At 37.7% G+C, this 115,343-nt stretch carries 85 protein-coding genes and 1 riboswitch; of the genes, 35 read left to right on the top strand and 50 right to left on the bottom strand.

All coding sequences use genetic code 11. From position 1 onward, the window contains the following. Window positions 1-119: 119 nt before the first annotated feature. Entirely contained in the window at window positions 120-1,331 is a 1,212-nt protein-coding gene (locus QM481_RS21275) for a peroxiredoxin family protein (RefSeq protein ID WP_283383233.1), read from the bottom strand. 538 nt (window positions 1,332-1,869) lie between these two features. On the opposite strand from QM481_RS21275, the gene QM481_RS21270 reads away from it, so the two are divergent. Next, complete coding sequence (locus QM481_RS21270) at window positions 1,870-4,281, top strand: TonB-dependent receptor (protein ID WP_283383232.1); 2,412 nt, start codon at window positions 1,870-1,872, stop codon at window positions 4,279-4,281. Between the two features lie 211 nt (window positions 4,282-4,492). Here QM481_RS21270 and QM481_RS21265 read toward each other — a convergent pair whose 3' ends face one another. Continuing rightward, a complete protein-coding gene (locus QM481_RS21265) occupies window positions 4,493-5,410 on the bottom strand; it encodes a hydroxypyruvate isomerase family protein (RefSeq protein ID WP_283371747.1) in 918 nt (305 codons plus the stop codon). Window positions 5,411-5,638: 228 nt separating this feature from the next. Here QM481_RS21265 and QM481_RS21260 point away from each other — a divergent pair, with 228 nt between their 5' ends. The 4 genes from QM481_RS21260 to QM481_RS21245 all read left to right on the top strand — a co-directional run bounded on the left by QM481_RS21260 (window position 5,639) and on the right by QM481_RS21245 (window position 8,822). Beyond that, the gene (locus QM481_RS21260) at window positions 5,639-6,205 is read left to right on the top strand and encodes a hypothetical protein (protein WP_283383231.1); all 567 of its coding nucleotides are present in this window, start codon (window positions 5,639-5,641) and stop codon (window positions 6,203-6,205) included. A gap of 84 nt (window positions 6,206-6,289) precedes the next feature. Then, window positions 6,290-7,252 (top strand): alpha/beta hydrolase, encoded by a 963-nt coding sequence (locus QM481_RS21255; protein ID WP_283383230.1) that lies wholly within the window; start codon window positions 6,290-6,292, stop codon window positions 7,250-7,252. A 10-nt stretch (window positions 7,253-7,262) separates the two neighbouring features. After that, on the top strand, window positions 7,263-7,559 hold the full coding sequence (locus QM481_RS21250) for an autorepressor SdpR family transcription factor (protein WP_166550391.1): 297 nt from the start codon (window positions 7,263-7,265) through the stop codon (window positions 7,557-7,559). A 153-nt stretch (window positions 7,560-7,712) separates the two neighbouring features. Continuing rightward, a complete protein-coding gene (locus QM481_RS21245) occupies window positions 7,713-8,822 on the top strand; it encodes an acyltransferase family protein (protein ID WP_283383229.1) in 1,110 nt (369 codons plus the stop codon). 101 nt (window positions 8,823-8,923) lie between these two features. Here the strand turns inward: QM481_RS21245 and QM481_RS21240 are convergent, their stop codons facing one another. From QM481_RS21240 to QM481_RS21210, 7 genes are all read right to left on the bottom strand, one after another. Continuing rightward, on the bottom strand, window positions 8,924-9,232 hold the full coding sequence (locus tag QM481_RS21240) for an isoamylase early set domain-containing protein (protein ID WP_166550393.1): 309 nt from the start codon (window positions 9,230-9,232) through the stop codon (window positions 8,924-8,926). Between the two features lie 276 nt (window positions 9,233-9,508). Continuing rightward, window positions 9,509-10,345 carry an energy transducer TonB gene (locus tag QM481_RS21235; protein ID WP_283383228.1) on the bottom strand — a complete coding sequence of 279 codons (837 nt, stop codon included), beginning with the start codon at window positions 10,343-10,345 and terminating at the stop codon, window positions 9,509-9,511. A 648-nt stretch (window positions 10,346-10,993) separates the two neighbouring features. Beyond that, window positions 10,994-12,325 carry a M56 family metallopeptidase gene (locus QM481_RS21230; protein ID WP_283383227.1) on the bottom strand — a complete coding sequence of 444 codons (1,332 nt, stop codon included), beginning with the start codon at window positions 12,323-12,325 and terminating at the stop codon, window positions 10,994-10,996. Window positions 12,326-12,337: 12 nt separating this feature from the next. Further along, the gene (locus tag QM481_RS21225) at window positions 12,338-12,853 is read right to left on the bottom strand and encodes an ExbD/TolR family protein (RefSeq protein ID WP_283383226.1); all 516 of its coding nucleotides are present in this window, start codon (window positions 12,851-12,853) and stop codon (window positions 12,338-12,340) included. Between the two features lie 82 nt (window positions 12,854-12,935). Continuing rightward, window positions 12,936-13,310, bottom strand: a complete 375-nt coding sequence (locus tag QM481_RS21220; protein WP_095161546.1) for a BlaI/MecI/CopY family transcriptional regulator — start codon at window positions 13,308-13,310, stop codon at window positions 12,936-12,938. Window positions 13,311-13,824: 514 nt separating this feature from the next. Beyond that, window positions 13,825-15,600 (bottom strand): DNA polymerase III subunit gamma/tau, encoded by a 1,776-nt coding sequence (locus QM481_RS21215; protein WP_283383225.1) that lies wholly within the window; start codon window positions 15,598-15,600, stop codon window positions 13,825-13,827. Between the two features lie 358 nt (window positions 15,601-15,958). Next, window positions 15,959-17,230 carry a glutamate-5-semialdehyde dehydrogenase gene (locus QM481_RS21210; RefSeq protein WP_283383224.1) on the bottom strand — a complete coding sequence of 424 codons (1,272 nt, stop codon included), beginning with the start codon at window positions 17,228-17,230 and terminating at the stop codon, window positions 15,959-15,961. A gap of 283 nt (window positions 17,231-17,513) precedes the next feature. Between QM481_RS21210 and QM481_RS21205 the strand changes: the two genes are divergently transcribed. Then, window positions 17,514-19,142: an ArnT family glycosyltransferase gene (locus tag QM481_RS21205; protein ID WP_283383223.1), complete on the top strand. Its 1,629-nt coding sequence runs from the start codon at window positions 17,514-17,516 to the stop codon at window positions 19,140-19,142. Window positions 19,143-19,207: 65 nt separating this feature from the next. Here the strand turns inward: QM481_RS21205 and QM481_RS21200 are convergent, their stop codons facing one another. The 3 genes from QM481_RS21200 to cmk form a co-directional block, all read right to left on the bottom strand. Further along, a complete protein-coding gene (locus QM481_RS21200; protein WP_166550401.1) occupies window positions 19,208-22,465 on the bottom strand; it encodes a hypothetical protein in 3,258 nt (1,085 codons plus the stop codon). A gap of 129 nt (window positions 22,466-22,594) precedes the next feature. Then, complete coding sequence (locus QM481_RS21195) at window positions 22,595-23,689, bottom strand: NAD(P)/FAD-dependent oxidoreductase (protein WP_283383222.1); 1,095 nt, start codon at window positions 23,687-23,689, stop codon at window positions 22,595-22,597. Window positions 23,690-23,868: 179 nt separating this feature from the next. Further along, entirely contained in the window at window positions 23,869-24,555 is a 687-nt protein-coding gene (cmk, locus tag QM481_RS21190; RefSeq protein ID WP_166550403.1) for a (d)CMP kinase, read from the bottom strand. A 112-nt stretch (window positions 24,556-24,667) separates the two neighbouring features. On the opposite strand from cmk, the gene ade reads away from it, so the two are divergent. The 3 genes from ade to QM481_RS21175 all read left to right on the top strand — a co-directional run bounded on the left by ade (window position 24,668) and on the right by QM481_RS21175 (window position 31,548). Then, window positions 24,668-26,314 carry an adenine deaminase gene (gene ade, locus QM481_RS21185; RefSeq protein ID WP_283383221.1) on the top strand — a complete coding sequence of 549 codons (1,647 nt, stop codon included), beginning with the start codon at window positions 24,668-24,670 and terminating at the stop codon, window positions 26,312-26,314. A gap of 487 nt (window positions 26,315-26,801) precedes the next feature. Continuing rightward, a complete protein-coding gene (locus QM481_RS21180; RefSeq protein ID WP_283383220.1) occupies window positions 26,802-30,047 on the top strand; it encodes a SusC/RagA family TonB-linked outer membrane protein in 3,246 nt (1,081 codons plus the stop codon). 61 nt (window positions 30,048-30,108) lie between these two features. Next, window positions 30,109-31,548, top strand: coding sequence for a SusD/RagB family nutrient-binding outer membrane lipoprotein (locus QM481_RS21175; protein ID WP_283383219.1), 1,440 nt, complete (start codon window positions 30,109-30,111; stop codon window positions 31,546-31,548). Window positions 31,549-31,845: 297 nt separating this feature from the next. Here QM481_RS21175 and QM481_RS21170 read toward each other — a convergent pair whose 3' ends face one another. The 3 genes from QM481_RS21170 to QM481_RS21160 form a co-directional block, all read right to left on the bottom strand. Then, on the bottom strand, window positions 31,846-32,571 hold the full coding sequence (locus QM481_RS21170; protein WP_166550407.1) for an alpha/beta fold hydrolase: 726 nt from the start codon (window positions 32,569-32,571) through the stop codon (window positions 31,846-31,848). A gap of 235 nt (window positions 32,572-32,806) precedes the next feature. Continuing rightward, the gene (gene clpX, locus QM481_RS21165; protein ID WP_166550408.1) at window positions 32,807-34,066 is read right to left on the bottom strand and encodes an ATP-dependent Clp protease ATP-binding subunit ClpX; all 1,260 of its coding nucleotides are present in this window, start codon (window positions 34,064-34,066) and stop codon (window positions 32,807-32,809) included. 251 nt (window positions 34,067-34,317) lie between these two features. Continuing rightward, a complete protein-coding gene (locus tag QM481_RS21160) occupies window positions 34,318-35,025 on the bottom strand; it encodes an ATP-dependent Clp protease proteolytic subunit (RefSeq protein ID WP_166550409.1) in 708 nt (235 codons plus the stop codon). Window positions 35,026-35,401: 376 nt separating this feature from the next. Here QM481_RS21160 and QM481_RS21155 point away from each other — a divergent pair, with 376 nt between their 5' ends. Continuing rightward, window positions 35,402-35,779 carry a helix-turn-helix transcriptional regulator gene (locus tag QM481_RS21155; protein ID WP_166550410.1) on the top strand — a complete coding sequence of 126 codons (378 nt, stop codon included), beginning with the start codon at window positions 35,402-35,404 and terminating at the stop codon, window positions 35,777-35,779. Between the two features lie 393 nt (window positions 35,780-36,172). Here the strand turns inward: QM481_RS21155 and QM481_RS21150 are convergent, their stop codons facing one another. Next, entirely contained in the window at window positions 36,173-36,772 is a 600-nt protein-coding gene (locus QM481_RS21150) for a peptidylprolyl isomerase (protein WP_283383218.1), read from the bottom strand. Between the two features lie 403 nt (window positions 36,773-37,175). Here QM481_RS21150 and QM481_RS21145 point away from each other — a divergent pair, with 403 nt between their 5' ends. The 4 genes from QM481_RS21145 (at window position 37,176) to nhaA (ending at window position 42,482) form a co-directional block, all read left to right on the top strand. Further along, window positions 37,176-38,393, top strand: coding sequence for a cation:proton antiporter domain-containing protein (locus QM481_RS21145; protein WP_283383217.1), 1,218 nt, complete (start codon window positions 37,176-37,178; stop codon window positions 38,391-38,393). 236 nt (window positions 38,394-38,629) lie between these two features. Then, on the top strand, window positions 38,630-39,307 hold the full coding sequence (locus QM481_RS21140; RefSeq protein ID WP_283345937.1) for a response regulator: 678 nt from the start codon (window positions 38,630-38,632) through the stop codon (window positions 39,305-39,307). Window position 39,308: 1 nt separating this feature from the next. After that, window positions 39,309-40,685 carry a sensor histidine kinase gene (locus tag QM481_RS21135; RefSeq protein WP_283383216.1) on the top strand — a complete coding sequence of 459 codons (1,377 nt, stop codon included), beginning with the start codon at window positions 39,309-39,311 and terminating at the stop codon, window positions 40,683-40,685. A gap of 573 nt (window positions 40,686-41,258) precedes the next feature. Continuing rightward, a complete protein-coding gene (gene nhaA, locus QM481_RS21130) occupies window positions 41,259-42,482 on the top strand; it encodes a Na+/H+ antiporter NhaA (RefSeq protein WP_283383215.1) in 1,224 nt (407 codons plus the stop codon). A 290-nt stretch (window positions 42,483-42,772) separates the two neighbouring features. On the opposite strand, the gene QM481_RS21125 is transcribed toward nhaA, so the two are convergent. The 7 genes from QM481_RS21125 to nadC all read right to left on the bottom strand — a co-directional run bounded on the left by QM481_RS21125 (window position 42,773) and on the right by nadC (window position 54,031). Then, window positions 42,773-43,819 carry a phytase gene (locus QM481_RS21125; RefSeq protein WP_166553899.1) on the bottom strand — a complete coding sequence of 349 codons (1,047 nt, stop codon included), beginning with the start codon at window positions 43,817-43,819 and terminating at the stop codon, window positions 42,773-42,775. A gap of 138 nt (window positions 43,820-43,957) precedes the next feature. After that, a complete protein-coding gene (locus tag QM481_RS21120) occupies window positions 43,958-45,205 on the bottom strand; it encodes a right-handed parallel beta-helix repeat-containing protein (RefSeq protein ID WP_283383214.1) in 1,248 nt (415 codons plus the stop codon). Window positions 45,206-45,226: 21 nt separating this feature from the next. Beyond that, window positions 45,227-47,971, bottom strand: a complete 2,745-nt coding sequence (locus QM481_RS21115; RefSeq protein WP_283383213.1) for a TonB-dependent receptor — start codon at window positions 47,969-47,971, stop codon at window positions 45,227-45,229. 247 nt (window positions 47,972-48,218) lie between these two features. Further along, window positions 48,219-49,847 carry a tetratricopeptide repeat protein gene (locus tag QM481_RS21110; protein ID WP_283383212.1) on the bottom strand — a complete coding sequence of 543 codons (1,629 nt, stop codon included), beginning with the start codon at window positions 49,845-49,847 and terminating at the stop codon, window positions 48,219-48,221. 137 nt (window positions 49,848-49,984) lie between these two features. Further along, window positions 49,985-51,730, bottom strand: a complete 1,746-nt coding sequence (locus QM481_RS21105; protein WP_283383211.1) for a right-handed parallel beta-helix repeat-containing protein — start codon at window positions 51,728-51,730, stop codon at window positions 49,985-49,987. 245 nt (window positions 51,731-51,975) lie between these two features. Next, window positions 51,976-52,965, bottom strand: a complete 990-nt coding sequence (nadA, locus tag QM481_RS21100) for a quinolinate synthase NadA (RefSeq protein ID WP_283371786.1) — start codon at window positions 52,963-52,965, stop codon at window positions 51,976-51,978. 211 nt (window positions 52,966-53,176) lie between these two features. Next, entirely contained in the window at window positions 53,177-54,031 is an 855-nt protein-coding gene (nadC, locus tag QM481_RS21095) for a carboxylating nicotinate-nucleotide diphosphorylase (protein WP_283383210.1), read from the bottom strand. 194 nt (window positions 54,032-54,225) lie between these two features. On the opposite strand from nadC, the gene QM481_RS21090 reads away from it, so the two are divergent. From QM481_RS21090 to QM481_RS21070, 5 genes are all read left to right on the top strand, one after another. After that, window positions 54,226-54,591, top strand: coding sequence for a hypothetical protein (locus tag QM481_RS21090; protein ID WP_166552893.1), 366 nt, complete (start codon window positions 54,226-54,228; stop codon window positions 54,589-54,591). A 197-nt stretch (window positions 54,592-54,788) separates the two neighbouring features. Beyond that, window positions 54,789-57,749, top strand: coding sequence for a protein translocase subunit SecDF (gene secDF / locus QM481_RS21085; protein WP_283383209.1), 2,961 nt, complete (start codon window positions 54,789-54,791; stop codon window positions 57,747-57,749). 147 nt (window positions 57,750-57,896) lie between these two features. Next, complete coding sequence (locus tag QM481_RS21080) at window positions 57,897-59,375, top strand: APC family permease (protein ID WP_166552891.1); 1,479 nt, start codon at window positions 57,897-57,899, stop codon at window positions 59,373-59,375. A gap of 191 nt (window positions 59,376-59,566) precedes the next feature. Continuing rightward, on the top strand, window positions 59,567-61,168 hold the full coding sequence (locus tag QM481_RS21075) for a peptide chain release factor 3 (RefSeq protein WP_283383208.1): 1,602 nt from the start codon (window positions 59,567-59,569) through the stop codon (window positions 61,166-61,168). 296 nt (window positions 61,169-61,464) lie between these two features. Continuing rightward, complete coding sequence (locus tag QM481_RS21070; RefSeq protein WP_283383206.1) at window positions 61,465-61,923, top strand: TM2 domain-containing protein; 459 nt, start codon at window positions 61,465-61,467, stop codon at window positions 61,921-61,923. 62 nt (window positions 61,924-61,985) lie between these two features. Here QM481_RS21070 and QM481_RS21065 read toward each other — a convergent pair whose 3' ends face one another. From QM481_RS21065 to QM481_RS21035, 7 genes are all read right to left on the bottom strand, one after another. Next, window positions 61,986-62,771, bottom strand: coding sequence for a hypothetical protein (locus tag QM481_RS21065; protein ID WP_283383205.1), 786 nt, complete (start codon window positions 62,769-62,771; stop codon window positions 61,986-61,988). A 40-nt stretch (window positions 62,772-62,811) separates the two neighbouring features. Then, window positions 62,812-63,693 (bottom strand): tetratricopeptide repeat protein, encoded by an 882-nt coding sequence (locus tag QM481_RS21060; protein ID WP_283383204.1) that lies wholly within the window; start codon window positions 63,691-63,693, stop codon window positions 62,812-62,814. Between the two features lie 24 nt (window positions 63,694-63,717). Next, entirely contained in the window at window positions 63,718-64,137 is a 420-nt protein-coding gene (gene yidD / locus QM481_RS21055) for a membrane protein insertion efficiency factor YidD (protein ID WP_283383203.1), read from the bottom strand. Further along, window positions 64,118-64,837, bottom strand: coding sequence for a LolA family protein (locus tag QM481_RS21050; protein ID WP_283383202.1), 720 nt, complete (start codon window positions 64,835-64,837; stop codon window positions 64,118-64,120). The genes yidD and QM481_RS21050 overlap by 20 nt, the downstream gene beginning before the upstream one ends. Before the next feature lie 90 nt (window positions 64,838-64,927). Beyond that, on the bottom strand, window positions 64,928-65,458 hold the full coding sequence (locus QM481_RS21045) for a hypothetical protein (RefSeq protein WP_283383201.1): 531 nt from the start codon (window positions 65,456-65,458) through the stop codon (window positions 64,928-64,930). Between the two features lie 278 nt (window positions 65,459-65,736). Beyond that, window positions 65,737-67,491 carry a phospho-sugar mutase gene (locus QM481_RS21040; RefSeq protein ID WP_166552884.1) on the bottom strand — a complete coding sequence of 585 codons (1,755 nt, stop codon included), beginning with the start codon at window positions 67,489-67,491 and terminating at the stop codon, window positions 65,737-65,739. Between the two features lie 264 nt (window positions 67,492-67,755). After that, window positions 67,756-68,700, bottom strand: a complete 945-nt coding sequence (locus tag QM481_RS21035) for a 3-oxoacyl-ACP synthase III family protein (protein WP_283383200.1) — start codon at window positions 68,698-68,700, stop codon at window positions 67,756-67,758. A gap of 687 nt (window positions 68,701-69,387) precedes the next feature. Here QM481_RS21035 and QM481_RS21030 point away from each other — a divergent pair. Continuing rightward, window positions 69,388-70,650: a glycosyltransferase family 4 protein gene (locus QM481_RS21030; protein WP_283383199.1), complete on the top strand. Its 1,263-nt coding sequence runs from the start codon at window positions 69,388-69,390 to the stop codon at window positions 70,648-70,650. 15 nt (window positions 70,651-70,665) lie between these two features. Continuing rightward, window positions 70,666-71,424, top strand: coding sequence for a glycosyltransferase family 2 protein (locus QM481_RS21025; RefSeq protein ID WP_283383198.1), 759 nt, complete (start codon window positions 70,666-70,668; stop codon window positions 71,422-71,424). Here QM481_RS21025 and QM481_RS21020 read toward each other — a convergent pair. Beyond that, window positions 71,399-71,833, bottom strand: a complete 435-nt coding sequence (locus tag QM481_RS21020; protein ID WP_283383197.1) for a hypothetical protein — start codon at window positions 71,831-71,833, stop codon at window positions 71,399-71,401. The genes QM481_RS21025 and QM481_RS21020 overlap by 26 nt on opposite strands. A gap of 217 nt (window positions 71,834-72,050) precedes the next feature. On the opposite strand from QM481_RS21020, the gene QM481_RS21015 reads away from it, so the two are divergent. Continuing rightward, window positions 72,051-73,340, top strand: coding sequence for an AAA family ATPase (locus QM481_RS21015; RefSeq protein WP_166552879.1), 1,290 nt, complete (start codon window positions 72,051-72,053; stop codon window positions 73,338-73,340). Beyond that, the gene (locus QM481_RS21010; protein ID WP_283383196.1) at window positions 73,327-74,034 is read left to right on the top strand and encodes an HNH endonuclease; all 708 of its coding nucleotides are present in this window, start codon (window positions 73,327-73,329) and stop codon (window positions 74,032-74,034) included. Before QM481_RS21015 ends, QM481_RS21010 begins: the two co-directional genes overlap by 14 nt. Before the next feature lie 56 nt (window positions 74,035-74,090). Here the strand turns inward: QM481_RS21010 and QM481_RS21005 are convergent, their stop codons facing one another. The 5 genes from QM481_RS21005 to QM481_RS20985 form a co-directional block, all read right to left on the bottom strand. Continuing rightward, a complete protein-coding gene (locus QM481_RS21005; RefSeq protein WP_166552877.1) occupies window positions 74,091-75,143 on the bottom strand; it encodes a sugar phosphate isomerase/epimerase family protein in 1,053 nt (350 codons plus the stop codon). Window positions 75,144-75,147: 4 nt separating this feature from the next. Next, window positions 75,148-76,791 carry an AAA family ATPase gene (locus QM481_RS21000; RefSeq protein WP_283383195.1) on the bottom strand — a complete coding sequence of 548 codons (1,644 nt, stop codon included), beginning with the start codon at window positions 76,789-76,791 and terminating at the stop codon, window positions 75,148-75,150. Between the two features lie 93 nt (window positions 76,792-76,884). Further along, window positions 76,885-78,030 (bottom strand): Gfo/Idh/MocA family protein, encoded by a 1,146-nt coding sequence (locus tag QM481_RS20995; RefSeq protein WP_283327148.1) that lies wholly within the window; start codon window positions 78,028-78,030, stop codon window positions 76,885-76,887. Between the two features lie 54 nt (window positions 78,031-78,084). Continuing rightward, the gene (locus tag QM481_RS20990; protein WP_283383194.1) at window positions 78,085-79,020 is read right to left on the bottom strand and encodes a polysaccharide deacetylase family protein; all 936 of its coding nucleotides are present in this window, start codon (window positions 79,018-79,020) and stop codon (window positions 78,085-78,087) included. Between the two features lie 161 nt (window positions 79,021-79,181). Further along, a complete protein-coding gene (locus QM481_RS20985; RefSeq protein WP_166552896.1) occupies window positions 79,182-80,369 on the bottom strand; it encodes a Gfo/Idh/MocA family protein in 1,188 nt (395 codons plus the stop codon). A gap of 750 nt (window positions 80,370-81,119) precedes the next feature. Between QM481_RS20985 and QM481_RS20980 the strand changes: the two genes are divergently transcribed. Further along, complete coding sequence (locus tag QM481_RS20980; protein WP_283383193.1) at window positions 81,120-82,346, top strand: MFS transporter; 1,227 nt, start codon at window positions 81,120-81,122, stop codon at window positions 82,344-82,346. A 284-nt stretch (window positions 82,347-82,630) separates the two neighbouring features. Here the strand turns inward: QM481_RS20980 and QM481_RS20975 are convergent, their stop codons facing one another. Then, window positions 82,631-85,303: an MGH1-like glycoside hydrolase domain-containing protein gene (locus QM481_RS20975; protein WP_166552872.1), complete on the bottom strand. Its 2,673-nt coding sequence runs from the start codon at window positions 85,301-85,303 to the stop codon at window positions 82,631-82,633. A 224-nt stretch (window positions 85,304-85,527) separates the two neighbouring features. Then, window positions 85,528-85,899, bottom strand: a complete 372-nt coding sequence (locus QM481_RS20970) for a hypothetical protein (protein ID WP_283383192.1) — start codon at window positions 85,897-85,899, stop codon at window positions 85,528-85,530. A gap of 482 nt (window positions 85,900-86,381) precedes the next feature. Here QM481_RS20970 and QM481_RS20965 point away from each other — a divergent pair, with 482 nt between their 5' ends. Then, window positions 86,382-86,777 carry a hypothetical protein gene (locus QM481_RS20965; RefSeq protein ID WP_283383191.1) on the top strand — a complete coding sequence of 132 codons (396 nt, stop codon included), beginning with the start codon at window positions 86,382-86,384 and terminating at the stop codon, window positions 86,775-86,777. A 47-nt stretch (window positions 86,778-86,824) separates the two neighbouring features. Here the strand turns inward: QM481_RS20965 and QM481_RS20960 are convergent, their stop codons facing one another. The 4 genes from QM481_RS20960 to QM481_RS20950 form a co-directional block, all read right to left on the bottom strand. After that, entirely contained in the window at window positions 86,825-87,343 is a 519-nt protein-coding gene (locus tag QM481_RS20960) for a PAS domain-containing protein (protein ID WP_283383190.1), read from the bottom strand. Then, window positions 87,324-87,548 carry a cysteine-rich CWC family protein gene (locus QM481_RS24940; protein ID WP_166552868.1) on the bottom strand — a complete coding sequence of 75 codons (225 nt, stop codon included), beginning with the start codon at window positions 87,546-87,548 and terminating at the stop codon, window positions 87,324-87,326. Before QM481_RS24940 ends, QM481_RS20960 begins: the two co-directional genes overlap by 20 nt. Beyond that, the gene (locus QM481_RS20955) at window positions 87,542-88,186 is read right to left on the bottom strand and encodes a Dph6-related ATP pyrophosphatase (RefSeq protein ID WP_283383189.1); all 645 of its coding nucleotides are present in this window, start codon (window positions 88,184-88,186) and stop codon (window positions 87,542-87,544) included. The genes QM481_RS24940 and QM481_RS20955 overlap by 7 nt, the downstream gene beginning before the upstream one ends. Before the next feature lie 614 nt (window positions 88,187-88,800). Continuing rightward, window positions 88,801-90,762 (bottom strand): TonB-dependent receptor plug domain-containing protein, encoded by a 1,962-nt coding sequence (locus QM481_RS20950; protein ID WP_283383188.1) that lies wholly within the window; start codon window positions 90,760-90,762, stop codon window positions 88,801-88,803. A 133-nt stretch (window positions 90,763-90,895) separates the two neighbouring features. Then, a riboswitch (cobalamin riboswitch) is annotated at window positions 90,896-91,102 on the bottom strand. A 159-nt stretch (window positions 91,103-91,261) separates the two neighbouring features. Between QM481_RS20950 and QM481_RS20945 the strand changes: the two genes are divergently transcribed. Continuing rightward, window positions 91,262-92,239, top strand: a complete 978-nt coding sequence (locus tag QM481_RS20945) for a GSCFA domain-containing protein (protein WP_283383187.1) — start codon at window positions 91,262-91,264, stop codon at window positions 92,237-92,239. A 697-nt stretch (window positions 92,240-92,936) separates the two neighbouring features. Here the strand turns inward: QM481_RS20945 and QM481_RS20940 are convergent. The 3 genes from QM481_RS20940 to QM481_RS20930 form a co-directional block, all read right to left on the bottom strand. Beyond that, window positions 92,937-93,893, bottom strand: a complete 957-nt coding sequence (locus QM481_RS20940) for a Hint domain-containing protein (protein ID WP_166552864.1) — start codon at window positions 93,891-93,893, stop codon at window positions 92,937-92,939. 241 nt (window positions 93,894-94,134) lie between these two features. Then, a complete protein-coding gene (locus QM481_RS20935) occupies window positions 94,135-95,682 on the bottom strand; it encodes a flavin monoamine oxidase family protein (RefSeq protein WP_283383186.1) in 1,548 nt (515 codons plus the stop codon). 140 nt (window positions 95,683-95,822) lie between these two features. Continuing rightward, window positions 95,823-96,995 (bottom strand): pyridoxal phosphate-dependent aminotransferase, encoded by a 1,173-nt coding sequence (locus tag QM481_RS20930; protein ID WP_283383185.1) that lies wholly within the window; start codon window positions 96,993-96,995, stop codon window positions 95,823-95,825. Window positions 96,996-98,782: 1,787 nt separating this feature from the next. Between QM481_RS20930 and QM481_RS20925 the strand changes: the two genes are divergently transcribed. Together QM481_RS20925 and QM481_RS20920 are read left to right on the top strand one after the other, a co-directional pair. After that, window positions 98,783-99,325 carry a YfiT family bacillithiol transferase gene (locus QM481_RS20925; RefSeq protein WP_283383184.1) on the top strand — a complete coding sequence of 181 codons (543 nt, stop codon included), beginning with the start codon at window positions 98,783-98,785 and terminating at the stop codon, window positions 99,323-99,325. Window positions 99,326-99,504: 179 nt separating this feature from the next. Further along, the gene (locus QM481_RS20920) at window positions 99,505-100,743 is read left to right on the top strand and encodes a NupC/NupG family nucleoside CNT transporter (protein ID WP_095161466.1); all 1,239 of its coding nucleotides are present in this window, start codon (window positions 99,505-99,507) and stop codon (window positions 100,741-100,743) included. Window positions 100,744-100,951: 208 nt separating this feature from the next. On the opposite strand, the gene QM481_RS20915 is transcribed toward QM481_RS20920, so the two are convergent. Beyond that, a complete protein-coding gene (locus QM481_RS20915; RefSeq protein WP_166552861.1) occupies window positions 100,952-101,449 on the bottom strand; it encodes a gamma carbonic anhydrase family protein in 498 nt (165 codons plus the stop codon). 231 nt (window positions 101,450-101,680) lie between these two features. On the opposite strand from QM481_RS20915, the gene QM481_RS20910 reads away from it, so the two are divergent. Then, window positions 101,681-103,477: a 3-keto-disaccharide hydrolase gene (locus QM481_RS20910; RefSeq protein ID WP_166552860.1), complete on the top strand. Its 1,797-nt coding sequence runs from the start codon at window positions 101,681-101,683 to the stop codon at window positions 103,475-103,477. 117 nt (window positions 103,478-103,594) lie between these two features. Then, a complete protein-coding gene (locus QM481_RS20905) occupies window positions 103,595-105,592 on the top strand; it encodes a c-type cytochrome (protein ID WP_166552859.1) in 1,998 nt (665 codons plus the stop codon). 109 nt (window positions 105,593-105,701) lie between these two features. On the opposite strand, the gene QM481_RS20900 is transcribed toward QM481_RS20905, so the two are convergent. Further along, complete coding sequence (locus QM481_RS20900) at window positions 105,702-106,040, bottom strand: hypothetical protein (protein WP_283383183.1); 339 nt, start codon at window positions 106,038-106,040, stop codon at window positions 105,702-105,704. Between the two features lie 465 nt (window positions 106,041-106,505). Between QM481_RS20900 and QM481_RS20895 the strand changes: the two genes are divergently transcribed. After that, window positions 106,506-107,342 carry a glycoside hydrolase family 16 protein gene (locus tag QM481_RS20895; RefSeq protein ID WP_166552857.1) on the top strand — a complete coding sequence of 279 codons (837 nt, stop codon included), beginning with the start codon at window positions 106,506-106,508 and terminating at the stop codon, window positions 107,340-107,342. Between the two features lie 282 nt (window positions 107,343-107,624). On the opposite strand, the gene QM481_RS20890 is transcribed toward QM481_RS20895, so the two are convergent. Then, the gene (locus QM481_RS20890) at window positions 107,625-108,185 is read right to left on the bottom strand and encodes a DUF6580 family putative transport protein (protein ID WP_283383182.1); all 561 of its coding nucleotides are present in this window, start codon (window positions 108,183-108,185) and stop codon (window positions 107,625-107,627) included. 103 nt (window positions 108,186-108,288) lie between these two features. Here QM481_RS20890 and QM481_RS20885 point away from each other — a divergent pair, with 103 nt between their 5' ends. From QM481_RS20885 to QM481_RS20870, 4 genes are all read left to right on the top strand, one after another. Continuing rightward, window positions 108,289-109,428 (top strand): 5-(carboxyamino)imidazole ribonucleotide synthase, encoded by a 1,140-nt coding sequence (locus tag QM481_RS20885; RefSeq protein WP_283383181.1) that lies wholly within the window; start codon window positions 108,289-108,291, stop codon window positions 109,426-109,428. 42 nt (window positions 109,429-109,470) lie between these two features. Then, complete coding sequence (gene purE, locus QM481_RS20880) at window positions 109,471-109,959, top strand: 5-(carboxyamino)imidazole ribonucleotide mutase (protein ID WP_166552854.1); 489 nt, start codon at window positions 109,471-109,473, stop codon at window positions 109,957-109,959. Between the two features lie 106 nt (window positions 109,960-110,065). Next, window positions 110,066-110,770: a LysM peptidoglycan-binding domain-containing protein gene (locus QM481_RS20875; RefSeq protein WP_283383180.1), complete on the top strand. Its 705-nt coding sequence runs from the start codon at window positions 110,066-110,068 to the stop codon at window positions 110,768-110,770. Between the two features lie 399 nt (window positions 110,771-111,169). After that, window positions 111,170-111,883: a LytR/AlgR family response regulator transcription factor gene (locus QM481_RS20870; protein WP_283383179.1), complete on the top strand. Its 714-nt coding sequence runs from the start codon at window positions 111,170-111,172 to the stop codon at window positions 111,881-111,883. Window positions 111,884-112,053: 170 nt separating this feature from the next. Here QM481_RS20870 and QM481_RS20865 read toward each other — a convergent pair whose 3' ends face one another. Together QM481_RS20865 and QM481_RS20860 are read right to left on the bottom strand one after the other, a co-directional pair. Next, on the bottom strand, window positions 112,054-112,728 hold the full coding sequence (locus QM481_RS20865; protein ID WP_283383178.1) for a hypothetical protein: 675 nt from the start codon (window positions 112,726-112,728) through the stop codon (window positions 112,054-112,056). Between the two features lie 56 nt (window positions 112,729-112,784). Then, the coding region (locus tag QM481_RS20860; RefSeq protein WP_374760922.1) for a beta strand repeat-containing protein at window positions 112,785-115,343 on the bottom strand (2,559 nt) is incomplete at its 5' end.

The following is a 115,343-nucleotide window of genomic DNA, read 5'->3' as shown; positions in this document are numbered from 1 at the left end:
TCTGCCACTAGCTGAATACAAATTTTAGAACAATCACTCATGCACAACTCACCCAATACAAAATGACCAATGTTGGCATACTGGTGAAGTTAAAAAAACGCTGCCATCCTAACTCCTCACTATTTTCCTGTCGACAAATCTTGCTTCAATAATTCATCAATTTCATGATTAAATTCTTTGACAAAATCATCATAATATTTTCCTGTTGCTGGACCCGAATATCCTGTATGAATTTTAGCGACTTTCCCAGATTTATCTACAATAATCGTAGTTGGAAAAGAAATAATTTCAGACAAAGCAGGTAATACCGACGAAGCGTATTGAGTGTCTGCCAAACCTGCAAACAAGATATCATATTGGATGTCAAAACGTTTTTTCAAAGCTTCCAAACGAGTTTTGGCAAAAGCTGGATCGTTTTTACGCTCAAAAGACAAACCTATAATTTCTACACCACGATTTTTGTTGGCTTTGTACCATGGCGCCATATATGAAGCTTCATCGATACAGTTTGGACACCAACTACCCAAAATGGTTACAATCACCACTTTTCCTTTGTATTTGGCATCACTCAATGAGGTATTTTGCCCTGTAAAAGCATCTGGAAAAGTAAAATCAAATTGTTTACCATCCTTTACTTTCGTCAATGAATACGCATCTGGTAATTCTATTTGGTCATTCTTTGTCCCTTTCAATGGTCGTGCACTTGTAGCTCCAATGCTTTGACCAGTAATGGTATTTCCTTCGATTTTACCAATAATCAACGCTGGACTTGAGCCACTGAAGGCCGAAAGATAAAACTCATCACCTTTGATATCGCCTTCATAATAGCGATAATCTCCTGTTTTTGACAGGAACGTTCCTGTAATTTTTTGACCTTTTTGTTCAAATACGCCAATTACTGGCGTTGTAGCAGTGCCCATATACACTTCCCATTTACCCGCCAAACTTGCTTTTGAAGGTGCTACTTTTTCGAAGAAACGGTAGCGACTACCTTGCGATGCTTTGAATGCAATACGAGTAGTACCTTTTTTGAATACCCCCGACAAAGTAGTTGGACTTTCGATTTTGGCCGCTAATACAGCATCAAAAACCTCTACTGGAATAAATAATGAATCTCCTTTTTGTGTAACGCCTTTTAGTTCAAATCGCTCGGAAGCATTCAATAAATAAGCATCTTTGCCTTTTAACTCAAAATTGAATGGAGATTCTTTTCCTTCAAACAAACTAAAAGTACCTCTCCAAACACCTTGCTTAGGAGCTACCTGTGCTTTTGTAACGCCAAAGCTTGCTATTGCTAAAGCCGCTGAGGCTACGATTTTATACAATTTCATATTTTTAGAATTTTGTTGTCGTGTAATTTTTATTGCCTTAAATAATAGACCCAAAACTGGTATTTCTTTTTAATCTATTATCTGAAATGTATTTCTTGCTAAAATTAAACATTTAATCTATAAGTTCTATAGAATAAACAATTATTCAAGAATTGAGTTCATAAATTGAGTAGAAACTGCTATTTCTATGAAACCTCAACAGTGGCTAGCAATTTAGGATTGGGAATTTCTGATTTCGGTAGTATGGGTAAATACCTTTATTTTGTAGGTTATTCTTCCGAAATCCCACATCCGAAATAGTTTATTTCAGCAATCAAGCCTACGCCACTAAAATAAGTCTAGCGTTCTAATTTGCCCCCTATCCATTTATCGCTCCATTCTTCACGAAGCAAGTTTTTTATTGCTGTATGCAACCTTACTTTGTATTGTCGCATCTAGGGAGTATTAAACTTCTCTATCAATTCAATCTGATTCCAAGTATAAACTTCTTTAAACCTACAAGTGGGCTTGGCTAAGTGCTTTTAACAAATTTAAACCAATGAAATTATTACAAACACTACTACTATCTATCTTTTGTGGATTTGGAGCTTTGGCTCAACAAAAAATTTCAGGTAAAGTCTTTGACGAAAAAAATCAAGCTGCCGAATTTGCTACCGTCGCGTTACTTTCAGCCAAAGATTCGAGTATGGTAAAAGCCAATTTGACTGACGCTTCTGGAGTCTATCATTTCGAATCAGTTAATAAAGGTCGCTATCTTATTAGTATTTCGATGATGGGTTATCAAAAAGCCTTCAGTGCTGTTTTCTCGGTCGACCAATCACCTGTTACAATCGAAACGATTACGTTAAAAACGAGTTCAAAGACCTTAGATGAGGTAACAGTAACCGCACAAAAGCCTTTTTTAGAACAAAGAGCAGACAAACTAGTCGTAAATGTGGCTAATAGTCCTGCCTCTGTGGGAAGCACTGCTATCGAGGTTTTACAAAAAGTACCTGGACTAATTATTGCTCAAGACCGTATCACGATTGCGGGTAAAGCTTCGGTATCTATTATGATTGATGGAAAACCGTCGCAGTACACCGATATGAATCAGGTATTGAAAGACTTGCCAAGTAATAGCATCGAAAAAATAGAAGTAATCAAAAATCCTTCTGCCAAATATGATGCCGCAGGTGGTGCTGTGATTAATATTATTATGAAACGCAATGCTAATCTTGGCACAAACGGCTCGGTTGCCCTCAACTTTAGAGGTGCAATGGTTGATAATACGGTCGTAAATCGTAGTAAAAATGACTTTTTTGGCGGATATTCTCCCAACTTTTCGCTCAATCACCGCAAAGGCAAGTGGAACGTATTTGGAAGCTATACGTATTCTGACAGAACGTTTTTTCAACTCACCCAAATTGACCGTGTAATTGGTAAAGATGAGTTCTCGAATATCATGATGAATCCTGGTGATGCCAAAGTTCATAATGCACGTCTAGGTGCTGATTATTATTTAGATAAGAAAAACACCATAGGGATATTGCTCACAGGTTTTGACCGTTCGGGTAGCAACAACAGTACAGCTATTACAAAAGTATTTTCGACAGAAACTAAACAACAGACTAGTCAGTTCGAAACCCTTAACGACCAACCTACGACTCGTAATAATATTGGTTATAACCTCAACTGGAAACATACTTTTGATAGTACAGGTCGTGAACTCAACGTGGATTTGGATTATGTGCAATACAAACTCAAAAATCAGAACTTGATTACGATTTTGGATAACGGTCTACGTCGTAATAACTCACAGAGTGTGGATAATCCTGTTCAATTTATGACAGCGAAATTGGACTATACACATCCTATTTCGAAGGATAGCAAGTTGGAAGCTGGTGGTAAAATGAGTTTTGCGACGATTGACAACGATTTGCGTTTTTATCGTGAACAGGTGTTGGATACCAAACGAAGCAATGTTTTTAACTATAAAGAAAACATCAATGCGCTTTATGTCAATTACAATACCAGTTTTGGTAAAAAATGGGAGCTTCAAACAGGTTTGCGTACAGAACAAACCGTTGCAACAGGTTTTAGTCAGGTCGAAAACAAAAATGTGTTAGAACGTAACTATTGGCAGTTTTTCCCAAGTATTTTCTTGACGCATAAACTAAACAAAAGCTTGGCCGTTACGACCTCATTTACCCGTCGTATCGACCGCCCGAGTTATCAACAACAAAACCCATTTGAATTCCAGATTGACTCTTTGACTTTTACAAGAGGAAATCCATTGTTGAAGCCACAATTGACCAACGAAATCAAATTGCAGTTGACATTTGATGGACAGCCATTCTTTGCGCTTGGCTACAACAACACCAACGATGTCATAGTGGATAATGCGCCTAAGCAAGACCCTGCGACAAAGCGTACTTATACCACTGCCGAAAACTTAGCGACTTACAAAAACTACTTTATAGAACTAAACTTCCCTATCAAAATTGGAAAGAAAATTTCGGGATACGGTGGAAATCAATTGATATACAACGCCTATAATGCCAATTATTTAGGAGGTACTTTTGATCAGTCTCGCGTAAACTGGTTGGCGTACTTTAACATTAACGCCAAATTTACCAACAAACTAAGCATGGAAATGGGCGGTTGGTATATGACTCGTTCGCAACAAGAGTTCTTGACGTTAAACCCATTAGGAGCATTAACGATTGGTTTACAGTACAAGGTATTGGAAGGAAAAGGCAAGATTTCATTGGCTATGAACGACGTATTTTATACTGAAAAAACAAGAGGACTTATTGAATACCAAGACATTAACCTCAAATATTTCAGCCGTGAAGCATCGCAAAACCTTCGATTAGGGTTTAGCTATAGCTTTGGTAATCAGAAATTAAAAGCAAGCCGTTCACGCCAAACAGGCTCCGAATCGGAATCTAACCGTGTGAAAGCAAACTAAATAGGAGTGTTTGGAGTGCGGAGTTTTGAAAAGTGTATGAGTGATTATGTCACAATTTGTATTCTAGACGTAGAGACGCAATGATTGCGTCTAAAGCCGAATAAAATCTAGCATAGTAGTATCAAAAAGGCGTTCGAAAAACTAATTTCGAACGCCTTTTTAAGATAATCACTCATTCGCTAAACCACTAAATCACTCAATTTAGATCACCTTATAAATCAGAAGCACGATAAGCCTCAATCAATTTGATTTCACCTTCTTTGCCTTTTACTGAATTGCCGTGTTCCATCCCAAAAACAAAGTCTCGTCCTGAAGCTTGTGACTTTGCATTAATATGTTTGAAGATATTCTTGTAATTCATCTCGCCTGTGGTTGGTTCCTTACGCCCAGGCTCGTCGCCAATTTGGAAATAACCGATTTCATCCCACGTTTGGTCAATGTTATAAATAATATGTCCTTCGTTGCGTTGCATGTGCCACATATCAAACAAAAACTTACACGATGGGCTATTGACAGCCTTACAAATCATATAAGTTTGATCTGAATTTCTTAAAAACAAATCTGGGGTATCACTCAATGCCTCCAATACCATAACCAAGCCATGTGGTTCGAATATGGCGCTTGCCATACGCAATGACTCAATTACATGTCCAGTCTGGATTCCGATGGGGATACTACGGTCGTAATTCCCTGGCACCACGGTCATCCATTTGGCATTTACACGTTTGGCAACTTCTACAGCTTCTTTACATCTTTGCAAAAACTTATCACGCCATTCTTTTTTACCCGAAGCCAAAGAGGTTTGTAGAGGCCAGTTATCAAAGTTTACCACAAAAACTCCCATGGTCATTCCTAGCTTTGCCATGGTCTCTCCCACTTTTGTTTGTACCTCTATGGGTCTGTCCATCATACCATTATCCTCAAGCGCACGAAAACCCATTTCATGCATAAATTTAAGTTGATCGATAGGATCCTTGCCTGCGGAATTTTCGAACATTCCAAAATGAGGTGCATATTTGAGTTTGAAAGCAGGTTGAGCCGAAGTATTTTTTGCTTCCAAAACACCGCTCGAAAGAGTACTTACGGCAGAAGCTGCTAATAGATTTTTGGTAAAATCACGTCTTTGCATGGTAAAAGGGCGTTAAATAGTTGAGGGTTCTAATATACAGAAAAACTTATTGTATTCTGACGGGGCTTTGGGGGGATTCTTACAATTTGAAGATTTGATAATTTGAAAATGTAAGTGTGATGATTATAATCACAGAACACTCCTTATTCATAAATTTTCCTTCTATTCTTTTTGGATATTCAAAACAATATTTAGATATTTATCTAAATATTTAAACAAGTAAATTCTATGCAAAAATCTCACTTATTTGAGGGATTATTAATTGGAATACACCTCATTCCGTTCGGCATTGATTATGACTCTTCTCTCACAAAAACCTATGATTGGTATCTGTACATTCCTTTTGTTATTGTGGGAATTCTGAATTACACCCTTAATTTTCGAAAATATTCTATTGAAGAAGTCCCAGAAAGAAACTTCCAAATCATTCGATTTATTCGAAGCATCAATTTTTTGATAGTCATGTCAGCATGGATTTATATGTTGAAAAAAGATATTGACCAACTTCAAATTGTGGGATTAATAGCCTGTACAAATTTGATTTTATATGGCAACTTCAAATCTCTATACCATTTCGATACTACTAGTTTTGACTTTTGGATGCAACCTTATGGAGATGAGAAACTCCAAAAGTCTCACCGTTTAGAAGGTAAAATGCGAGTAGGCTTAGGTTTCTGGGGACTCATTCTGTTTATTTTTTTAACGCCTCTTCCAGCGTTGATTATCTTCGGTATAACGTATTATATCTCTGCGTTTGTCTTACTTTATGCCTTTACTCAGTTGATGGATGAGTAGTATATCAAAATATGATGATATTGCATTTCTATTAATAACACTTTATCAAAAGCTAAAGCCCGAATGCTCAAGCTTTTTCCTATCATGACAAAAAAACTTATCTATCTATGGCTGACGGCTGCATTTACTCAGTTCAACCTTTTTGCTCAAAATCAAGAACAAATCGTGGTTTTGCCACAAACCAAAGGTAATCTTGAAGGTACTCTGTTGATTCCTCAAGCCACCAAACCAATGCCAGTTGTATTAATTATTGCAGGTTCTGGCCCCACAGACCGTGACGGCAATAATCCTTTGGGCGTAAAGGCTCAATCTTATAAATTATTGGCAGAAGGCTTGGCAAAAAATCAAATAGCAAGCTTGAGATATGACAAGCGAGGAATTGGACAAAGTAGTAATACGGCTGTCAAAGAAATAGATATGCGTTTTGAAACAGGTGCCGACGATGCAGCTCAATTTTTGGACACACTTCGCAAAGATCCTCGATTTAGTAAAGTGCTTATTCTTGGACATTCGGAAGGTTCACTATTAGGAATGCTTTTGGCACAAAAAAGAAAGGTAGATGGCTATATTTCGGTATCTGGTATTGCCCAAGGCATAGATGAGGTAATCAACGAGCAACTTCGTCCACAAGCCATTCCTGATTCGGTAAAGGATACTGTCAAAAACTATTTGGCAACACTCAAACAAGGTAAAACGATTCCCAAACTCATGCAAAACATGGTGATTTTTAGCTTGTTTCGCACAAGTATCCAGCCGTATATGATTTCGTGGCTGCGTTATAATCCTAGTCAGGAAATCACTAAAATCACAACGCCTATTTTGATTGTTCAAGGCAGTGCCGATATTCAAGTTGGCGAAAAAGAAGGACAAGCTTTGCATAAAGCTGCTCCAAAGTCTACTTATTTGATGATTCCACAAATGAACCATGTACTAAAACTAGGTACACTAGACCCTCAGGAATCACAACGAAATTATCAAAATCCAGATTTACCTTTAGCACCTCAATTGGTAGAAGGTATAGTAGAGTGGATTAAAAAACGTCGTTAATTATCCTTTTATGAATACATTATTCAAAGCTCTCAACGACCCCACACGTCGCGAAATTTTGGAGCTCCTCAAAGACAAAGACCTCAATGCTGGTGAAATCGCCGAGCAATTTAATATGTCGAAACCCAGTATTTCGCATCATCTCGACCTGCTCAAACAGGCCGAATTGGTCGTTGCTATCAAAAAAGGGCAATTTATCGAATACTCGCTCAATATGACCGTGATGGACGAAGTGCTCGCATGGATATTGCAGTTTAAGCCAGAGGTACAGATTTCGAAGGTTGAAATTTCTCCTAACAAATTGTGAATGAGTGCTAAGTGGGTTGTGGTTAAGTGATTTTCTTCTCAATTAATGTCTTATTTATAATGGGATATTAGTTTTTTTCAAAAATCACTAAATCACCATTCGCTAAATCACTCAATAACAACTATCTTAGAATTGCACTTCTAACAACATTTTATGAAACAACGATTACTTTCGCTCGATACCTTTCGAGGGCTCACGGTAGCCATGATGATTTTGGTCAACAACCCAGGCGATTGGGGACATATTTATTGGCCTCTCGAACACGCCTCTTGGGATGGCTGTACCCCTACCGATTTGGTATTTCCTTTCTTCCTTTTTATCGTGGGGGTTTCTATTTCTTATGCATTTAAAGATAAACAACCCGACTCGAAGACCCTTCTGAAGATATTGGAGCGTAGTTTAAAGCTCTTTGGTTTAGGGCTTTTTCTATCTCTTTTTCCCAAATTTGATATATCAGTAGTGCGTATCATGGGCGTTTTGCAACGCATAAGTCTTGTGTTTTTCTTTTGCTCTATCCTCTTTCTTTATACCAAGCCTCGTACTCAAATAGGAGTATTGGCAGGTATTTTGATTTTGTATTATATTCTTATGACAATGGTGCCTGTGCCAGGCATTGGCGCTGCCAATTTGTATGCTGAAACTAACCTTGGAGCTTACTTTGACCGAATGATCTTGGGTATTCCACATCTTTATAAAGCAGTTAAAGTTTGGGATCCAGAAGGACTTTTGAGTAGTTTACCAGCCGTTGGCAATGGTATTGCAGGAATGTTGGCAGGGTATTATATGCAAAACAGAGATCAAGAAGTTAGTAAAAAACTTCTCAATCTCTGTCTAATAGGATGCATGGGCATGCTAGTCGGATGGGCTTGGGATAGTGCGGGATTTCCCATCAATAAGTCCTTATGGACAAGCTCATACGTGTGTTGGACTGCTGGTATGGCAACTTGCTTTTGGGTGGGATTGTACTGGCTTATTGATGTCAAAGGCTACCAACGATGGACCAAGCCATTCGTGGTATACGGTGTCAACGCTATCACAGTATTCTTCTTATCGGGTCTGATTCCGCGTATTTTACGAATGATAAAACTACAGAATGCCGAAGGCGAAGAAGTCAATCTTCAAGTCTGGTTATACAAATCATGGATTACACCATGGTTTGATAGCCCTTATAATGCTTCCCTTGCAGGAGCAATTATCCTCGTAAGCTTATGGTGTGGCATACTTTGGATCATGCACAATAAAAAAATCTTTGTCAAAGTATAGTAAATAAGTCAACACAGTTTGACTGCAAACTACTTTACTTACTATGTATATTCCTGTAAACAACTCGAGCAGTAAGAGGCGCCTTCTTACTGCTCGAATGATTACAATACTACTACCGAATTCTCGTCAGAAGTGATACCGTTTGGAACAAACTTATCAGCTTCTGTTTCGTTTGCCCAAATAGCGCTATCAAATAAATAACGGAATTGAAATTCTTTTCCAGCTTCTAATTCAAGCGTACCTTTGAAAGTACCATCTTTTTGTTTTTTCAAGGCTGTAGCCGAGGCATCCCAATTATTGAACTCTCCTACCACGTTCACTGCTTTTGCACCGTTTACTGCGTCGGCAGGAACTGCAAATGTTACTTTACATACTGGTTTTGATTTCAAATACTGTTTTGTAATTGCCATAATGATAATAAGTTTTTAGGAGTTATTGCTAGATTTCTTTTTTCTATTGCGAATGAGTGAAATAGTCTTTACCAAACACTCAAATTGTACTTTATCTATTTAACTAAGATAAAAATTTATCGCAAATATTCAAAAAATATTTTCATAAAAACCTAACAACCAGATAATTAATTAATAATTATATTAAAATAATTATAATTTAACTAACCTATCTACTAAAAACAGTATAGAACTGACATTTTATAGGTGTAAAACCTATACGTTTTCAAATTAGAACTATTCCTCCATAATCTGAAAAGTAATCGGTAAAGTAAAGCGAACCGAGACAGGTCTTCCCGACTGTTTTCCTGGAATCCAGTTAGGCATTTTCGACACCACTCTTAGTGCTTCTTCGTCACATCCAAACCCAATTCCTTTTGATACAGACAATTGTGAAATACTTCCATCTCCCATTACGACAAATGATACAAATACTTTTCCTCCTACACCTGCTCGTTGCGCCTGTGACGGAAACTTCAAATTTTTATTGAGATACTCCCCTAAAGCTCGAATCCCGCCTTTGTATTCTGGCATTTTTTCAACTGTCGTAAAAATCGATTCCTCCGTTTTTTCGACGTGCACAGGCGCTTCTATCACAGGCTTAGTATTGGCAAGGTCAGGGTCGACTGGAGGCATTTCGATTTCGGCACCGTCCACATTTTCAGGACCAATCGCAGCCTTACTTTCGGCTAGCTCCTCTTGTGTTGGAGGCAATTCGATTTCTCTCTCATCGGTGACAATTTCTGGTGCCAGATACTTGATTTGTTTGACAGGTTCAACAGGTGTTTCAGGTTTGGGTGGCTCTGGCAACTCTATTTTCTTTTCCTCCGCAGGTGGTAGTTTTACATCCTGTAAGGTGATTTCTACCTCACGTTTATCCCGTGAGTTCTGTGATGCCCAAATAAAAGGAGTCGATAATGCCAATCCAAATGCCCCTACTCCAATCAAAGTGGCTCTTTTAACAATCTGTTTGTACTCTTGTCTTAGAAAATAAGCGCCATATAGCTTATTACGACCTTCGAAGATAATATCATCTAAGGTCTCGTGTGGTTGATTTGATGAGTTACTGTTCATGATATTGAGAAGTTTAAAAGAATTTAAAACTAAATTTTTAGTTATTATATTGAAAAAAATTACCTCATGAGAGGTTGGGGTAATGGCGAATTATGAATGATTGAATTGTGAATGTAGAATTAGGGTTGTATGAAGGATTTTCTTTCGTTCAAAAGAATTCTTATCATTAGCATTTTTTGATGTAGTGGCAACTCTTGCAATTGCCGTATTCAAAATGGCAACTGCAAGAGTTGCCACTACATCAATTTTATCTTAAAGACAATGCTAAACCTTCGTCCAGTACTAATGTAGAATTAGTACTTTCCCAACTATTACAGATTTCTGATTTTAAGAATATGAAAATGCCTTTATTCGAAATGCCTAGTTCAAGACTTTATACTGGACTCATTTTCTTAACAGTTTGAAAACTGAAGCAATAGCTAGTCCGAGATAAAGTCTCGAACTAGTTATTGACAGCTTATACACTTTCCCAATAGTAGAACTAATTTTTTAGTTATAATTTAGTAAAAAAATACCTCAAAAGAGGTAAAGTTGTACTCAGGTTGCATTAGGCAATAAGCTGTAAGCTAAGTTCATCGTATAATTGATTGCTTAATGCATACAGCCTATGACCTAAAGCTTATATTGGTGTAAAACAACTTACTATGTTTATGCTTTTTTGAATGAAATAGGTACGACGAAAGTGCATCTTACTAATTTGCCCTGATGCGTACCTGGAATCCATTTTGGAACAGACTTCAATACTCTTAAAGCTTCATTATCAAGTGGTTCTCCAGCAGACTTTAGCACTTTAAAATCTTCAGCAGAGCCGTCTTTATTTACCACAAATTGTATAAATGTTTTTCCTTCCATATTTGCCTTTTGAGCTTCTTCTGGATATTTCAAATTGGCTCGCAAGTAGTCCACAAAAGCAGGCATACCGCCATTAAACTCTGGCTGATGGTCAACGCCATTCATAATAGAATCGGCTTCCATTTGTAGTTCTTCAGCCAAAGCTGGACTGATAATCGTCGCACTCGAAATACTGATTCCTGACTCGGCCAATACTTGTCTACCAGATTTACTTGGTACAACAGCCTGCCCTCCTTTTTCTACAATAGCTCTCCATTTTACATTGAGACGTTGTTCCATTTCTGAACCTCTCAAATTAGATGATGCCAAAATCAGCATAGCTCCCAACAAAGGTAATACCAACAGATATTTCCACTGAACATCATTTTCAGAACGATCTTTCATCAACATTTGGATGCGTTGCTTGAGCATAGAATCATTAAAAAAGTTGTTGGTTAAAGGGACAGTCTGTACGCCAAATTGCTCGTGAAATAACAACATCGCATATTCCTCCTTAGATTCCTCCCATTGACTTGTGATTTCATCAGCAATAAACTCGTGGATGTAGCGAACTGCTTTTTTGTATAAATAAATAACGGGGTTGAACCAATTAAATATCGCTAACAGCTCAAACAACATAATATCTGCCGAATGCAATTGACGAATATGAACCTGCTCGTGTCGCATAATCACATCTCGCATGGGCATATCCTTGCTTACAAATAAGAAGTTGAAAAAGGAAAATGCACTTTTATTAACGTTCTTCTTTTGAGATTTTCCACGAAGTAAATTTCCCAAATAAGCCATTTGAAGTCCCATTCGACCAATACCAATAAGAACGCCTGTTATATATACGACGGCAATCATATCGCCCCAAGCCCAGCCTTGTTGCACAAAAGTCTCGGTTGGAGTATAATACATTTGTGGATCGTAGATATACTTCATGGTATGATATACACTATCACTCACCAATTGCTCACGTACCCAAGTAAACTGTAACATCGGGATAAAAAACGCCAAAGCAGAGGTTGCCAACAAATACGCTCTGTTGAGATCAAAGAAAGTCTCTTTACGCAAGACAATATGATAAAATCCATAAAATAGAATCAGATACAGATTCACTTGGAGTAAATAGTGCAGCCAGTTCATACGCAGTTAATGTTAAATTGAGGGTCGAGATTGAAGCGATAATAAATTCTGTTCGTTGGTTGTCAATGTATTAACGATGGCATACTGTTTATTATTGGTAATAGCCAGTTCGTCTAACAAATCTACCATGTTTCGGTAATGAGCTTGGTCGGTTGCCTTAATCACCACCGTGAAGTTTCTTCCAATTTTAGTTTTGTAATTAAATAATACTTGACGGATTCCTTTGTCTGAAAAATTAGTTGTTTTAAGGATTACATTAGGATCTGTTGGGATACCCTGATAATAATACACCTTATTTTCTTTGTCTAATATCACCGTTAACGTTTCGCTTTCCCGAATATCAGAAGCATTATCTGTGGTTTTATCAGGCATACTCAACTGCATTGTAACGGGTTTTAATAAGGTAGTAGTCAACATAAAAAAGGTAATCAACAAAAAACCTAGGTCAACCATCGGTGTCATATCGACACGGGTAGATTGTCGGGAGCGACGCGAGCCCCCTTTGTCGGATGTAGAAATTTCGGCCATAGCTAGTGTTTGGTTATCAGGTTTCGACTATTATGCTTGTGGCCTAAGTGTCGAAACCTTTGTGTTGTGATAATCTCAACTTCTATTTTTTCATGCTATTGATCAAATTCAAAATCTCGTCGGCTTCTTTTACGTCTATTTTTCCTTTTTTAGAGAAGAAAGAAAACAAACTTGAAAAGGAGTTTTCGAAATAGCCTTCAACCAATTTTTCGGTTGCAAAAGTGCTATATTGCTCTTTGCTCACGACAGGAAAATACTCATGTGATTTGCCATAGGCCTTATGGCTCACAAAGCCTTTTTCCTGAAGAATTCTAACAATCGTTGAAACGGTGTTGTAAGCAGGCTTGGGCTCTGGCAGATAGTCTAGAATATCTTTCACAAAGCCTTTTTCGATTTGCCAAAGCACCTGCATAATCTGCTCTTCGGCTCGAGTTAACTCTTTGTCTATTTCTTGCATAATTGTAGTGTATAAGTTGGCATGCAAAATTCAAAATAACATTTTGGAATTAAGGAAATCGAAACTAATCAATTTATCCTTAGCTAAAACCACCAAAGGCTCATCGCTAATACCCGAAAGCCAAAAGATATTTTCTTCTGCTTTATTACTTATATTAGATACCTGTTGTTTGAGTACTCTTGATTTAATGACTTGAAGTTAAAACTAAAATTTTAGTTAAACAACTATTTGATTAGTTTTTTTTTCAAAAAAGAAGAAAGAATAGGAAATTAGTGATGAGATGGTTGTTGTTTGCAGGTAATTCTTAGAACGACTCAGATAGAAATAAAAGGAAGTTATTAGTTAACAGTATATCAATTATTAGAATAGACTTATCATCAGAAGGATATAATCAATTTGTACTGTAGCTCTATTATTAATTTATTATTTCCTGTTACTTATCCTTCAAAAAATTGTATAGCCCGATACTTAGTATCGGACTATAGTTTGTTTCAGTTTTTTATTACATTAGTCCTTAATAATCATAATCCAAACCTAAGGTATTTCGCAAATCGTTGAGTGCAGGGTTTTTATTAGCTAGAAACTTAAACTTCTCGGCTTGAGTATAAATCATTGGTTTCTCTTCTTCTTTCAAAATCGATACCTCAATGTGAATCGTACTATTTTGCATAGCTTTACGCAAGTGCGTAAGCACTTCTGTACGTAATGCCGTGGTCAATAGTTCTACCTGAATTTCATTATCAACAGCCAAATGAATCGTAGTTCCTTCTAGCGTAAAATCACGATTGAGGATTACAAACTCACTAAAACGCTCACGAGATTCGAGCCATTTCACAAACGAATCCCATTGTACTTTAAGTTGCTCTTTGGTAAAAGCCTTATTTTGGACTACTTGTGTCTCTTCCAATACTGGCATTGGCGCCGAAGGTGCCTTGGCTGTTGATACAGCCGATTTTCCCAGATTAGCGGTACTTTTCAGTCCTCCAAGATTGACCTTAGGAATACTTCCTACTGGTGCAGTGTTGGTTGGAACAGATTCAGCTGGGGTATTACTTGATTGAGCAGGAACAGCGTTTGTACCCTGAGACGTAGATACAGGCGAACTGATAGGCTGCTGCGTTACAGCAGGACTATCGGCACTAGGCTTTCCCGCAGCCCCACCCTCCACAGCAGGGAGTGCACTCAAATTGAGCACATGAGGAATATGCGCCAATTTAAGTAAAGTGATTTCTACGTGTAATTTTTGATTTTTGGCTGATTTATAATTCAAATCACATTGAGAACCAATACTCAATCCTGATGCCAAAAACGAAAAATTAGCTTTAGCCGACTGCTCTAAATATTTTTGTTGAACACTCTCTGACACCTGTAATAATTTTACTGTTACGGGGTCTTTACAAACTAAGAGATTTCGGAAATGTTCTAATAGTCCTACGACAAACTGATGCCCATCAAATCCTTTCTTTAAGATTTCGTCAAAAAGTAGATACGCCTCAGCTACCTTCGACTCCATGAGAGCGTCGGTCATTTTGAAATAATAGTCATAATCCAAAATGTGTAAGTTTTCTAATACTTCATTATAGTGTAAAGTATTGTCTTTAGAAAACGTCACATTGAGGTCAAACATCGAAAGAGCATCACGCAAACCACCATCGGCTTTTTGCGAAATCAATTCGAGGGCGCTCCACTCAGCAATGATTCCTTCTTTAGCAGCAATATTGGCCAGATGTTGCGTCATATCTCCGATTTGAATACGATTGAAGTCAAAAATTTGACATCTCGACAAAATCGTAGGGAGAATTTTATGCTTTTCGGTAGTTGCTAATATAAAAATGGCATACGCAGGAGGCTCTTCCAGCGTCTTCAAGAAAGCATTAAAAGCACTTGTTGAGAGCATGTGAACCTCATCGATAATATAAATTTTATATCGTCCAGACTGAGGTGGATAGCGTACTTGGTCGATTAGATTACGAATATCGTCGACGGAGTTATTTGAAGCCGCATCTAGCTCGTGAATATTGAAAGATGCGTTATTTTGAAAGCTTTTACACGATTCGCACTCGCCACAAGCCTCCGCATCATGCGTAAGGTTTTGACAGTTAATGGTTTTTGCAAGAATCCTCGCACAGGTAGTTTTACCAACACCACGAGGGCCACAAAACAAAAAAGCCTGAGCCAAGTGATTGGTTCGGATAGCATTTTTGAGAGTAGTTGTAATATGAGATTGACCCACTACGGAATCAAACAAAGCAGGGCGATATTTCCGAGCCGAGACTACGAAGTTTTCCATAGATGCAAGTTAGGAATTGTAAGACGATTTGACAAACGAGGGAATTAAAATCATGAGTCATCTTTAATTGAGTGAATTGAGATTGAGTGAATGAGTGATTATTTTTATTTCACTTGTAGAGACGTAATACTTTACGTCTGGAGCCAAGTCATATTTTATATTGTAGTACCAAAAACGGCGTTCGAAATGAGTTTTTCGAACGCCGTTTTTGAAATTTAGAGAATCATCCTAATGTTAAGATTCGAGATAATCAATGGTTGATACTATATGGCAAAATGATATACCTTTAGACGTAAAGTATTACGTCTCTACGAATAAAAATAATCACTCATTCACTCAATTTCAATTCACTCATTGTTTACCATCTCACCTGACCATCCCCTTCTACAATCCATTTCTCGGTAACGAGCTTTTCGAGTGCAAATGGGCCTCTGGCGTGAAGTTTCTGAGTCGAAATGCCTATTTCGGCACCTAGTCCAAACTGTCCTCCATCGGTAAAACGTGTAGAGGCGTTAGTATAGACTGCAGCCGCATCGACTTCTTGCACAAAACGCTGACAGAGTTCTGTATTTTGCGAAAGAATTGCTTCTGAGTGACGAGAAGAATGTTTGCTAATATGATTTAAAGCCTCTTCTAAGCCTGAAACGACTTTAATTGAACATTTATAATCTAAAAATTCACGACCAAAATCTGCCTCTGTTGCTTCTTGTAAAGATTTGAAACCTGCTTCAGCTAAGATTTTATAAGCTATGCTATCAGCAAAAACTTCTACATTCCATTTATTAAAACCTTCTATTAGGCTTGGCAAAAATGTTTCAGCCACCACTTCATCGACCAAAACTGTATCCAAAGAGTTACATACCGAAGGACGAGAAACTTTGGCATTAACCACAATTTCGGTTGCTTTAGCTAAATCAGCTGTTTTTTCCACATAAGTATGACATACCCCTGCACCTGTTTCGATAGTTGGTACCAAAGAATTTTGACGCACAAACTGAATCAACGATTCAGAGCCACGTGGAATGATTAAATCTACAAATCGAGTAGCCGTTAGCAATTCTTTGACAAATGCGCGGTCGGTTGGCAATAGCGTAATCGCATCTGTGTTGACACCAAACTCACGTAAAACTTCATGAATAAGACTTATCAAATACGTATTGGTATCGAAAGCATCCGAACCTCCACGCAACACTACGGCGTTACCCGAGCGAATACAAAGTGCAGTTACATCAACGGTTACGTTCGGGCGAGATTCAAAAATTACCCCAACAACGCCCATTGGAACTGCTATTTTTTTGATTTTTAAGCCATTTTGTAATTCTTTAGACAAAAGTAATTCGCCTGTAGGGTCGTTTAGATTAGCGACATCCTTCATACTTTTGGCCAAATCAGCAATACGTTTTTCGGTAAGCATCAAACGATCGTACTTGGGGTCTGCGGGGTCCATGCGGAACAAATCTTTGGCATTTTCTGTAATAATTTGTTGAGTATTGGCAATCAATACCTCTGCCAAACGATAGAGAATATCCTTTTTTTGTTGATCGCTAAGTCTTCGAATTTCTGCCGAAGCCGCATGTGTCTTGGCCAAAATTGGCACAATAGACGTTAGTTCGATTGTTTCAAGTTGCATAAGTTGGTTAACATTAATTTTAAATCAAATTTCGGAAAGATTTTCTAAAACTCCTCTTAAAATCGAGAAATAAGCGAGTACAACCTTCGTTCGACTAGTTTAGGACGCATTAGTAATCACCTTTATTTTAAAGTGTTTTGTACACTTCATTGTAGTAATAGTCTCAACGTATAATATCTTTGTAATTAGTAAGTCTTTGTAACAATACGATACCTTTTGGAGCAAGAGTCTTTCACTTTAGAACCAAGTGATTCGTAGTATCAGTCTATATACATACACTTTTATGCTAAAAAATCATACGACACTAACTAAGTCTATTATCACTTTATCAAGTCTTATTTTTATCATTTTAGGACTCTATAAGTTGCAGTATTTCGGACTAGAATACGATGAAACACTATTCATTAACGCTGCGCTTGGCGACCTTGATGGAGAGACCTTTGTGATCTATAAGATTAAAGATTGGGTGGTACTTTGTTACCTATATATTGGTGCTTTGAAAGCATGGATTTATATGCCAATATTTAAGATTTTTGGTGTCAATGTACTCAGTGTTAGACTTCCAATGCTTTTATTAGCCTGTATCAATTTATGGCTTAGTTATAAAATTACGGCAAAGTATTTCAATAAAAGTATCGCTCTTGCCACGTTATTGGTTTTGTCACTTGATTTAACTTTTCTTTCGTTACAAAGATTTGACAAAGGTCCTTCTTGTATCGAGATGTTTATCAAGTTATTCATCTTACTTTGGCTAACATATCCTAACAGCCAATGGTTTCGTTATGGTCTCACGGTATTTTTCTTGATGTTTGTTGGGGTATATAATAAGTTTAATTTTATCTGGTTTACCAACGCCGTGTTTGGTGTATATGCACTCCAGCAAGTTCCAAGTATTTTACCTATCCTAAAAAAACTAGATTTAAAAAGCCTATTTCAATCTAATTTTTTCCGTTATAGTGCTGGTTATATGGTGTTTGTTTTTCTTTTTTTACTTACCCTAAAAACACTCCATATCGACGGTCAAGGAGGAGGCTTAACACTCAGTTTTTTAAAAGAGCGCTTAGTATTTTGTTTTAAAGAAACTAAGTATTTGCTTTTACAAAATAGTATTTTCAAAGTTTTTGGCTGGAGTATCGCAGGAGTTCTTTCTTCTACAATAATGAACATTGTTATTCTAAGCTGTGTGCTGATTAATGTTTGGTTGTATTTGAAAGGGCGTATTTTGTTTTATTCGTCACATACACAGGCACTTTTGTTGATATTATTGATTTTTCTACAATATATCATAACCTCTGCTGCCACTCACGTTTGGCATAGTTTTGTGATGTACCCTATGCTTCCTATCGTCATACTTAGTAGCTTTTATGAATTGGGAAAATACATAGGAAGTATCGTTCCTTTTATTGGAATAACAACGATTGCGGTGGGTTGGAATCTTTTTACCAATGTTTTGTTTTTTCAAAACATCAACAATCAAAGCTGTATCACTGAAATTTTTATTCCTGAAATCAATCAAGTAATTGAATATGTTGCTCAAGACGAGCATCGCTTGGTTATCTCTACAGACTGGGGGACCCATACTCAGCTCTTAGGAGTAGATAACAAAAGAAATACGTTTTCAGAGCCTTATCGACTGTTTCCATATCCTTCTGAGCTATCGAAATGGTGGGTCAAAAATCAAAAGTTCTTCAATGACACCAAACCTGTGATTATTGTACAACCCATAGCAACAGACATTGCTAAAAAAACACGATATGACTACAATGTGACTATGGAAGAGAAAAAAACAGAAGATTTTCTACATTACCTAGAGCAAAAGGGAGTCAAAGTATGGCCTACAAAGCTTATCAAAAACTCATGTGGAGATAGATTATTTCAAATTTATGAAGCGAGAGTTACTAAGGAACTTTAACACATAAAGAGCATAAAAAAGGGACTTCAATCAGCTTGAAGTCCCTTTTTTATGCTCTTTATTTACTAGAAATCATATCCTAAAGTCAGATACGAAATTGGTGCTTTTACCTCTTTATTTTCTACGCCCCAGCCAATATCAAACTTCACAAAGTACCCCAAAATCGTAGTTCGCGCTCCGATACCATAGCCTACGAGGAACGGACTACGGAAATCGGTAATAGTTGCTCTAAATGGAATATTTTCACCATTGGCGATTTGGGCAGGCGTAAGATTAGGTAATACATAAGTATTGAAAGCATTTCTACGAGAAAAAGGACCAACTCCTGTCCATGCTGTACCGACATCGGTAAAACCTGTTAGCTGTAAGTTTTTAAAGAAATTAGAATAGATTGGTCCCGAGTACAAGTACTTCGCAATTGGGAAACGAACTTCAGCATTTAAGGCCATAAAGCTATTGCCCGAAATTTTGTTCATATTAAACCCTCTCAATGGCGTTGCATAATCAAGAAAGAACAAATCTTTTTCGATCGTACTTGACGTAAATGGATTGTTTTTATTGTTGGTAGCCTCATAAGTACGACCAATCCAGTTATCAGCACCACCCATGACTGTTGCCTTTGGTGCATTTCCAAAAGAATGCCCTCCAGCACCACGAAATGCCAAAATTGTTCCTTTGCCAAGTCGGATATAATGACGAATATCTACATTGATTTTTTCAAATCCATCTGATGCCGACGTTACACCAGAGTAATGGTCATAACGAACTTTGAATCGTGTTCCTTCTAATTGATTTAGCCCATGACTAATCGTGTTATCATACACATACTCAGCTCTTGCGCCTACATAATCAGCATTGATGGTTGGCAAATATGGCGCAATTACACTTGTATTTAAATCAAACTCATAATAGCGAGTCGTAATAAAATTAGTCGAAACCGAGATTCTTGAGTTGGTATTGATAGGATATGCGGCACTAAAAGTAACTTTGTTTAGGCGATATTTGGTATCCTGAACTTCGCCATCGTCGCTGGTAGTTCTTCTATCAAATCTTACCGAGTAATCTATCTTCTGTGCTAAATAGGAATATTCAGCCCACAAATCTGAGTTTTTGAGGTTTGGAGTTAAGAACAATCCTGTTTTCAATAAATGATTTTCTAACAAATCATTCATCTTTAGATTGGCATTCAATCCAAATCCTCTTTGTGGTAGTGGATCTACCACAAAATCTGTTTCGGTGCCATTTACCACAAATGCATTATTGTAGTCAGTAGGTCCTTTGATTTTGATATTATCTTTTCTGGCTTGTTTCGATGATAAAATTCGTTCTGTACGCGTTTTTCTATCATTCTTCTTATCTGCCGCGTTAGAGGCAGGCGATTTAACAGTTGCATTATCATCAAACTGATAATTGTCCGTATCTATTTCGCCAGGTAATAACTTAATACTTGGTTGGGTTGTGGTCTCTTTGTTTGCCTCTACAGGCTTTGTATTAGCGCTAGTTGGCTTGGTTGTATGTACAATTGGCGCACCAAACAACCTCACATTACGATTGGTAAATGGAATATTGGATTTAATACCCAAATCCGCATTTTTCTGATAAGCAATAATATCTTGGTTGTTATCAATAAAACGATATACCAAGCTATTACTCGATAAGGAATAGTCAAAATCTACAATATCGGTACGGAAAGTACTTACTAGATTAGGAGAATTTTCTCCTGCAATTAGTTTATAAATATTGCGAATCCCTTTTTCATCGCTCAAAAAATAAACCGTATTACCATCTGCAACTACAGGGTGAGAGATATTGCCTAGTGAATCAACTAAGACTTTTACGGTCTCAACCTTTGGTTTTCCTTCATGTAGAAATAATTTGAAAGGATTTGTTACAGACTTATGTGTGCCTTTGTCTACTTCCAAAGAATCTTTCAGACGATTAGATACAAAAATGAATTTTCCTGCATTTCCAACAAATTGTGGATTCAAGTCGTCATACAGGTCATTGGTCAGTTGGCTTACTGAAGAACGAGCAATATCCATCAAAAACAAATCATTTTGTCCCTTGCTTTCGGCACTAAATACGATTTGAGTTCCAGCGTCCGAAATATCAAAATCACTGATTTGAGTAAAGTTCTTGAAGACTCTCTTGGTCTGTAATTTACCTGATAAGTCTTTTTCAGTAATATCCGAAAACAGATACAAAATCATATCTCCACGGTCTTCAAAAATAACCGCCAACGAACCGCCTTTTGTCCAAGACACTAATGGTAAAGTATGGTCAATCGATTGATTGAGTGTTTTGAAACCACTTGACAAGATGGTTTCGGTACGCTTTGTCTTAAGGTTAATTACCTCTACACTCGAACGTCCCAAATCATTACGGGTCAAGGCTAAAAAGTTGCCATCTGGGCTGATTTTAAACTGATTAAGTCTATTAGGAGCATTCAGTGCTTGTTGTCCTATCTTGAAGTCATACTGTGGAAGCGTATAATTGGCGATTGTAGCTTCGGCGTTACTAGTGTAAAACTCTCTCCATTCTTTAAGAAATCTAGAAAAAGGCATTCCTAGTGTACTCGAAATAGAGGTTTGTTCATTACGAATAATACGAGTGAGGTTGAGAATATTAGAAATATTTTCACGACCATAGCGCTCTGCAATGTAGTTCCAAACTGATTGTCCAATCAGACCAGCTTCACGCCCAGCAGTTTGGTTGGGACGCTTGATAAACTTATTGATAATGGCGTCGCTCATATACGAGTCCAACTCGGTACTCCAACCCTCTGCAATGTATTGTGAAATACCTGAAATAAACCATTCTGGCACGCTCAATAACAAGGAGTTTTGTAGGGATTCTTTGATACTTCCACCATACAACATATCATGGATGAATACCCTAGAAATCTCACGAGTTAGTTCTTTACGAAACGTAGCGGCACTTCCTGAATACGCTATTTCGATACGAGATTTAGCCAAGTTTTCTTCACGAATTTCTTTTTCGCTCGACAAACTCAATCCAACATTGCTTTGATTAAGATCAGAAGTGGCGTTATACACAAAAATTTTTGTGCGGTTGAAAGGAGAATACCCCAGAACGTCGGTAATACGATCGAATTCTGATTCGGCCATTTGAATCGCTAATGTTGCAGTCTGCTGACCACCTTCATAATAATACACCTCAAAGTTTTGTGTACTTAAAACTTTCCAGTGAAATGGGCGGTATTGAATTCTATTTTTCCCAAACTGCTCCTGTGTAGGAAAAGTAGTTTGGGCATCAGCATAAAACGAGGCTAGCAGAGATAGTACTAGTATAGTTTTTTTCATTGTTGATTCAGCTTGGGTATTGTTGCTACGAAAAGCTTAGATTTATGTGGTATCAGAGAACCATACTACTTGGATTGTCCTTCACGAATCCAAGCCTAGCGCTTATTGCTTATCGCCTAGAGCAACTTCTTAAGATTGCTTTTGGCCTAAATATAACGAACCAAAACGATTTATATTGACTTCGGGGTCAAGTTCTTTTTTATTGACCAAAAAGTCAACAAATTGTTCGGCAAAATACGGTGCCAACGAAACACCTTTTGACCCAAGTCCGTTAAACACCCCCAAATTATGATATAATGGATGCAACCCAACGATAGGACGGCGGTCTTTGGTAGCAGGACGTACCCCTGCGAGTTGTTCTTCTACTTCAATATCTGCCAACATGAGCTTATTGTATTTTTCTAACAGGTCAGCTCTTCCTTTTTCGGTTGGTATCCAATCCAAGTCGTGCCAACTGTAGGTAGCTCCTACTCTAGCTCGTCCGTTGGGAAGTGGTATTACAAATACGCCTTGGTTAACCATTTCTTTCAACGAAATATCTTCTTTAAATTTTACTCGAAGCACTTCTCCTTTTACGGGGTTGAACGGCAACCACGAAAAATAAGGATTGTTCCGTCCATAAAAACCTTCACAAAAAATCAACTTGTTGTAGGTCAGCGTCAATTCGTTATTTACTTGGTAAGTATTGTTTTCAAGATGAAGACCCTGATAATCGAATAAGTGTTGCAACAAACATTGCTTTTTTTCAAAATATTCTCTAAAAGCGTCCAACATCAGAGGTAAATCTACCCAACCCGAATGATCTGTCATTACTCCTCCGAGTTCGCTTTTTACAACACTTTTGAGAGATTCGTCGGGTGTATGATATTTTCCAAAATCGCCATAATTGGCAACAGCTGTTTCTTGCAAAAGAAAATCCTTTACTTCTTGATTAGGAAACGGACGAAACATCTGCATCGGATGAAAGAAGTTTTTTCCTAATTCTTTTTCCAGTTCGGTATAATATGTTTTGAGAAAAGGAAAAATCGCATCCGCCAACCATGTTTTTACGAGTTTACGTCCAGTAACAGGGTTGTAAATGCCAGCGGCAACTCGCGAAGATGATGGTTGTTCGTAATTGTCCAATACCATGATTGAATACCCACGCTTTGCCAAGCTATACCCTAATAAAGACCCCGCAAGTCCTTGTCCTACCAATAAATAATCGTAATGTTTTGTTGTCATTTCTAAAGTATTTGACCTAGAAAAAGTTTTTTACAATATAGATAGTCGCCTTCTCTCAAAAACTAAAAACCATTGATGCTGATAACTTCTTAATTATTCAGCATCAATGGTTTTATTATTTAAAATACTAACTATCAATCGTTTGGTTTTAGAAGATTACATTGTTCAATATTTTACTATTAATCTAACAATGCCACTTTTGCATCGTGCAACTGAATCACAAAATCAACCTGTTCTTCTAAAGTCATAAAAGAAGTATCCATCAAGGTAGCATCCTCCGCTTGGACTAAAGGACCTTCTTCACGAGTAGAATCGATAATATCTCTTTTCTTGAGGTTCTCCAAAATTTCTTCGAGGTCAATCATCTCTCCTTTTTGTAGAAGTTCTAATTGACGTCTTTCGGCACGAATCACAGGGTCGGCAGTCATAAATACTTTTACTTCGGCATCAGGAAATACTTTTGTCCCAATATCACGACCGTCCATTACTACGCCACGGCTTTTACCCATTTTTTGTTGTTGGGCTACCATCGCTTTTCGCACTATGGTAATAGCACTTACTTCACTTACCATTTGCGAAATATACATTTTACGAATTTCATCCTCTACATTCAATCCATTAAGGTACACATCGCTTGCGCCACGGTGCTCGTTGAACTGAAATGAAATATGAATCTCGCTCAGTGCCTTCTCTATCTCCTTGGGGTTTGTAAGGCTAATATGATGCTCATGAAAATACAAACTAACAGCACGATACATCGCACCAGTGTCAATAAAAGCGTATCCTAATTGTGCTGCCACACGCTTTGCGGTGGTACTTTTTCCACAACTTGAATAGCCGTCGAGAGCAATAATGATTTTCTTCATTGAATAGATATTTTGTACAAAGATAAGTAACTTGAACCAGAGTTGAGAGAATCTCAAAAGTTGATTAAACTCATTTACTCTATAAACATCTGAATATCAAAACCATACTCTTATGCAGATTCAAGCAAACCTCATCAACATACTTGATAAAAATATTTCATACTGTCAAATTACGATTGAAGGCGGTTATATCAAAGAAATCATTGAATTAGCTTCGACTCCCCAACCAAATACGCCTTATATCCTCCCTGGTTTTGTGGATGCACACGTGCATATCGAAAGCTCAATGCTAACACCTGTACAATTTGCCAGACTTGCTGTGGTACACGGTACGGTTTCGACCATTTCGGACCCACACGAAATCGGCAATGTCTTAGGAGTAAAAGGCGTGGAGTACATGATTGAAAATGCCCGTCAGGTTCCTTTTAAGTTTTGTTTTGGGGCACCTTCATGCGTACCAGCTACCACTTTTGAAACTGCGGGAGCCACTATTACGCCCGAAGATATTGCTTATTTGTTTGATAATTACCCCGAAGTCGGCTATTTAGCTGAAGTCATGAATTTCCCTGGGGTATTAAACGGCGACCCTGATATGTTGTCTAAGATTAGCTTGGCACAACAATACAAAAAACCTGTGGATGGGCACGCGCCTGGGTTGAGAGGCGAAGCAGCCAAGCGCTACATTGAAGCTGGTTGTCAAACAGACCATGAATGTTTTACAGCCGAAGAAGCGCTCGACAAGCTCAAATACGGTATGAAAATCCTGATTCGTGAAGGTTCTGCTGCCAAAAACTTTGATGCCTTAATTGGACTATTGCCCGAACACTACAACAATATGATGTTTTGTTCTGATGATAAACATCCTGACAATTTAGTGGAAGGACATATCAACGAGCTAGTAAAGCGAGCATTGGCATTGTATCCAGATTTGTTGTTTGAGATTTTGCAAGTAGCTTGTGTCAATCCTGTATTGCATTATCAATTACCAGTAGGTTTGTTACGAGCAAACGACCCAGCCGATTTTGTGTTGATAGACAACCCTATTGCTTTTAACATTTTGGCAACCTATTTGAATGGTGAAAAAATTGCAGAGAATGGAACGTCTTTTATTTCAAATCTTAGTAGTGAAATACAAAACCAATTTAGTTGTTCGTTAAAGACTTCTGAAGATTTTGTAGTAAATGCGCAAAATCCTGATAATGCTATGATTAAAGTCATAGAAGTATTGGACGGACAGCTCATAACTTTGAAATCAGAACACCAAGCGAAGGTCGTAAATGGTGCGCTTGTTTCGGATGTTGAGCGTGATATTTTGAAAATTGCAGTAGTAAATCGCTATAAAGATGCCTCTCCAGCCATTGGTTTTATAAAAAATTTCGGATTAAAATCAGGTGCAATTGCCTCGTCTGTAGCCCACGATTCGCATAATATTGTGGTCGTTGGCGTCGACGAACAAGCCATATCTGATGCCGTAAACCTAATTATTGAGGTACAAGGTGGGGTATCGGCAGTATCGGGCAATGGACAGAATAAAATACTTCCATTACCGATTGCCGGACTTATGTCAGGAGAAAATGGCTATGATATAGCAAATAATTATTCGGAAATTGATAAATTTGCAAAACAATTAGGAACCAACCTGAAATCACCCTTCATGAGTCTTTCATTTATGGCACTCCTAGTTATTCCAAATTTGAAGCTTTCAGACCTTGGCCTTTTTGATGGCGAACGCTTTGAGTTGACATCTTTGGAAGTATAACTTCATCGAAACAAAACTAAAAGAAACTATAGCATTTTCGGATAACCTACATTATTTGAAAATGCTAGATTAACTAAATAGTCTATTATTTTGAAAAATTTTACACTAGAATCAATCAAACTAAAAGTGGACAAAACGTCTTCTTTTGCTGAAAAATCTCATAAAATAGGGTTTGACTTCAACCCTAATGCAATTTCGTATAGCAAATTTCCTAACGCTTTTCAGGATTTATCGCATCACTAGCGTACAGCATTGTATCTAGTCGATATTTTATCGCTAAAGTTTTACCAATTATTTTCCTCTTATCTGCAAGTTGAGCCTAGGCTCAAGCTTTACCGCTCTTATATAAATTATTAATAAAACGAATAATCTTCGCCATGTACGGTTTGTACAATGGGGATAATTATATGCTTGAACCACTATTCACGCCTTTTCAAAAAAGCGTGTATATGAAAAGTTTTTACCAACAATTTAACCAATAATCATTATGAGAAAACTCTTACTGCTAACCGCTTTGCTATTGTTGGCTCAGTTAGGTAGCACATTTGCTCAAGACAGGCAAATTACAGGGAAGGTAACCTCATCCGAAGACGGTTCTCCTATCCCAGGCGTAAGTATTTCAGTGAAGGGTACTTCAAAAGGTACTACTTCAACTACAGATGGTACTTATCGTATCGCTGTGGGTAATGGCACAACCCTAATTTTCTCTTCAGTGGGATTCAACGCACAAACTGTGGCTGTTGGTTCTCAATCTGTAATCGACGTAAAGTTAGTTCCAAGTACTTCTACCCTCTCAGAGGTTGTAGTAACTGCCCTTGGTGTATCTCGTGACAAAAAATCTTTGGGTTATGCAACTCAAGAGGTTAAGGGAGACCAAGTAAGTACTGCTAAAGAAAGTAACTTCATCAACTCTTTGTCGGGTAAAGTATCAGGGGTTGAAATCAAACGTAACAACAACATGGGTGCTTCTACCAACATCGTTGTTCGTGGTTTCAAATCATTGACTGGTAACAACCAAGCATTATTCGTAGTGGATGGTGTACCTATCGATAACTCAAACACTACTAGCTCTTCGACAGCTCAAGGTGGTGGTGGTTATGACTACGGTAACGCTGCTTCGGATATTAACCCAGACGACATCGAGTCAATCAACGTATTGAAAGGTGCTGCAGCAACTGCGCTTTATGGTTCAAGAGCTGCCAATGGTGTTGTAATGGTTACGACTAAAAAAGGTAAGAAAAACCAAGGTTTAGGTGTTAATGTAAGTATGGGATACACTGTAGGTTCTATCGACAAATCTACCTTCCCTAAATACCAATCTAGCTATGGTGGTGGTTATGGTAACTACTATGAAGACCCTTCTCACAAGTTTTTGTACAGAGATATCAATGGTGATGGAGTAGACGACCTTGTTGTTCCAATGTCAGAAGATGCTTCTTGGGGTGCTAAATTTGACCCTAACAAACAAGTGTATGACTGGCGTTCATTTGACCCATCTTCACCACAGTATGGTAAAACTAGCGCATGGCAAGCAGCAGCAAACTCTCCTGCTAAATTCTTCAACGACGCAAAAACATTCAACGGAACTATCTCTTTGGATGGTGGTAGCGAAAACGGTTCTTACCGTGTATCATATACTCGTTTTGACCAAACTGGTATTCTTCCAAACTCTAGCATCCAGAAAAACAATTTCTCATTTGCTGGTAGCCATGATTTCAGCAAAAAGTTCACTGTTACAACCAACATCAACTTTGCTCGTCAAGATGCAAAAGGTCGTTATAGCAACGGTTACTCAGACAACATCATGTCAAGCTTCCGTCAGTGGTATCAAACAAACGTTGATATCTTAGATTTGAAATCAGCATTTGAAAGAACTGGACAAAACATTACTTGGAACTGGACTGACCCAAGTGAAATCAAGCCTATTTTCTGGGATAACCCTTACTGGCAACGTGCTAACAACTACGAAACTGACTGGAGAAACCGTGTTTTTGGTAATGTGACTGCTACTTACAAAATCACAAATGATTTTGATGTATTGGGTCGTATCTCAATGGATACTTACACTGAACAACAAGAGGAACGTATCGCTGTTGGTTCTATCAACAACAATGGTACTGCTAAATACTCTCGTTATGATCGTACTTTCAGAGAAATGAACTATGACTTCTTTGCAAACTATCACAAAGATTTGTCTGAGAATTTCAACTTGAAAGGTATGGTTGGTGGAAACATCCGTAAAACAGAAGTTAGCACAATGTATGCTACTACAGTAGGTGGCTTGGTTGTACCAGGTATCTACTCTTTGGCTAACTCTGCTTCTGCGGCTAGTGCTCCTACAGAAAACGTAAGTGCTATCTACCAAGAAGGTATTTTTGCTAATGCATCTTTGGGTTATAACAACGAATTGTTCTTAGACCTTACTGCTCGTCGTGATGTTTCTTCTTCTTTACCAGTATCAAACAACACTTATTTCTATCCATCTGCTTCTTTGAGCTATATTTTCTCTAACAAATTAGGAGAAAGCTGGCCTGCATTGAGCTTTGGTAAAGTTCGTGTAAACTATGCTGAAGTAGGTAACACTGCTCCTGCGTTGAGTTTGTTGAATACGTATGTAAAACCAACTAACTTGAACGGTGATACTAGAGATGCATTTGGTGGACAAACATTATTTGCGACTGGCTCGATCTTGAACAACCCGAACTTGAAACCAGAACGTACAAAAAGTTCTGAGATTGGTTTAGAAATGAAGTTCTTGAAAAACAGAGTAGGATTTGACATTACAGCTTACCGTACTTTGTCTATCGACCAAATCATGCCTGTGTCTATCTCGAAAGCTACTGGTTATGACAAAAAATATGTAAATGCTGGTACAATCGAAAACAAAGGTATTGAATTGTCTGCATTTGCTATCCCTGTTCAAACTGGTGACTTCTCATGGAAATTGAACGCTAACTTTACGATGAACCGCAACAAAGTGGTTGAATTGTATGATGGCGTAAACAACTTGCCATTGGGTTCATTCCAAGGTGGTGTTACATTGAACGCATCTATTGGTGAACCTTACGGTGTATTGAAAGGTACTAACTTCGTTTATTTAAACGGACAAAAAGTTGTTAATGCAAATGGTTACTATGCACAAACGGATGCAACTAGCGTAATCGGTAACATTACTCCTAATTGGAAAATGGGTATTACTAACTCATTCAATTACAAAGCCCTTTCATTTAGCTTCTTGATTGACATCCAAAAAGGTGGTAGCGTATTCTCTCTTGACCAATACTACGGTAGAGCTACAGGTTTATATGCTGAAACTGTATTCTTAAACGACAACGGTGTTTCTATCCGTGAATCAATTGCAAATGGCGGTGGTTACATCGTACCAGGTGTATTAGCTGATGGAACTGCCAACACTAAACGTGTAAGTGCTGAAAACTACGGATTATTAGGATATGTAAGAAACCCTGCTGCTGCTTTCGTTTATGATGCTAGCTACGTTAAATTGAGAGAGGTAACTGTTTCTTATAAATTACCTGCAAATCTATTCGGCGGAAGCAACTTCATCAAAGGTGCTACATTGTCTGCAGTAGGTCGTAACCTTTGGATTATCCACAAAAACTTACCTTATGCTGACCCAGAAGATGGTTTGACATCAGGTAACCTTTCAGGTTTCCAATCAGGTGTTTATCCTTCAGTTAGAGAAATCGGAGCAAGCCTTAAATTCTCGTTCTAATCGAAACCTTTATTACAAACTAATTGAAGGTTTTTGTCAAACGAAAAAAGATATTATTCCAATGAAAAAAATTGTAACATTCCTATCTATAGCACTGTTGTCGATGTCTTGCGAGAGTAATCTTGAAGATTTGAATACCGACAAAAAACACCCTAGCTCGGGTTCTGTGCCATCTTCTACTGTGTTTGCAGCAGCAGAAACAAACCTTATTGACCAAATGGTAAACACAAACGTAAACCGTAATGTGTTCCGTTTGCTTGCTCAACAATGGACTCAAACTACTTATACTGACGAAAGTAACTACGATATTACCACTCGTAAAGTTGCTGATGCTGTATGGTTGCGTTTCTATTTCAATATCTTGAACAACTTGAAAGATGCTAAAGCTTTAGTTAATGCTGAAAAACCTATCGGTACTCAGCAAGCTATTGAAAAAACAAACAAGTTGGCGCTTATCGAGTTATTGAATATCTATGCTTACCAAAAATTGGTAGATACCTTCGGTAACATCCCTTACACGGAGTCATTAGACCCACAAAATGTAAACCCTAAATATGACGACGCCAAAACAATCTACGCTGACTTAGCGAAGCGTTTGGATGCTGTTATTGCTGGTGTTAATACTTCGGCTGGTTCTTTTGGTTCGGCTGACTTGGTATATGGTGGAGACATGGCAAAATGGTTGAAGTTTGCTAATGGCTTGAAATTGAAAATGGGTTTGATGTTAGCTGACGTTGATGCTGCTACCTCAAAAACAATGGTTGAAGCTGCTGCGAAAGGAGTATTCTCTTCAAACAGTGACAACACTGCCTTAACTTACTACAGCAATGTACCAAATACAAACCCTATCTGGGTTGACTTGATTCAAAGTGGTCGTAAAGATTATGTTCCTGCCAACACAGTGGTTGACTTGATGAATAACCTATCTGACCCACGTCGTTCGGTTTTCTTTGGTCAATTGAATGGTAAATATGTAGGTGGTCCTTATGCTGCTGGTGGTAACTATACTAACTTCTCGGCAATTGGTGATGTATTCCAAAAACCAGACCTAGAAGGTTTGATTATGGATTATGCTGAAATTTCTTTCGACCTTGCTGAAGCGGCTGCTCGTGGATACAATGTTGGTGGTACTGCTGAACAATTCTACAACCAAGGTATCAAAGCTTCGATGAGCTATTGGGGTGTGAGCGATGCAGATATTACAGCATACCTTGGCAAAAGTTCGGTAGCCTACGCTACTGCAACTGGTAACTACAAGCAAAAAATTGCTACTCAAAAGTATATCGCATTGTACAACCGTGGTTTTGAATCTTGGACAGAATGGAGACGTTTGGATTACCCAATCTTCAATGTTCCTGCTAACAAAACTTATGCTGATATTCCAACTCGTTTTACTTACCCTGTAGGTGAACAAACTCTTAATGAGTCGAACTGGAAAGCTGCTTCAACAGCAATCGGTGCGGATAAAGTAAATACAAAACTTTTCTGGGATAAATTCTAATCTCTTATAAAAGTGTAGTAACAAAAAAGCTGGCTCGCAAGAGTCAGCTTTTTTTGTTTGGCTATTGGCTTTTAGTAAAATGTATTCTTGAAGTATTTTATGTTTGTTGAAATTGCAAACCTCAAAGAATCTAAGTAGGAAAACGTTATTAGTTAATAGTATATTGGTTATTTGAAGATATTCATAATCAAAAGGTTATAATCAAATTTTACCTCAGATATACTATTAATTTAATCTTTCCTACTAATTAGCAACATTAACCTTTACCTAATAACAGTTATACTAGTAACCTATAACTTACCTCAATAAGAACTTCTTGATAAACCTTACACATTCCTCTGGCTCCTCATACATACCCATGTGTCCAACAGTATCAAGTACCAATGAGCTAGTATTACCCGCCAAAGCTAATTGTTCAAGCGCATCTGCCACAGGAATACTTTTATCTTTTTTACCAATAATCATCATCACAGGATATTTAGCATTGGCTAATACTTCTCTGCGATCTGGACGAATACGCATTGCATCCATAGCCACCATTAAGGCATCTACTGGTAACTGAGACGAATAGTCGATATGCTTTTGTACCACCTCTGGATTTTGAGCATTAAACTCTTCGCTATAAAGATTTGGTGTAAAGTTTTTGATAAAAACCTCCGTACCATGTGTTCTCAAGAAATCAACATTTTTCAAACGTAAAGCTTTTCGTTCTTCCGAGTCACCATAAGCTGTCGAGTGAAATAAGCCCAATCCAGTAATCATGTCAGGATACTTCTCGGCAAACGCCAAAGCAATATACCCTCCCATCGAGTGCCCAATCACAGTACATTGACTCACACCAGCTTTTTGTAAGTGTTGGGCTACAAAATCGGCATAATCATCCATGGTTTTCAAGGTAGTTTCCTTGGCATAATCAGGTGTAAATACCAGTAAGCTCTTTTGTAAGTAAGGGACTATTCCCAACCATACAGTCGAGTCTTCACCAAACCCATGTAATAATACTACTACTTTTTTCTGTATCATGTCCGTAATGTTTTGAGAATAATTGAATGACTATTGGCTATTGTGGATTGTTTTTTTTGATTTCTGAAATATGTAAAAATATCTTTATTCCTTATAAAATAGTATCCGAAATCGAAAAAGAGATTATGAATTAAAGAATGCTTAAGTTCAATTCTCCATGCCGAAAGCCCAAAGCCAATATTACTATATAACAAAAAATCCCCAAACAATGTGTTCGGGGATTCGCAAATTATTTTTATGCAACTTTCTTCATTCTATGCAAAGCCGTTTTTTCAAACTTCGAGCGAGCATATTCTAGCGTTACATTAAATTCCTTGATTTCATCTTGTGAAGGCAGCTCAAACATCGCATCAGTAATAATTGCTTCACAAATTGAGCGTAAACCACGAGCCCCTAATTTGAACTCCATCGCTTGTTCGACAATATATAATAAAGCGTCATCATCAAAATGAATATCGATATCCTCCATTTTGAAAAGCTTTTCATATTGCTTCGTAATCGCATTTTTGGGCTCTTTCAAAATCGAAAGTAGTGTTTCTGCATCCAATGGATTCAATGAAGTAAGCACTGGCAAACGTCCCAACAATTCAGGAATCAAGCCAAATGATTTTAAGTCTTGCGAAGAAACGTAACGTAACAAATTTTGCTCGTCAAATTCATCTGCAAAACTTGCACCTTTCTTGAAGCCTACTGGCTGAGTGTTCAGACGATTAGCAATATGACGTTGAATACCATCAAAAGCACCACCACAGATAAATAAGATATTTTCAGTATTTACTGCAATCATTTTTTGCTCAGGGTGCTTACGACCTCCTTGTGGCGGGCAGTTTACAACAGCCCCTTCCAACAGTTTCAATAGCGCTTGTTGTACACCTTCACCCGATACATCACGTGTAATTGACGGGTTGTCAGACTTACGTGCAATTTTATCTATTTCATCTATAAAGACAATACCCATTTCGGCTTTGGCAACGTCATAGTCTGCTGCTTGCAACAAACGAGTCAAGATGCTTTCTACGTCTTCACCCACATAACCTGCCTCAGTAATCACCGTAGCATCGGCAATACAGAATGGAACTTGAAGCATTTTGGCAATCGTACGAGCCAAATAAGTCTTACCTGTTCCTGTTTCGCCCACCATAATGATATTCGATTTTTCAATCTGTACATCATCATCAGTTTTAGGCTGCATCAATCTTTTGTAGTGGTTATAAACAGCTACACAAAGGTGTTTTTTTGCTTCATCTTGTCCTATTACATATTGGTCAAGATACTTTTTCATCTCTATTGGCTTTACCAATTCGAAGCGAGCGCCACCTTTCTTTTTGTCACCCTTAAAGCTACGTGACGAAGGACTTGCTTCTTGTTGCACTACCTGATAAGCCTGAGTGACACATTCACTACATACATGACCCTCCATACCTTGTAATAGCAATGGCACATCTTTTTGGCCACGACCACATAGCGTACAATGAGGCTGTTGTTGTTGTTTCATTCTATGTAAAAAATAAGAGAGTTGTGTGTTTGTTACTATGTCTCAACTCTTGTAAAATACAATTTGAAAAAGAAGGGTTCCCACAATGGCAGCTGTTTCAACGTACTACAGGCAACTGTTTGGTACAACCATTCACAAAAGTACTGAATTTATACTAAAAATGCTTACCCCTAAAACAAAGGAGTAAGCATTTCTATGGTGATTTACGTCAAAAGCAAAATTTTCGTAAATCAACAAATATGTCCAATCAACTACGGTTCGCGAGTAAGAATCTCATCGATTAAGCCATATTCTTTAGCTTCTTCAGCACGCATCCAGTAGTCACGATCAGAGTCACGTTCGATTTCTTCAAACGATTTTCCTGAGTGCTGAGCCAAAATATCATACAATTCTTTACGAATTTTTACGATTTCGCGAGCTGTAATTTCAATATCACGAGACTGACCTTGCGCTCCACCTGATGGTTGGTGAATCATAATACGTGCATGAGGAAGAGCCGAACGCTTACCAGCTGCACCACCAGCCAATAATACAGCACCCATCGACGCCGCTAAAGATGTACAAATCGTAGCTACATCAGGGCGGATATACTGCATAGTATCATAAATACCTAAACCTGCATATACCGAACCACCTGGGCTGTTGATATACATCATAATGTCTTTACGAGAGTCTGTCGACTCCATAAACAACATTTGAGCAACAATGATATTTGCCATATAATCATCTACAGGTACGCCCATAAAAATGATACGGTCCATAATCAAACGTGAGAATACGTCGATTTGAGCAAAACGCATTGGGCGCTCTTCAATGATATATTGAGTCATGTCTTCAATAAATGGACGGCTCTGCCCACCTATCTGATTCATGTACTGATCTACTGCTAAGCCATTCAAACCTCTGTGATGAACAGCATATTTTCTGAATTCTTCTGAACTTAAATCTTTGTGAAACATAATTTTATAACCGTTATTTTAAACTGTAAACTTCAAAATCTGTAAAATGGTTCGAGGCAAATAGTCGTTGAACTTTCAAGTCATCTTACAGTGTTTTGCAACTAAGAGGTAGTTCTTTTAAACAAAGATGCAAAATCTATGAAAAAATCCTAATCAGATTTTCAGATAAATTCTCGGAAAATACGATTTTTTACTATGATTTTTATTACCCTCTAAAAAGTATTTAAAATACCTTCTTGTAAATCAAAGGATTATATAAATTGAGGTATTAGATTAATATGTCGAAAGTAAAGTGGATATTTTTTCATAAAATTTGACAAGACTAACCAACTTTTATGTCTTAGTCCATCATAACCAACTCAACCTAATAAGGTATATGAAACAACAAGATTCTATTCCTGATAAAATCCGAAAAGCTCGTGTACTCAAAGGGCTTTCTCAAGAAAACGTAGCCGATATGTTGGGAATTTCGACCACAGCGTATGGCGATATTGAGCGTGGCAAAACCGAACTCAGTATCAAACGTGCACAAGATTTATCCAAAGTATTGGACATTCCTGTACTTTGGGGAGAAAAAGAATTGGCTGTATCGCCACAAATAGATACTTTATTGGAAGAAAACAAACATCTAAAATCCGAAAACCTCCGCTTGGAAATAGAACTCAAATTTTGGAAAGAAAAATTTGAGCAACAACTGTATTTAGAAGCTTATCGTATTCTTCAGCAAAAACAACGAGAACCCATTGGCTTTTAAAAGCTGAGAAAATGGCCATTTGTCCAGTAAGTACCAACCCAGAATTACTGCTTATTGGGCAATTGGACTTCATCACTGAATTTTATAAAAACAGTTTTAAGCTGTTAAAAAAATAAGTCCAAGACTAAGTCTTGAACGTGGAATTTCCATTTTGTTCAGTAATCAGACTATACTATGAATAGAAAGTATTGATAATTAAACTTTACATCCATAACTCACAACTCATTATGATACTTATTTAGTAGTGTACGAAAGATTTTCAACTATTTCAGATTTGGGATTTTTGATTGCTGAAATAAAGAAAAATACCTTTATTTTTTACAAAATATAGAAGCTTACACTTTCGATATCCGAAATAGATAGTTTTTACAATCCTTCGTACAGTACTAATACTTAATCAAGAATACGAATAGAAAATTTTATAGGATCCACAGGTTTTTCGTTGAAAGCTCTTGCTTCCTTGATTTTATCGACCACTTCCATTCCTTCTGTTACTTCTCCTACTACGGTATAAATGCCATCAAATTTGCGAGCCTCCTCCGCATTAGTAATAATAAAAAACTCACTCGCAGAAGTATTGCCCTCGGGGTTCATGCTAGGGTCGTATTGTGCCATGGCTACTGCTCCACGTTTGTGTCTAAACTTGGAGGTATCTACTTCGGTAGGCAAATCATAGTCGAGACGATACATCCATTCGGCACCTCCTTGAATAGCTGTTGCATAGACAATTCGATAAAAGAATAAATCGGTATAATAACCACCTTTTACCAGACGAACAAAGTTGGCTCGGTGTAACGGCGTGCCTTCGTATAGCTGTATCGTAAAGTTTCCTAAACGTGTAGTTACTTGTAGCTTTGTTTCAGGATTTTGTTTACCATACTCTTCTAAGGTTGGACGAACTTCTTTATCAAATAAACGCATATCTTTTCGGCATGCACTTACACTCATAAGAAGCCCTAACAAAATCCCGTATTGATATAGTTTTCTTTTCATTCTATTGCTATTTAACAAGGCTTAGTAATGCCACAAGAGTCGATATTTTCATTTTCAAGATACCAAATTTACCAATCTTTATGTATGTCTTTCACAAAGATTTAATAAATTTATAGTAACCCTTTTACCTAAGCCTCTCTAAGTAATTTCTAATTTTTTCTTAACGATTTTTAAAACAAATATGGACTTCTTGCATGCTATGAAGCATTTAGGTATTCTTAAACCAAAACTTAAGGAAGTATTTGCTTGTTTTTACACAATGGATTCTAAGTAACAGGAAAGGTCAAATTAATCATATATCTGTGGGTATTCCTATGATTATAAGTACCTGCCAATAACGGATATACGATTGACGACTAACGTCTAATTGCCACTTCACTTCACCATTAACCATTTTGCATTTATGAATACGTATGAAATTGTTTTATTGCTTTCGAGCGGTGTAATTATATCGTATATTTTTAATCTTATAGCCAAAAAATTTGCGATTCCCTCAGTGCTATTACTTCTAGGAACGGGGATTCTGGTTGGGCAAGTTTTTGGACAAAACTTACTGCCAGCTACATTTGTCAACAAAACGGTTGAGATTTTGGGAGTAGTGGGATTGATTATGATTATTTTGGAGGCAAGTCTTGACTTGGAACTGAGCCGCGATAAATCCAAAATGATTGCACAGGCTTTTTTTGCTGCCTTACTCATCTTACTGGCATCTTCTTTTTCTATTGCATTGATTATACAGCAAGCCACTGGCGAAACATTTCGTAACTGTCTGGTATATGCCACTCCCATGTCGATTATCAGTAGTGCAATTGTGATTCCGAGTGTTGAAAACTTACTGCCACACAAAAGAGAATTCATCATTTATGAGGCCTCTTTTTCTGATATTTTCGGGATTTTATTTTTCAATTATCTCATTGCTGACGAAGGTATTTCTATAGAATCTGGTATTCTTTATAGTTTCAATATTGTTTGGTCCTTACTATTGTCGGTAGTAGTCGCGCTAGGTTTGATTTATCTTTTATCAAGAATCACCTTGCATTTGAAGTATTTCCTCTTGTTTGCGGTATTGTTAGTACTATATGCGGCGGGTAAATTATTACACTTACCTTCTTTATTAATTATCTTATTTTTTGGACTATTCATTAATAATAGAAAAATCATTCGTCCCAAAATAATTGTAGAAGGTGTGCCTCAACACATGTTTGATGAGGTAGAAAACAATCTTAAATCAATTACTGCGGAAACAGCTTTTTTGATTAGAACCTTCTTTTTTATACTCTTTGGGTACTCGATGAACGTTGGAATTTTTAGTCAAGAAGAAGTTTGGATGACAGGGTCAATGGTGGTATTGGCTTTACTGGTCATTCGATTTATTTTTCTTCGATTTATCCAGTCTCAAAAAAATACTATGCCAGAGTTGTTACTGATGCCAAGAGGTTTGATTACCATATTATTGTTTTATGGGATTCCTCAACAATTCAAGCTCAATACATTTAATAATGGTATTTTGTTTTTTGTCATTCTGATTACCAGCGTATTGATGATGTTGGGTATTATAACGGCTGAGAAAAAGGGAAGTTCGAATAGCCTCAATGATGAAGCCATCGGTGAAATTGTATAATTTTGCCTGCATTAGGCATTATGCTTTATGCCATAGGCTAAAAGTTTAAAAGTATTTCTTATGAAGTGATGAGTACATTTTGGGCAATGGTTACTAGTCTAAAGCGTACTAATACAGACTTAGATTCCACTTGTTTTGAATACAAAATATTGGTAATTAAAAACTTACATTCAAAACTCATAATTAAGCTCTAATTCTTTACTTCTTTTACTTAATGTCAATCAAATTTTAAAACTATGAGAATCTTAGTAGTTGAAGACGAACCAAAAACCTTACACGCTATCCAGCAGGGTCTTGAAGAAAACCTATATGAGGTAGATATTGCTTATGATGGGCTCATTGCTAGACAATTGGCTATGCGTAATAATTATTCATTGATTATCACCGACATTATCATGCCAGGGCTAAATGGCTTTGTGCTATCTCGTGAACTTCGTGAGTCGGGTATTCAAACGCCTATTTTGATGTTGACCGCTTTGGGCGAAACGGAAGATAAAGTCAATGGGTTCGACTCTGGGGCAGACCAATACTTAGTAAAACCTTTTCAGTTTGTAGAGTTACTGGCACGTGTCCGCTCACTCACAAAACGAGGTTCAAGTACCCTAATGACTCATCAAACCCTTAAATTTGAGGGATTAGAAATGAACCTTGATACCAAAGTGGTGACTCGTGACGAGCAAGTAATTGAACTTACTGCAAGAGAATTCACTTTATTGGAATATATGATGCGCAATCAAGGCAGAGTATTGTCAAAAGTACAATTGGCCGAAAATGTTTGGGACATTGGTTTTGATACAGGCACTAATTTTGTGGAAGTTTATATTAATTATTTACGTAAAAAAATCGATAAAAACTTTGATACAAAGCTTATTCACACCGTATTTGGAATGGGCTATGTTTTGAAAAAGGAATAATATGCAAATAAGGGTTAGTCTTACCATAAGATTTATTTTTATCGTTTCAACAATACTCCTCGCAGTGTTGTTGTCGATATACCTTTATACGCAATATTATCTGAGCGAAAGCTTTTATCGCCGACTTTCAAACCGCACCGAAACTACGGCCGAACTCTACTTTGTGGTAGATGACGTTGACTCTACCCTTTTGAGAACCATTACAGACCGTAACAAAAACGTTCTTCACAGCGAAAACATCACGATTTATAACCAAAACAAAAAAAAGGTCTTTACCACCAACGATCGCAAAGGGCTACCTCTTACAGAAGATTTAATGACGAAGATTCAGTTGGAGAAAAAGTATCGTTTTAAAGATGGTAAATATCATGGAGTAGGTTTATACTATGCTCAAACGCCTGAACCTTATTTTATTGTAGCAAGTGCTGTTGACGATTATGGGAGGGCATTTTTGGCACAAATGAGACTTATCATGGTCTTATTATTTTTGATTGTGATTCTTTGGGTTTCGGCAGCAGGCTGGTATTATGCAGGCAAAGCTATTGCTCCAATTGATGATATGGGACAAAAACTCAATAGTATTGTGCCCAAAAATATGCACCTACGGCTTACCCAGCAAGATAACCAAGATGAAATTGACACCCTAACACATACTATCAATCAACTGCTTGACCGTGTTGAGGATACTTTTAAGCTACAAAGGATGTTTGTGTCGAATGTATCGCATGAGCTTCGGAACCCTCTGACCAAAATGTCTTCACAATTGGAGGTTAGTCTTATCAAAACACGTACGCCTCAAGAATACCAAAAAACGATGTATTCGGTTTTGGATGATATTCAAGAACTGATTGCTCTTACCCAAAATTTATTGAAACTTACCAAAGTCGATGGCGTTAAGCAAGATTTGTTGGTTGACAAAGTTCGAGTAGATGAACTTCTGTGGGAAGTTCGTGGACTTTTGACCAAAAGCAATGCTCTGTATCAAATCGAACTCCTCTTTGATGAGCTTCCCGAAGACCCAGACGGACTTTGTATGTTGGGTAATTCGGCATTATTAAAAACAGCCATTGTCAATTTGGCGGAAAATGCTTGTAAATTCTCATTTGACAAAAAAGCTATTATTCGTTTACGTTGCCTTCCTGACGAAATTCAGATAGCGATTGAAGACAAAGGCATTGGCATTCAAGAATCTGACTTATCTTATATCTTCCAACCATTTTATCGAAGCAGCCAAACTGCCGACATCAAAGGCTATGGCATTGGACTTTCACTAGTCGAACGTATCGCTCGTATGCACGGAGGTACCGTTGATGTCAAGTCATCCCCTAATATTGGCACCACATTTACACTCGTTTTACCAAGCAACATCACATTCTAAGCATTTTCTAATATCTGTCTAAGAAAGTTTTAACTTTATAGTCACAACTTTGTAGCGGAAAGAGAAATATATGTTGAAGTTTAACGAAGTTGTGGGGCAGGCAGATATGAGGCATTAGCTTACTGACTGGCTCTCGTCTGATATCTCAGTTGCCCCCTTACTTCTTTGTTAAGCTTTTTTATGGTCTTCCCTCAACAAACGTGCTATTGATTCTGTGTCGCCTATGCAATGACTCTACCTATTTGTCTTACTAGGAAATTCTCCTAAAATCAATTTACTTAATTTATTGACTTATGGAAGTAACTGTAAAGAGAACGAAAATTTCTCGCTTAAACTATATTAAGTTAATTCTAAAAAAGGTAAGTTTTTCGCCTCTATTATTTAAAAAAGAATTACAGAAAGGTTTACAAGAATGTACAACCGAACAATTAGTGATTTTGAAGAGATGGTGTTTAAAACACTTTGCATCACTCTATTCTCATATAATTTTACAGGTATTCAGGTCGGTCGAGACACGATTACTTCCAAGCTAGTCATCTTTAAAGGCATGTTTTAGTTGCTTGCTAAATGTAAATGAAAAAGCGTATCCACAAAGTTTTAGTTGAGCCTATCAAGGATGTGTCAAGCCCAATCGTTGAGATTGAGCAGACAGGTCAACTAAGTGGATTTTTGCTACTCAACGCTTTATTTTTAACCCTTTTACTTGCGAATATTCCTCTTAGTGGAACAGCCTATATTCAATTCTGGTCGTCGCCATTAATGCCAGAATTAGGACATATTACTGCGCTAGATATTATCAATAAAGGATTAATGACGTTGTTTATGTTGGAGATTGGTCTTGATTTGAAGAAAGAGTTTGTTTATGGTGAACTGCAAACTTATAAACGAGCCAATTTGCCATTAATAGCAGCTATTGGAGGGCTAGTAATTCCAATTTTCGTTTTTTGTTTTTTTAACCAGAAGCAAAGTAATTATGCTGGTTGGATTATTCCTACGACTACAGATATTGCATTTTCGTTAGGTATATTAAAGTTATTGGGAAATAAAGTACCCAATTTTATTAAAGTTTTTTTTGTTGCTCTTGTTATTATAGATGATTTACTAGCCATTTCATTATTAGTGGCTTTTTATTTACCAACCGTTGCAAGCCTAAAAATCGTTCTTATCCTACTAAGTGTTCTAGCTTTACTTGGATTAAAATATTTCAAAACCACCCATATTATTCCATACTTTTTGGTAGGAGCTTTTATTTGGTGGAATATGGTACAAGCAGGATTACCTCCCGCTTTATCAGGAATCTTTACAGCCCTTTCTATCCCTATTAATCGAATAGAAGAGCTAAAAAGATGGCTTTACATGCCAGTAAACTATCTGATAGTTCCGCTATTTGTATTTGCCAATGTAGCAGTTACTATCAACGTAGAAAGCTTAGAATTCCTACAGGAATCTCATGTAACAGGTGTTTTGATTGGGCTGCTACTAGGTAAACCACTGGGGATTTTGATGGCTACATGGCTTGCTGTCAGATTGAATATTGCCCAACTTCCGGCTCACATTAATTGGGTACATATTTTAGGAATGGGGATTTTGGCCGGTACTGGCGTAACTATGGCGATTTTTGTTACAGAGCATTCATACCTTCGTACAGAGGTAAAAGATTTTATCAAAATTGGGGTCATTATAGCATCGCTTGCCTCAGGAATTTTGAGCACTTTGATTTTTATTAAAACCAGCAGTATTGCGAACTTATTTCATTGGTCTATACCAAGACTTTTTGCTAGAAATGTAAGAAGTTAAAAGGTTTTTCTTGAAAATAGTGATTATTATTTTCAGACTTTATTTGATTATTTAATACCGTTTCGAGTTTGTCTTACTTCTAAACTAGGCATAAAACAAACTACTCTTAAATATTGCGATTGTTAGCACAGATAACCCCACCGATACGATATTGGTGGGGTTTCTTTTTTTTATCTCGGATTTCGGATGTTGGATTGCGGAAGTGTAATCAATTATTTTTCACAAAAAATAAAGGTATTTGACCTTATTTCCAAAATCCGCAATCCCAAATCCGCAATTGTTTTAAGCTTTTATTTCAAATCCTTTCCAGCAATATCTTCCCAACGATAAAAATGAAACGTTTTGTCATCGCTCATGACTACAAATAATCCTTTTTTGAAGGTTTTATTCAAAGGAATAGCTGTAATGTCTGAACCATCACTTTGTTTGGCTTCGACTTTTACTACCTTGAGCTCTGGATGCTCGTGAGGATTTTGTGCAGAACCTTCTCTTGGGAAAATATGGAATTGATTGGCTCCTTGGTCAGAAACAAGAATATAGCCTTTACGAGCTGAGGTCTGATAAATCGAAATTCCTTCGTGATCTTCTGAGAAACCTTTGGTGGCAAAAAGCGCTAACTCTTGGTCGCCTTTTGAAGGCTCGGCATAGTATTTTCGCACACCAATACCTTCGTCCGAATAATAGACATAGCCTAGCGCATCGTCTACAGCTATGGATTCTATTTCCTTTTTGCCACTATAAGTACCAAATTTTCGAATAAAAGTAGCTTTTACTTGTCCTTTACCATTATCCGATAATTCATATTGCCAGATATATCCGCCCGTTGTAGGACCGTTCTTACGACCTACCATAGCATAAATTTTCCCTTTAGGATTTTTGTACAAAGCTATCCCCATCAAATCACGGAATTCTGTTCCTGTTTCACCTTCAAACATCGGAATACCGCCATTGTCAATAGGTTTCATGTCGGGCAATGAATAAATACGCAACTGATGGTTCATGCGCTCGGTGGTAACGGCTATATCGACTTTTTTACCTCCAAGGTTTAAGCCATACTCGATATCTACATTGTTGGGACGTTTGAGTCCTCGTACTACCTTTTCTGACTGGATTTTACCTTGTAAATCAAAAACAAATAGCGCTCCATCTTGATTTTTATCGGTACCAATAATTAGGCTTTTGCTAGGGTTTTTAGGGTTTATCCAAATAGCAGGATCGTCGGTATCGTGTTTAACTGAATCAGTAATAACAACGGGTTTGATAATCGTTTGAGCACAAGCATTTTCAACAGTCGAAACAATCAAGCTCAAGGATAATAATTTAAAGAGAAGTTTCATGAAATAAGTTGGTTTTGTTCAGAGTGAACAGGTGCAAAGGCACAAAGTGACAAAGTATTTTTAAATTAATGAAGCTTCTATAAAACTTCACTCCCTTTGTGCCTTTGTACCTTTGTGCCTGTTCACTTCATTATTAATCTACTTCCCTCCAAAAGCACCAATGTAATTAGCTGGTTCTGGGGAAGTGTATGTTTTGCCGTTGGCAGTAATACCTGTTTTGAAATTACGAGTAAATGTGGTAATACCCTTGTTAAGAGCTGCCGAGCTAGATAGTAACGAGAAATCCCATGAGCTATTGTAGTCTGCGTTCATGACATCTGTTGATAATGGGTAGTTCGCAAACTTTGGATCGTTATCGCCCGCTTTTGTACCACGGATTTCGTTTGTACCTGAAGCAATCTCAGCTGTCGGCTGGAACTGGTCTACGGTAGTTTGATTATAGCCATAGTACAGGTTGTTTTGAATAACCGAACGAGTATCTTCAGGCTTTTTCACATCACGTTTGATACCGAAGCGGCAGTTAGCCAAAAGGTTGTTGTACAAATCAGCACGCACACTAGCTTCTATCCAAATAGAACCACCTTTGATGGTTGGGCGTCTCCAGCCTGTATTCATCAAGGTATTGTTGTATGCTACCACATAAGCTTGCGGTGTACGGTCACCTGCGTTTGATAGCTTAAGTGCGTTGGTATTAGTGCTATAAACCAAATTATACGCTACATCAGCAATACAGCCCGATTTGATGTTGATGGCTTCGCCTCCTGTTACCCCTGTTGTGTAAAATTTATTATTTGAGAAAATAATATTACCACCTTCTAAATAAGTACAATCTTCGTTGAAATGGCGGAAAATACTATTAACTACCACCAATTTACCAGATACATTCGAGTACCAAAGCGCTGGCACATTTTCGCCACTTAATGCCTTATAAAGACCTAATTTCACAGACGTGGAAGCTTCTGTTGTAGTCGAGCCACCATATTCCAAAATCACATTGTCCAATACTAATTCAGCACAAGTTTTGCTAGCCAAGATACCACCCCAAAGCTTACCATAGTTGTATTTAGAAGTACGAGCCGTTTCAGGAACGGTAAATTTAATAGGATTACTAGCACTTCCAGAAGCGTATAAATTACCATTAACGATAATTTCTGGTTTTGCCGTTGTGTCCATTACTACGGTTACGCCTTCTTCAATACTCAAGGTTTTTCCCGCAGGAACAATGATATCCCCAGTTACTTGAACGATGCTTCCTTTTTTCCAAGTACCAGATACTTCACCAGCTACTGATTGTTCTTCTGGCTTGGGGTCTGAGTTGTCTTTTGTACAGCTTGTGCATAGCGATGTCAGCAACAAGACACTTGCTAAAATGCTTGATGTTTTCATGATGTTTTGTAAAAATGAGTGTTAAAGTTTGAAGCGTAGACCAATCAAATAGCTACGTTGATAATAGTCTTGACGAATTAAAGTTTTGTTATTAAGAGCTGATTGTTCAGGAATTGAAGAATTTACAGGGTTGCTATTTTTGATAAAAACGCGCATAGGCGTGTTCAAAAGGTTATTAGCTTTGGCAAAAATCGTCCAATGCTTCCCTATATTCTTTTCGATGGACGCATCCATTTGTATAAATGCTTCTTGCCAAAGGTCATTGTTCAAAAATTGAGATACAGTATTGATACGTTCGCCAGTATACGAGGCTGCCAATTGTGCATCAATGCCTTTTTTCCCATCTTTATAAAAAACAGATAGATTTCCTACGTGTGCAGATTGCCCGTACATCGGACGAGTTTGGTCAACGCTACGAGGCTCTAAATTTCCTTGCGCATTACGAATACGAATCATTTTTTTGGTCGTAATACTAGAATTGGTATAGGTGTAGTTGGCTTTGAAACCAAAGTTTTGGAAGTTTTTAATCATATCTAATTCCAAACCATAGTTTTGTGCTGTTCCAAAATTGTCTGGCGTATAAAACACATCTTGTCCACGAGTTTCGTCCACTTGCAAAGTATATTCAATTGGATTCTGAATATTCTTATAAAAAACACCAGCCATTAATTGGTCTGAGGCATTAGGGAAATATTCATAACGGAAATCAATGTTGTCGGCAACAGCACGTTTTAGGTCAGGGTTCCCACGTTCTTGGTATTCTTCGTTGACAATTTTCCCTGGCACAATTTCAAAAAAACCAGGACGATTGATAGAGCGGAAATAAGAGAAACGAAGGTTTTGATTACTTTCCAAGGCATATTTTGTATGAATGCTTGGCAAAATATCCCAATAATCTTGTGTACCCGATGGACGAAGTTCACCCAAAGGATATAGCATATCATATCCCTGCGAAGTATGCTCAGCACGTACACCCGAGATAATTTGCCACTCTTTTGAGGTCCATTTCCCCATAACATACGCTGCTCCTATTTGCTCGGAAGCTTTGTAGTTGAGTGCGGAAGCTACTGTACCACGAGGGTTTTCTAACGACCAAGATAAATCGCTATATTGCTTATAATCTGTTTGATAAAGGGCAAAAGGATTAATAGGTTTAAAGATATAGTTGTTATAAAAATTATCTCGTTGCTTGGTTCTAAACAAACCACCAGCACTCCAATCAATGCCTTTGAAAAGGTAATTTACATTGGTATAAAGCGCTATATCTTGGTCGTTATTATGCTCCCAACGACGAGCACTTTCAGTTGGATAGGTAAGTGTTTCAACAAATTTTTCTCTTTTTCCTAAAAAATTCACACTAGTATTTTCTGGTACAGCATTGGTTGCCAAGGAATACACAGCCGACCAGTTCACTGAAAGGTTTGGCGCTAACTGGTGTTTGGCTTGTAGAGTAGAGTTAAAAATACTCTGGCGAGTATATCTCAAACGAGTCGAATATCCCAAACCTGCATTTCCAGCCACAGGGTCATATCCTCCCGACGAAAAATCCGTAGTTTTTGTTTGACGAACTTGCCAGTTTTGCAAATTCATAAACGCATTGTACCACTGCAACTTAGTACGTGAATTGAGAGCGAAATCTAGTTTGGCATGTAAGCCCAAACGTTGTTGTTGCTCCGAATAATTACGTTGCGCCAAACTGGTAATACGAGACGTCGTTTCTGTATCGTAGACTGTCGAGTTGTAGAAATCGCTATTGCTACCACGGAAAGTATTTTGGAAACTTCCTGCCAAAATCACTCCCAAACGATTATGCATATAACGGTTACCTACCGACAAACCAGCAATGACATTCGGCATAGGCGAAGCAGACTTCGTATCTAAAAATCCTTTCGCAAAATCCTGTATCGTAGCCGAATACGTTTTTCCATAAGCCTCATAAGGTGACTGGGTATGAATCAAGCTTTTGTTCATCGAATCAAATGAGCGATTCATAAACAACTCGCTATATCCTGTGGCTAAATTAGCTTTTAGTTCTAGTTGCGTTGGAGCTTCTTTCATCACCATATTGATTACACCTCCAACAGCATCGCCTTCTTTGTCGGGCGTAAGTGATTTGCTTACTTCTAAGCGACCTAACAGTTCGGAAGGGAATATATCTAAAGGCACATAACGATATTTATTGTCTGGACTTGGGATTTTGATACCATTGACCAAAGTATAATTATAGCGTTTGTCCATACCACGCATAATAGCATATTGTCCATCGCCATTGCTATTGCGTTCTATCGAAATCCCCGAAACACGTTGTACTAAATTTGCCACGGTTAAATCAGGCGAAATTTCAATAGCTTTTCCCGAAACGATATTCATCAACTGTAACGCATTGCGTTCGGCTGAACGAGCAGTAAGCTCAGAAGATTTATCGCTATGGGCGGATACCACAACTTCTTCAAGGGTTTGATTGGCATGTGGTTTGAGTTGAATTTTTCTGGTGGTGTGTTCTGGAATCTCGATATTTTCTTCAAAAGATTGGTAGCCCACATAACTTACTTTGAGAGTATGTTTTCCCTTCTTTAGTCCCTTGATTCGAAAATTCCCATCCAATCCAACAACATCATACGCACCCTGAGGCATTGCTCTAACAACGGCACCCACAAGTGGTTCGCCTGTTTGCTGGTCTGCGACAGAGCCATGGAATTGGAAGTTTTGTGTAAATCCAAGGTGTGCAATTAAGCAACACCACACTATGATAAAATATTTGCACATAATTGTCAGAAAAGGTCTGTGTCTAAGTCGAGCCTAGATGAAATACCTCGTTGTTTTTGCTGTGACAAAGGTGCAATAAGTCTATTTTGATTTGCAAATTCGTGCCGTTACAAAAAGGAAACAGCGTTACAAAGAGCGTTAACAAAAAAGCAACAGCGTGAATTAAAACTTTGCAATTACCTAAAAATCAATGCTTTTTATTTTTAAAAACGTTACATTATCAAATTGTTAACGTTACGTTTCTGAATTATAAAGACTGAATAAAGGACGACAGATTCTCTCCTTGCGCTAAATTGAGTTTCTTTCGAAGGCGGTATCTCAATACCCGTAGACTGTCTTGTGATACGCCTAACAAGGAGGCAATTTCAGCAGAGTTTAGATTCATTTTGAGTAAAGCAATCAAACGAATATCGTTGGAGGTAAGCTGTTCGGTGTGAGATTTTAGTTTTTCTAAAAACCTTTGGTGTACTTGTTCGAACACATGACGGAAGTGTTCCCAGTCATGATCATGCGTGAAGCTTTGGTTGATTTCTTGCATAATCTGCTTTAGATTTCTAGACACATTTTTTCGGTCATCTTTCAAGGTTTCTTCCAAACGCAGATATAACTTTTGTAAAAGCTGATTTTTTTGAATGACGTGCAAAGTGTGGGCACTCAATTCTTGAGTTTTTATCTCGAGTTGATTTTTAAGGTGTTCTTCCTCTAATTGCTGATTACGAAGAGCGACTTGCATCAAAGCCTGCTCGGTTTCTGACACCTTTTGATTTTGTTGATTAAGGCGTAATTCGTTAGCGATTTTCATACGTTGGCGACTCATAATCACAAAGCCCAAACTTCCTAATAAAACCAAGACCACAGCTACGGCAATACCCACAATTTGATTGGTTTTTGTGGCATGGTCAAGACGTTCGATTTCTGCATTTTTTTTGGCAATATCATACATCACTTGTAGTACAGCCATTTGTTGCATACTTTTTTCGGAATAAATATCCATTGTCATTTTTCGACTCAGTTCAAGATAGTAATAGGCGCTATCATTACGTCCTAAATCGTGCAAGGCTCTTGATATATCTCGGTAGGCACTGGCTTCTTGATATTTTTCTTTAAGTGACTGCGAAAGAGATAAGGCTTTTTTTGAATATTGAAGTCCCTCTTGGGTTTTTCCTGTTTTTCTTAAAACATCTCCCAAATTATTGAGCACTTCTATTTGCGACAGCTCATCTTTGGCTACTTGGTTGACAGATAGGGCTTTGTTGAAATAGAAATAGGCTGAGTCATACCGAGATAAATCTTCAAAAATACTTCCTAAGTTTTCATAAATCTTGGCAATACCACTCTGATTACCAGCTTTTTGATATTCTGAAATAGCTTTGCGCTGAAAGTCAAGCGCCAAAGGGTATTTACCTTGTTTTTCATACAAATGTCCCAAACGACCATAGGTTTTGGCGATACCACTTGGTTCTTTTTGTTTTTGAAAAATCTGTAAAGCTTCCTGATACTGTTGCAGAGCCGCATTGGAATTGCGCAGGTAATAATACAAAAGTCCAAGGTCGCAAAGATTGTCGGCTAAGAGAAGAGGTTTTTGTTGGCTTTTCAACACCTTATTGGCTTGTAAATGAAGCTCCAAAGCTTGAGGATAATGCCCAAAATGAAAACATAATTGTCCCATTTGTTGCAAATAAAGCCCAGCCTCGAGTATTTGTTGTTTTTCAACTGCCGAATTGTATTGTGCTTTTAGCTTCAGTAGTTTGGTATCTGGATGCGGGATTTCACTATAAAAAGTATCTTTATCGAGGGTTTGAGCAGAACCATGAAGTACAATACCCAAAGTCCAAAGGACTAGCAGAAATTTGGCGTGCGATTTTATAGACAACATATCAACGAGAAATTTGAAAATCAACACAAAGTTGACCCAAGATTCCCAAAGCGTAACCGTCAGGTAATATTGTTAATGATTATTTAATGAAGAGGAACAAATAGTTTCAAGCGCCTTGCCCCTCTTCATCTTGGTTACTATTCCTTATTTTCAATTTTCTCCTTAACGGTGGATTTGTTGTTTTCTATAGATATATTCTTGCAGGAAGTTAGCAGTATTGAAAACTCTTTGATAGGGCTGAATGGAATAATTGTATTATTACTAAAAATGAGTTTATCCACACTTTTAGCTTGCAATACTCCAGGTTGACTGATTTTGAAAGTATTGTTGATAATCCTGATATTTCGATGGACTTTTTGGATGGGATTGGTCTCATGGTTTTCTGGTAAAATGGCAATAGCTCCACTTTGAGTATTATAACCACAATTTTCAAATACATTGTTTTGAATCAAAACATCCTTTACGGCACCTGATTCATACCAACTGGCGGCATCGTCAGCAATCAAGATTGGATACATACCTGTACCTTTAAATACATTATTTTGAATAACAACTTTTCTAGGAGTTGTCATCAAAATACCACGAGTATTAGTACGTTCGAATCGGCAATTTTGGATAATAACACTCGGTGTCCAAGTAAGATTTTCGAGACTTTGACCAATTTGGACAGTCGATGGTACATTTTGAAACAACTCCACTTCCATCTCTCTAGGATTGATCAGTTTGGCAGACTTTATTTTCCCAAAACCTATAGGGAGCAAGGTGGCTGGATTAATAAAGGCAATGCTATCTTTTTCGAAAAAGGCCTTGAATCCATAGGTTTGATGATGCATAAATCTTATCACCAATTTTTGAGGAGCAAGTATCTTAGTGATCTGTAAATGTGTACCATGTACATTGATGGGGTCGTCGTGAGCGCCACTGGTTTCACAGTTTTCTATTTTAACGAGTCCTTTACAACCAGAAAAATGAAAGCAATCAGCGAAAGCGGCAATGATACGATGGCTATTGGCTTGAGGTTTGACAAAAATATGTCGAAGGGTAAGATTTTCAGAAAACTGCGACAAGATACCCAAACCATGCATATAGTGCATGGAGATATTTTCGAGTAAGATATTTTTACTCAAATGAATAAAAGCTCCGCAGTTATCACGATAGGGATCACGAAAAGTAAGTATATCGTTTTGCTGAAAATTTACTTTGCTAAAATCTCCTTCAAAATGTAACTGATTAGGAGCTATTGCTATCACTTTTGCTTGCTGTAGTGGTTTCATCGAACTATAATGCATCTCATTGGATTGGGGTCTGAACAAAATGGTATGCAAAGATTTTGCCTCCCAACCTTCTCCCAAAAACGTGATACGTCCTTGGTCGATTTTATATTTTGAATCGGGGTGAACTTCCACATCTACTTCTGTTGGGGTAACTTTTAATAAAGTTAGTTCTGACATAGTAGGACGTTCGTAATCAAATCTTAGGTTTTTGATTTGGATATTACGACTATTCAATAAGGCAAAAGAAACCATTTTACCATGTAATACAATGAGGGTGTTTTGTCCTTCAATACTAAAGTTTTGATAGTTTTCCAGCAGAAAAGCAATGGATTTTATTTTGGATAGCGTATCGTTTTCGGTACTATTTGAAAGATATAATGTTCTTTTTTCTGCGTCATTTGACCAAATATCGATACGCCCTTGAGGTAGTATGAGTTTTTGGGCATGCATTTTTTGACAGGCATCAAGGGCTTTTCTGATGGGCAAAGCCATGTCTTGTTGAGTATTGGGCTTCACACCATATTCGGAGGCATAGATAACTTTTTGTGCAAAAGTTTGACAGCAACAACAGTAAAGTAATAGGATGGATTTACAGAGGAATGTTTTCATAGCAAAGTTTCAAGTTGAAAATTGAGGATATGCTAGAAAAGAAGAGGCTGTGGAAAAGTACTCAGTTAGACATAATTCACTCATAATTTAGTGAATGACTGATTGAGCAATTTAGTGATTATTTTTTACTAGTTTATTTGAAAGGAATCATGGGGTATTTATCAAAAAGGCGTTCGAAAAACTCATTTCGAACGCCTTTTTTGATACTATATGTCAGAATAATGACTCATTTGGCAAAATATTTTCTATTTACTAATCTCCAACATAGCTTTTAAGGCTTTGAGTGCTGGTTCACGAACGTCTTCTGCTACCTGAATTTCTGGCAACTCATAGAACATGGCGTTATAGAGTTTTTCCAAGGTATTCATTTTCATATATGGACATTCTGAGCATGCGCAAGTGTTTTTCTCATTGGCAGGCGCTGGAATAATCTTCTTATTCGGAACAGACTCCTTCATTTTATGTAAAATACCTGCTTCGGTAGCTACGATAAATTCTTGGCAATCAGAGTCTTTTACAAAATTCAAAAGAGCAGTAGTTGAGCCTACAAAATCAGCTTGTGAAAGAATAACCTCTTTACATTCTGGGTGAGCAATCAATAAAGCATTAGGATTTTCCTCCTTTACTTTTTTCAATTTCTCTAAGGAAATATCGATGTGAACAATACAAGCACCATCCCAAAGAATAAGGTCACGACCTGTTTTCTTCGCTACATATCTTCCCAAATTGGCATCTGGTGCGAAGATGATTTGCTTATCCGCAGGAATCGATTCAACCACCTTGAGAGCGTTCGATGAAGTACAAATAATATCTGTCATGGCTTTGACATCGGCCGTACAGTTGATATAACTTACCACAACAGCCTCAGGATACTGAGCCTTGAAAGCGGCGAATTCTTCTTTTGGAGCAGAATCTGCCAACGAACAACCTGCATTGAAGTCGGGGATAACGACTTTTTTGTTAGGGTTCAAAATCTTGGCTGTTTCACCCATAAAATGCACGCCACAAAATACAATCATATCGGCATCTGTCTTTTCGGCTGCTTGTGCCAAGGCAAGACTATCTCCCAAAAAGTCAGCCAAATCTTGAATTTCAGCATCTACATAATAGTGAGCCAAGATTACAGCATTTTTTTCTTTTTTGAGTTTTAAAATTTCTTCTTTCAAGTCAGTTCCCTTAAAAGGTACCGAACGGCTCACATAGCCTACTTTATTTACTTCGTCTAGTAAGTTCATTTTTTATTAATCGGTGAATTGTTGTCTAGTTTAAAAATAAATCAAGTTTTAATAGATACTAATATGAAATGGCAAGCTATGCCACGCGGAGGTGTAACATACTTTTAAGCTATTTTATAGAAATGAAGGTGTTTTCCCATATTTCCGAAATCAGAAATCCCAAATCCGCTATAGTTGAAAACACTTACACCTCACAATTCTTCATTATTCTTTAGTACGCTTTTAAACTTAAATCTAAGCTTTTGATTTGGTGAGTCAATGCTCCACTCGAAATATAATCTACGCCACATTCGGCATATTGGCGAATGGTAGTTTCGTTGATACCGCCCGAAGCTTCAGTCAAGTATTTACCATCGATTAAGCGAACTGCTTCACGAAGGTTTTCAAAACTGAAGTTATCCAACATGATTCTATTAACTTGACCAATCGCTAAAACTTGTTGTAATTCTTCAAGGTTACGAACTTCAATTTCGATTTGGAGGCTTTTTTCCGTTTTCACTAAATATTCATTAGCCTGAAGAATTGCATTAGCAATACCTCCAGCATAATCTACGTGATTATCTTTGATTAAGATCATATCAAAAAGTGCGTAGCGATGGTTTACAGCACCTCCAATTTTGCAAGCCCATTTTTCACAAAGTCTAAAATTAGGCGTTGTTTTACGGGTATCTAATAATTTGGCATTGGTACCTTCAATCAAATTGACCATCGAGCGTGTATAGGTAGCAATACCCGACATACGTTGCATACAGTTGAGTACCAAGCGCTCAGCCTTCAGAATTGACTGCGAGCGACCTTCTACTGTTAATACGATTTGTCCACGGTCGATAGATGTACCATCCTCGAGGATAGTTGTAACCTGAAGCTCAGGATCAACTTCTGCAAAAATCATTTTGGCAAGTTCGACGCCAGCCAAAATTCCTTTATCTTTTACCAATAATCTGGCACGTCCAATGGCATCATGCGGTACAGTCGAGAGCGAAGTATGATCGCCATCACCGACGTCTTCAGTCAAAGCATTTTGAATGAAGTTTTTGATATAAGTTGGTTCTAAATAATTAAACATGCTAGATACAGATTGTTTTATGTCCCAAAAGTAAGAAAATTATTCAATTGTACTTTTGAAATTTTTTGTAGGCAATACCTCATTATTGTTATAAAAATCCCAAGAAAATTGGGTAAGTCTCTTTTTATACAGACGTAAAATTTGGTGTAAAGTTTGCGATACTTCTATAAAACTTGCTACTTTTGTGTTCAACAATGAAAAAAACATCTCACATATCGCGTTTGTTCAGCACTTTTTTCGTGTGCTTGATGCTGATGTTTACCGTTTTTGGTAAAACATTTTCGGCATCGCAGGTACACTATTCTGGTGTAAAAAAAGCGAAAACTGAGCAGTCCAAAAAGCAAAAAGGAGCTACTCCTGAATGTTCAGTAAGTGAATTGTCGGTAATGCACGCTAGTCCAAGTATTAGTTTTGATGCCGTTAGCGATTTTGTTTTTTCGATTCCTAGCGTTGCGATCCCTGTGGCAGTTCATGCTTTGGGTCAGCAATTGAAGGTTACTTCTCCTAATATTCTTTACGAAATTCTGTTCGAGCATTTTATTGCTACCAATGCTCCCTGATTCCCTTTTTTCTTGGTTTAAATGATTGAAAGTCTAACGATATAGGCTTTATGGGCAATTTATTGGTCATTTGTATCACGATTTCCCAAGCTTCAGACTCAACATTTACTCCACCCTTACCAAACCCTTTTCCAATCTTGTAATAGGCGACTGTTACACAAGTAATTCACATTCATTTTTCAAATAACTAAAAACAAATGCGTTACAAAGGTGCCATTGTGTGGCTGACTGGTATTATTTCAGCCCTATGTTTGTTCTTCCTTTCGTTTACATGGAAGGCTAATTCGGTTCGTGAAGATGCAATTGCGTATGCAACATCGAAAGATGGAAAACTCGACCCAGCTAAAAAAACTCGTTATATCGATTCATTGTGGAAGCAACCAGTGTATTTGGGCTTCACATTGCAAGATGTAACTACTTATGCGCTTCACAAAGGTCTTGACTTGGAAGGTGGTTTCAGTGCAGTATTGGAAGTATCTCCAGTAGAAATGTTACGTGCACTTTCTGGAAAAAGTAATGACCCTAATTTTGAGAAAGCGTTAGCTAACGCTTCAAAATTGCAAGCGACTTCAACGAAGCCATTCAATGACATCTTCTTCGAAGAGTTTGCTAAAATTGCTCCAAGCCAACGTTTAGCTACGATTTTCGCTAACTCTGTAAACCGTGACAAATTGAGCTCAAACTCTTCTGATGCTCAAGTGAAGAAAGTAGTTAATGCCGAAATTAATGGTGCTGTAGACCGCGTTTACAAAATCATTCAATCACGTATTGACAAGTTCGGTGTAGCTAACCCGAACATCCAACGTTTGCCAGGTACAAACCGTATCCAAGTTGAATTACCAGGTGTAGATAACCCTGAGCGTGCTCGTAAATTATTGGCAGGTGCTGCTAAATTGGAATTTGTTGAGGTTGCAGAAATCAACGAATGGGGACAAGGTTTGAATACATTGGGTGAATATTTGGCTGCTGAAGAAAAAGCGAAAAAAGCAACTGTTGCTACTACAACGGCTGCTACTGCTGATACTTCAAAAAGTGGTTTGGCAGGTCAATTGGCTGCATCAAAAGCTGCTAAAAAAGACACAGCAAAAACAGATACAACTTCAGGTGCTGCTTTGACAAAACTATTCTTGCCTTTGGACAACCAAGGAAGAAGCTGGGGTGTAATGCGTAAAGACACTGCTCGTGTTAATGAATTGTTCCGTCGTCCAGAAGTAAAAATGATGTTCCCATCAAACTTAACTTTTGTATGGTATGCTAAAGGAATTCCATCAACGACTGGTGATGAAATTATTCAATTTGAAGCAATCAAGAAAACTGAAAATCAACCAGCTCCTTTAGAAGGTGATGTAATTGTAGATGCTTCACAAGACTACGATCAAAATCAGCGTCCTGAAGTAACGATGTTGATGAACGGTACAGGTTCTCGTATTTGGAAAAACTTGACAGCTGCTAGCATTGGTAAACGTGTAGCAATCGTATTGGATAACTATGTATATTCTGCTCCAGTAATCAACGGTGAAATTCCTAACGGTCGTTCATCTATCTCTGGTTCATTTACTGTAGAAGAAGCAAAAGACTTAGCAAACGTATTGAAAGCAGGTAAATTGCCAGCTCCAACTCGTATCGTTGAAGACGCTTTCATCGGTCCATCATTAGGTCAGGAAGCTATCAACCAAGGTTATTTGTCAATGGCTATCGGTTTAGGTTTAGTAATCATCTTTATGATTGGTTATTATGGTAACCCAGGTTGGATGGCAAACACTGCGTTATTGTTCAACGTATTCTTTATTGCAGGTATCACGGTTCAAATTCAAGCAGCCTTGACATTGCCAGGTATCGCAGGTATCGTATTGACATTGGGTATGGCGGTAGATGCCAACGTATTGATTAATGAACGTATTCGTGAAGAATTACATCGTGGTGTAGGATTGTTGGAGGCCGTAAAATTAGGATATGAAAAAGCTCTATCAGCTATTTTGGATGGTAACATTACTACAATCTTGGTTGGTGCTATCTTGATTTTCTTCGGTTCTGGTTCTGTAAAAGGATTTGGTGTAACACTTTGTATTGGTTTGGTTACTTCAGTATTTACTTCTGTATTCGTATCACACGTATTGGTAGACTGGATGGTACAACGTAAAATTGCTGCTGGTAAAGAGAAAGAAGTAACATTCGAAACATTTATTTCGAAAGACCTATTCAAAGGAATGGATTTCGACTTTATCGGGAAACGTAAATACTCTTACTGGTTCTCTTGGGGCTTAATCGCTTTGGGTATGGGTGTGTTGATTGCACAAGGTGGTTTCAACTTAGGTGTTGACTTCAAAGGTGGTCGTTCTTATGTAGTTGAGTTTGCTAAACCAGTAGATGCAACAGATATTAAAGAAGCATTGAAAGATGATTTTGAAGAAAAAGGTGTTGAAGTAAAAACTTTCAACGGTCCTACTAAGATGAAGGTTACAACAGCGTATTTGGTTGAAGATGAGTCTGCTGCTGCTAACCAAAAAGTTCGTGCTGCTTTGGAGAAAGGATTGACACAATTTGCTGCTGACAAACCAGTAATCCTATCAGAATCTAAAGTAGGTGCAACTATTGCCGATGATATCTTGACACAGTCATTTGTATCTATTGGTTATGCTTTAATTGCCATTTTTATCTATATCTTGATTCGTTTCCGTAAATGGCAATATTCATTGGGTAGCGTTATCGCCTTGTTACACGATACTTTAGTAGTATTGGGTATGGTAGGTATCGTTCGTATCTTTGGTTTAGAATTAGAAGTTGACCAAATCTTTATCGCTGCTGTATTGACGGTAATCGGTTATTCAATTAACGATACTGTGGTAGTATTTGACCGTATTCGTGAAGAAATTGGTGTTGATGCAGACTTGTCAGACAAAGAGTTGATTATCAAAACAATCAATACTTCTATTAACCATACAATGAGCCGTACCGTAATGACAGCAACAACTGTATTCTTGGTAGTATCAGTATTGTTGTTCTTTGGTGGTGACATCTTGCGTGGATTCTCATTTGCGATGTTTATCGGGGTAGTATTTGGTGCATACTCATCTATCTTCGTAGCTGCTCCAATCGTTATTGACCTTGGAACAGGAAAGAAGAAAGCTGTAGCGCCAGCCGCAAACCCTTCTAAGTAATTACTCTCAAAGACCTCATAGCCCCCAAAAGCTATGAGGTCTTTTTTTGTTTCACGACAAAATATTAACTATCTTGAAACACAGTTTATACAATTCTGTTCTGTAATTACCTTCAATCACAATAAAATAAACTAAAACCTTTTCTTTATGAGTAACAGTATTTGGCGCAAAAAGCCTATGTCAGCTTACGAGGCAGATATTAAAAACAGTGAGCTGAAGCGCGTCCTTGGTAAATGGAGCTTGACTGCTATCGGTATCGGTGCGATTATCGGTGGAGGTATCTTCGTATTAACTGGTACAGGCGCTCACTATCATGCTGGCCCGGCTTTGGCATTATCATTCGTATTAGCAGGTATCGGCTGTATTTTTGCAGCTCTTTGCTATGCTGAGTTTGCAGCTCTACTTCCTGTAGAGGGCTCAGCTTATGCCTACGCTTATGGTACAATCGGTGAATTCTTTGCTTGGATTATTGGTTGGGGACTTGTGTTAGAATATGCCATGGGGGCAATGACTGTAGCCGTGAGTTGGTCCGGGTACTTCAATAAGCTACTCCACTTATTCGGTATTGAAATTCCTTATTATTTAAAAAATGACCCGTTTTCGGCAGCAACTTATGCCAAATCTATGGGACTTGAGCACGTAGGTTGGGGTATCAACTTACCTGCCTTTGTTGTTACTTGGTTGGTAACTTATATCTTGGTTAAAGGTATCAAAGAAGCGGCAAGTGCCAACAACATTATTGTAATCTTGAAAGTAGCTGCGATCTTATTCGTAATTATCGTAGGTGCATTTTTTGTAAACACTGCTAACTGGACTCCATTTATCCCTGCTCCTGAAATGGTAGAACACGCTGATGGTTCTATGAAAGAAGCTTACGGATGGGGTGGTATTGCGAGTGGTGCTGCGGCTATCTTCTTTGCTTATATTGGTTTTGATGCTGTATCTACACAAGCTGGTGAAGCTATCAATCCTAAGAAAGATATGCCTTTTGCTATTATTGCTTCATTGGTAATCTGTACAATCCTTTATATCTTGGTTTCTTTGGTATTGACGGGTATGATTAACTACAAAGACATCGTAGGTGATGCTTTGAAAGCGCCTGTAGCTTACGCATTCGATAAAGTAGGTCAACCTTGGGCAGTATTTATTATTACTGCTGCTGCAACAGCTGGTTTGATTTCGGTAATGTTGGTAATGATGTTAGGTCAAACACGTGTATTCTTAGGTATGGCAAAAGATGGTTTGTTACCAAACTTCTTCCGTCAGGTTCACCCAACTTTCCGTACTCCTTGGAAAAGCACAATCTTGGTAGGTTTCTTAGTATCAGTTGTATCAGCGTTTACGCCAATTGGTGTATTGAGCGATATGTGTTCATTCGGTACTTTGTTTGCCTTTGCCATGGTATGTTTAGCAGTATTGTTATTGCGTTACAGAGAGCCTAACTTAGAGCGTGACTTCAAAGCTCCAGCCTTGAAAATCGTTGCTCCACTAGGTATCTTAACAAACCTTTTCTTGATTTTCAACTTGGATGGTTTGGCTCAAAAATTGGCATTCGGATGGTTACTAATCGGTTTGGTTGTGTACTTCCTTTACGGTAAACCAAACAGTAATTTGAACGAAAAGTAGACTTAAAAATTAAGCTTTAAGCTTGATTCTACAGATACTCAAAAGGCTCTAGCATTGATTTGTTAGAGCCTTTTGATTTTATTAAGAAGTTTAATTCACTCAAATTCAAAGCACTCAATCCCAAAAAACCTGTGGGTTTTGTTTTTTTATCCGTAATTTTGCATTTCGATTTTGACAGTCGATTATTAAATATGGCAACGTTACAAGAAGAAATACAAAAACGCCGTACATTCGGTATCATTTCCCACCCCGATGCGGGTAAAACTACGCTTACCGAAAAACTACTTTTGTTCGGTGGAGCTATCCAAACAGCGGGGGCTGTAAAATCAAATAAAATCAAAAAGGGTGCAACCTCCGATTTTATGGAAATCGAGCGTCAAAGAGGTATCTCTGTGGCTACCTCGGTAATGACTTTTGAATATAATGATGTAAAAATCAATATCCTCGATACACCAGGTCACAAAGACTTTGCCGAAGATACTTACCGTACGCTTACGGCTGTAGACTCAGTTATCTTGGTAATCGACTGTGTAAAAGGGGTTGAGGAACAAACAGAAAAATTGATGGAGGTATGTCGTATGCGTAATACGCCAGTAATCATTTTCATCAATAAAATGGACCGCGAAGGTCAGTATGCGTTTGACCTACTGGACGAGTTAGAGCAAAAACTTGGTATCAAAGTTCGTCCATTGACTTGGCCTATCAATATTGGAGCTAACTTTAAAGGGGTATATAACCTTTATGAAAAGTCTCTAAACTTGTTTAGCGCCAACAAAACCAAAATTGAAAAAGAGGTTGTTTCTGTAGATATTTGGTCTGAGGAACTAGACAAACGTGTTGGCGAACGTGATGCTAATCAGCTTCGTGAAGATGTTGAACTTATCGAAGGAGTTTATAACGACTTCGATCGTGCTGAATATCTATCGGGTGAAGTTGCCCCAGTATTTTTTGGTTCGGCAGTAAATAACTTTGGTGTTCAAGAATTGTTGGATACATTTACTCAAATTGCTCCATCAACTCAAAAGCGCCAAACAGATACACGTATTGTAGAACCAGATGAGAAAAAGTTCTCTGGTTTTATCTTCAAAATCCACGCAAACTTAGATCCTAAACACCGTGATAGAATCGCATTCTTGCGTATTTGTTCAGGTGTATTTGAGCGTAACAAGTTTTATAAGCATGTGCGTTTAGACAAAAACGTGCGTTTCAACAACCCTTACAACTTTATGGCACAAGATAAGGAAGTCATCGACGAAGGCTTCCCTGGTGACGTAGTAGGTTTGTATGACACAGGTAACTTTAAAATTGGCGATACGCTCACTGAAGGTGAAAGTATGTTTTACCAAGGTATTCCAAGCTTTTCTCCTGAAATCTTTAAAGAACTTATCAACCTCGACCCAATGAAAGCCAAGCAATTGGAAAAAGGGATTGAGCAGTTGACAGATGAAGGGGTAGCGCAGTTATTTACGCAGTCTCATTTGGGTAATCGTAAAATTGTTGGTACCGTAGGAGAACTCCAATATGAAGTAATTCAATATCGTTTGGAACATGAATATGGAGCAAAATGTCGCTTCGATCATCGTGACATCGCTAAAGCATGTTGGATTACCTCTGAAGACCCTAAAAAATTAGCTGAGTTTGTTCGTTTGAAAGGACAACAAATCGCTACTGATAAAGATGGTAATTATGTATTCTTAGCTGAATCTGATTGGATTTTGCGTATGAATATCCAAAATAACCCTGATATTCAATTCCACTTTACCTCGGAATTTAAGTTGGCGGCAGAGGCATAAGAACAACATTAAATTTTCTATTTTAAGGCTCGAATTAATTTAAGCAAAAGCAAAAATTAGTTCGAGCCTTTTTGTATAAATGCAAAATAAACTATGACTGTGGATTCTTGCTAATTTGTTAATAAAATTGTATTTTAAGCTTTTAAACCCCTGAAAATCACTGGTGTTAATCTTTCTTTAAAAACAATTATTTTACCGTTTATTCAGAGATGACAATTCTTTGATTTTTCTTGAGAATTTATCTATATATTGCAGTGCTTTATTAATTATCGTTCAATTGCAAAGCTTTCTTAATTATGAAAAAATCTATCATTTTATCAGCAATGCTTTTTGCATCTGTATGCACTAAGTCTTTTGCTTCATCATCGTCTGAGTATTTTGTAGATGACGCTGCTATCGAAACAACTTTGAATGAAGGTGTAGAGGTAAACTACCTTACTCCTGTTTCGAATACTGAGGTTTCTACTCAAAACAACATGTTGGCAGCTTCTGCTTCTATGCCAGCTAGTTCTGTTGCAGCAAGTAAAGATCCTGTTGTAGCATTCATTTTATCAACATTTTTGGGCGGTTTGGGTATCCACCGTTTTTACATGGGTACAGCTACCTTGACTGGAGTAGGTTATATCCTTACTTTGGGTGGTTGCGGTATCGTAGCGTTTGTTGACTGGGTAGTATTGTTAATCGCTTTAGTTCAAGACGAAGGTATTGGCAAATACACAGACAACCCTAAATTCTTTATGTGGGGAGGAAGATAAGAATCGAAAGATTCAAAAAATAAAAAAGCTGAAGGATTCTCCTTCAGCTTTTTCTTTTTTGACTATTTCCGATTTGCTAAAAGCCCTTTTTTGACTTGTTGATAATACTGATTTTTTAGATTCATATTCTTCTGTTCAGCCAAATAGGCACTCCTGCGAACTCCTCCAAAATAAAAGGCTTGAAATAGCCCTAGTCCTGTAAATATCCCTGTAAAATAATAGCCATTGATTATACTGTAAGCCCCATAACCAAGTGTTCCAAGTTGTAGTACCAGCGAAACAATTCCCTGAGTCGTATTGCCAGCATAAATCATTCCTGCGCCTGGTACAAAAGTTGCCAAAGCTTCGGCTTTTCTGATACTTCTAAATCTTGTTTTTTGGGCAAAAGCAAACAACTCCTCTGCATTAATTTGTGTATGAAAAGCTTGATTATAGGTCGGAATAAGTGCTTTTGCTTCATCGTAACGGGCTAGTTGGGTAAGTGAAAGTATTTCCCAAAGCAACGTTGGCGTATGTTGCGTACTATCTTTTACGAAATGTTTAAACTGCTGGACATTGTTGAAGCAATCGTCATACAGCCCAGCCAAAAAACTACACACAACTGTTTCGTATCGAAGCGGAATCTGTTCTTGATCCTCGAGGTTACTAAAATCAAAACGCTGACTCGTTTGCAGAGCCATCGTAAACTTTTGTGCCGCTTTTTGGCAATAGAGTTTTTTCAGTAAAAAAGCATTTTTCATATCTTGAATTTGCTTATTACTAAGAGTTGAATCAGGCCATTCGCTAAGCTCGAAAAAGGCTTGTTCATAGCCTAACATCGCTTCGTCATATTGTCGTAGACGAAACAAACTATCAGCTTTTGATACAATGGCATTACTATTTTGCGCCTTAATTAAAAAGGGTACGCAAAGGAATATGCATATCAAATAGAATTTGCTCGTCGATTTTTTCATTAAATTCTTGTCTTTTGATTTTGACACTTAAAGCACTTCCCCAAATATTTCCAATATAAAAAAGGCTAAACAAGCTTCCATAAATAATAAATCGAGGACTCCCAACGCCATCTTTACGCAAGCCTTCATAAGCCTGTAATCCGAGAATGGTATTTTGCAAAAAGGCAGAAATTCCTTGTCCTAATTGCCCTCCTGCATAAATCTTGCCCGCTCCAGGAATAATGGCAGATAATAATCCTGCCTTGAAACCTGATTTTTTTTGTTGTTTCAAAATATCGTCTCGGTAAAGCAAATAATTAGCTTGTTGCTTTTGTAAAGCATAAAGCGAAGGGTCGAGGTGTTTTTGAAGAGAATCAAAACGCTGTTGATTTCTTTGTAAAAGTGCCAAACCTGCTAGCTCAAAGGTTTGTAAAGAACGATTAAGACTATCCTTTGAATCAATGGCTTTAAAGTATTTTTCAGCTTTTGTAAAATCTCTTAAATAGCTATCTGATAATCCTGCCCAAAATTGAGATTTTGAGAAAAAAGGACTTTCTGAGGATACTTTAGAAAAGTAGACACTTGCCGAGTCGAGTTGTTTGAGCGAATAAAAAGCAAAACCCTTTTGGTAAGCCAATTGTAATTTGGATTGAATCGAGATAGGATATTTTCGCTCAAGTTGATTGGTAAAGGTAATAGCGTCGTGATACTGTTCTTTGCCAATCAAATGTTGTAAAAAGAGGCTATCTTTCGTGATTTGAGAAATACCCGATTGGACACCAAGGAGCAACACGCAACTAAGAATAACCCAAAATCGAATATGAAGCTTATCAGACATAGTGGAGAGGAATACGAGGTTCGCTTACTTATACATTTGAGGCGAGTCAATGACTTTACCTTGCTCATTTACTCTGAATGGATTGATAGTAGTACCACTAATGCGGTTACAGCGTGCCAATCTGTCGGCACTAAGCGCTACTCCTTTGAGCGGTCCATACATACGAATCGCCTCGCGACTAAAGCGTGAGCAGGATAGTTCGTAGAGGCAATTGGCCGAAAATTGTGGAGAAATTACCTTCTGATAAAAGGTTAATGTACCATTCATAACAAAAGAAATAGGATGAAATCCTTTCTTCCCAACCGATAAGGTTGCTTGAGCTTGTTCGGCTTGTTCTTTTTTCTCCAAAAGCTGTAAGTCAGTCTCTAGACTCTGAGCTTTAAGTGAATTGCCCATAAGAAGCCCTAATACCAAGAAAAGTATCTTATTTAAGTGCTTTGGCATTGAGTGGTATCGTAAAGTTGAGAAGTTCATTATTGATAGCCTCATTAATTTTCACGTCAGTGTAAGAAGTTTTGGTGATAACCGAATCTTTTGCCGTAAAAAAGTCAATTTGTGTTACCGCTAAAGGGAACTCAATATCTCCCACTTTCTGAAAATTATAATAATATACCTTTTTCATCACCTTGCCTTCTCCGTCGATATATTTGGTATAAATCGGATTTCCGCCATTATGTACCAATTCTACCGAACGAATACTTTTGCTCAATTTAGCAGGCGCTATCCATGTACTAATCATGAGGTTTTTCTCAAACTTAGTCGCCTTATTAGTAAAGCCCATATTTCTCAATCCCAAATCAGATTTTTGGTTGTTCAAGAAATAATAAAACTGCGTAGTTTCTGTACTGAAAATATAGTTTACTTGTTGAATAACGGTATTTTTCGCAGGGTCATAAATACTCACCTCGCCTTTGGCATTGTTGATAATGTATTGATTATTGGGTTGAGTGAAGTGGCTGACCATCTTCCCTCCTGCTACCTGATAGACCATTTCTGATTTGATAGTGGCTGTTTTCCCGTTTTTATTAGAACGAGCAACCATTATCATACTAATTTTTTTGACGGTATTAGAAGAAAAAGAAAAGGCTAATGTCAACATCGATACTAAGCCTAATAATAGATAAAGACGATTTTTTTGATTCATAGTCGAGATATAATAAAAGCCAAATTTACTTTCTTCCTGATATATATGAAAGTAAATTTGGCTTTAAACCATTAGCTATATTTGAAAATACTAAAATCCAAAAGAGACACCTGCTGTTACCCAAGATGCACCCCAGCCTACCTCTCCAAAACCTGAAAGATTATTGCTCAATGGAAAACGAGCACCAGCTCGTGGATTAATAAATATAGTTGTTCTTGTTCCATACGTAACATTACCCGTATTTGTATTGTAAGTATAATTATTACGGTCGAAGAGTAAGCCTGCTCCTACTGCTACATAAGGGTCGATGGAGTTATCGCCTAAATTAAGTACATCCCCCAAGTGATACGCACCTCTAGCACCTACTCTAAATTGCCCATAGCTATAATCTCCCGAATAACCCGTCAATAAACCCGAATTAAAATAAGTATAACCTACCATTGGACCAATACCAATATTGTCTTCAATCGCAAACTCAGCATTTGCGTACGCACCAAAATACAGTAATCCAATACCAGCATTCAAAATTTTGTCACCACGTTTGAATGTTTGTGCTTGCGATGAAAAGCTAACCAATGCTACAAGAGCAAAAAGAAGGGCTGAAAACTTTAAATTTTTCATGATTTTGAAATGTTTAGAATAAAACTTAAATGAATGTTTTATGGGTTTTAATAAAAATAAAACAACATTTGAAGCCCACAGAACTTAGGGCGAATAACGACGATGGATAAGTTTAAAGAGTAAAAACGATATTCAAACCAACAGTTTGGTCGTGACTTCTGGTACTAATTACTGAATAATTCTTGAATAAGTGAATGATTTAATGAGTAAATGGTCAAAAAAAAAGCGATGTTACCAATGAAGATAACATCGCTTTTTACCGAAAGTAACTTATATCATTATTTCAATCCTAAATCTTCTTGAATAGCTGAAACCTTGGCTTTTAAAGCTGCAAGCGTGTCGTCAAAGTCGGCAGGATTAGCTAATGGCGCATTTACCGAAACATAGAATTTAATTTTGGGCTCTGTTCCTGACGGACGTGCCGAAACTTTAGAACCATCTGCCAAAATCAACTGAATTACGTTAGATGACTCCATACCCAAACCTTCAGGAATCGCAGTGATTTCACCTGTTTTAAGGTCTTTCGAAGTTAAGTTTTTGTAATCTAATACCGTTACTGGCTCAGAACCAGCTACAGAAGTTGGCAAGTTGGCACGAAGATTTGCCATCATTTGTTGAATTTCTTCAGCACCAGCTTTTCCTTTTTTAGTCAAAGAAATCAAGCCTTCGTAGTAGAAATTGTTTTCTTGGTACATTTCTGTCAAGAAGTCAAACAATGACTTACCATTATCTTTTGCATAAGCTGTTAATTCTGCAATCATTGCACAAGAAGCTACAGCATCTTTGTCACGAACGGCATCACCAATCAAGTAACCATAAGATTCTTCACCACCACCGATGAATTGCTCTTTGCCTTCTAATTCACGAATTACCGCAGCGATGTATTTAAAGCCCGTCAAAGTATCGTAGCATTTTACGCCTTTGCTAGCACACATTTTTGCGATGATTTCAGTAGTTACAATAGTTTTAGCGACAAACTCTTTACCTGTTAGTTTGCCAGCTTTTTCCCAAGCACCCAACAAATAATAGATAATTAAGCTCGCCATTTGGTTACCGTTCAACAATACCCATTCGCCATGAGGATTTTTTACAGCAGCCCCTACACGGTCGGCATCTGGGTCAGTAGCAATTACCAAATCAGCATCAATATCTTTAGCCAAATTTACCGCCAACGTCATTGCTTCGGTTTCCTCTGGGTTCGGATATACTACCGTTGGGAAGTCACCATTTGGTTCAGCTTGTGCTTCTACTACGTTTACATTTTCAAAACCTAGCAAAGCCAAGGCTTGAGGTACCAAGGTAATACCTGTACCGTGAATAGAAGAATATACAATTTTCAAATCCTTCTGACGAGCAATTACGTCTGGATTGATGCTATTATGCTGGATTGTCTTTAAGTATTCTTTATCTACTTCTTCACCTATAAAGGTAATAAGCGATTCGTTGCCGTTGAAGTTGATATCATCTACCGAAGTGATGTTATTCACCTCTGTTACGATATTTTTATCGTGAGGAGCAACCACTTGTGAACCGTCGTTCCAATACGCTTTGTAACCATTGTATTCACGAGGGTTGTGAGATGCGGTAATTACCAAACCAGCGTCGCAACCCAAATGACGTATCGTAAATGATAGCTCAGGAGTAGGACGAAGTGCCGAGAAAAGATATACTTTGATTCCGTTTGCCGAAAAAATATCAGCACAAATACGAGCAAAGAAAGGAGAATTGTTACGAGAATCGTGTGCAATAGCTACTTTGATTTCTTTGCCTGGAAGACTTTGTTTAAGATAGTTTGAAAAACCCTGTGTAGCAGCTCCTACGGTGTATTTATTCATACGGTTCGAACCCACACCCATTTCTCCACGCATACCGCCAGTACCAAACTCCAACGATTTATAGAACGAATCCGAAAGTTCTGTTTCTTTTCCTTCGTCTAGCAACTGCTGGATTTTAGCTTTTGTTTCTTCATCATAGTTACCAGTTAGCCAAGTATCAATGTTTTTCTTGGTAAGAGCGTCTAAACCTGTTGACATAGTTTTATCTATTTGAGAATATTTAGAAAAATGAATAATCTGGTTTTAAAAGTGAGGCCAATAAGATTTTTGAGGCAAAATTTTTGGTTGACATCAAAGCAAATATAGAAATTATTCTGAATAGGAGAAGCCCCATTTAATAATTTCGGTCAAAAACCGTAATATGTCTTTCTTTTGTCCAATAAAAAAACCACTAAGCAACTTAGTGGTTTTAGTTTTTGCATGAAATCTTTAAAAAATTGAAATATTTTTCGATTTTTTAGCTTAAATCTCCACAAGCATGGCTCCATAAGAGTAACCACCGCCAAATACCGTTACGATGATTTTGTTACCTTTTTCGAACTTGCCTTTATTTTCGTCCATGGCAATAGCACAGCCAGCACAACCTGTATTGCCTAAATAATGGATATTTGAAATCATTTTTTCGTCAGGTACACCCAAAGTACCAGCTACGTTTTTGGTGATACGATAATTGGCTTGGTGAGGAATCACAAAAGAAATATCCTCAACAGTCAATCTGTTTTTCTCCATTACTTGCTTACTTACTTTTGGCATGTAAGTACAAGCATTGATAAACACATCTTTACCATAAGGCATAATCAAACCACGGTGAAGCGGTTTAAGTGTTACACCTTCCGATGCTTTCCCTACGTTGGCTGCACCACCAGTAATCAAATCTTTGATTTCCCAGTTTTGCTCTCCTGCTTTTTCTTTAGAGATAGATAATACCGCTGCGCCATCGCCCCAAAGGTGTCCAGCTTTGGTATCATCTTCGTTGTTGTAAGCAGTGTTGTGCTCCGAAACAACTACGAGTGCCTTGCTAGCTTTGTTCATAGCAAAATATCCCTGAACGATTTCGATTGCATTGAGTAATGAAGAACAAGCAGACGAAATGGTTACTACTGGAATTTCAGAGATATTTAACGCGTGTTGTAATGCGTGGCCTAGTGTAAATATATTATCGTGTGGAGTGTAGGTAGCACCTACAATTAGGTCAACTTCAGAAATGTCGTAAGGTAAACTTTCAGTAATCTTTTTGGCTGCCTCCAATGCCATCGTATGCGTATTCTCCTCAGATGATGCTTTGCGACGCTCACGAATTCCAGTACGCTCAACAATCCATTCGTCGGTCAATCCATTGAGTTCTTGAAAATAGGCATTCGTAACAACTTGTTCGGGCAGGTAACTTGCAATTGCGTTAATGAACATTACGTGTTAGTTTAAGATATTAATTATGAAATACAGTCCAACTTCGTTGCAAGGTTAATGCTAACTTTGGGCTTTGCTAGATAGGGGAAGGTTTAAATATTGGTACAAACATCAAAGATTTTCAATCGCTGGATGCCTTATTTAATCATCTATTTTGCACTGATACTCAAGTATTTCCTGTACCTAGTAAATATTATGTGACTAGCTGATTATCAAGGCTTATCACTAATACAATACCTTTGAACTACAGATGGTTGGGAATTTTAGTTCAATTCATTATAGCAAAAAGCAAAAACTTTGAATTGAAACTTTATACAAAGGAAATTAATGTTTTAGCATAGTACAAGAAATTATTGGATAAATATAATTTATACTTCTTTAAATCCAATATTTTTTTGTATTATTTTGATGTTTTTTGGATAATACTTATAAATGTCAGAAAAAGAAGGTAATATCATTCCGTTTGGTATGGTTTATCATTGTGAGCAATGAAATTTAGCTCGTAAAAGCTCAGTAAATCAGCGATTTTCGAGAGAAATATTCCGATAGTTAAGGCTTTTCCGCAAACTCGAAGGATATTTGTAAATAGTTTAGTTTTTTAAGTGAATAGGCAATAATCAACGTACAGAAAAATCCGTTTTTGATTGTCTTAAGTCTTATCCATCAAAATACAAGAGGCAAACATTCGTGAGGGTTACTATTTTTAGCACATTCGATACTTTTGGAGGAGCTTCCATAGCTGCTTCTCGCTTGCATCAAGCACTTGGTCGCCATGGCGTACAGTCGCGTATGCTGGTTCAAGACAAAAAAGGGAAAGCCCCAGAGGTATATTCTGTAGCTAATAATTGGGTGCAACAAAAAATTGCCTTGGCACGATTTGCAGCCGATCGTTATCAGTTTGCTTTTTATGAAAAATCAAAAGCAGTTCGTTTTGTTTTTTCGCAAGCTCAAATAGGAATAGATGTCACCTCCGAAGCAGTTGTTAGGGATGCAGAAGTTTTTCATTTACATTGGGTAAATTTTGGTTTTCTATCTGTAAAATCTTTAACTCAATTGTCCAAACTAAATCGCCCATTCGTATGGACCTTGCACGATATGTGGGCATTCACAGGTGGATGTCATTATAGCGGTACTTGCGAAAGTTATCAACAGTCCTGTGGAAATTGTGAACACTTTTTGAAAAAGCCTTCAGCTGATGACCTATCCCATCAAGTTTGGCTTCGGAAAAAGGCATTATTTGACCAAATGGATTTAACCCTTGTGGCTTGTAGTGAATGGCTGGCTGAAAAAGCCCGTCAAAGTAGTTTATTACAAGGCAAAAAAGTCATTTCGATTCCTAACCCGATAGATACAAAGCTTTTTTATCCGCAAGCTAAAACAGAAGCTCGCCAACAGCTTAATTTGGCACAGGACAAGCAATATATCTTATTTGCCGCCATGAAAATTAGTGATGCACGCAAAGGCTTTCAATACTTTGAAAAGGCGATTCAGCATTTAATAACACAAAATCCCTCATTAAAAGATAGTGTAGAATTATTGGTGATGGGACAAGCCCAAGAAGCAGATTTTGTAAATATTCCCTGCAAAGTAAATGTTTTAGGTCGCCTCTCTGATCTTTCGAAAATAGCGACTACTTATGCCGCTGCGGATGTATTTGTGATTCCGTCTTTGGAAGAAAATCTTCCGAACACCATCATGGAAGCTATGGCTTGTGGAACACCAGTGGTAGGATTTGAAACAGGGGGTATTCCTGAAATGATAGAACACCTTCAAACGGGATATGTGGCAAAAGCTCCTTCTGCTGAAGATTTAGCCAATGGAATAGTGCATATTTTACAACATCCCAACTATGAGGGTTTATGTAAACAGGCTCGCTCCAAAGTAGAATCCGAGTACGCAGAGGCTGTCGTAGCTAAGCGTTACGAAACACTTTATCAATCTCTTCTTTAAATACGTTTTTTGATTGTGAGAAAAATATCAATAATAACCATTACCTACAATGCCGAGGCATTTCTGGAACGAACTATCAAAAGTATCTTGGCGCAAACCTGCCAAGATTTTGAATATATTATCATTGATGGAAAGTCAAAAGATGGTACGCTTACCATAGCAGAAAAGTATCGTGCCCGAGTTGACTTACTAGTATCGGAACCAGATAAAGGGCTCTATGATGCGATGAATAAAGGACAACGAATGGCAACGGGTGATTTTGTGTGGTTTGTCAACGCAGGAGATGAAATTAATGACCCTTCAGTAGTTGAAAAAATATATCAACAGATTACTCCAGAAACTGATGTGCTATATGGTGATACCTATTTTGTCAATAATGAGGGGGAAATACAAGGATTACGCTCGGTGATAACACCGCATAGGTTGCCCAAAAACCTCCAATGGCAAGATATGAATTTGGGAATGCTCGTGTGTCATCAATCATTTATTGCTAGCAAAAGAGTAGCACCTGTGTACTGGCAAGAAAACTTAAGTGCTGATGTAGATTGGGAAATTACGTGTCTTAAAAAAGCCCAACAAGTGGTTTATTTGGATTTTGTTGTAGCAAAATACTTAACAGGAGGAATTTCGAATAAACAGCTCAAACGTTCACTAATTGACCGTTATAAAGTATTACAAAAGCATTTTGGTGTGTTTGGAGCGATTGGGGCACATGTTCAAATCCTTTTTAGAGGTATCAAACTGATTATTACCAAGGGTGGGAAATATTGGTAGGATATACCAACATAGCTCTGGCTTCTAACGACATTACTTCTTCTTTTTGATAAAATAACAAAGCCCTATTACGATCGGCTCGCGGACTTTCGAGAAATGCGTTGCAGGTATCGAATAGGGCTTTTTCACGTCCATACTCATTGAGAAAGGCATCAATTGTTTTAAGCCAAAACCATGTAAGTGTTTCGTGATATCCTCGTTCAAAACCCACGGGGCCACCAACAGAGCTATTGAATAGAATAATTCGCTGGCGCACCAATAACATTGCCTGAGTAAGCGTGTATTGTCGCAAATACCAAACGCCCATCGCCAAATGTGCTTCATGTGTCCAAGCCTCCGCAGGCAAACAGCAAGTGTTGAATTTTTCGATTAATGTTTCGACCTCTTGGTCGGATTGGAATAGTTGCATATTTTTCATTTTGGTAATAATTATCAATAATGTCTGATAATTTAGCAATAAATATACCTTTATTTTATCAAAAATAATAATACAAAGAGACGGATATTCTATCTAAGATGTTTAAAATCATATATAAAAAATAACATAAATTGTATTCAAATAGAAATACGATTGAGAGAGTTAAGAAAATATATAAATTGCAATACCATTTTGAACGGAAAGAATTATGAATATAACGAGATTGACACTTAAGAACTTTAGAAATATAGAAGAGGGTACATTTAAACTTGACCCTGACTTTACAGTAATAATCGGTGTTAACGGTAAGGGAAAATCTAGTATTCTTTTGGGGCTTAGAGTAGCTTGCGGTGCCTTTTTCCTAGGTATTTCTGAAGTAAAAAAGAGGCATATTATAGAATCTGATATTAGACTTAAAGATTTAGGAAAATTCTTAGTTCCTCAAAAGCCTGTGAAAATTGAAGCAGAAGGATATTTTGAAGGAAAAATAAAAGATACTATCATTTGGAAGAGGCAGATACTTGAGGATAGCAAGAGTACAACATCAAGTGATGCCGATGTTGGAAACGTAAGAAAAATTGGCAAAGAGAAATATCATCAAATAGTTCTGCAAGAAAATGATAATGTGGAGTTACCTGTCATAGCATTTTTCGGAACCTCAAGAATACATGGAGCAGGTAGAAATAGAGAATCGAGAACAGGAAGACAAATTTTCAAAGAAGGCTATCAGGACTGGATAGAAATGAAGGCAACAACCTTTAAATACGAAGATTGGCTAAGCTCCTACGATTTTTTAAGAAAAAGTAATCGTGAGTATTCCAATACTAAGCAAGCCTTTTTTGATACTATAAAAAAAGCAAATCCTTACATTACAGAGATTGAAGAACAAGCAGGAAAACTTTGGATAAAAGTTCAAATTGATGACTATACTTCTGATTTATTACCCTTAGAACTTCATAGTGATGGAATTCGCTCATTTACAGAAATGGTAGCAGAACTGGCCTATAGATGTGTTATTCTTAATGGATTCTTAGATGATAAAGCGGTTATAAAATCAAGAGGTATTGTAATGATAGATGAACTTGATTTGCATTTGCACCCAACTTGGCAAAGACATGTTATCGCTGACCTAAAAAATGCGTTTCCTCATATTCAGTTTGTAGCCACAACTCACTCCCCATTTATTGTTCAGAGTTTAGGTGCTAATGAACTGATCAATTTAGATAAGCCTGAGCTGACACAGATTCCAGATGAATTACCCCTAAATAAAGTAGTTACTGATATTATGGGGGTTGAGAACATCAGAAGCGATGATTTTGAAAATAGATACCAAAGAGCGAAAACGGCATTAGAGGAGATAAATAATGATAACAAAAAATTAACGCTAGATGATTACCAAAATATTAGTTCTCTGATAGGTAAAATTATAAAAGACGAAGTGAACGACCCTATTTATAAAGCATATTTAGAAGCAAAAGAAGAGAATGAGACCGATTAATAAAGGTACATGGCCAACTAAAAATAATAGCACAAAAAAGAAAGTTTTTAATGACTGGACGAAAGCTATATCCATTTTGAAGCAAAGAACTGGACTTTATTGTCATTTATGTGAAATGAAAATGAACAGCGGGTTTGCAATTGAACATATAAAACCCCAAGAGTCTTATCCACAACTAAAAAGTCATTGGAGTAATTTTCTATTGATATGTCCTTATTGTAATTCTCACAAACTAGCTACAATTCCTAAAAAATATAAGGAAAACTATTTTTGGCCTCATTTGAACAATACGCTGTTAGTATTTGATTATGAACAAATTTTTCCACATATCAAGCCATCTGATTCTTTAACCCGAATACAAAAAAAGAGAGCGAATAATTTGATTGAACTCTATGGCTTAAGAAAAGAAGCTACAAGCGATGGAAGTGCTGATACTCGCTGGATCGAAAAGTTAAAAGCTTATAAAATGGCTATTGATAGACGTTTAGAATATCAATCAGGGATGAATCAATCAGTTAATGCTATTGTGGATTTGGCTGTACAATCGGGTTTCTTTTCTATTTGGCTAAAGGTTTTTGAAGACATTCCTCTTATCAGAACTGATTTGATTCAGCGTAAAGAATTTCATTTGCTTAATACCAATTGTTTCGATAACACATTACAATTACAACCAAGAACTACCAATGATTTATAAAAGAAAACCTCATAAGCAAGCTTATGAGGTTTTCTTTTATAAAATCCCAAATCAAATTAAATTCCCAAAATCTTCTTATTCAATTCAATATCAGCACCGCCACCTGCAAAGTCATCAAATACTTTTGATGTAGCTTGGATAATGTGAGAATCAATGAATGGAGCTCCTTCCGTTGCACCTTGAACTGGATCTTTGATAGCACATTCCCATTCCAATACAGCCCAACCATCGTAACCATATTGTGTTAATTTAGAGAATACCGAACCAAAGTCTACCTGTCCATCGCCCAATGAACGGAAACGACCCGCACGATTTACCCATGATTGATAACCACCATATACACCTTGCTTACCTGTTGGGTTAAACTCAGCATCTTTTACGTGGAACATTTTGATACGCTCATGGTAGAAATCGATGTATTGTAAGTAGTCAAGGCATTGCAATACAAAGTGAGATGGGTCATAAAGCAAGTTAGCACGTTTGTGACCTCCTACTTTTTCTAAGAACATTTCGAATGTAACACCATCATGCAAATCTTCACCAGGGTGAATTTCATAGCAAAGGTCAACACCAGCTTCATCGAAAGCATTCAAAATTGGTAACCAACGGTTAGCCAATTCGGTAAAGCCTTGTTCTACCAAACCAGCTGGACGTTGTGGCCAAGGATATACCGTATGCCACATCAAAGCACCCGAGAATGTAGCGTGAGCATTCAAACCAAGGTTTTGCGAAGCTTGCGCTGCCCATTTCAATTGTTGCACAGCCCATTCGGTACGAGCTTTTGGATTACCTTTTACTGAATCTGGCGCAAAACCATCAAACATCACGTCGTAAGCAGGATTCACTGCCACTAACTGACCTTGTAAGTGCGTTGACAATTCAGTGATTTGGACACCTTTATCAGCTAATTTACCTTTCAATTCGTCGCAATATGTTTTTGACTCCGCAGCCAATTGGAGGTCAATCGCACGAGCATCCCAAGTAGGAATCTGTACACCTTTGTAACCTAAATCAGCTACCCACGAAGTAATAGAATCAAGTGAGTTGAAAGGCTCAGCATTATCTAAAAATTGTGCTAAAAATATAGCAGGTCCTTTGATTGTTTTCATGTTGTTATGTTAATAGTTGTTCTATTTGAGATTTAAACCAGTTGGTACTAGCTAATCGTTGGGTTGTCAGATTGAATGGAGCAAGAGATGTACGATTAAACTGTTCTTTCATATCAAAAAACTTATAAAAACGTTCAAACTCATCACTGACAAAATCATCTACAATACTATTAGTACTTTCGGGTTTGAGGCCAGTTTTAAATTCTTCATACGTTTTTCTGGCTGATTCAACTTTGGGCAAAATGTAATGAACTTTTGCTTTTTTCTGCCTCAGTATTTCTGCTTGATATTCATTTTTATCAAAACCTGCAAGACCCAACGCTGCAATATTATCAGGATGATAGAGATAGTTTTCAAAGTCATAATACTTTAAAATACGATGATTGGGATATTCTCCTTGAATGATCTGTATTTCTCCGTCACTAAGAAAATCTCTATCTCGAAGTGAAAATTTAGTTTTATCATTTTTGATCTGTAAAAACACATCACGTGAATCTTTTACTCCAACAAATAAGGTCTTATCTATCCCCATTAAATTGTAGTATTCATCATTTTTATTTTCGCAAAAAACAATTTTTTTATCGCTAAATAATTGAGATAAAATGCTTTTGGGAATCGCTAAGTCATAAACATCTAATACCTCCTTCGATTGCGGAACGATGGTTTGAGGAGCATCAAAATTTAAAGAATCAAAGTCTAAAATCACCGCATTATCCGTTTTTCGAGCATAGTCGATAAAACCAAGCGCGTGCGATGCAGTCCATAACTGCGAACTATCAGGAATCCATTTTTCAACAATTTCTTTTAGGAGTGTTTCTTGCAAAGAAGTATTTAAGTGACAATCCATTTCGTCGATGTATATAATAGCATCTTCGTATTGTTTTTTCCTGACAATAAAATTGAGTAAAAGTATAATTACCTGCTTTTCTCCATGACTTAGTAAATCATAATTGATTTTAGAGTTCCCTTTTTGAAAAATTAGTTTGGCAGGTTTCGACGGAGATGCATCTTCAAATTCAACAATTTTCAACGATATTGCGGTATCATCTCCAAAAATCGTACTTAATGAAGAATTCAGAGGTGCTATGAACTCCTGAAATATTTCAAACGTATTGGCTGATTCTCCTCTAAAAGCAGGTTCTCTTAATGCTTTATTGATTTGTTGAATATAGGAGAAAACATCGTTGATGAAACGAGTATCATTGTCAATATACAATGCGGGAGCATCAGCATCCTTATTTATTTCTGCTAAATCCGCTTGATTGATGATTTTGGGAATAATCCTACTACTACTTCTACCAATAAATTTTTTACGTAAATCAAAAGCATCGGGATTAAGAGATTCTAATTGATACTGTTCTAATCTGTGTATTTCTTCATTATGATATATTTTAATAGTACATTCAGTAGTCACCTCAACCTGTTTTCTGTAGTATTCCTTAGTGGTTTCTGGTTTGAGCAGATAGGCATCGTTCTTTGCACTGCTATTAGCAACAAAGGTTGAATACCTAAAACCATCAAAAACAGAAGACTTACCAGAGCCATTTGTTCCAATCAGTAAAACTAACTTAGTTTCTTCAGGAATATTCTCTATTCTTAAATCCGTAAATCGTTTGAAGTTTTTCAGTTGAACGCTCTTGATTTTCATATTTGAATTGATTCACAATTTTTTAAAAAAAATGATGAACAAATATACACCTTGTTCATCATTTTTTGATCTCAATCACTCATTCACTAAATACTATACCTTCGTCCAGCTTTGGCTTCTGTGACTGTCTAGGATTCTTTCACAGATGAGTAGTTCTCTGTAACCATCAGCAAAGGTTGGGAAAGTTGGATTTTCTGGTTGTTTGCCAGCAGCTACAGCCGCATATACTTCTTTAAACAATTGTTTTGAAGTATCTGGGAAGCCTTCGTTGTGACCACCAGGGAATGTCATGATATCTCTTGCTTCTGCATACGCTAACGATGGGTCACGCATCAACACTTGGTTGGCTGCATCACGATTACCCAACCACAATTCGTTTGGTGCTTCTGAGTTCCAAGCAAAAGTTTTGTTTGAACCAGAAATCTCCAATTTCAATTGGTTTTTGCGACCAGCAGATACCTGCGACACTGTCACTGAACCACGGTTACCGTTGTCAAAACGCAACAATACGTTTGCAGTATCTTCTGTAGTGATAGTCACATCAGCGTAGTCTTCTGGTTGAAGCATTTTGCCTGAATAGGTTTCTACAGGTTTTAATGGCTTCTTACGAGTTTTATGAACTGTATTGAAATCAGCCATAACCTCAACAGTTTTCAAACCAGTGATATACTCAATGATATCCATCAAGTGTGAGCCAATATCTGCAATAGCACGAGAATCACCAGATTTGTCCGGCTCCAAGCGCCAGTTATAGTCTGTGTTGTAGAACAACCAGTCTTGTAGATATGAACCAATGATTGAGTAAATTTCTCCTAAATCACCTTTCTCACGCATCGTTTTCATTTGGCGCACCAATGGATAATAACGTAAGTTGAAGTGAACAGCATTTACCAAACCTGTTTCTTTAGCAAGTGCTACTAATTCTTCTGCTTCGTGCAAGTCTTTTGCCAATGGTTTTTCGCAAACAACGTGCTTACCTGCCAACAAAGCGGCCTTTGATTGAGAATAGTGCAAGAAGTTTGGCGTACAGATATGTACACAAGCGATGTCTTCCATGGCTAACAATTGGTCAAACGTACATGGGCGTTCGATACCTAACTGTGCAGCTTTAGCCGTAGCTAATTCAATATTCACTTCACAAAGTGCTACTACTTCTACATTTGGTAGTCTTCTGAGGGCCTCGATGTGAGCTGGTCCAATAAAGCCTGTACCAACGACACCTACTTTGATTTTTGACATGAGTTAATCGATTTGTTTTTTGGGGATATAATTAATTATTGTTTTTGTAAAGGGTTACTCTTTGGATAGTAAATTGGAAATATCCCATAAAAGCCATTTTTTACTTTTGATATTTCCTTCATTTTTTCGAAGCATTTTTTGAAAAAGCGCTAATCCCAAAGGCTCATTACCATTGGCATGAACCAATACCACACTTCCATTTCTGATAGACTCGCCTTTGGCTAGCCAAGCATCGCTTCCGAGGGGTAATAGCCCAAGAGCCAAAACTTCATCGAAAATGCTTTTGTCGGACACTAAACCTGGAAACCTAAAGTAAATAGAAGGAACCAGTCCATTGGATAACATAGCTTGCTCATTCAATAATACTTCCGAAAGGATATTGGTACCATGTTCCAACAAGAAGTTATTAGTAAGAGACAATTTGGGGTCGTAACGGTGCGTATAACTGTGGTTGACCCACGTAATACGTAAATTACCTACTTTTTCTTGTTGCCTAAGCCAATTGAGGTCATCTTGATGTTTTTGCATCCAAACGCCTGTAATGGTTATAGTCAGAGGAACAGGACGTTCACTGATTTCAAAACTTTTAATCACATTTTGAAAAAAGCTTCTAGTCAAGGGTTTGCTCGATGGACATAAATCTATCGTTAAACTAAAACCTTTGAGCGTACTATCTGCCTTTGTAATTCCTGCGTCTTGAAGCTCATAATCACGATGCTTTTCAAATTGCCAATCATGAATATAAGGTGTTTTTTCAAAAGCATTTATCACATTGCTCCACTCCATCGACTGCACCTCAATATTGTTCAGAACGCGTGTTTTGAGGCTTTCTGGATTAACCAGTAAGTATTGGGTAATACCAGCATCTTTCCATTTCCTAATGACTAATTCATTTTGATATTGAGCAAAAAACACTTCATATTGAGATATTTGAGCCAATGAACGAGTAAATAAGAGTCCTAAAAACAGGAATGTTAAGAAGTATTTCATAACAATCTCAAGCGAGTTTTTTCCAAACTTTTTGCACAAAAGTAATGAAGGATTAAAGAAAAAGACGATTTTCTATGGGCTGCACCCCTTTAAGAGCTTCCAAATTTACAGAATATCTCCAAGCCATCAAGCATAAATCTGTGACTTGGAGATACTTCTTTCTAGATTTCAAATTTTGTCCATCTTTCCGCTGAGTTTGCTGACTTCACAACCGTTTGGATGAAAGCCATACCACGCAAACCATCTTCGATACTTGGGAAGTCATAAATATCTGGGTCGTAACCTTCCACTCCAGTACCTTTTCCTAAACCACCACCTGTACCAGATTTGCTTTCGGCACCCCAACGGGCACGTAGGGCATAAGTAAAGTTTCGGTAAATACTTGCAAATGTTTCAATATAGCCTTCTGGGTGTCCTGCTGGCTGACGCGTATGTGCCTGTGCGTGAGGTGACAAATTGCCAACTCCTGTACGGATAATTTTCGAGCCATTTTCTTGATTTGTCATAATCAAAGTATTCGGATCCATTTGGCGCCACTTCAGACCTCCAAATTCACCATAGACACGAATATTAAGGTCATTTTCTTCTCCATTACAGATTTGGCTATTGTGCAAAATACCTTTAGCACCGTTATCAAAATGTAGGAGAATATTGGCATCATCGTCGAGCATACGACCTTCCACAAAAATCGTAAGGTCAGCCGAAAGTTCTGTAATTTGTAAGCCAGTAATATATTCAGCTAAGTTTTCAGCATGTGTACCAATATCGCCAACTCCACCTGCTGCTCCACTACGAGCGGGATCCGTACGCCATGAAGCTTGTTTTTGACCAGATGCCTCCACCAATTGAGATAACCATCCTTGTGGATATTCAACAATTACTTTACGGATTTGTCCAATAGCACCTGATTTGATCAATTGACGTGCTTCTTTTACCATTGGATAGGCCGTGTAGTTGTGCGTAAGGGCGAATAACAAGCCAGAGTTTTTAACGATTTCGGTCAATTCTTTAGCCTCTTCCATCGTCAAAGTGAGTGGTTTATCCATCACTACGTGGAAACCGTTTTCGATAGCAAATTTTGCCGCAGGAAAATGTACATGGTTTGGCGTAACGATCGAAACGAAATCCATACGCTCGCCTTCAGGAAGTTCTTTTTCTTTCAGAATCATTTCCTCATACGAGTCATATACTCGATTGGCAGGTAAATAAAGCGCCTCGCCAGTAGCTTTAGATTTTTCAGGATTTGAACTAAACGCTCCGCAAACAAGTTCGATTTCGCCATCTAAGGCGGCTCCTCTGCGGTGAACTGCTCCGATGAAGGCATCCAAACTTCCTCCAATCATGCCCATTCTGATTTTTCTAGCCATTTTTTTCGTTAATTAAATATCGAGCTTTTGAACGGCTCGGCTGACTAATCAAGGTCAGCTTGTTCTAAAGGCTCAACAGTTTTAGGTTGAAATAATAATTGATATATATAATTAGAATAATGGATCATTAATTAATGATGAATTATGAGTTGTGAATGATGAATGTTTTAATCCACAACTACTTTAATTTCACCTGCAATGGGCATTAAACTATATGTATTAGGTTAAAAAATCATGAATACATTTTTTGCCTAATGCCTACGGCTTACAGCCTAAAGCTGACATTGATACCAATGTAAATTTTGTAAAAATACGACTATTGTTACTTTGTGTATCTTTTTGATACAATATTGCACAAAATTAATATAATTTTATCAGCTGAAGGCTATATGCTTTATGCCATAGGCTAAATGTTGGAATGTATTTCTGATAAAAGAATATAAATATTTGCTTCTAATAAGTATGGTTTATTGCCTGAAGCGTAATCATGAAATGATTTTAGGAATCATCCTAAAATGTACTATTTGAAAAAGTAATCTAAAAAAACACCTGAAAATACTACATTTAGCCCGCTCTATACCGTTTGATTGCAAATTTTAATTAAAATTATTACAAAGGCATTTAGTAAATACGGAAATCTTTTTGTTTTTTTGGCATGGATTTTTTTTAGTACGAATTATAATAAAATAAGAACACTGTCCCTTTTATTAATCTTAAACCCTTTAATCAATTATGTCCCAAACAGTTAATAATAATCGATTGTTTTTGGCGAGTTGCTTTGCACTAATCACTACTTCAATGGCTTTCGGTATTCGTGCAGGTGTCCTCACGCAGTTAGGTACAGCCTTTAACCTTGATGCAGAGCACCTCGGATACGTCAACCAGATGGCATTTTTAGGCTTCCCTATCGCAATGATTATTGGAGGTCCTCTTTACAATGTATTAGGTCCTAAAAAAATCATGTGGGTAGCATTTATTACACACGTATTAGGTTTAGTAATGACCATTTTCGCAAGTGGTTTCTGGACTTTATTGATTTCGACTTTCTTCGTTGGATTTGGCAATGGTACCGTAGAAGCGGCTTGTAACCCAATGATTTCTGATATGTACGAAGGCAATCAAAAAACCAAAATGTTGAACCGTTTCCACATGTGGTTCCCTGGAGGTATCGTTATTGCGAGTTTAATTTCTGAATTTATGACTTCGGCTGGTATGGGCTGGCAGTTACAAATTGGTATCATTTTGATTCCTGCGGTAGCTTATGCGGCATTGATTTTGGGACAAGCGTTTCCTGAAAGTCAAGATGAAGGTGCTGCTTCAACAGGTCAAAACTTCAAAGCGATGCTTTCGCCATTGTACTTATTTATGTTGGCATGTATGGCATTGACTGCTATTTCTGAATTTGGTCCTGAGCAATGGATTGGTCCAGTATTGGGTCATGCAGGAGCAAGTCCAATGTTGATTTTGGCTTTGGTAACTGGTTTGATGGCAGTAGGTCGTTATTTTGCTGGTCCAATTGTACATAATCTAAACCCAACGGGTGTATTGCTAGGTTCGGCTATTTTTGCAACAATCGGTGTGGTTTTGATGAGCCAAGCTGAAGGTGCAATGGTATATGTTTCGGCAGTAATTTTCGCGATTGGTGTATGCTATTTCTGGCCAACTATGATTGGTTTTGTAGCTGAATATCTACCTCGTACTGGTGCTTTTGGTATGTCAATTATTGGTGGTATGGGGATGTTCTCTACCTCAATTTTCCAACCAATTATTGGTAAATGGTTGGATGACGAAAAAGCTGCTGCTGCTGCCAAAGGTTTGACAGGTCAAGAACTTGACTTAGCTGCTGGACAAGCAACACTAGATAATATGGCGGTATTCCCATTCATCTTGATTATCGCTTTTGCAGTATTGTATTTCATTATGCGCAAACAAACTCCATCTGGAGCAAAAGCGCACTAAGAATATTTTGATGAGTTGCTTTTAGATTCTTTAAAATGCTTAAAGTTTCTGAATGCCAGTATCAACAAAAAAGCCTTAAGCAATTTGCTTAAGGCTTTTTTGTTGATATATTTTTGGAGGAATAATGCAAAATAAGATTGAATTATTGGGCTTTCTGATTTCGGAAAAAAGTAAAATATCTTGATTTTTACAAAATATAGAAGCTTACACTTCCGAAATCCAACATCCGATATCTGAATTATAATCCTTCGTACAGCCCTAATTCACACCTCAGAATTCAGCATTTATAAGATTTCTTTTATCTCTGCCTTATTCGCCTCATTTACCATCAAAATCAATTCTGCTACTAGACCTGTCCAACCTGTTTGGTGAGCAGCTCCTAGCCCTTTACCATCATCCCCATGGAAATATTCGTAGAATAACACCAAATCCTTGAAATGTGGGTCTGTTTGCATTTTTTCGTAATTGGCATACATCGGACGTTTACCGTTTTCATCTGTTCTAAAGATTTTGATTAAACGTTCTGCCAAGCTCAAAGCGGCTTGCTTGATGCTCACCATATTACCCGAATTGGTAGGATATTCTACTTCGTATTCATTACCATAATACGACTGGAATTTCAACAAGGAGTCAATCAACAAGAAGTTCATTGGCATCCAGATAGGTCCGCGCCAGTTAGAGTTACCCCCAAACATACTTCCCGTAGATTCGGCTGGGGTATAATCTACTCTGAATACCTCGTTGTGTACACGGAACTGATAAGGATTTTCGAGGTGATATTTTGACAATGAACGCACGCCATGTTCTGACAAGAATTCGTTTTCGTCAAACATCTTTTTCATAATCATCTTCATACGGTGACCACGCAAAATCGCCAACAAACGGTTTTCTCCTTTTCCTGGCTCGTACCAACGTGAAATCAATCCTGCCAAATCTGGTCGGTTAGCCAAAACCCAATCCACGCGACGTTTGAAGTCTGGAAGTTTTTCCAACATTTCTGGTGTAAGAATTTCTACAGCAAAAAGAGGAATTAATCCTACCATCGAACGGATTTTGAGCAACATACTTTGCGAATTTGGCATGTGAAGCATATCATAATAGAACTGATCTTCTTCATCCCAAAGGCTAATTTCTGAGCCACCTAACATTTGCATCGCACCAGCAATATGTAAGAAGTGTTCAAAAAACTTAGAAGCCATATCCTGATATACAGGGCGCTCAACCGCAATTTCACAGGCAATACGGAGCATGTTCAAGCTATACATGGCCATCCAGCCTGTACCATCAGCCTGTTCAAGACGTCCGCCTGTTGGTAAAGTTGCCGAGCGGTCAAATACTCCGATGTTATCCATTCCAAGGAAGCCGCCTCCAAAGATGTTGTTACCACCTTCGTCTTTGAGGTTTACCCACCACGTAAAATTGAGCAATAATTTATGGAAAACACGCTCTAGGAATTTGACATCCCCTACGCCATTCATTTCTTTATCTATCTCATACACACGCCATGTCGCCCAAGCATGTACAGGAGGGTTTACATCCGAAAATGACCATTCATAAGCAGGAATTTGTCCATTCGGATGCATATAATATTCACGTAATACTACGGCTAACTGGCGTTTTGCAAAGTCAGGATCGAGTCGTGCCAATGGAATGGTATGGAAGGCCAAATCCCATGCTGCAAACCAAGGATATTCCCATTTGTCGGGCATCGAAAGGATGTTGGCGGCATACATGTGTCGCCAGCCTGAATTTCGACCAAACTTCCGATTGTCCGAAGGCTTCGGCATTGTAGGGTCGCCTTTAATCCATTCGTTGACATTGTAGTAATACCATTGTTTTGTCCAAAGCATTCCTGCATAAGCCTGACGTTGAATTGAACGTAACTCTTGGTCTTGTACGCTACTTTGCAATTCATCGTAAAACTGATTTGCTTCACGAATACGCTTATCCATAATATCTTCAAAACCACCGAATGGCTCAATAATAGAATGGTCGGACAAACGCAAACGAATCGTTACACTTTCACCCGCTTTTACCACTCTGGTGTAACGTCCTGAGGCTTTAGTACCGATATTGTTTGGATTGACAGCCGCTTTGTTTTTATTGACAATATATTCGTTGATACCATCTTTGGTATATGGCACATTATTAGCTACACCATGCAAGCGTTGGAAGTTGGTTTCGTTATCACAGAATAATAACTCATCCGCCTTTTCACAATACAATTTATAGTGTCCTACGCTTTTGTTGTCTACTTCAATTACTTTGTTTGACACACCTGTCAACATTGGCTTGTACTTGAAGTTTTCGTATCCCCAGCACCAAGTATTTCTAAACCAAATAGTTGGTAATAAGGTAATTGGAGCAGGCTTATTACTACGGTTGTGTGCCGTAATTTTTATCAATATATCTTGTTCGTCCGACTTTGCATATTCGATAAATACATCAAAATACTCATCGTTATCAAAAATACCTGTATCAAGAAGTTCGTATTCTGGCTCTAAGCGTGAGCGCTTACGACTTTCGTCTACCAGTTTTGAATAGGGAAATGCTGCTATGGGATATTTGTACAACATTTTCATGTACGAGTGCGTAGGCGTCGAGTCAAGATAGTAATATAATTCCTTTACATCTTCGCCGTGGTTCGACTCATTCCCTGTTAGTCCGAAGAACCTTTCCTTCAAAATGTGGTCATTATGATTCCACAAAGCAAGTGCAAAACAGATATACGATTTGTTATCCGAAATACCACCGATACCTTCTTCGCCCCAACGATAGGCTTTTGAGCGAGCCATATCGTGCGTTACATTATTCCAAGCATCTTGATTAGGAGAATAATCTTCTCGTACTGTTCCCCATTGACGGTCAGATAGATATGGACCCCATTTTTTCCATCCTTTGTTGTCGGCACGAGTTTTTAACCTTAATTTTTCGGCACTTACTACTACTTTACTCATAAATTCTCAATTTCGGGATATAACTAACTTCTATCTCGCTAAAAGCTAGTGGTGTTATGGTATAATTAATTTGATTAGTTCAAAGCTTTCTGCAAGAACTTGCCCATGTTGTATAAAACATTGCAAATCTTTTCAAAGATAAAAAAAATGCCTCAACCTTTTAAAAGTTGAGGCTTTTTAATCTCTTTATGTAGCTACTACTACTGACTTTTAAGTAGATATGCTTATTTTACACGTGGTAAAATTTTACGTTTAAATATATGTAAAATGAAGGTTTTACCTTCTTTTATTTCTTCGTAGGTATCCACTAATTCCCATCCTTGGCGATCCATCAAATTGAATATTTCAACTTTACTATTGAAAAATAAAGGCTTTCGGTTGGCATCTGTCACCTCTTGTTCTCTTGGTGAATTTCCTTGTCCATAATCAAGAAAAACAGATAATTTGGTTGCAAGCCAAGCTTTTTCAGCCTTAATCGTAATGTAATTAATATTACGAATTGCGTTTAATGACTGACCATTTACATAGATTGTCTGTGCTTTGGCAAACACGATTCCTAATAGCCAAAAGCAAAAGGCAAGCACAATTTTTTTCATTGTAGGTTGGGTTAATTAATGGTTTATGAAAAGGTATATGAAGAATTAAAAGGAGTATTTGTGGACTTACACCATGTTTTTCACATCATGAATCCTTTGAGTTAAGCTTCAAAAACCTCAAATGAGTATGGTTCGAAATATACTACAAGTTAGAGGATTCTTCAGTTTTTACAAGAAACTTTTATCATTTTCGTAGGTTTAGGCGTCGAAACAGGTGTAAAAATAAAAGACCGAACGTTTTTCGGGGGGCGTTCGGTCTTTTCTCTGTTAAAGTTTACAATTCGATAGCATGAGATGAATTATTAACTTGCTGCAAAATTGGTAATAATTACTCATAAATAAAATAAGTATTACTACTCAATTTAGTGATTTATTACTAGAGAAAAGTATATAAGCATATAGATACTGAAAAAGAAGGCGTTGCCAATGCTCAATTAAATGTATATCTTTATAATAGTCTTCATCTATTAATTTCAATCTACATGCTACAAAAAATCAAACGTAACATCGCGCCTATTGTGCTTAATGCTGCTCTTTTCTTTGGTATTTGGATGCTTCTGTTCAAAAAGCCCGATTACTTGGCTATCTCGGTCAAAGACGTTCAAAAGCCTCAATTTTACGTTGACACCTCTGCTACTTTTCATGACTTCGTGAGTTTACCCCTAAAAATAGAAGGTGAGCTAGATGCGCCAGCCTATATCGAGATTCGTGATTATGATAATCCAAACTATATTGTACATAGATTCAACTTGAAGAAGGGAAAAACCGCCCTAGATTATAGTATTGATTACTACGGAAGAGGCTTTTTAAGAATATCTTACAAACCTTATGGTGTCAAAAAAGGGCATTTAGTGATAAGATTAGCTACTCAGATATAAAAAAAATAGAGACGCCAAATTTGGCGTCTCTATCACATATCTTTATTTCAAACAATCTCTTCCTCAAAGGCAATGAAATTAACCAGTTTTTGCTGCTCGTTAAAAATAGGTTCTATACGAACATCGCACCAATAAGGTTCACCGTCTTTGCGGTAGTTGATCAGTTTTCCTTCAAACTTTTTCTCTTCCAACAAACAAGCCTTAATCGCTGATCGTGTAAGTGGGTCGGTTTCTTTTCCTTGTAAAAAACTAGGCTTTTTTCCCAAAGCTTCTTGTATCTGATAGCCCGTCATATTAGCAAAACCATGATTTACCCACTGTATAGTTTGTTGGATGTTGGTAATGACTACAGCATGCTGAGGGTCTTGAATAAAATCTCGGAAATGATACAAATCGAAATCCCATTTTCGCACGTGCGCCATTCGGCTCACACACTCATATTCATGCAGTAACGCATCGCTGAGTCTTGCAGGGCGGCGCATAAACTCCATACCTGTCAAAATTGGCATAGAGGTATTTACACTTGAAAAAGTGTCGCAGAAAGTTTTAGGACTGAGTTGCATCATGGTCTTCAAAATGGGTTTTGATTAGAGACTTTATACAAGTGTTGCACAAACATTGTCCTCCGTACTTATTTAAACTCAACTGACGCAATTGCTGTGTTTGCTCATAAGTCAATGTCACTTGTTGACAATCGCAATGTGCTATATCGTCAACTTTGCACTGAAATGGTTGTTGGCAACGTGGACAATGGGTGTGTATCTTCAACATTCTACCAATGTTAACTCTAAAAAATGATAATTGTTATGAACTAATTTTTCGCCTTGAACAACATCAATTGGATATTGAAACAAAGGGCAATCTAATACTACGGTATGGAACTCTCCATTTTCACCGCAAACATCCACACCTTTTGCTTCCAAATCCGCTACCGTTTGAGCATCAATAATTCTCCCTAAAAACGAGGCACCCAATGTAGCATTACAAGATACAATCATCGTTTTGATACCTGACGCAATCATTGCAAAAACCAATGTTTTACGGTCTTGTTGCCAAAGTGGCAAATGGCAATTGAGCTGCGCCTCAGCACAAACTTTCTCTTCCCATTCACGATGCGGTTGTAGGTCTATATCGCCAAAAACTGCATCAGTTAGTTGGTATTCTTCAGTCAGCGACTTGAGACGAGCGATATACTTTTCGGTATAATTTTCCCAAGAAGTACTAATCGTAACACTCGGACAGCCTATTGCTTTGGCTTGAGCCTCCAAAATAGCAGGGCTCAAACCATGCGAACGTGAGCGGTCGCCCCATTCGTTGAGTGTCGTAAAAATTACGGTAGGTCGTTGATTCATTTGCATCAAAGCAAAACAAGAATCTTTTCCACCAGACCAAGAACAAAGGAGGTTCATAAGTAAAGTGACATAGTGAACAGGCACAAAGGCACAGAGTCTTTTCACTATGCTACTTAGCACTCTTACGTCTGTTCACTCTATTATTTTAAAACTGGATATTAAATTCAAACACAAGTACAAAAAGTTTTTTCACTATGTCACTTTGTGCCTTTGTGCCTGTTCACTCTATTGTTTTTAAAACTAGATATTCAATTCAAGCACAAGTACAAAATGTCTTTTCACCATATCACTTCGTGCCTTTGCGCCTGTTCACTCTATTGTTTTTAAAACTAGATATTCAATTCAAGCACAAGTACAAAAAGTCTTTTCACCATATCACTTCGTGCCTTTGCGCCTGTTCACTCTATTGTTTTTAAAACTAGATATTCAATTCAAGCACAAGTACAAAAAGTCTTTTCACTTTGCCACTTTATGCCTTTGTGTCTGTTCACTCTATTATCTTTAAAACTGGATATTCAATTCAGGCACAAGTACAAAAAGTCTTTTCACTATGCCACTTTGTGCCTGTTCACTCTATTGTTTTTAAAACTGGATATTCAATTCAAGCACAAGTACAAAATGTCTTTTCACTTTGCCACTTTGTGCCTTTGTGCCTGTTCACTCTATTGTTTTTAAAACTGCAAACTCAACCCAATACTTGCATTAAATTGACGGGTTTGGTAGCCTGTTATTTCTACAAATTTGGTATTCAAAATATTTCTCAAATCAGCATACGCTTTGATTTTTGAATTGATGCGATATTCACCATAAACATCTAATAGCTGATACGCATCCAAATCCACGTTAATTGATTTGAATTGGTCATTATCATAGTAGGTGTCCTTACGAGCGCCAATGCCTCTCAAGGTTGAACTAACATACAATTTTGAAGTAGCCTGATAACCCAAACTCAAGGTAAAGGCATTTTCTGGACGACGAATCAAATTTTTGTAAGTAGTGTCTTTTCCTGCTACTTTGGTAGTCAATTCTCCAATTTGGTGCGTATAGGTAGCCGACATATTGAACTTGCCTAATTGCGCTTGAGCGTCCAATTCCAAACCTTTACTTGCTTGCTTATTGAAATTAACATACTTGCCATAAGGCGCAGTACTAATTGACTGGAAAATAATCACATCATTGATGGTTGTATTAAAATACACAGCACGGAAATAGGATTGTTGGTTATTGCTAAACAACTGAAAACCGCCTTCTTGCGTGAATGACTTTTCAGGATTCAAAGCTGTATTTCCGTAAGGAGAATACAATTGATACAAAGTCGGCGACTTAAAGCTTGAGTAAAAGTTAGCTAATACCTTTAGATTTTTGCCTAACAAATAATAAGGATTGAGGGTGTAGGTAAAATTATTTCCGTACAAAGAATGATGATTGTAACGTCCTCCTGCTTCAGCACCAAAACCACCTAAATTATTCAAGGTAAAAGATGTGTAACCACTCACTTGGTTTACATTTGCCAAATCATCACTCAATGGAGCATCCTCATAAGGTCCCCAATCGCTGATAGACAAATAGGTTTGACTCATTTTCTGAGCACGGTATTCTGCACCAATCAACCATGTTACATTTTTACCCAAACTCCAACTGCCATATAATTCTGCATAGTTAGTTTTTGCACCATAATTACTAGCTGAATACTTGTCATACGCATCAGGAGCAACATAATTAGAATCGTTGATATAGCTACGTTTGAGGTCGTTATAATGGTAATTAGCCACTAATTTACCTCCTCCCACAAAATACTCTGCCCCTACTCCTATTTGTGTGCTGCTGCTATTGGCTACAAAGTCTTTATCGTCGCTAAATGCTCCATTATCAATGTCGGCACGATAAGTTTCGTGGGTTACAAAAACTTTGGTTGTAAGGTTTGTACCAAATTTTTGCTGAAACTGAGCACGAAGCGCATCTTGATTAAACGCATCTTTTTCGTTTAGGTTATCATCTTTTTTATTAGCTGCCTGCGAAATACCCTTTGAATACAACTTGGTGTAAGCCAAAGAATAACTGGAGTTTTTATTTAAAGTACCACTCAAATTCAAAGCTCCCTTCCAAGTTCCATAACTTCCTCCCGAAAGATTGGCTTGCGCACTAAATGGTTTACTGTCAGCTTTTTTACGAATAATATTAATAACACCACCAACGGCATCCGAACCATAAAGGGTGGATTGCCCTCCTTTCAAAATTTCAATTCTTTCGATTTGGTCTATCGAAATAACGTTTAAGTCAAAATAATTACCAATCGTAGAAGGGTCGTTCAATGGAATGCCGTCCATGAGCAAAAGAGCATAACCATTGCTCAAGCCTCTGATACTTACTTCTTGATTTGCACCAAGTGTTAATTGCGAACCTACTACCTGCATGCCCACTTGTTGGTTGAGTAGCTCTCCCAGCGACTTGCCCACATTGCGCTCCAAAATTTCTTTGGATATAACGGTTAAAACTTTTCCTGTTTGCAGTTGCTTTTGAGGTACTTTATTGGCCGTAACTACTACTTCATTAAGGTTTGTCACATTGTTTTGAGCCATACTTAGGCTTGCCACGCAAAGTAATCCTGAACAGAAAAATAAAGATTTAAACATTGATTTGATGATTGTTTTCTTCCCTAAAGTTAACACTCGTGCCTATAGGATAGGCTCAAATGAATTGACATTAAAAGGCAAGAAAATGAACAGAAAAGCGAACGCTCAGCGACAACTCATCCACCGTAAATTGTACCAAGAATAGATAAAAGGCAGGTCTCCTGACTTGTTTCATCGACTTCGAGCCTTCCCGCCCGACGGGCAGTGGCCATGAAGATTGAATTCGACATCATTGAAACTTACAGTTGCGGGGACAGTCTAGGTATTGCACCTAATTCCCTATTAAGCTTTAACACTTCGTAGATTTGACGTATAAAGCACCTATATCTGGTACAAAGGTAGTAAATTGTGATTGAGGGAATTAGAGAATAGAGAATTCTTTTCAATTTTAGAATCTTATTTTAAGACTAACAGAGTGTCTGTTAAACAGGCTTTAAAACTTATCATAGCCTAAATTGCTTAACTTTACCTTTGTAAAATATTCAGTCAAAATCGCCTTATGGAATTCAGAACGCCAATAAAAATAGAAAAATCGCCCTTTCAAATACAACTTCAGTCCAAGGTACTGACAGTTGGTTCATGCTTTGCACAGGTTATCGGACAAAAGCTTGAAGAAAACAAAATTGCGACCGAAGTTAACCCTTTCGGGACGTTGTTTAACCCCATGTCGATATTCAAACTTTTGAATCCTAACTACCAACAAGCCGATGAGCGACTATTTGTACAGCACCAACAAACATGGTTGCATTATGATTTTCATTCGCAATTTTTTGCTTCTCAGCAGGAATCTCTAAAGGAATTACTGAATGATAGCTTAGCAAAAATTCAGATTCAGCAATATGACTTATTAGTTTTAACCTTCGGAACGGCATTTGTGCATCAGCTCAAAACTACACCGAGCTATGTAGCCAATTGTCATAAAATGCCCGCAAGCTTATTTGAAAAGGATTTATTGAGTGTGAAGGATATTTGTAAAAAGTTTGCAGAGTTGCATAAAGCCATAACAGAATTAAATCCTTCTCTAAAAATCATTATTACTGTTTCGCCAGTGCGACATACCAAAGAAGGACTTGCCGAAAACCAATTGTCAAAATCAATTCTTCGAACGGCCTGTCATTATCTCAGTGCTGATTATGAAAATGTAGCGTATTTTCCATCTTATGAAATCATGATAGACGATCTTCGTGATTATCGTTTCTATAAGGCAGACATGATTCATCCCAATGAAGTGGCAGAGCAATATATTTTTGAGCAGTTTACAAAAACCTATTTTTCAGACGATTTACAAACTTTTTTACCTAAATGGCAACAAATCAAAAGAGCGTTAACTCACAAGCCTTTTGATATTACGTCCGAAGCTCATCAGAAGTTTTTACAAAATGTATTAAAGCAACTGGAGGGTATAGAAAACCAAGTAGATATATCGGCAGAGAAACAGCAGGTTTTAGCACAAATCGTGAAAGAGGTTAATCGTTAACGGTATATTCGTTATCTGTATTGACAAAACTTGAAGGAGAATTTCAACAATCACTCAATAGAAAATCACTAAATTACTCAATAAAAAAGCCCCAGTGGTTAGCTGGGGCTTATCAGAGCTTCAAAGTTAAATAGTTGTTTTGAGTTTAGTAAATTAATCAAATTGGTACTTTCATAGTTTGTCACTTACGGTGACCCTAAAATTTTATCATTTTAAAATTCGCTCTGAAAATATCTTTAAAAGCTTCTATCCGTTTCTGGATTCAAATCTTTTGTTAAGTCAAATTGTTTTCTCTAATCTAGAGAATCACTTTATATCTTGTCGAGATTGTTTTTGAATATTGCTAACTGCTTAGCTTTACAAATGTAATAGCATTTTTTGAATAAAATATAATTTTAACAATTTTTTTTTAAACAAAATGAACAAATATTTTCATCCCCTCTTTTTATACCAAAAACAAATCTTGATTTAGTACTAAAATACACCTTATGTAAAAAAGCTATTTAAGTCATGTAATTCGCTCAAAAAACACTCAAATAGCAGATATTGCCCCATATAAAAAAAATAAATCCTTTCCCTAGAAGAGAAAGGATTTAAAAATTATCCAAAAACAATCTCAAAAAAATTAAGTCCCTTTCGGTAGGCTTAACATTTAGGTTGAAGGCCGAAACCTTCGATGTGCATTAAACCATTTCACTTATTTTTCTAATACCACGATAGAATTTACGAGGTATTTATCATTAGCGGTACGAAGGTTATATACCTTTTCGACCGTACGATAGTCTGAATTAGTTGAAAATACTTTATAGCGATTAAAAGTATGCGTATCGCTATTGTACATCAAAACTTGTTCACCCACTTTCAACTTACCTAATTTGGCATGACCAGTAGTAGTCATTACAGGATGATTGGCTGTACCTTCCAATTCTGTTAATTGAAAAAGCGGTTGTGTCGAAGCAAACGCTTGGTCTTCGGCGTCGCTCAACAATACTTTTACGATTCCAAAAGACTTATTATCGTGTTCAATTACTTCATCGACAAGCGTTGTTTCGGCTTTATTAGTTGCAGTGTTGTAAGACATCACCACCTCACCTGCTTTTACTGCTGCAATGGACTTTTGCGAACCATCAGCCATTGTTACAACAGCTGTCTCAGGGAAACAATATTCGTATTTATCTTCTGCACCATGCTCAGCACCTGAAGCGCCTCCTGTAAATTCTTTTGCTAACACAAAAGCTACACAAGATGAGAATCCTGAAACGGCTTTTTCGCCATCTTTTAGGTCATCGATGTATTTGCCCCAAACTTCCTTTTCGGCCATTGGGTTGGGCACTACTAAGCTGATTTTTTTACCATCTTTGGGCGTTGTAAAAACCATCAAAGAGCCCATTTCCTTCATTTCGGCGGTTTCTAAAACTTTGTATAAATATATACGACGCTCTTTTCCATCCGAGAATTTGAAGACGTATGGTGGGTTACTGTTATCCAATACGTAAGCTCCCTCTTTAATATATGTATCCTTGTCAGGATTTTTGACTGCAATTTTCTTAAGCGCATCATAATCAGCATTTTTGATTCCCACTTTAGCTACTTCTTGAGCCTTGGCGAAAAGAGTTGAGCAAACTAAACCGAATACTAATAATACTTTTTTCATACTGAATAATTTTAGTCTTCAATGATGAAGCACTTGATATAATAACAAGTGATTGGAGGTGTTTTGAACCTCAGAAATAACTCATCACGACTGAAAACTTGTGTAATAGTTATTTGAAATACAGCATTATTAAATCAAAATTATTTTACAATTATAAATATAATAAATTATTGATTATCAAATAATAGTATCTCAAATTTTTTAAAATAATTTTAACTAATTAAAGAAATAAATTAAAAAATTATGATGCATTGACACGACGATGGATCTGGTCTACTACCGCTTTAGCCGATTCTAATGCACCAGCCATCCAAGCTGTAAGGTGAGTGGTGTGCTCTCCTGCCATATAAATCTCGTCATCAGGCTTAATCAAGGCTGGATATAATCTTTTGCGTTGTACATCTGTGTACTCGGCCCAACCTCCTTGCGAATACGGAATTTTTTGCCAAGCCAACGAAAAGGAACTTTCAAATTCGGCAGCATATTGCGGGTGAATTTTACTTCCTTGTTCCAAAGCTGCTTTTTCTCTTTCGGCGATGGATAAATTACCCATTTTAACGGCTCGGTCATGAAAATTGTAATAGCCTTTCAACAAACCTTTTTTACCCATAAAATTGTAGGAAGGATAAAAAATTTGGGTAATATCCATGTTGGTACGAGAAATACCACCGAATATTTTATCGTCCTCTTCCCAGAATCTCCGCTTGAACTGCAAACCAATTTTACCAGTATTCATATAAGAAGTAAAATCTATTGCACGACGAATATCCGATGAAAGGTCTGTTTGTATATTGCGTAATACAGGTAAAGGAATGGTACAAATACAATAATCTGCTTTGAGTTCCTTTTCCTGTCCAGCCTTATCTTTATAGACTATCCGAACTCCTGGCTGTGTTTTTCGGATTTCTTTTACTTCTGTTTGATATTGTATTTTTCCTTCAAGACGCTTTGCAAACTCATACGGAATAGCATCCATTCCGCCAACGGGCTGTAACATGACTGGTTGCTGATTGAAGGTATATTCGCTTACATTCGAAAATGCAGGGTGAAACAACCCTCCAGCAATGATGTCGTGCAACGAGTGAGGTTCTGCCAATTGTGGGATTTGATCTCCATATCCACCTTGTCGCAAATACCCATGTCGTTCAGAGCCTTTGTATTTTTTGGTAATATCCAAATCGCATTCCTCTTTCAGATAAGCAATGAGTTTGTCGATATCCTCCTTGGTCAAATCTTGGTCTAGGGCTTTTTGGTCAGCTGCCTTTGCCAATAACTCTCCTGTATAACCACGAACATCAGCATGTATTTCACGAATTTTTACTCGTTTGTTTGCCAAAAGACCTGTTCCATTATCGCTGTAGTAATAAGCACCCTCGTTCATATTCATGAATATTTCGAGCGGAATATTAAATTCACGACAATAGTGGAGCGTCGTTTCGTGATTGTGCGGAATACGTGCCGCACCACCGTTTAAATAAAGTCCCTTATCGAATTGAGCCGTTTGTGAAGGACCTCCAATTTCAGTTTCTGTGGTGCCACCTCTTACAGTCCAAACACGTCCACCTGGGCGACTACGTGCTTCTAGTACTGTAACTTGATAGCCTAATTTTGTTAACTCATAAGCCGAACATAAGCCTGCTAATCCTGCACCAAGGATAATAATTTTTTTATCGGCCTTTCCTCTTTGCAAATCCAAGGGTTGTGAATTTGCTTCTGGAATCATTCCTAATCCTAATAATGTCAAATAGCTAGCAGCACCTGTTCTTTCTATAAAATCTCTTCTCGTCATAATGTTGTGTCTTAGTAATTGAAATGCTTGATTTGTATTTTGTCGATAAAGAACCTTTGATTTTTTATTAGAAAAAATATTAAAAATAAGAAAATCAAATGGTTACTCAACAATCCAAATCGGTGACTTTTATCAATTATCTAAGAGGTGATTTTCGAGAAAGCTTCTGTAAATGCCTTCATTTCGTCCATGGTTCCAATGGAAACACGGCACCAGTGTTGTCGATCAAATTCCCATCTTCTTACCATAACACCTTCTGTCATAAGTTTACTCATGAGGTCTTGTCCTTTCATTTTGATTGGGAACAACACAAAGTTGGCTGAAGAAGGAACGTAGCTATAACCTGCTTTTGTCAAGAAATCATACAAGTATTTTTTTGACTCTGCAGTATTCGTTAAGGTCAATTGTTGAAAATCTGTGTCTTTTAACGCTGCAATTGCAGCTGCAAAAGAAGGAACCGAAATATCAAAACCTCCAGAGCAATATGGTGCAATGGTCTTTAAGATTTCTGGTTTGGCAATAGCATAACCCACACGCAAGCCAGCAAAAGCATAAAGCTTAGACATAGTACGTAGTATCAATACGTTTTTACCTACATTGATAGATGCCACCATAGCATCTGTTTTAGGATTTTTGGCATAATCGATATAAGCTTCGTCGACCAACACAGGGGTTTTATCAGAAACTTTGTTGATAAAGGCCGTTAGTTGATCGGCTGGCAAAATAGCACCCGTTGGATTATTAGGATTTGTGATATATACCAAACTTTGTGAGCCGTTTAAACGACCTGCAATAGCATCCAAATCATATTGAAAATCCTTAGTCAATGGCACTTTCTCCATTGGGATTTTTTCTTCATTACCTGAAATATAGCATGGATCACCACATATAATCTTACCTTTCAAACCATAAGCTACCATCGACGCTGTCAACAACTCAGAAGAACCAGCACCCAATAAAATATGAGTTTCGGGCACACCTTCTTTTTCTGCAATCAACTTAATCAACGCCGAACGGCTTTGCATACCATAGCGATTTGATGCGCCAACTGCCTCAATCAACGCCTCTTTGGTTTTTGCCGAAGGTCCCCAAGGGTTTTCATTGGCACCCAAACGAGCCTTCATTACCACAGGAGGATTGATGCCTATCAATGATTTTTCTAACTGAAAATCAGGCGACAAGCTCATTTGTAATTCTCTTCTTACAGTTGGATTTGCTTGTGCACGTTGGATATAAGTTGAAGCAGCGCCCAAACCTGCGGTGGCTATAAGACTTTTTTTGAGCCAATCACGGCGATTGATATTGAATGACATGGTAAGACGTTGTTTTTGAAGTGATTTGAGTAATGATAGTCTATTTATCGATCAGCATAATGCAGTTGGATTTGTCGATGTGGTCTCAATAATCCTTAAGGCAGTACTGTCATTATTACCTTTTTGTACTTTGGAGCAAAACTTTGTGTTTTGCAGCTTGTATGGTTGTCGAGGAGTTCTATCTCCTTTGAGTCAAAATCAAGAAACTTGTTGCGAGAGAATTCTAGAAAGTCGAATGAGCAGAAAATTGCGAAGGACGCCCTTCTAGAATACTCACAAACAACATGAACAAGCATTAGGCTATAATCCATGCGCCAAAATATGCGCCAATGGCTGCCAACAACATTTTAAGGTAGTCTGAGAGTTTGAGTACTGTTTTCATAACACGTCTTAGTTAGTAGTGAAACAAAGGATGAAGTACGGCTCTAGCTTGTTGATTATAATTTGATAGTTAAGGGAAAAAAATGAAACAGCATATAGCACTTTTTCAATAATACAAATTTATCAATAATTACAAAAACTGCATTAAAACAAACTTATTTTTTACAACATTTTTACAAAAATTAAAAAAATAGGTTTTGAAAAATCACATATAGCCTTTCATTTATGTAAAATTAACAAAAATAGGATTAAATCAAAACAATATATAGGAGATATTTTAAGATATGTAAAAATATAAATATTGTATTTTTCAAATATTTTTTTGACCCACTTAACCTATATACTAAAATTAGATAGCGAAACAGCAGCTAAAATGTTAGTATATGCTAAAATACCTGCAACAGCGAATTTGTCACTTAGTGAAACCTCTAGGTAGCATAAAAGGAACGAAACATTATGGAAATAAAAAGACCTGTAAAATATAACTTCACAGGTCTATTAACTATGTAGCTCGGCAAAAGCTGATAAGATTGTAATCAAGTAAATCTTGCAAAATGGGTTTACATAATGTGAGATTTCCAGATGATTATCCCAATCACCTGTCATAAACAAGGCGTTGCATGCTGTAAGCGAAAGATTATCGCAGTGTTTCGGAGACCATGGCATTACTTATTAAGCACTAACCAATGTCAACAAAACAAATAACATAATTAACACCACTGGAGGTAGCTTGTCTAAATGTTTCATAACCTGTTTTTTTTTAAGGGTGAATAATGAGTTTAATAAGGGTATTGATTTATAGGATGTTTATCAAGATTCTTTACAATAACATCAGGAATGGGTTCCTATGAGTTTGCGTAAAACTTTTATCAATTGAAGCGATTTTGGGATTGTTTGGACAACTGAACTGGTCTAAGAAATAATACTTAATAGATAAGTTTATTTATTTTATATTCTCTACCTGAATCAGTATTATATTTTGTATTTTCGGAAAAAGCATACACTATTTTACAAAAAAAATCTAAAACTCAAAATATAATTTCAACATTTTCGACACTTTTCAATTTATTCTTTGAATTGACATATATATCTTTTTTTGAAATTTAATTATTCAAAGAATTTATGATATATAACCATCTGAAGAGTATTTTTCATCAGAAATTCGAAAGTAACGCCCCTTTCAAAACAGCCATAAGCATTTGTACTTAAGTCAGTTATCCCCTATCCATTGCTTAATCATAGTAAATGCTCGAAGTGATACCTCTATGATTTTAGTAAGTCTACCAACAAATGAGCTGTTGCTTAATTTTTGCTTTTAGTTTAGCTATTTTACAACTGAAATAGATATATTAGGGAAACCTTCTATCCTAGAAGACAATCATTTCGTTATAAACAACTTTTACCTTATGCAAAAAGACGATATAGAATTACTAAAATATCCAATTGGCCAGTTTGAAAAACCCCAAGAAATCACAGAATCTATACTGGCAGAATGGATTCTTGATATTAAAAGATTACCGCAGCAGCTTACTGATGCGGTGGAAGGACTCAATAAAGAACAATTGGCAACACCTTATAGACCTGACGGCTGGACTGTCAGACAAACAGTTCACCACGTTGCAGATTCACATATTAATGCCTATACCAGATTCAAATTAGCCCTAACAGAGAGTATTCCTACGATAAGACCTTACGAAGAACAACTTTGGGCTGAGTTATCTGATGGCAAAAATGCCCCTATCGAATGGTCATTGACCTTATTAGAAGCACTACACTTGAGATGGGGAATGTTGCTAGAAAATATGACAAAGGCCGATTTTAATAAGCAATTATTTCATCCAGCTACGCGTCACACCAATCCCTTAAATGTGATGGCAGGCATGTATTCGTGGCATGGGCGTCACCATGTGGCGCATATCTTGGAGCTACGCAAACGGATGAATTGGTAAAAACAGTATAACAGAAAAACTACTTACTTCTTCAGGGATTTTCTGGTCAAAAAGGTCATTTGAGCTCTATCGCCTATATATTCGTATAGGTTTAGAAGTTTTTTTCCTATCTTTACCTGTTTTTGCAAAATTCATCAACTATAAAACTAAGCACTAATCTCGGTCTAATTACATAAAACATGGAACGCTTTACAGGACTAATCGGAGTTGTATTGATACTAGGAATCGCCTATTTGATGTCGAACAACCGAAAGGCAATCAACTACCGTACAGTTGGTGTGGGACTAGGTTTACAAGCCTCACTAGCTATTTTTATTTTAAAAACTGACCTTGGTCAAAACATTTTTCAATGGTTAGGCGAAAAAATCAAGCGCCTATTAGAAATGTCTGACAAAGGTGCCGAGTTTGTATTTAGTCCATTAGTAAAGCAAGAGCTTTTGGGTAAAGTATTCGGTCCAGAGAATGGATTTATCTTCTTTTTCAAAGTAGTGCCTACAATTATTTTTGTGGCAGTATTGGTAAATATCCTCTATCATATTGGTTTGATGCAACGTGTAGTTGCGGTAATGGCCAAAGGTATGAAATGGTTAATGGGTGTAAGTGGTGCCGAAGCGGTATCAAACGTAGCAAGTACGTTTGTAGGACAGGTAGAAGCACAAATTATGATTAAACCTTACCTCAAAGGCATGACCAATTCGGAGCTTTTAGCTTCGATGACGGGTAGTTTTGCTTGTATTGCAGGCGGTGTAATGGCTACTTATATTGCTTTGGGTGTACCTGCACAGTATCTTTTGGCGGCTAGTATTATGGCTGCACCAGGCGCTTTGGTGATTTCGAAAATCGTAATGCCTGAAACAGAAGAATCAGAAACACAAGGGACAGTAAAACTCAAAGTTGAAAAAGCACACGTCAACCTAGTGGATGCTATCGCTGGTGGTGCTAGTGATGGGTTGAAAGTAGGTATGAATGTTATCGCAATGTTGATTGGTTTTATTGCTTTAATCGCATTGCTAGATTTGATTTTGGGTAAAGTTGGCTTTATGATTGGTTTACCAGAGTTGAGTTTCAACTTTATCTTGGGTAAATTGTTCGCCATTTTTGCTTGGGCGATGGGTGTTCCTTCCAAAGATATTGAAGCAGCAGGCGCCTTGATGGGTACCAAAATGGTAGTAAATGAGTTTGTCGCGTATCTCGACTTGATTAAGCAACAACATACTTTAGCGCCAAAAACGATTGCGATTACCAGCTTTGCGCTTTGTGGTTTTGCGAACTTTAGCTCGGTTGCTATCCAAATTGGAGGTATTAGTGAGCTAGCCCCTAGCCGTCGTGCTGATTTGGCAAAACTAGGTTTTAAAGCGCTAATTTGCGGAACATTAGCTAGTTATTTGTCAGCTACTTTAGCAGGACTTTTGTTGTAAAAGGAGGTTATTAGTTAACCGTATATCAGTTACTGGAATAGACTCATAATCAGAAGGATACAATTAATAAATATAGTATCAAAAAAAGGCGTTCGAAATAAGATTTTCGAATGCCTTTTTTTGATACTATATCTCAGAATCACACCTCTTTAGACGCAAAGCATTGCGTCTCTACTAGTAAAATTCATATTAAAAATATTCACACAATTCATTCAGTTATGGATACCAAAGGAAACTCCCCTCTATCGTGACGCTCGGCCATATCAACGTAATGTTGAGCACCAAGCTTCATCTTTTCAGCTTGTTCAGGAGTAAGTTGACGAATCACCTTCGCTGGTGCTCCTACAGCCAAGGAATAATCAGGAATTTCCATTTTCTCTGTCACAAGTGCATGTGCGCCAATGATACAGCCTTTTCCAATTTTGGCTTTATTCAACACCGTAGCACGCATACCAATCAGGGAGCCATCGCCAACGACAGCGCCATGTACAATAGCTCCATGACCTACCGTAACTGAGTCGCCTATGATAGTGGGATCACCCGGGTCGGCATGTAACACTGCGGTATCTTGAATATTGGTATTGTCTCCGATTATGATTTTTTCCACATCTGCACGAATCACAGCGCCATACCAAACCGAAACTCCTTTCCCGAAGGTCACATCTCCCATCACCGAAGCATTAGGAGCAATAAATACTTTTTCCATAGTTTTTTATTTAAATGTCTTTATAGATGTCTATACTTAACATCCTTAGAAGTCTTTTGCATGAAATCTATCTAATTTTTGATAAGACTATCGTTTTACATTTCAGAAATTATGAGAAATCGACAACCTATTACCGATTCTTGCTTTTCAGGATAACAAATACCAAGTATAATGTTAAATTTAAGGGCAAATTCCCAATTTCTATTTTTATTCATATCAAAAACTCTTTTTATGAAAAAATTACTTTTGGTCATGTCTTTGTGTTTGCCCTTAGGAAGCTTCGCACAAGAGACTGTTTCTTTGAATGATTTATCATTCTGGAAGCCAACGGGTAAAGCCAACTGGCAAATCGCTGGTGACGTAACTGCCGACCTCACAAAAAATGAAACAATGACCACTCAGGCTGGAAAAGGCATTTTGGTCAACCTCCCTGACGCCAACAACCGTGCAAATTTATTGTCTGCTGCCGAATACGGTGACGTAGATGTAGAATTTGACTTTATGATGGCTTCTCACTCAAACTCTGGATTTTATCTACAAGGACGTTACGAAATCCAATTGCTTGACAGTTGGGGTGTAAAAAAACCTGCTTATGGCGATTGTGGTGGTATTTATAAGCGTCGCAAGTTTATTCCACAGGAGTATCTTTACGAAGGACACGCACCACGTATCAATGCATGTTTGGCTCCTGGCTTATGGCAACACATGCAGATTTCTTTCCAAGCGCCTCGTTTTGATGCTGCTGGTAAAAAAATCGCAAATGCCAAGGTTATTTCTATTAGGTTAAACGGTTATGTTCTTCATGAAAATGTAGAATTGACTGGTCCAACAGGTGGTCCAATCTCTGAAGATGAAGCTCCACTTGGTCCATTTATGATTCAAGGTGACCATGGTGCGGTAGCTTTCCGTAACTTCAAGATAGCTGACCTTAGCGGTAAGCCTGCTGTAATGGCACCTATCGCTTACAAAGTGTTCTATGGCAAATTTAAAGAGCCAAAAGATTTCCTTTCGAAAAAACCAGATGCTACTGGCACTATCAATACCCTATCGTGGGATGTAAGTAAGCAAACTAACGATTTTGCTCAAATCTTCACAACTACCCTTGATGTTCCGAAAGCTGGCAAACATTCTTTCGAATTCCAACTTGCGGGTAAGTATTATGTCAATGTAAATGGTAAAGAATTATTACCAGATGCGTGGACTTTCTCAAGAGATAAGCGTTTTGCTGAAATGGATTTACCTGCGGGCAAAGTTCCTGTAGAGATTACTGTATATAAAACAGATGGTTGGATGCCTCCAATCTTAGGCATGTGGGTACAAGGCCCAAGTTTCCGCTCAACGGCTTATCATAGCTTGGCTTCTACGTTGGCTGGACCTCCTGCTGATCCAATTTTGTTAGATGCTAAAGAACCAATCGTGTTCCGTTCATTTACAGACCTTTTCAAAGAAGGTAAAAAATTGAAGCGTGTGGTTCACTCAGTAAATGTAGGTAATCCAAGCAACTTGCACTATACTTACGATCTAGACAACGGTGCTATCGTTCAAATCTGGAAAGGTGATTTCTTGGATACTTCTCCAATGTGGGATGACCGTGGTGATGGTTCTTCACGTGCTCGTGGAGCTTTGTTGACTTTGCCTGATAGCCCTGTACTGGTAGCTAGCGCAGACAAAGGTTCTTCTACTGATACTCCTGCTGAGTCGGCTGCATACCGTCCATTGGGATATGACTTAGATGCTAATGATCTTCCTACTTTCCGTTACAAAATGTTGGGTAGCGATGTAGAAGACCAAATCCGAGTTACTGATAACAAATATTTGACTCGTACGTTGAGCATCAAAAATCCAGCGGGACAAGTAGTTCGTTTGGCTTTGGGTAACGAAATCAGCAAGGTAGCTGACGATACTTACACAGTAGACGGCAAAAGCTACTATATCAAGGCTTCGGGTGCTACGATCGAATCGGTAGGTGCTCAGAAAGTATTGACTGTACCAGCTTCAGAAAAAGTACAGTACGCAATTATGTGGTAATCATTGGTCTGGTAAAGCATGTAAAAAAGTGCTTGCCGAGGACGTAGATTTACTACTTTTTTTAAGCTGAAAGAAAAACTTTTGGCATGAAAAACATCAATTTTGACTTTCAAAAAAATGAAAATAAAATCTGTATTCAACTCAGTATCTAAAGCACTCCTATTAGCAGGATGTATGAGTGCTGGGGCTTTTGCTCAAGATGGCCCAACTGAAAATGATTATTATAAAATTGTAAAAGTCCCAATCCCTGAAGGTATTGTTCTTGAAGTAGGTGGTTTGGTAACTTTACCCAATGGCGATATTGCTGTTTCAACACGTCGTGGTGACGTTTACATCATCGAAAACCCAACCTCTACCAAGCCTGTTTATCGCAAATTTGCGAGTGGTTTGCATGAAATTTTGGGCTTAGCTTACAAAGACGGAAATCTTTACTGTGCACAACGTGGTGAGTTGACTAAATTGGTTGACAAAAACGGTGATGGCAAAGCAGAACGCTATGAAACGGTATATGCTTGGCCTATTTCTGGTCACTACCATGAGTACTCATTTGGTCCAAAAGTTGGTCCAGATGGTGCATTCTATGTAACTGGCAACGTAGGTTTCGGTAACTCAGACTGGTGGGCTGGTAAGTCACTTGTACCTTGGCGTGGATGGACTATGCGTATTACCGAAGACGGTAACATGCAACCTTACGCAGCTGGTATGCGCTCTCCTTGCGGTATTGGTATGTTGAATGGCGAATTTTTCTACGGTGATAACCAAGGTGACTGGATGGGTTCTGGTTTTATCACTCATGTAGAAAAAGGAGATTTCTTGGGTCACCCTGCTTCATTGCAATGGGCTAGCCGTCCTGAATCGCCAGTAAAAATGCGTGCGGATATGATTTTCTCAAAAGTTGATCCTCGCGATGATCCGAAAGTAAAACCTGAATATGTGAAAAATGAGCCTATGACTACCATTTATGAAATGGCTCATAAAACATATCCAAACATGAATATCAAATCACCAGCAGTATGGTTGCCTCACGGTGTATTGGGTGTTTCTACTTCTGAAATCATTGCTGACGAAACAAGTGGCGCATTTGGTCCATTTGCAGGTCAACTTTTTGTAGGTGATCAAGGTATGTCAAAAATTGCTCGTGTATTTCTTGAAAAAGTAAACGGACAATACCAAGGTGCTTCTTTTGACTTCCGTTCAGGATTCCGTTCAGGTGTTTTGCGTATGTCATGGGGTACCGACAAAGGTATGTATGTAGGTGGTACAAACCGTGGTTGGGGTTCTGTAGGTAAAGAAGATTTTGGTTTAGAAAGATTGGTTTACACAGGAAAAACGCCTTTCGAAATGAAAGCTGTTCGTGCTATGCCAGATGGTTTCGAAATAGAATTTACAGCGCCAGTTGACAAAAAGACGGCTGAAGATGTAAACAACTACGATGTGTCGAGCTATACGTACAAATACCACCCTGTTTATGGTAGTCCAATCGTAGATCGTAAAGACAACGCTGTGCGTGGCGCTAAGGCATCGGAAGATGGTTTGAAAGTAAGAATCGTAGTAGACGGTCTTCGTGAAGGTTATATTCACGATATCAAGCCAGAAGGTGTTAAATCTGCGAAAGATGGTTTGGCATTATTACATGGAAGTGCATATTATACATTAAACAGCATTCCTACTGGCCCGAAAGCAAACATAACGTTGGTAACTCCAAAAACAAGAGCTCAACGTGAAAGAGTAGATGCTGGTGCGGCTGCCAATACACCAGACAATCAGATGAAGGAAGCGGCTCCAAGTACTGAAGGTATGAAAGGTAGCGCTAAACCAAAAGCTGGTGCTAAAACCGCTGCGGTATCGTCAATTATTTCTGACAAAGAAGCCATGGCATTATTGTCAAAACATACTTGTTTGGCTTGTCACAAAGTAAATGAGCGTGCTGTAGGTCCTGCGTACTCGGAAGTAGCAAAACGTAAATATACCAATGCTCAATTGGAAGCTTTGATTGCAGAACCAAAACCAGAAAACTGGCCTGATTTTGCTACGCCAATGGCACCAATGAGCCACGTTCCTAAAAAGGATATTCAAAAAATTGCCGCTTGGATTAACAATCTTAACAAGAAATAGTTTGTCGGCAAAAGCTTAAATCAAACAAAAGCGGCTGCTCCTTTGGAGCAGCCGCTTTTGCTTTTAAAGGTATTCAATTTATCACAGCTAGTGATTCATTACCTATCCTCTATGCTTTTACTACTTTAAATAACTTAGAAAAATGAGGTAGCAAATTCAATCGACCATTTACCTTTATTAGTCCTTCAGAAGCGTATGAAGCTGCCAAACCTATTGGGTCTTTGATAAAACTCTGAAAAGCCGAATAGGACATATTGATTGAGTTTTCACAGTATTCTGATGAATCTAAATAACACTTAGGAACTCCAGTTGTGTCAACTATCCACTCGCCTTCACGCTCACCGTGAATAGTTAAACGAAGTTTCATCGGATGTAACGACGCTACACTTGGATTAGCAATTAAAGCATCTGGAAAGGTGCGTTTGAAAAAATCGTGAATATCAATCATGGCTCTGTATTAAGGTTTAAAATTGAACAATATAAATTTAGGTCTCTCGGTTGGAAGAGACTATGGAGGTAATTTCTAGAAAGCAATTATCGATTCTGACTATAACATAGTTTATTTACAAGACGGTAACTACGTTAATCAAGTAAGGAAAGAATATACTGAGCAAATTACAATTAAGGCGTTTCGGACTTTAGAAGGCATTTATTGATTCTATGTGTGTTAGCAGTCCGAAAGAAAGGGAGTTTTAGGTATTGAGTATGTTTTTGATTCTTCTTTATTTTCTAAACTCCTTAGATTAAATATAGGAATTTTACAGTTTCAATCCAAGAAATCATTTAAAATAACGCCTACAAAATATAATTTTTCTAATTTTATATAAAAATATTCATATTAACATTTATTCTTTTATATTTTATTTAACATTTCCAATAAAAGGCTTATTATCAATATATTAATTCGCAAACAATGAAAAAAAGCTATGTATTAACTGGACTATGCGTTTGCTTGCAATTTTGGTCTTGGGGACAAAATACTCCAACAAAAACGTATCAGTTTGCCTCAAAACCTTCATGGGCTGATGAGTTTAACAAAAATGGACTCCCCGACTCCACCAAGTGGAATTATGATGTGGGCGGTCATGGTTGGGGCAACAATGAACTACAATACTATACAGAAAAAAATCTCAAAAACGCTCGTGTTGAAAACGGTGTACTCATTATCGAAGCACTGAAGGAAACAGTGAAAGACAATGCCTATTCGTCAGCACGTTTAGTAACCAAAGGCAAAGGAGATTTTCTATATGGTAGATTCGAAATTAAAGCCAAGCTTCCTGAAGGACGAGGCACTTGGCCTGCCATTTGGATGTTGGCAACAAAGCAATTTTATAGTAATACTTATTGGCCCGACAATGGCGAAATCGACATTATGGAGCATGTAGGCTACGACCCTGGTCGTGTACACGCCACCGTACATACACGCGACTTTAACCATATCAAAGGCACTCAGCGTTCTGCCAATAAAATGCTTCCAGATTTTCATACGGCTTTTCATGTATATCGAGTAGATTGGACTCCCGATAAAATAGAGGCATTTATCGATAATGAGCGAGTTTTGTCTTTTCCAAAAGTAAGCGATAGATGGGAAGAATATCCATTTGATAAACCCTTCCATATCTTGCTAAATATTGCTGTTGGAGGAGGATGGGGTGGTCTAAAAGGTGTGGATGAAAGTATTTTTCCTCAGCGTATGGAGATTGACTACGTGAGAGTTTATCCATTAAAGTCTGCTCCCAAAAAGAAATAAACATGAGCCGTCACGAATTAAGTGATTGGGCGATTATTCTAAAATTTGTATTCTAGCTGTAGAGACGTAATGCATTGCGTCTGAAGTCGAGTAAAACATAGCATTGTAACATCAAAAAAGCTGTCGAAAAACAATTTCCGACAGCTTTTTTGATACTATATTTCGGAAGGGTATCTATTTAGACGCAAAACATTGCGTCTTTACTCATGAAATGTAGATTTAAAGAATAATCACTCAATCGCAATTCACTAAATAGAAGATTTCCTTTCTTTCGAACATAATTTAGTAAGCCAATGCACGAACCTGACGTTTAGCAGCTTCAAACGCTCCAAACATTAAAGTCGAGAACAAAAGATTACTCATTAATGTATTTTTTACGTACGGAATCGCATTTGCATAACACGACGCCAAACCATTCATATCTTGAGTATAAAGCTTGCCTTCAGTCCAAACAAAAAAGTTAGAAACTAAGAAAAAAGCAAGTGTTCCCAACAAATTAGCGAATAATACATTTTGTGCAGTCACCTTTTTCAAAAGAAAAATACCAACTGTTACCATCACAGCAAAACTCACAAATACGCCTGGCTCAACACCAAAAGAGAAAGTTGGATAATATTCTTTATAAACAACATTGTTCAACACTAAGTTTGAAAGCCACAATGCCAACATAGGAATAGCATACGACCAACGCTTGTTGACGAAGTAAGCACCTCCAAAAAGTGCCATTGCTCCTACTGGAGAAAAGTTGGCTAAAGAAGGGGTTAAAAATAAAAAACGACTCAACGCTGCTACTGTAATCATTCCCGCGATTACCCCAAAACGAAGGTTTATTGAATTTTTCATGAAATGTCTTGATTTGATACACAACAAATTTAATAACCTTTCAATATTTAGCAGTAATTTTGGGGTATAAATAAACACGATTCTTGATTTCGTGCTACAAATCATGCCAGTATTCTCGAAAAATTTCAAATTAGGCCTTTTAGGCGGTGGCCAGTTAGGCCGTATGATGCTCCAAGCTGCTATCGATTTAGACATCCATGTGAAGGCTCTCGACCCAGATCCTAATGCTCCTTGTGCTAAAATTGCACCAGAGTTTGTCTGTGGTTCATTCTTGGATTTTGACACTGTATATGCTTTCGGTCAAGACTGTGAAGTAATAACAATCGAAATCGAAAATGTCAATCTCGATGCATTGAAAAAACTTCAGTCCGAAGGTAAGAAGGTATTCCCTCAACCAGAAGTGTTGGAGTTGATTCAAGATAAACGCATTCAGAAACAATTCTATCGTGATCATCAATTACCGACAGCAGATTTTGTCTTGACCGACAACGCCGACGCTGTGGCAGCTAATGTTGATTTCTTGCCAGCGTTCAATAAATTAGGTCGTGGCGGATATGATGGAAAAGGCGTTCAACGCATTAGTTCAGCCGAGGATGTTCACCTTGCTTTTACAGAACCAAGTCTTTTAGAAAAAGCCGTAGACTTTGCAAAAGAAATCGCTGTGATCGTAGCGCGTAACGAACAAGGTGAATGTAAAACATTCCCAACAGTTGAGTGCGTGTTCCATCCTGTTCACAATTTGGTTGAATATCTTTTTGCTCCAGCAGACGTTTCGGAAGAGATTAGCGAAAAAGCCAAAGCAATTGCCATCGAAACTGCCGAAAAATTAGGGATTGTAGGATTACTTGCAGTCGAGCTATTTTTGACAAAAGATGGAGAAGTTCTAATCAACGAAGTAGCGCCTCGCACGCACAATAGTGGTCACCACACAATTCGTGCAAATCATACTTCGCAGTTTGAGCAACATCTACGTGCAGTTTTGGGATTACCACTTGGCGATACCACTGCTCACAGTACTGCTGCTATGGTTAATCTTTTGGGCGAAGATGGTTATTCAGGCGACGCTCAGTATGAAGGTATGTCCGACGTCTTAAGTGTTGCAGGCGTATATCCGTTTTTATATGGTAAAACTACAACCAAACCATTCCGCAAAATGGGACATGTTACTGTTGTAGAAAATGACCTAGCGAAGTTGAAAGAAAAAGTAGATTTCGTAAAAAATACGCTGAAAGTAATCGCATAAATTATTGGTAGTCTTTTCATTCATAAAAATCAATACATTCCAATGGTAGGAATCATCATGGGTAGCATCTCTGACTTAAAAGTTATGCAAGAAGCTGCCGACGTTATCAAAGAATTAGGTGTAGACTACGAAATCGATATTGTATCGGCACACCGTACACCCATCAAAATGGTTGAATATGCCCAAACAGCTCGTGAACGTGGCATCAAAGTAATCATTGCTGGCGCTGGTGGTGCAGCACACTTACCAGGAATGGTAGCTTCAGTTACTACTTTACCTGTAATTGGAGTGCCAGTAAAATCATCTAATTCGATTGATGGATGGGATTCTGTACTTTCTATTTTACAGATGCCATCAGGAGTTCCTGTAGCTACGGTTGCGTTGAATGGTGCTAAAAATGCAGGAATCTTGGCCGTACAAATGTTAGGTATTGAAAACCCTGTGATTGCCGAAACTTTGGCTGAGTACAAAAAACAGCTGAGTAGCAAGGTAGACGATATGGTTACTGAATTGAAAAAAACCATTCAATAAATTATTTATCAAAAATCTCTTTCCCTTACAAGTTCAATCGTTAACTTAGGAAAGATTATTGGGATATGCTAAATCCTAGTATTTTGCCCTAATTAACCTTACGAAGATGGAAGACAAAAGAAACCCTCGACCAGTTGAAGAAAGTTCTCAAGTTCCTAACATTACTTTATTAGTATTATTGGGATTGATTGCTGCGTTACTCTACGTTGGCTGGCAGTATTTAAAAGAAGACTCTATTTCAGACAATGAACTTACCAATGCTGGTACAGACAGCATTGCAGTGATTGACAATAATAGAGAATCTCCAGTTGTAGCAGAAGCAGCTTCTGATGAAGAAAGTGAAGATCAAGAAAAAGTAAAAGAATCAGAAGAAAAAAAATCAGATAGTAAAGAGGAACATAAAAAAGAAGAAAAGAAAGAGAAAAAATCTGAGTCTAAAGAAAAAGCTACTACTAAAACTAAGGTAGAAAAAAGCACAGATAGCAAAGCATCTGACGCTAGCTTAGGTAAAGGAGAAACAATCACTCACGTAGTGCAAGCAGGCGAAACTTTCTTTGGAATTGCCAACCGTTATAACCTCAAATGGCAATCTCTGCAAAAGCTCAACCCAAGCGTAAATCCTGAGGGAATCAAAGTTGGGGTTACTAAACTAAAAGTCAGAGTCCTAAAAGTCCATACCGTTGGCTCAGGCGATGTACTTCGGGTCATTGCACAGAAATATGGTGTTTCAAAAGCACTCATTATGCAAGCCAACAAAAAGACAAGAGATATTACAGAAAAAGGTGAAAAGTTGATTATCCCTTTAAAATAGTTTTTTCTTTATACGCCGTTCATTAAATATGAACGGCGTATTTGTTTGTATTACTTCACATAAAAGCTCATATAGTATTGTAATCTTGCGGTTACTTTGTTATTTTTAAAGTAGATTTTTTCTTTCTAAATTTAGTAAGAAGTCTAACTCGTAAATTTCTATCCACCGCTTATAAATAATGCCTATTCATCATTTACAATTCTTTTTCAAACTCTAGTTAAAATCTTTAACATTGATCATACTAGCATCTTGGCTTGTATTTTATCCTATCTGTATTCACCCAAACGAAAATTAGTATTATTTTCTATGGGGTTAATTATCTTAATACAAGAATAAATCAGTCCCTTCAGTTTTGTAAAATATCAGTTAATAAGAATCTATTATCTAGCCTTTACTATTATGAGACCTATTCAATTTCATTGCCTATACGTTGACCTAACAAATGATATAAGTTTAGAACTTGATGTCTTTCCTCGCAACATCTCCTTTCACTTTACGAATGTCTCATCACTTGAGCTTGCTTATGGTTTGATTGAACAGGAATACTTTGAGGTAATTATTTTTAATGGAGATAACATAAGTGAGGAAGAAGTAAAAGTAATTTCTAGCATTCCCAGAGATACTTCTATCATAGTTATTGCCAATGATTATGAGACAATCTTCGATCCTCATGATTTAGACAACGTCATTTTATTTACTTTGAAGCCCATTAATCCCGAAAAACTTCAAAATTTACTTATTAGAGTTTTAAGCAAATACGTATTGCCCAAAGTACAACACCTCAATCATTTTGACTTTTTTCCTACTGGAGCAGAAATGACCAAAATTAGTTTTAATGATATTTTTTATATTGAGGCTACAGGCTCTTCCTGTAATGTTTTTCTTTTGAATCAGGTAATCTTAGTAAAAGAATCTATTACTTTACTCGAAGAACGTCTTCCTTCGAAAAATTTTGTGCGTTTACATCGTTCATTCATTATTAATGCTCAAAAAATTTTGCGGGTATCTGCAAAAGAAATTGAATTAAATAATGCAAAAAAATTACCAATTGGAAGATCGTATCGTAACAAAATAGGATATATTTCCTATTTGATAGATCATCTACTAGTATAATTCAAAAACCACAAAATTATTACAGGCTAAAAACAAAAATAAAGACTACTTTCGTAGTCTTTATTTAATGATAAATTTGATTTCTATTCGCTCGCAACGAATTTCATCTATACTTCTATCTTATTATATTTTTTAGTCCTCCTTAGGCTCATAAATTTCTTTATACTAACCTATCTTATTTTGGCTATTACCATTGGTACACATATCACTGGGGCGCATTCGGCTACACATACCACGTATGATAATGGCACAATTCTACAAAAATCCGTACTAGGTATCGTTGTGATTTTTGTACCAATTACCAATGAGGGATTTGTATTACACAATACATAATGATTATAAACACCATTGCTCAATCCTGAAAAGGTCGTGCCACTCTGTACTTGTTGAATTACTCCTCGTCCATCAGTTAATAAATACTGAGGGGATAATCCCACTGAGCTCGGTACAGTTATACTATTGGTGGTTGTGTTACAATCACAGATAGATATATCTACTGCCGTACTTTTCAAACAATGATCTATTTCAGTGAAGTTTTTTCCTATTTCTAATGACGGTAGATTTAACTGACTATTATCCCATGTTATGGCTACAGCTTTATAACTGCCAACACCAACAGCATCTATCGTACCTGAATTAACTACAGATTTATATCGGATAATATTACCTCCATCTACTAACACAACATAACTTACGATATTGGTACCTATACTTTGACCACTCAAATTTAATTGGATTGTACCAGGTTTGAAATTACACCCTAAGGTTTGACTACAGATGGTAAAACTACACATCATTAGAAGTGATAATAATAGCAAGAAACTTTTGGGAAAATACTTTTTCATAACACTATCTGCTATAGTAGAATAAAGAGGGAGTTTTAGCTCCCTCTTTATGAATATTAGAATCCAAGCACCCCTGGATTAATATCTGTTGGACAGTTCACTGTTGTAGTAGTCTCATTTGAGGTTTTTGGTGTTCCTCCATTTGAACTTACCACTGCTGTGTTCTTGAACACACCACTGAAGTTAGCCTTCACATTAATGCTCAATCCTACACTCTGACCTGCTGGAATCTGCGTTGAGCCATTGTTGGTACAAGTCACCACCTGACCTACTGCACTACAAGTAAAGCCGCCTGTACTTGGTCCACTCACAAATTGTAAGCCAATCGGTAAGTTATCCGTTACTGTTATTGTACCAGTCGTAGCTCCCGTTCCGCCATTGGCAATATTGAAACTATAAGCAAAGTTCGTGCCTACTGTCGCTACCACTGGAGCACTCTTCGTGATTGTTAAGTTTGCCTGCGGTAAAGCATTGATGGTCGTAGGTACTTCGTTCGATGGTTTAGGGGTCGTTACTGGATCTCCACCTCCTGTTACATAAGCCGTGTTCTTCACTGGTAAGCCCGAAGCTGGTGCTGTCGTTGGATTTACCGTCAAGACTATCGTACTACTACCATTCGCTGCTATCGAAGTTGTTGTCGTACAAGTCACTGCTTGACCTGATGCGCTACAAGTCCAACCTGATCCACTGAAGGTCACATAACTCAACTCACTTGGTAAGTTATCCGTTACTGTTATCGTACCTGTACTCGCTGCTAATCCTGTGTTGTTTACCGTCAAAGTATAGTTGAAATTCGTACCTACCGTCGCTACACTTGGTCCAGTTTTCACTACCACTAAGTTTGGTGTTGGTGGGTTCGAAATCACCGTCGTTACACTATTGGACGTTTCAGTGCTAATGTCTCCACCACCTACTACACTACCTACGTTGGTGTAAGTTCCTGCTTGCGTTGGTTTCACTGTCAAACTCATTGAGCTACTGCCACTCACTGCTATCACTCCACTATTCGTACAAGTCACCAATTGTCCTGAAGCACTACAGCTCCAACCATTGCCACCACCACTCACAAACTGTAAACCATTTGGTAGATTATCTGTCACGGTAATTACTCCTGCAGTTGATGCCGTTCCTGAGTTATTCACCACCAAAGTATAATCATAGTTCGTATTAACAATACCTGTTACTGGACCTGACTTGCTAATCAACAAGTTTGGTTTAGGTGCTGGGGTGATATCCGTCGTTACTGGGTTCGATGGTTTTGGTGTCGTACTTGGATCTCCACCTCCGATCACACTTGCTGTATTCACCACTGATGAACCACTCGCTGCATCCAATGCCTTCACTGTTAAGGTTAATACATTGCTACCATTCACCGCTACGACATTGCTCATCATACAAGTCACCGTTTGATTTGAGGCACTACAACTCCAACCTGTTCCACTGAAGCCTACATATTGTAAGTTCGTCGCCAAAACATCCGTTACCGTTATCGTACCACTCGTCGCTGCATTTCCGGTGTTGTTTACCGTCAAGGTATAGTTGTAGTTCGTGCCTACTGTCGCCGTTACTGGACCTGACTTCACAATCGAAATACTTGGTTTCGGTGTTGGGTTAATCGTTGTCGTTACTGGATTTGATGGTTTTGGTGTCGTACTTGGGTCTCCACCACCACTCACATAAGCTGTGTTGATGGCTGGTGAGCTCGCCGCACTTACTGCCTGTACTGTCAAGATGATATTTGAGTTGGCATTCACAATGATGGATGCACTACTCGTACAAGTCACCAACTGACCACTCGCACTACAACTCCAAACGCTACCCGCACTACTTGAGCCTACAAAGGCTATGCCTGTTGGTAAATTGTCTGTTACGGTGATTAATCCACTGGTACCTGCTGTACCATTATTACTTACCGTTAAAGTATAATCAAAATTACTACCCACGGTTACTGACGATGGTCCTGCTTTAGCTATCACTAGATTTGGTTTAGCTGGTTCATTAATCACTGTCGTTACTGGATTCGATGGTCGTTTGGCTACGATGTCTCCACCACCACTTACCCATGCTTTGTTCACAACGGTACCCGTCACCGAACTTACCACTGTCAAGTTCAATGAGCTACTACCACCTGCGGCGATACCTGTCGTTGTTGTACAACTTACCAACACTCTACCACCAGCTAGCGTACTACTGCTACAACTCCAACCTGAGCCTGAGCCTGATACAAAACTCAATCCCGTAGCCAAGGTATCACTCACCACAGTTGTTCCAAAGGTACTTGTCGTTCCGCTATTGCTTACGGTTAAGGTATAGTTATAGTTGGTACCTTTTTCTGCTACACTTGGTCCTGATTTAACAATCGCTAATTCTGGTACACATACCACATAACCTACTGCATTGGTAATGTCTACACAACTTCCACTAACACCATTGATGGTTCCTCCTACTGTTAGCCCTGATACACTTCCTGTGTAACTTACGCCATACACATTGTATACTCCATTGCCATTGTCACTGAAACTTGGACTATTCGAGATAGAGAGTATTCTTCCTTTTCCATCTGTCAAAACATATACGTTAGTCTGTCCTGGTAAATTCGTCTTCCCTGTTTGACC

Origin of the sequence: Flectobacillus rivi (assembly GCF_030056655.1) — a bacterium.
Taxonomy (GTDB): Bacteria; Bacteroidota; Bacteroidia; order Cytophagales; family Spirosomataceae; genus Flectobacillus; species Flectobacillus rivi.
This window is presented reverse-complemented; position numbering and strand designations above follow the sequence as displayed.

Coding starts and splice junctions, on each gene's coding strand:
- QM481_RS21275 (WP_283383233.1), bottom strand. CDS start 1,331: ATGAAATTGTATAAAATCGTAGCCTCAGCGGCTTTAGCAATAGCAAGC.
- QM481_RS21270 (WP_283383232.1), top strand. CDS start 1,870: ATGAAATTATTACAAACACTACTACTATCTATCTTTTGTGGATTTGGA.
- QM481_RS21265 (WP_283371747.1), bottom strand. CDS start 5,410: ATGCAAAGACGTGATTTTACCAAAAATCTATTAGCAGCTTCTGCCGTA.
- QM481_RS21260 (WP_283383231.1), top strand. CDS start 5,639: ATGCAAAAATCTCACTTATTTGAGGGATTATTAATTGGAATACACCTC.
- QM481_RS21255 (WP_283383230.1), top strand. CDS start 6,290: ATGACAAAAAAACTTATCTATCTATGGCTGACGGCTGCATTTACTCAG.
- QM481_RS21250 (WP_166550391.1), top strand. CDS start 7,263: ATGAATACATTATTCAAAGCTCTCAACGACCCCACACGTCGCGAAATT.
- QM481_RS21245 (WP_283383229.1), top strand. CDS start 7,713: ATGAAACAACGATTACTTTCGCTCGATACCTTTCGAGGGCTCACGGTA.
- QM481_RS21240 (WP_166550393.1), bottom strand. CDS start 9,232: ATGGCAATTACAAAACAGTATTTGAAATCAAAACCAGTATGTAAAGTA.
- QM481_RS21235 (WP_283383228.1), bottom strand. CDS start 10,345: ATGAACAGTAACTCATCAAATCAACCACACGAGACCTTAGATGATATT.
- QM481_RS21230 (WP_283383227.1), bottom strand. CDS start 12,325: ATGAACTGGCTGCACTATTTACTCCAAGTGAATCTGTATCTGATTCTA.
- QM481_RS21225 (WP_283383226.1), bottom strand. CDS start 12,853: ATGGCCGAAATTTCTACATCCGACAAAGGGGGCTCGCGTCGCTCCCGA.
- QM481_RS21220 (WP_095161546.1), bottom strand. CDS start 13,310: ATGCAAGAAATAGACAAAGAGTTAACTCGAGCCGAAGAGCAGATTATG.
- QM481_RS21215 (WP_283383225.1), bottom strand. CDS start 15,600: ATGGAAAACTTCGTAGTCTCGGCTCGGAAATATCGCCCTGCTTTGTTT.
- QM481_RS21210 (WP_283383224.1), bottom strand. CDS start 17,230: ATGCAACTTGAAACAATCGAACTAACGTCTATTGTGCCAATTTTGGCC.
- QM481_RS21205 (WP_283383223.1), top strand. CDS start 17,514: ATGCTAAAAAATCATACGACACTAACTAAGTCTATTATCACTTTATCA.
- QM481_RS21200 (WP_166550401.1), bottom strand. CDS start 22,465: ATGAAAAAAACTATACTAGTACTATCTCTGCTAGCCTCGTTTTATGCT.
- QM481_RS21195 (WP_283383222.1), bottom strand. CDS start 23,689: ATGACAACAAAACATTACGATTATTTATTGGTAGGACAAGGACTTGCG.
- cmk (WP_166550403.1), bottom strand. CDS start 24,555: ATGAAGAAAATCATTATTGCTCTCGACGGCTATTCAAGTTGTGGAAAA.
- ade (WP_283383221.1), top strand. CDS start 24,668: ATGCAGATTCAAGCAAACCTCATCAACATACTTGATAAAAATATTTCA.
- QM481_RS21180 (WP_283383220.1), top strand. CDS start 26,802: ATGAGAAAACTCTTACTGCTAACCGCTTTGCTATTGTTGGCTCAGTTA.
- QM481_RS21175 (WP_283383219.1), top strand. CDS start 30,109: ATGAAAAAAATTGTAACATTCCTATCTATAGCACTGTTGTCGATGTCT.
- QM481_RS21170 (WP_166550407.1), bottom strand. CDS start 32,571: ATGATACAGAAAAAAGTAGTAGTATTATTACATGGGTTTGGTGAAGAC.
- clpX (WP_166550408.1), bottom strand. CDS start 34,066: ATGAAACAACAACAACAGCCTCATTGTACGCTATGTGGTCGTGGCCAA.
- QM481_RS21160 (WP_166550409.1), bottom strand. CDS start 35,025: ATGTTTCACAAAGATTTAAGTTCAGAAGAATTCAGAAAATATGCTGTT.
- QM481_RS21155 (WP_166550410.1), top strand. CDS start 35,402: ATGAAACAACAAGATTCTATTCCTGATAAAATCCGAAAAGCTCGTGTA.
- QM481_RS21150 (WP_283383218.1), bottom strand. CDS start 36,772: ATGAAAAGAAAACTATATCAATACGGGATTTTGTTAGGGCTTCTTATG.
- QM481_RS21145 (WP_283383217.1), top strand. CDS start 37,176: ATGAATACGTATGAAATTGTTTTATTGCTTTCGAGCGGTGTAATTATA.
- QM481_RS21140 (WP_283345937.1), top strand. CDS start 38,630: ATGAGAATCTTAGTAGTTGAAGACGAACCAAAAACCTTACACGCTATC.
- QM481_RS21135 (WP_283383216.1), top strand. CDS start 39,309: ATGCAAATAAGGGTTAGTCTTACCATAAGATTTATTTTTATCGTTTCA.
- nhaA (WP_283383215.1), top strand. CDS start 41,259: ATGAAAAAGCGTATCCACAAAGTTTTAGTTGAGCCTATCAAGGATGTG.
- QM481_RS21125 (WP_166553899.1), bottom strand. CDS start 43,819: ATGAAACTTCTCTTTAAATTATTATCCTTGAGCTTGATTGTTTCGACT.
- QM481_RS21120 (WP_283383214.1), bottom strand. CDS start 45,205: ATGAAAACATCAAGCATTTTAGCAAGTGTCTTGTTGCTGACATCGCTA.
- QM481_RS21115 (WP_283383213.1), bottom strand. CDS start 47,971: ATGTGCAAATATTTTATCATAGTGTGGTGTTGCTTAATTGCACACCTT.
- QM481_RS21110 (WP_283383212.1), bottom strand. CDS start 49,847: ATGTTGTCTATAAAATCGCACGCCAAATTTCTGCTAGTCCTTTGGACT.
- QM481_RS21105 (WP_283383211.1), bottom strand. CDS start 51,730: ATGAAAACATTCCTCTGTAAATCCATCCTATTACTTTACTGTTGTTGC.
- nadA (WP_283371786.1), bottom strand. CDS start 52,965: ATGAACTTACTAGACGAAGTAAATAAAGTAGGCTATGTGAGCCGTTCG.
- nadC (WP_283383210.1), bottom strand. CDS start 54,031: ATGTTTAATTATTTAGAACCAACTTATATCAAAAACTTCATTCAAAAT.
- QM481_RS21090 (WP_166552893.1), top strand. CDS start 54,226: ATGAAAAAAACATCTCACATATCGCGTTTGTTCAGCACTTTTTTCGTG.
- secDF (WP_283383209.1), top strand. CDS start 54,789: ATGCGTTACAAAGGTGCCATTGTGTGGCTGACTGGTATTATTTCAGCC.
- QM481_RS21080 (WP_166552891.1), top strand. CDS start 57,897: ATGAGTAACAGTATTTGGCGCAAAAAGCCTATGTCAGCTTACGAGGCA.
- QM481_RS21075 (WP_283383208.1), top strand. CDS start 59,567: ATGGCAACGTTACAAGAAGAAATACAAAAACGCCGTACATTCGGTATC.
- QM481_RS21070 (WP_283383206.1), top strand. CDS start 61,465: ATGAAAAAATCTATCATTTTATCAGCAATGCTTTTTGCATCTGTATGC.
- QM481_RS21060 (WP_283383204.1), bottom strand. CDS start 63,693: ATGTCTGATAAGCTTCATATTCGATTTTGGGTTATTCTTAGTTGCGTG.
- yidD (WP_283383203.1), bottom strand. CDS start 64,137: ATGCCAAAGCACTTAAATAAGATACTTTTCTTGGTATTAGGGCTTCTT.
- QM481_RS21050 (WP_283383202.1), bottom strand. CDS start 64,837: ATGAATCAAAAAAATCGTCTTTATCTATTATTAGGCTTAGTATCGATG.
- QM481_RS21045 (WP_283383201.1), bottom strand. CDS start 65,458: ATGAAAAATTTAAAGTTTTCAGCCCTTCTTTTTGCTCTTGTAGCATTG.
- QM481_RS21040 (WP_166552884.1), bottom strand. CDS start 67,491: ATGTCAACAGGTTTAGACGCTCTTACCAAGAAAAACATTGATACTTGG.
- QM481_RS21035 (WP_283383200.1), bottom strand. CDS start 68,700: ATGTTCATTAACGCAATTGCAAGTTACCTGCCCGAACAAGTTGTTACG.
- QM481_RS21020 (WP_283383197.1), bottom strand. CDS start 71,833: ATGCAACTATTCCAATCCGACCAAGAGGTCGAAACATTAATCGAAAAA.
- QM481_RS21015 (WP_166552879.1), top strand. CDS start 72,051: ATGAATATAACGAGATTGACACTTAAGAACTTTAGAAATATAGAAGAG.
- QM481_RS21010 (WP_283383196.1), top strand. CDS start 73,327: ATGAGACCGATTAATAAAGGTACATGGCCAACTAAAAATAATAGCACA.
- QM481_RS21005 (WP_166552877.1), bottom strand. CDS start 75,143: ATGAAAACAATCAAAGGACCTGCTATATTTTTAGCACAATTTTTAGAT.
- QM481_RS21000 (WP_283383195.1), bottom strand. CDS start 76,791: ATGAAAATCAAGAGCGTTCAACTGAAAAACTTCAAACGATTTACGGAT.
- QM481_RS20995 (WP_283327148.1), bottom strand. CDS start 78,030: ATGTCAAAAATCAAAGTAGGTGTCGTTGGTACAGGCTTTATTGGACCA.
- QM481_RS20990 (WP_283383194.1), bottom strand. CDS start 79,020: ATGAAATACTTCTTAACATTCCTGTTTTTAGGACTCTTATTTACTCGT.
- QM481_RS20985 (WP_166552896.1), bottom strand. CDS start 80,369: ATGGGCATGATTGGAGGAAGTTTGGATGCCTTCATCGGAGCAGTTCAC.
- QM481_RS20980 (WP_283383193.1), top strand. CDS start 81,120: ATGTCCCAAACAGTTAATAATAATCGATTGTTTTTGGCGAGTTGCTTT.
- QM481_RS20975 (WP_166552872.1), bottom strand. CDS start 85,303: ATGAGTAAAGTAGTAGTAAGTGCCGAAAAATTAAGGTTAAAAACTCGT.
- QM481_RS20970 (WP_283383192.1), bottom strand. CDS start 85,899: ATGAAAAAAATTGTGCTTGCCTTTTGCTTTTGGCTATTAGGAATCGTG.
- QM481_RS20965 (WP_283383191.1), top strand. CDS start 86,382: ATGCTACAAAAAATCAAACGTAACATCGCGCCTATTGTGCTTAATGCT.
- QM481_RS20960 (WP_283383190.1), bottom strand. CDS start 87,343: ATGATGCAACTCAGTCCTAAAACTTTCTGCGACACTTTTTCAAGTGTA.
- QM481_RS24940 (WP_166552868.1), bottom strand. CDS start 87,548: ATGTTGAAGATACACACCCATTGTCCACGTTGCCAACAACCATTTCAG.
- QM481_RS20955 (WP_283383189.1), bottom strand. CDS start 88,186: ATGAACCTCCTTTGTTCTTGGTCTGGTGGAAAAGATTCTTGTTTTGCT.
- QM481_RS20950 (WP_283383188.1), bottom strand. CDS start 90,762: ATGTTTAAATCTTTATTTTTCTGTTCAGGATTACTTTGCGTGGCAAGC.
- QM481_RS20945 (WP_283383187.1), top strand. CDS start 91,262: ATGGAATTCAGAACGCCAATAAAAATAGAAAAATCGCCCTTTCAAATA.
- QM481_RS20940 (WP_166552864.1), bottom strand. CDS start 93,893: ATGAAAAAAGTATTATTAGTATTCGGTTTAGTTTGCTCAACTCTTTTC.
- QM481_RS20935 (WP_283383186.1), bottom strand. CDS start 95,682: ATGACGAGAAGAGATTTTATAGAAAGAACAGGTGCTGCTAGCTATTTG.
- QM481_RS20930 (WP_283383185.1), bottom strand. CDS start 96,995: ATGTCATTCAATATCAATCGCCGTGATTGGCTCAAAAAAAGTCTTATA.
- QM481_RS20925 (WP_283383184.1), top strand. CDS start 98,783: ATGCAAAAAGACGATATAGAATTACTAAAATATCCAATTGGCCAGTTT.
- QM481_RS20920 (WP_095161466.1), top strand. CDS start 99,505: ATGGAACGCTTTACAGGACTAATCGGAGTTGTATTGATACTAGGAATC.
- QM481_RS20915 (WP_166552861.1), bottom strand. CDS start 101,449: ATGGAAAAAGTATTTATTGCTCCTAATGCTTCGGTGATGGGAGATGTG.
- QM481_RS20910 (WP_166552860.1), top strand. CDS start 101,681: ATGAAAAAATTACTTTTGGTCATGTCTTTGTGTTTGCCCTTAGGAAGC.
- QM481_RS20905 (WP_166552859.1), top strand. CDS start 103,595: ATGAAAATAAAATCTGTATTCAACTCAGTATCTAAAGCACTCCTATTA.
- QM481_RS20900 (WP_283383183.1), bottom strand. CDS start 106,040: ATGATTGATATTCACGATTTTTTCAAACGCACCTTTCCAGATGCTTTA.
- QM481_RS20895 (WP_166552857.1), top strand. CDS start 106,506: ATGAAAAAAAGCTATGTATTAACTGGACTATGCGTTTGCTTGCAATTT.
- QM481_RS20890 (WP_283383182.1), bottom strand. CDS start 108,185: ATGAAAAATTCAATAAACCTTCGTTTTGGGGTAATCGCGGGAATGATT.
- QM481_RS20885 (WP_283383181.1), top strand. CDS start 108,289: ATGCCAGTATTCTCGAAAAATTTCAAATTAGGCCTTTTAGGCGGTGGC.
- purE (WP_166552854.1), top strand. CDS start 109,471: ATGGTAGGAATCATCATGGGTAGCATCTCTGACTTAAAAGTTATGCAA.
- QM481_RS20875 (WP_283383180.1), top strand. CDS start 110,066: ATGGAAGACAAAAGAAACCCTCGACCAGTTGAAGAAAGTTCTCAAGTT.
- QM481_RS20870 (WP_283383179.1), top strand. CDS start 111,170: ATGAGACCTATTCAATTTCATTGCCTATACGTTGACCTAACAAATGAT.
- QM481_RS20865 (WP_283383178.1), bottom strand. CDS start 112,728: ATGAAAAAGTATTTTCCCAAAAGTTTCTTGCTATTATTATCACTTCTA.